At 64.7% G+C, this 110644-nt stretch carries 112 protein-coding genes (1 of these 112 running past the window's edge); 84 read left to right on the top strand and 28 right to left on the bottom strand.

The genetic code is table 11. From position 1 onward, the window contains the following. Positions 1-152: 152 nt before the first annotated feature. The 5 genes from iolG to iolD are packed head-to-tail and all read right to left on the bottom strand — an operon-like array spanning position 153 to position 5684. The gene (iolG, locus tag ACP153_RS13945; RefSeq protein ID WP_424971614.1) at positions 153-1139 is read right to left on the bottom strand and encodes an inositol 2-dehydrogenase; all 987 of its coding nucleotides are present in this window, start codon (positions 1137-1139) and stop codon (positions 153-155) included. Beyond that, entirely contained in the window at positions 1136-1978 is an 843-nt protein-coding gene (locus ACP153_RS13940) for a class II fructose-bisphosphate aldolase (protein ID WP_424971613.1), read from the bottom strand. The genes iolG and ACP153_RS13940 overlap by 4 nt, the downstream gene beginning before the upstream one ends. After that, positions 1975-2817 carry a 5-deoxy-glucuronate isomerase gene (locus tag ACP153_RS13935; RefSeq protein ID WP_424971612.1) on the bottom strand — a complete coding sequence of 281 codons (843 nt, stop codon included), beginning with the start codon at positions 2815-2817 and terminating at the stop codon, positions 1975-1977. Before ACP153_RS13935 ends, ACP153_RS13940 begins: the two co-directional genes overlap by 4 nt. A gap of 3 nt (positions 2818-2820) precedes the next feature. Next, on the bottom strand, positions 2821-3819 hold the full coding sequence (iolC, locus tag ACP153_RS13930; protein WP_424971611.1) for a 5-dehydro-2-deoxygluconokinase: 999 nt from the start codon (positions 3817-3819) through the stop codon (positions 2821-2823). After that, positions 3819-5684: a 3D-(3,5/4)-trihydroxycyclohexane-1,2-dione acylhydrolase (decyclizing) gene (iolD, locus tag ACP153_RS13925; protein WP_424971610.1), complete on the bottom strand. Its 1866-nt coding sequence runs from the start codon at positions 5682-5684 to the stop codon at positions 3819-3821. The genes iolC and iolD overlap by 1 nt, the downstream gene beginning before the upstream one ends. Before the next feature lie 125 nt (positions 5685-5809). Here iolD and ACP153_RS13920 point away from each other — a divergent pair, with 125 nt between their 5' ends. The 6 genes from ACP153_RS13920 (at position 5810) to ACP153_RS13895 (ending at position 14757) form a co-directional block, all read left to right on the top strand. Beyond that, positions 5810-6928, top strand: coding sequence for a Gfo/Idh/MocA family protein (locus ACP153_RS13920; protein ID WP_424971609.1), 1119 nt, complete (start codon positions 5810-5812; stop codon positions 6926-6928). After that, positions 6925-7821, top strand: coding sequence for a TIM barrel protein (locus ACP153_RS13915; protein WP_424971608.1), 897 nt, complete (start codon positions 6925-6927; stop codon positions 7819-7821). Before ACP153_RS13920 ends, ACP153_RS13915 begins: the two co-directional genes overlap by 4 nt. A 10-nt stretch (positions 7822-7831) precedes the next feature. Then, positions 7832-8968 carry a Gfo/Idh/MocA family protein gene (locus tag ACP153_RS13910; RefSeq protein WP_424971607.1) on the top strand — a complete coding sequence of 379 codons (1137 nt, stop codon included), beginning with the start codon at positions 7832-7834 and terminating at the stop codon, positions 8966-8968. Positions 8969-9251: 283 nt separating this feature from the next. Further along, positions 9252-10898 (top strand): hypothetical protein, encoded by a 1647-nt coding sequence (locus ACP153_RS13905; protein WP_424971606.1) that lies wholly within the window; start codon positions 9252-9254, stop codon positions 10896-10898. A gap of 262 nt (positions 10899-11160) precedes the next feature. Next, positions 11161-12810, top strand: coding sequence for a hypothetical protein (locus ACP153_RS13900; protein WP_424971605.1), 1650 nt, complete (start codon positions 11161-11163; stop codon positions 12808-12810). 279 nt (positions 12811-13089) lie between these two features. Beyond that, positions 13090-14757, top strand: coding sequence for a hypothetical protein (locus ACP153_RS13895; RefSeq protein ID WP_424971604.1), 1668 nt, complete (start codon positions 13090-13092; stop codon positions 14755-14757). Between the two features lie 12 nt (positions 14758-14769). Here the strand turns inward: ACP153_RS13895 and ACP153_RS13890 are convergent, their stop codons facing one another. After that, positions 14770-15771, bottom strand: a complete 1002-nt coding sequence (locus ACP153_RS13890) for a LacI family DNA-binding transcriptional regulator (protein WP_424971603.1) — start codon at positions 15769-15771, stop codon at positions 14770-14772. A 278-nt stretch (positions 15772-16049) separates the two neighbouring features. Between ACP153_RS13890 and ACP153_RS13885 the strand changes: the two genes are divergently transcribed. The 6 genes from ACP153_RS13885 (at position 16050) to iolB (ending at position 21235) form a co-directional block, all read left to right on the top strand. Continuing rightward, positions 16050-17000 carry a sugar ABC transporter substrate-binding protein gene (locus ACP153_RS13885; RefSeq protein ID WP_424971602.1) on the top strand — a complete coding sequence of 317 codons (951 nt, stop codon included), beginning with the start codon at positions 16050-16052 and terminating at the stop codon, positions 16998-17000. 69 nt (positions 17001-17069) lie between these two features. Then, positions 17070-18197 (top strand): ABC transporter permease, encoded by a 1128-nt coding sequence (locus ACP153_RS13880; RefSeq protein ID WP_424971601.1) that lies wholly within the window; start codon positions 17070-17072, stop codon positions 18195-18197. 1 nt (position 18198) lies between these two features. Then, complete coding sequence (locus ACP153_RS13875; protein WP_424971600.1) at positions 18199-18993, top strand: ATP-binding cassette domain-containing protein; 795 nt, start codon at positions 18199-18201, stop codon at positions 18991-18993. Then, positions 18980-19246 carry a hypothetical protein gene (locus tag ACP153_RS13870; protein WP_424971599.1) on the top strand — a complete coding sequence of 89 codons (267 nt, stop codon included), beginning with the start codon at positions 18980-18982 and terminating at the stop codon, positions 19244-19246. Before ACP153_RS13875 ends, ACP153_RS13870 begins: the two co-directional genes overlap by 14 nt. Further along, positions 19243-20412 (top strand): phytanoyl-CoA dioxygenase family protein, encoded by a 1170-nt coding sequence (locus ACP153_RS13865; protein ID WP_424971598.1) that lies wholly within the window; start codon positions 19243-19245, stop codon positions 20410-20412. The genes ACP153_RS13870 and ACP153_RS13865 overlap by 4 nt, the downstream gene beginning before the upstream one ends. A gap of 10 nt (positions 20413-20422) precedes the next feature. Further along, complete coding sequence (gene iolB / locus ACP153_RS13860; protein ID WP_424971597.1) at positions 20423-21235, top strand: 5-deoxy-glucuronate isomerase; 813 nt, start codon at positions 20423-20425, stop codon at positions 21233-21235. Positions 21236-21399: 164 nt separating this feature from the next. On the opposite strand, the gene ACP153_RS13855 is transcribed toward iolB, so the two are convergent. Both ACP153_RS13855 and ACP153_RS13850 read right to left on the bottom strand, forming a co-directional pair. Next, positions 21400-22650, bottom strand: coding sequence for an aminotransferase class V-fold PLP-dependent enzyme (locus ACP153_RS13855; RefSeq protein ID WP_424971596.1), 1251 nt, complete (start codon positions 22648-22650; stop codon positions 21400-21402). Continuing rightward, positions 22650-23126, bottom strand: a complete 477-nt coding sequence (locus tag ACP153_RS13850) for a PaaI family thioesterase (RefSeq protein ID WP_424971595.1) — start codon at positions 23124-23126, stop codon at positions 22650-22652. The genes ACP153_RS13855 and ACP153_RS13850 overlap by 1 nt, the downstream gene beginning before the upstream one ends. 342 nt (positions 23127-23468) lie before the next feature. Here ACP153_RS13850 and ACP153_RS13845 point away from each other — a divergent pair, with 342 nt between their 5' ends. From ACP153_RS13845 to ACP153_RS13790, 12 genes are all read left to right on the top strand, one after another. Next, positions 23469-25166, top strand: a complete 1698-nt coding sequence (locus ACP153_RS13845; protein WP_424971594.1) for an NAD(P)H-dependent oxidoreductase subunit E — start codon at positions 23469-23471, stop codon at positions 25164-25166. Beyond that, positions 25163-25534, top strand: coding sequence for a VOC family protein (locus ACP153_RS13840; RefSeq protein ID WP_424971593.1), 372 nt, complete (start codon positions 25163-25165; stop codon positions 25532-25534). The genes ACP153_RS13845 and ACP153_RS13840 overlap by 4 nt, the downstream gene beginning before the upstream one ends. A gap of 44 nt (positions 25535-25578) precedes the next feature. Further along, positions 25579-28374 carry a formate dehydrogenase subunit alpha gene (gene fdhF, locus ACP153_RS13835; RefSeq protein ID WP_424971592.1) on the top strand — a complete coding sequence of 932 codons (2796 nt, stop codon included), beginning with the start codon at positions 25579-25581 and terminating at the stop codon, positions 28372-28374. 360 nt (positions 28375-28734) lie between these two features. Next, on the top strand, positions 28735-30402 hold the full coding sequence (locus ACP153_RS13830; protein ID WP_424971591.1) for a formate--tetrahydrofolate ligase: 1668 nt from the start codon (positions 28735-28737) through the stop codon (positions 30400-30402). A 61-nt stretch (positions 30403-30463) separates the two neighbouring features. Continuing rightward, positions 30464-30781: a chorismate mutase gene (locus tag ACP153_RS13825; protein ID WP_424971590.1), complete on the top strand. Its 318-nt coding sequence runs from the start codon at positions 30464-30466 to the stop codon at positions 30779-30781. Beyond that, a complete protein-coding gene (locus ACP153_RS13820; protein WP_424971589.1) occupies positions 30781-31344 on the top strand; it encodes a hypothetical protein in 564 nt (187 codons plus the stop codon). Before ACP153_RS13825 ends, ACP153_RS13820 begins: the two co-directional genes overlap by 1 nt. Next, the gene (gene folD / locus ACP153_RS13815; RefSeq protein WP_424971588.1) at positions 31341-32234 is read left to right on the top strand and encodes a bifunctional methylenetetrahydrofolate dehydrogenase/methenyltetrahydrofolate cyclohydrolase FolD; all 894 of its coding nucleotides are present in this window, start codon (positions 31341-31343) and stop codon (positions 32232-32234) included. Before ACP153_RS13820 ends, folD begins: the two co-directional genes overlap by 4 nt. A gap of 87 nt (positions 32235-32321) precedes the next feature. After that, a complete protein-coding gene (locus tag ACP153_RS13810) occupies positions 32322-32639 on the top strand; it encodes a hypothetical protein (protein ID WP_424971587.1) in 318 nt (105 codons plus the stop codon). A 3-nt stretch (positions 32640-32642) separates the two neighbouring features. Then, positions 32643-33314 carry a helix-turn-helix transcriptional regulator gene (locus tag ACP153_RS13805; RefSeq protein WP_424971586.1) on the top strand — a complete coding sequence of 224 codons (672 nt, stop codon included), beginning with the start codon at positions 32643-32645 and terminating at the stop codon, positions 33312-33314. A gap of 221 nt (positions 33315-33535) precedes the next feature. Beyond that, positions 33536-34219 (top strand): GntR family transcriptional regulator, encoded by a 684-nt coding sequence (locus ACP153_RS13800; protein WP_424971585.1) that lies wholly within the window; start codon positions 33536-33538, stop codon positions 34217-34219. Next, complete coding sequence (locus ACP153_RS13795) at positions 34212-35057, top strand: HpcH/HpaI aldolase/citrate lyase family protein (protein WP_424971584.1); 846 nt, start codon at positions 34212-34214, stop codon at positions 35055-35057. Before ACP153_RS13800 ends, ACP153_RS13795 begins: the two co-directional genes overlap by 8 nt. Further along, the gene (locus ACP153_RS13790; protein ID WP_424971583.1) at positions 35054-36244 is read left to right on the top strand and encodes an amidase family protein; all 1191 of its coding nucleotides are present in this window, start codon (positions 35054-35056) and stop codon (positions 36242-36244) included. Before ACP153_RS13795 ends, ACP153_RS13790 begins: the two co-directional genes overlap by 4 nt. Here ACP153_RS13790 and ACP153_RS13785 read toward each other — a convergent pair. The 5 genes from ACP153_RS13785 to ACP153_RS13765 are packed head-to-tail and all read right to left on the bottom strand — an operon-like array spanning position 36241 to position 40403. Beyond that, entirely contained in the window at positions 36241-37083 is an 843-nt protein-coding gene (locus tag ACP153_RS13785) for an FAS1-like dehydratase domain-containing protein (RefSeq protein WP_424971582.1), read from the bottom strand. The two genes, ACP153_RS13790 and ACP153_RS13785, sit on opposite strands and share 4 nt — an antisense overlap. Continuing rightward, positions 37080-37874 (bottom strand): enoyl-CoA hydratase, encoded by a 795-nt coding sequence (locus ACP153_RS13780; protein ID WP_424971581.1) that lies wholly within the window; start codon positions 37872-37874, stop codon positions 37080-37082. Before ACP153_RS13780 ends, ACP153_RS13785 begins: the two co-directional genes overlap by 4 nt. Then, the gene (locus ACP153_RS13775) at positions 37871-38656 is read right to left on the bottom strand and encodes an SDR family oxidoreductase (protein ID WP_424971580.1); all 786 of its coding nucleotides are present in this window, start codon (positions 38654-38656) and stop codon (positions 37871-37873) included. The genes ACP153_RS13780 and ACP153_RS13775 overlap by 4 nt, the downstream gene beginning before the upstream one ends. Positions 38657-38668: 12 nt before the next feature. Further along, positions 38669-39064 carry a cupin gene (locus ACP153_RS13770; protein WP_424971579.1) on the bottom strand — a complete coding sequence of 132 codons (396 nt, stop codon included), beginning with the start codon at positions 39062-39064 and terminating at the stop codon, positions 38669-38671. Continuing rightward, entirely contained in the window at positions 39048-40403 is a 1356-nt protein-coding gene (locus ACP153_RS13765) for an MmgE/PrpD family protein (protein WP_424971578.1), read from the bottom strand. Before ACP153_RS13765 ends, ACP153_RS13770 begins: the two co-directional genes overlap by 17 nt. Positions 40404-40770: 367 nt before the next feature. Here ACP153_RS13765 and ACP153_RS13760 point away from each other — a divergent pair, with 367 nt between their 5' ends. From ACP153_RS13760 to ACP153_RS13725, 8 genes are all read left to right on the top strand, one after another. Beyond that, positions 40771-41934: an ABC transporter substrate-binding protein gene (locus ACP153_RS13760; RefSeq protein ID WP_424971577.1), complete on the top strand. Its 1164-nt coding sequence runs from the start codon at positions 40771-40773 to the stop codon at positions 41932-41934. A 7-nt stretch (positions 41935-41941) separates the two neighbouring features. After that, complete coding sequence (locus ACP153_RS13755; protein WP_424971576.1) at positions 41942-42856, top strand: ABC transporter permease; 915 nt, start codon at positions 41942-41944, stop codon at positions 42854-42856. 9 nt (positions 42857-42865) lie between these two features. Then, positions 42866-43756, top strand: coding sequence for an ABC transporter permease (locus ACP153_RS13750; RefSeq protein ID WP_424971575.1), 891 nt, complete (start codon positions 42866-42868; stop codon positions 43754-43756). An 18-nt stretch (positions 43757-43774) separates the two neighbouring features. Further along, positions 43775-44878 carry an ABC transporter ATP-binding protein gene (locus tag ACP153_RS13745; RefSeq protein WP_424971574.1) on the top strand — a complete coding sequence of 368 codons (1104 nt, stop codon included), beginning with the start codon at positions 43775-43777 and terminating at the stop codon, positions 44876-44878. Positions 44879-44882: 4 nt separating this feature from the next. Next, positions 44883-45815 (top strand): polysaccharide deacetylase family protein, encoded by a 933-nt coding sequence (locus ACP153_RS13740; protein WP_424971573.1) that lies wholly within the window; start codon positions 44883-44885, stop codon positions 45813-45815. Then, positions 45812-46987 (top strand): CaiB/BaiF CoA transferase family protein, encoded by a 1176-nt coding sequence (locus tag ACP153_RS13735; RefSeq protein ID WP_424971572.1) that lies wholly within the window; start codon positions 45812-45814, stop codon positions 46985-46987. Before ACP153_RS13740 ends, ACP153_RS13735 begins: the two co-directional genes overlap by 4 nt. Before the next feature lie 9 nt (positions 46988-46996). Next, the gene (locus ACP153_RS13730; RefSeq protein ID WP_424971571.1) at positions 46997-48187 is read left to right on the top strand and encodes an acyl-CoA dehydrogenase family protein; all 1191 of its coding nucleotides are present in this window, start codon (positions 46997-46999) and stop codon (positions 48185-48187) included. Positions 48188-48319: 132 nt separating this feature from the next. Further along, positions 48320-49603, top strand: a complete 1284-nt coding sequence (locus tag ACP153_RS13725) for a DUF3422 family protein (RefSeq protein WP_424971570.1) — start codon at positions 48320-48322, stop codon at positions 49601-49603. On the opposite strand, the gene ACP153_RS13720 is transcribed toward ACP153_RS13725, so the two are convergent. Beyond that, a complete protein-coding gene (locus tag ACP153_RS13720; RefSeq protein WP_424971569.1) occupies positions 49536-50630 on the bottom strand; it encodes a YeeE/YedE family protein in 1095 nt (364 codons plus the stop codon). The two genes, ACP153_RS13725 and ACP153_RS13720, sit on opposite strands and share 68 nt — an antisense overlap. Before the next feature lie 343 nt (positions 50631-50973). On the opposite strand from ACP153_RS13720, the gene ACP153_RS13715 reads away from it, so the two are divergent. Together ACP153_RS13715 and ACP153_RS13710 are read left to right on the top strand one after the other, a co-directional pair. Then, positions 50974-52140: a M20 aminoacylase family protein gene (locus tag ACP153_RS13715; protein WP_424971568.1), complete on the top strand. Its 1167-nt coding sequence runs from the start codon at positions 50974-50976 to the stop codon at positions 52138-52140. A 49-nt stretch (positions 52141-52189) separates the two neighbouring features. Continuing rightward, a complete protein-coding gene (locus ACP153_RS13710) occupies positions 52190-52930 on the top strand; it encodes a glutamine amidotransferase (RefSeq protein ID WP_424971567.1) in 741 nt (246 codons plus the stop codon). Between the two features lie 72 nt (positions 52931-53002). Here the strand turns inward: ACP153_RS13710 and moaA are convergent, their stop codons facing one another. The 5 genes from moaA to glmU all read right to left on the bottom strand — a co-directional run bounded on the left by moaA (position 53003) and on the right by glmU (position 58661). Then, a complete protein-coding gene (gene moaA / locus ACP153_RS13705; RefSeq protein WP_424971566.1) occupies positions 53003-54013 on the bottom strand; it encodes a GTP 3',8-cyclase MoaA in 1011 nt (336 codons plus the stop codon). A gap of 154 nt (positions 54014-54167) precedes the next feature. Next, complete coding sequence (locus ACP153_RS13700; protein WP_424971801.1) at positions 54168-54863, bottom strand: DNA alkylation repair protein; 696 nt, start codon at positions 54861-54863, stop codon at positions 54168-54170. A 54-nt stretch (positions 54864-54917) separates the two neighbouring features. Beyond that, positions 54918-55466, bottom strand: coding sequence for a pyridoxamine 5'-phosphate oxidase family protein (locus ACP153_RS13695; RefSeq protein ID WP_424971565.1), 549 nt, complete (start codon positions 55464-55466; stop codon positions 54918-54920). 3 nt (positions 55467-55469) lie between these two features. Continuing rightward, positions 55470-57290, bottom strand: coding sequence for a glutamine--fructose-6-phosphate transaminase (isomerizing) (gene glmS, locus ACP153_RS13690; protein WP_424971564.1), 1821 nt, complete (start codon positions 57288-57290; stop codon positions 55470-55472). Next, positions 57291-58661 carry a bifunctional UDP-N-acetylglucosamine diphosphorylase/glucosamine-1-phosphate N-acetyltransferase GlmU gene (glmU, locus tag ACP153_RS13685; protein ID WP_424971563.1) on the bottom strand — a complete coding sequence of 457 codons (1371 nt, stop codon included), beginning with the start codon at positions 58659-58661 and terminating at the stop codon, positions 57291-57293. A gap of 126 nt (positions 58662-58787) precedes the next feature. On the opposite strand from glmU, the gene ACP153_RS13680 reads away from it, so the two are divergent. The 4 genes from ACP153_RS13680 to ACP153_RS13665 all read left to right on the top strand — a co-directional run bounded on the left by ACP153_RS13680 (position 58788) and on the right by ACP153_RS13665 (position 62410). Continuing rightward, positions 58788-59462: an HAD-IA family hydrolase gene (locus ACP153_RS13680; protein WP_424971562.1), complete on the top strand. Its 675-nt coding sequence runs from the start codon at positions 58788-58790 to the stop codon at positions 59460-59462. Positions 59463-59504: 42 nt separating this feature from the next. Beyond that, positions 59505-60716 carry a DegT/DnrJ/EryC1/StrS family aminotransferase gene (locus tag ACP153_RS13675; RefSeq protein WP_424971561.1) on the top strand — a complete coding sequence of 404 codons (1212 nt, stop codon included), beginning with the start codon at positions 59505-59507 and terminating at the stop codon, positions 60714-60716. Between the two features lie 152 nt (positions 60717-60868). Next, the gene (locus tag ACP153_RS13670) at positions 60869-62032 is read left to right on the top strand and encodes an acyl-CoA dehydrogenase family protein (protein WP_424971560.1); all 1164 of its coding nucleotides are present in this window, start codon (positions 60869-60871) and stop codon (positions 62030-62032) included. Positions 62033-62071: 39 nt separating this feature from the next. Next, positions 62072-62410: a hypothetical protein gene (locus ACP153_RS13665; protein WP_424971559.1), complete on the top strand. Its 339-nt coding sequence runs from the start codon at positions 62072-62074 to the stop codon at positions 62408-62410. 68 nt (positions 62411-62478) lie between these two features. Here the strand turns inward: ACP153_RS13665 and ACP153_RS13660 are convergent, their stop codons facing one another. After that, positions 62479-63081, bottom strand: a complete 603-nt coding sequence (locus ACP153_RS13660) for an OmpW/AlkL family protein (RefSeq protein ID WP_424971558.1) — start codon at positions 63079-63081, stop codon at positions 62479-62481. A 149-nt stretch (positions 63082-63230) separates the two neighbouring features. On the opposite strand from ACP153_RS13660, the gene ACP153_RS13655 reads away from it, so the two are divergent. The 36 genes from ACP153_RS13655 to ACP153_RS13480 all read left to right on the top strand — a co-directional run bounded on the left by ACP153_RS13655 (position 63231) and on the right by ACP153_RS13480 (position 95157). After that, positions 63231-64835 carry a carboxyl transferase domain-containing protein gene (locus ACP153_RS13655; protein ID WP_424971557.1) on the top strand — a complete coding sequence of 535 codons (1605 nt, stop codon included), beginning with the start codon at positions 63231-63233 and terminating at the stop codon, positions 64833-64835. Next, a complete protein-coding gene (locus tag ACP153_RS13650; RefSeq protein ID WP_424971556.1) occupies positions 64835-65266 on the top strand; it encodes an ASCH domain-containing protein in 432 nt (143 codons plus the stop codon). The genes ACP153_RS13655 and ACP153_RS13650 overlap by 1 nt, the downstream gene beginning before the upstream one ends. A 55-nt stretch (positions 65267-65321) precedes the next feature. After that, a complete protein-coding gene (locus tag ACP153_RS13645) occupies positions 65322-67280 on the top strand; it encodes a biotin carboxylase N-terminal domain-containing protein (protein ID WP_424971555.1) in 1959 nt (652 codons plus the stop codon). Then, positions 67277-67954: a glutathione S-transferase family protein gene (locus ACP153_RS13640; protein WP_424971554.1), complete on the top strand. Its 678-nt coding sequence runs from the start codon at positions 67277-67279 to the stop codon at positions 67952-67954. The genes ACP153_RS13645 and ACP153_RS13640 overlap by 4 nt, the downstream gene beginning before the upstream one ends. Beyond that, the gene (locus tag ACP153_RS13635) at positions 67951-68799 is read left to right on the top strand and encodes a hydroxymethylglutaryl-CoA lyase (RefSeq protein ID WP_424971553.1); all 849 of its coding nucleotides are present in this window, start codon (positions 67951-67953) and stop codon (positions 68797-68799) included. Before ACP153_RS13640 ends, ACP153_RS13635 begins: the two co-directional genes overlap by 4 nt. 4 nt (positions 68800-68803) lie before the next feature. After that, positions 68804-69322 (top strand): AAA family ATPase, encoded by a 519-nt coding sequence (locus ACP153_RS13630; RefSeq protein WP_424971552.1) that lies wholly within the window; start codon positions 68804-68806, stop codon positions 69320-69322. Further along, positions 69315-69845, top strand: a complete 531-nt coding sequence (locus tag ACP153_RS13625; RefSeq protein WP_424971551.1) for a DUF6653 family protein — start codon at positions 69315-69317, stop codon at positions 69843-69845. Before ACP153_RS13630 ends, ACP153_RS13625 begins: the two co-directional genes overlap by 8 nt. Then, a complete protein-coding gene (locus ACP153_RS13620) occupies positions 69832-70626 on the top strand; it encodes a crotonase/enoyl-CoA hydratase family protein (protein WP_424971550.1) in 795 nt (264 codons plus the stop codon). The genes ACP153_RS13625 and ACP153_RS13620 overlap by 14 nt, the downstream gene beginning before the upstream one ends. Positions 70627-71182: 556 nt before the next feature. Next, the gene (locus tag ACP153_RS13615; RefSeq protein ID WP_424971549.1) at positions 71183-71548 is read left to right on the top strand and encodes an NADH-quinone oxidoreductase subunit A; all 366 of its coding nucleotides are present in this window, start codon (positions 71183-71185) and stop codon (positions 71546-71548) included. Further along, positions 71539-72072: a NuoB/complex I 20 kDa subunit family protein gene (locus ACP153_RS13610; protein ID WP_424971548.1), complete on the top strand. Its 534-nt coding sequence runs from the start codon at positions 71539-71541 to the stop codon at positions 72070-72072. Before ACP153_RS13615 ends, ACP153_RS13610 begins: the two co-directional genes overlap by 10 nt. A gap of 18 nt (positions 72073-72090) precedes the next feature. Beyond that, the gene (locus ACP153_RS13605) at positions 72091-72699 is read left to right on the top strand and encodes an NADH-quinone oxidoreductase subunit C (RefSeq protein ID WP_424971547.1); all 609 of its coding nucleotides are present in this window, start codon (positions 72091-72093) and stop codon (positions 72697-72699) included. A gap of 3 nt (positions 72700-72702) precedes the next feature. Next, positions 72703-73581: a sulfotransferase family protein gene (locus ACP153_RS13600; protein ID WP_424971546.1), complete on the top strand. Its 879-nt coding sequence runs from the start codon at positions 72703-72705 to the stop codon at positions 73579-73581. 7 nt (positions 73582-73588) lie between these two features. Continuing rightward, positions 73589-74800, top strand: a complete 1212-nt coding sequence (locus tag ACP153_RS13595; RefSeq protein ID WP_424971800.1) for an NADH-quinone oxidoreductase subunit D — start codon at positions 73589-73591, stop codon at positions 74798-74800. Next, positions 74800-75066, top strand: a complete 267-nt coding sequence (locus tag ACP153_RS13590) for a hypothetical protein (RefSeq protein WP_424971545.1) — start codon at positions 74800-74802, stop codon at positions 75064-75066. Before ACP153_RS13595 ends, ACP153_RS13590 begins: the two co-directional genes overlap by 1 nt. Beyond that, the gene (locus tag ACP153_RS13585) at positions 75066-76262 is read left to right on the top strand and encodes an NADH-quinone oxidoreductase subunit E (protein ID WP_424971544.1); all 1197 of its coding nucleotides are present in this window, start codon (positions 75066-75068) and stop codon (positions 76260-76262) included. Before ACP153_RS13590 ends, ACP153_RS13585 begins: the two co-directional genes overlap by 1 nt. Positions 76263-76293: 31 nt before the next feature. Next, complete coding sequence (locus ACP153_RS13580) at positions 76294-77001, top strand: endonuclease (protein ID WP_424971543.1); 708 nt, start codon at positions 76294-76296, stop codon at positions 76999-77001. After that, positions 76998-77228 carry a DUF5337 family protein gene (locus ACP153_RS13575; RefSeq protein WP_424966668.1) on the top strand — a complete coding sequence of 77 codons (231 nt, stop codon included), beginning with the start codon at positions 76998-77000 and terminating at the stop codon, positions 77226-77228. Before ACP153_RS13580 ends, ACP153_RS13575 begins: the two co-directional genes overlap by 4 nt. Positions 77229-77231: 3 nt before the next feature. After that, positions 77232-78533: an NADH-quinone oxidoreductase subunit NuoF gene (gene nuoF, locus ACP153_RS13570; protein WP_424971542.1), complete on the top strand. Its 1302-nt coding sequence runs from the start codon at positions 77232-77234 to the stop codon at positions 78531-78533. A 4-nt stretch (positions 78534-78537) separates the two neighbouring features. Beyond that, positions 78538-78933 carry a hypothetical protein gene (locus tag ACP153_RS13565; protein ID WP_424971541.1) on the top strand — a complete coding sequence of 132 codons (396 nt, stop codon included), beginning with the start codon at positions 78538-78540 and terminating at the stop codon, positions 78931-78933. 2 nt (positions 78934-78935) lie between these two features. Beyond that, positions 78936-79334 carry a DUF5333 family protein gene (locus tag ACP153_RS13560; protein WP_424971540.1) on the top strand — a complete coding sequence of 133 codons (399 nt, stop codon included), beginning with the start codon at positions 78936-78938 and terminating at the stop codon, positions 79332-79334. Beyond that, the gene (locus ACP153_RS13555) at positions 79331-79792 is read left to right on the top strand and encodes a DUF5333 family protein (RefSeq protein WP_424971539.1); all 462 of its coding nucleotides are present in this window, start codon (positions 79331-79333) and stop codon (positions 79790-79792) included. The genes ACP153_RS13560 and ACP153_RS13555 overlap by 4 nt, the downstream gene beginning before the upstream one ends. After that, complete coding sequence (locus tag ACP153_RS13550; RefSeq protein WP_424971538.1) at positions 79789-80292, top strand: DUF3291 domain-containing protein; 504 nt, start codon at positions 79789-79791, stop codon at positions 80290-80292. Before ACP153_RS13555 ends, ACP153_RS13550 begins: the two co-directional genes overlap by 4 nt. 3 nt (positions 80293-80295) lie before the next feature. After that, positions 80296-82314, top strand: a complete 2019-nt coding sequence (gene nuoG, locus ACP153_RS13545) for an NADH-quinone oxidoreductase subunit NuoG (protein WP_424971537.1) — start codon at positions 80296-80298, stop codon at positions 82312-82314. 274 nt (positions 82315-82588) lie between these two features. Next, positions 82589-83626, top strand: a complete 1038-nt coding sequence (gene nuoH, locus ACP153_RS13540; protein ID WP_424971536.1) for an NADH-quinone oxidoreductase subunit NuoH — start codon at positions 82589-82591, stop codon at positions 83624-83626. Between the two features lie 2 nt (positions 83627-83628). Then, positions 83629-84123: an NADH-quinone oxidoreductase subunit NuoI gene (gene nuoI / locus ACP153_RS13535; protein WP_424971535.1), complete on the top strand. Its 495-nt coding sequence runs from the start codon at positions 83629-83631 to the stop codon at positions 84121-84123. Then, positions 84120-84530 carry a carboxymuconolactone decarboxylase family protein gene (locus tag ACP153_RS13530; RefSeq protein ID WP_424971534.1) on the top strand — a complete coding sequence of 137 codons (411 nt, stop codon included), beginning with the start codon at positions 84120-84122 and terminating at the stop codon, positions 84528-84530. The genes nuoI and ACP153_RS13530 overlap by 4 nt, the downstream gene beginning before the upstream one ends. Beyond that, positions 84527-85141: an NADH-quinone oxidoreductase subunit J gene (locus tag ACP153_RS13525; protein WP_424971533.1), complete on the top strand. Its 615-nt coding sequence runs from the start codon at positions 84527-84529 to the stop codon at positions 85139-85141. The genes ACP153_RS13530 and ACP153_RS13525 overlap by 4 nt, the downstream gene beginning before the upstream one ends. A gap of 96 nt (positions 85142-85237) precedes the next feature. Then, on the top strand, positions 85238-85732 hold the full coding sequence (locus ACP153_RS13520; RefSeq protein WP_424971532.1) for a hypothetical protein: 495 nt from the start codon (positions 85238-85240) through the stop codon (positions 85730-85732). An 82-nt stretch (positions 85733-85814) separates the two neighbouring features. Then, a complete protein-coding gene (gene nuoK, locus ACP153_RS13515; protein WP_012177998.1) occupies positions 85815-86120 on the top strand; it encodes an NADH-quinone oxidoreductase subunit NuoK in 306 nt (101 codons plus the stop codon). A 4-nt stretch (positions 86121-86124) separates the two neighbouring features. Continuing rightward, positions 86125-88218, top strand: coding sequence for an NADH-quinone oxidoreductase subunit L (gene nuoL / locus ACP153_RS13510; protein ID WP_424971531.1), 2094 nt, complete (start codon positions 86125-86127; stop codon positions 88216-88218). After that, positions 88218-89765, top strand: a complete 1548-nt coding sequence (locus ACP153_RS13505; RefSeq protein ID WP_424971530.1) for an NADH-quinone oxidoreductase subunit M — start codon at positions 88218-88220, stop codon at positions 89763-89765. The genes nuoL and ACP153_RS13505 overlap by 1 nt, the downstream gene beginning before the upstream one ends. An 11-nt stretch (positions 89766-89776) precedes the next feature. Then, a complete protein-coding gene (nuoN, locus tag ACP153_RS13500) occupies positions 89777-91216 on the top strand; it encodes an NADH-quinone oxidoreductase subunit NuoN (RefSeq protein ID WP_424971529.1) in 1440 nt (479 codons plus the stop codon). Continuing rightward, complete coding sequence (locus ACP153_RS13495) at positions 91206-91961, top strand: biotin--[acetyl-CoA-carboxylase] ligase (RefSeq protein WP_424971528.1); 756 nt, start codon at positions 91206-91208, stop codon at positions 91959-91961. Before nuoN ends, ACP153_RS13495 begins: the two co-directional genes overlap by 11 nt. Before the next feature lie 17 nt (positions 91962-91978). Further along, positions 91979-92749: a type III pantothenate kinase gene (locus ACP153_RS13490; RefSeq protein ID WP_424971527.1), complete on the top strand. Its 771-nt coding sequence runs from the start codon at positions 91979-91981 to the stop codon at positions 92747-92749. Then, a complete protein-coding gene (locus tag ACP153_RS13485) occupies positions 92749-94419 on the top strand; it encodes a ribonuclease J (protein WP_424971526.1) in 1671 nt (556 codons plus the stop codon). Before ACP153_RS13490 ends, ACP153_RS13485 begins: the two co-directional genes overlap by 1 nt. Positions 94420-94527: 108 nt before the next feature. Then, positions 94528-95157 (top strand): DVUA0089 family protein, encoded by a 630-nt coding sequence (locus ACP153_RS13480; protein WP_424971525.1) that lies wholly within the window; start codon positions 94528-94530, stop codon positions 95155-95157. 39 nt (positions 95158-95196) lie between these two features. Here the strand turns inward: ACP153_RS13480 and ACP153_RS13475 are convergent, their stop codons facing one another. Continuing rightward, on the bottom strand, positions 95197-96657 hold the full coding sequence (locus ACP153_RS13475; RefSeq protein ID WP_424971524.1) for a DEAD/DEAH box helicase: 1461 nt from the start codon (positions 96655-96657) through the stop codon (positions 95197-95199). Between the two features lie 221 nt (positions 96658-96878). Between ACP153_RS13475 and ACP153_RS13470 the strand changes: the two genes are divergently transcribed. Then, positions 96879-98204: an esterase-like activity of phytase family protein gene (locus tag ACP153_RS13470; protein ID WP_424971523.1), complete on the top strand. Its 1326-nt coding sequence runs from the start codon at positions 96879-96881 to the stop codon at positions 98202-98204. Positions 98205-98206: 2 nt separating this feature from the next. Here ACP153_RS13470 and ACP153_RS13465 read toward each other — a convergent pair whose 3' ends face one another. The 3 genes from ACP153_RS13465 to ACP153_RS13455 are packed head-to-tail and all read right to left on the bottom strand — an operon-like array spanning position 98207 to position 100655. Further along, entirely contained in the window at positions 98207-98791 is a 585-nt protein-coding gene (locus tag ACP153_RS13465; protein WP_424971522.1) for an exopolysaccharide biosynthesis protein, read from the bottom strand. A 22-nt stretch (positions 98792-98813) separates the two neighbouring features. Then, complete coding sequence (locus tag ACP153_RS13460) at positions 98814-100421, bottom strand: peptide chain release factor 3 (protein WP_424971521.1); 1608 nt, start codon at positions 100419-100421, stop codon at positions 98814-98816. Between the two features lie 42 nt (positions 100422-100463). Beyond that, positions 100464-100655, bottom strand: coding sequence for a hypothetical protein (locus ACP153_RS13455; protein WP_424971520.1), 192 nt, complete (start codon positions 100653-100655; stop codon positions 100464-100466). A 150-nt stretch (positions 100656-100805) separates the two neighbouring features. Between ACP153_RS13455 and ACP153_RS13450 the strand changes: the two genes are divergently transcribed. Next, positions 100806-101156, top strand: a complete 351-nt coding sequence (locus ACP153_RS13450) for a SnoaL-like domain-containing protein (RefSeq protein ID WP_424971519.1) — start codon at positions 100806-100808, stop codon at positions 101154-101156. 8 nt (positions 101157-101164) lie between these two features. Then, positions 101165-101911, top strand: a complete 747-nt coding sequence (locus ACP153_RS13445; RefSeq protein ID WP_424971518.1) for a lipase family protein — start codon at positions 101165-101167, stop codon at positions 101909-101911. On the opposite strand, the gene ACP153_RS13440 is transcribed toward ACP153_RS13445, so the two are convergent. Continuing rightward, entirely contained in the window at positions 101908-102759 is an 852-nt protein-coding gene (locus ACP153_RS13440; RefSeq protein ID WP_424971517.1) for a universal stress protein, read from the bottom strand. The genes ACP153_RS13445 and ACP153_RS13440 overlap by 4 nt on opposite strands. 140 nt (positions 102760-102899) lie before the next feature. On the opposite strand from ACP153_RS13440, the gene ACP153_RS13435 reads away from it, so the two are divergent. From ACP153_RS13435 to ACP153_RS13425, 3 genes are all read left to right on the top strand, one after another. After that, positions 102900-103679, top strand: coding sequence for an SDR family oxidoreductase (locus tag ACP153_RS13435; protein WP_424971516.1), 780 nt, complete (start codon positions 102900-102902; stop codon positions 103677-103679). Positions 103680-103796: 117 nt separating this feature from the next. Beyond that, the gene (locus ACP153_RS13430) at positions 103797-105179 is read left to right on the top strand and encodes a sodium:proline symporter (RefSeq protein ID WP_424971515.1); all 1383 of its coding nucleotides are present in this window, start codon (positions 103797-103799) and stop codon (positions 105177-105179) included. 51 nt (positions 105180-105230) lie between these two features. Continuing rightward, complete coding sequence (locus ACP153_RS13425) at positions 105231-106313, top strand: ABC transporter ATP-binding protein (protein WP_424971514.1); 1083 nt, start codon at positions 105231-105233, stop codon at positions 106311-106313. On the opposite strand, the gene ACP153_RS13420 is transcribed toward ACP153_RS13425, so the two are convergent. Then, entirely contained in the window at positions 106310-106990 is a 681-nt protein-coding gene (locus tag ACP153_RS13420) for a helix-turn-helix transcriptional regulator (protein WP_424971513.1), read from the bottom strand. The two genes, ACP153_RS13425 and ACP153_RS13420, sit on opposite strands and share 4 nt — an antisense overlap. Positions 106991-107172: 182 nt before the next feature. On the opposite strand from ACP153_RS13420, the gene ACP153_RS13415 reads away from it, so the two are divergent. From ACP153_RS13415 to ACP153_RS13400, 4 genes are read left to right on the top strand one after another with little or no spacing between them, the layout of a single operon-like run. Next, positions 107173-107391, top strand: a complete 219-nt coding sequence (locus ACP153_RS13415; RefSeq protein WP_424971512.1) for a twin-arginine translocase TatA/TatE family subunit — start codon at positions 107173-107175, stop codon at positions 107389-107391. Positions 107392-107409: 18 nt separating this feature from the next. Further along, positions 107410-107874 carry a Sec-independent protein translocase protein TatB gene (gene tatB / locus ACP153_RS13410; protein ID WP_424971511.1) on the top strand — a complete coding sequence of 155 codons (465 nt, stop codon included), beginning with the start codon at positions 107410-107412 and terminating at the stop codon, positions 107872-107874. A gap of 8 nt (positions 107875-107882) precedes the next feature. After that, positions 107883-108860, top strand: coding sequence for a twin-arginine translocase subunit TatC (gene tatC, locus ACP153_RS13405; protein WP_424971510.1), 978 nt, complete (start codon positions 107883-107885; stop codon positions 108858-108860). Next, positions 108857-109708 carry an ATP-binding protein gene (locus tag ACP153_RS13400; protein WP_424971509.1) on the top strand — a complete coding sequence of 284 codons (852 nt, stop codon included), beginning with the start codon at positions 108857-108859 and terminating at the stop codon, positions 109706-109708. The genes tatC and ACP153_RS13400 overlap by 4 nt, the downstream gene beginning before the upstream one ends. A gap of 117 nt (positions 109709-109825) precedes the next feature. Here the strand turns inward: ACP153_RS13400 and ACP153_RS13395 are convergent, their stop codons facing one another. Next, the gene (locus ACP153_RS13395) at positions 109826-110413 is read right to left on the bottom strand and encodes a retropepsin-like aspartic protease family protein (protein WP_424971508.1); all 588 of its coding nucleotides are present in this window, start codon (positions 110411-110413) and stop codon (positions 109826-109828) included. A gap of 42 nt (positions 110414-110455) precedes the next feature. After that, positions 110456-110644: the end of a MarC family protein gene (locus ACP153_RS13390; RefSeq protein WP_424971799.1), read on the bottom strand. 438 nt of this gene lie beyond the right edge of the window; the window shows 189 of its 627 coding nt (coding positions 439-627); its start codon lies off the right edge, out of view — the gene reads right to left on this strand; it ends in the stop codon at positions 110456-110458.

The raw sequence follows: 110644 nt of genomic DNA, 5'->3' as shown, positions 1-110644 counted from the left end.
AGCATGCCCCAAGGGAAACCGCCCGTCGGGACCGGGCATCGCGAGGATGCCGGTCCGTCCGATGTATTTTTGCCGATATAGGCGTCCAGATCAACAAAAAGTCGATAAAATGACCGTGTGTGCCGGACGCAAGGTCTCGCCCGGACCCGGAGTTAGGTCAAGCGCACAGGCGCGCCGGAGGCCAGGGACTGCGCCGCGCTGTCAGCCAGCCGCTGGGCCGCCACCCCGTCCTCGATCGTGGCGCTGAGCGGGGTGCCCCCGCTGACGGCCTCGACGAAATGGGTCATCTCGGCGAGATAGGCGGCCTCGTAGCGCTCCAGGAAGAAATCCATGGTCCGCGCGCCGTTGAACCCGTCTGCTCCGGCGCGGGTCACGAGGTTGCTTGGCTGGTTCGCCGCTTGCAGCATGCCTTCCGCGCCATGGACCTCGATCCGCTGGTCATAGCCATAGGTGGCCCGGCGCGAATTGGTGATCTGACAGATCTTGCCGCTGGCCGTGGTCATGGTGACCGCCGCCGTGTCCACATCGCCTGCCGCCCCAATCGCCGGATCCACAAGACACGAACCCACGGCAAAGAGCTCCACCGGCTCCTCGCCCAGAAGGAAGCGCGCCATGTCCAGATCATGGACCATCATGTCCCGAAAGAGCCCGCCCGAGCTTTCGATATAGGCGATCGGGGGCGGGGCTGGATCGCGGGAGGTGATGACGACTTGCTCGACCGCGCCGATGGCACCCGCGCGGACCTGTGCCTGCAGATGGGCAAAGCTCGGATCGAAGCGCCGGTTGAACGCGGTCAGAAACGGCACGCCCGCAGCGGCCACAGCCTCGCGGCATTCGGCGGCCCGCTCCGCGCTCAGATCGATGGGTTTCTCGCAAAAGATCGCCTTGCCCGCGGCGGCGCAGGCATGGATCTGATCGTAATGCAGGGTGGTGGGTGTGGCGATGATCACCGCATCGATATCCGCGCCCGCGATGATCGCATCGGGCTCGCGCACCTCTGCACCGGAGGTGGCCGCGAGCGCTTCGGCGGCGGCGGGCATGGCATCGGCCACGGCCACGAGATCTGCCCCGGCCATGCGCGACAGGCTGCGGGCATGGACCTGTCCGATCCGGCCACATCCCAAAAGTCCTAGTTTCATGCGATTTCCTTTTCTGGCGCCAGGGCGCGAAGGGCGCTGCGCGCGGCAGCCTCGAGCGGGGCTTCGACCTCGCGCAGGATCTGCACCCGGTCGAACCGGTCCGGATCAGCGGCCACGGCGCTGCGCAGGGCGGTGCCGAAGGCCATCCGCAGCTCGGTCCCGATATTGAACTTGCAGATCGAGGTGCCCCGGGCCAGCCGCGCGCGCTGCTCCAGCGGCACGCCGGAGCCGCCATGGATCACCAGCGGCACCTCGGTCCGGGCATCGATCTCGGCAATGCGCGCCTCGTCCAGCCCGCCCTCGCGGTTCTGCTGCAGATGGACATTGCCCACGGAGATCGCCATGGCATCGACGCCGGTCTCAAAGGCGAAACGCTCGGCCTCAGCCGGGTTCGTGCCCTGGCTCGCCGCCCCGTCGGAATAGCCGACAAAGCCGATCTCCCCCTCGCAGGAGATCCCGGCCCGATGCGCCATCTCGGCGATCAGCGCGGTCTGGGCGATATTCTCGCTGAGCGGCAGTTTCGAGCCGTCAAACATCAAGGAGGTAAAGCCACTGTCCAGCGCCTCGCGGCATTCGTCAAAGCTGTAGCCGTGGTCGAGATGGGCGACCACAGGGACCGAGACGCTCTCGGCCAAGTGGCGGAACATCCGGCCCAGAACGGGCAGGGGCGTATGGGCCCGGCAGGAGGGTCCGGCCTGCAGGATCACAGGCAGGCGCTCGGCCTCGGCGGCGGCCACATAGGCGCGCATATCCTCCCAGCCGAGACAGACGAGCCCGCCCACCGCATAGCCGCCCTTGAGCGCGGGCTGCAGGACTTCGGAAAGCGTCGCGAGGGTCATTTGAACTTCGCCACCATATCCATGATGCCCGGGATCGTGTGGAGCTGTTCCTCATGTGTGGGTTGGAAATACTGCTTCAGGCTGCGTTGGCTCAGCCCGCCAAGGATGGTGAAGTAGTACATCTCATAGCCCGGCAGCACCGCGCAGGGATGGTAGCCCTTGTCGATGCAGATCGTGGAGCCATCCATGATGTGATAGGCGTCGCCGGGCTTGTTGTCCTCGCGCTGGAGCATCTGCAACCCCGAGCCGTAGTTCGGCTTGAAACGGAAGTTGTAGGTCTCGTCATGGCGCGTCTCGTCCGGCAGGCGGTCCGTGTCGTGCTTGTGGCTCGGAAAGCCCGACCAGCCGCCCGCGCCAACGGTAAAGAGTTCCGAGACCAGAAGACGCCCCACGCGCTCATGCTGGTTTGCGCCGAGGATGTGCTTGATCTTGCGGTGGGTCTTGGTGTCGTCCGAGCCGTATTGCACGAGGTCGAGCTCATCGGCGCGCACGGCAAAGGGCTCAAGCACCTTGTCGAACTTGGCCCCTGCGATGAAGACCTCGGCGTCACCGGAGAGGCAGGTAAAGCGCGCCTCCATCCCGGTAGGCACATAGACCCCCTCGGGCTCCCCATCCCAGACATCGACGCCGCGTCCGCCGAGCTTGGCGGCGGTGAACCCGCCCGCGCTCACATCGATTAGACCGGTGGCGGGGACGATGCAAGTCTCGTAGCCCGGGACTGCATAGCCAAAGCTTTCGCCCTTTTTGAGCTTGACGATATTGAAGTAGTTCAGCGGAACCAATGCGTCATCTACGTCGACGATCGGTTTGTTTTCATTGTCAAATGGCGCGATATGCATGTCTCATGCTCCGGTATCTGGCTGGGGCGCGCTGGGGCCGGGATGGCGCGCGAGAAAGGCGTCGAGTTCGGGGCCGTTCGGCATGGCCGGGGCGCAGCCGGGCTTGGCCACCACGATGGCCGCGCAGGCCGAGCCGCGCAGGACGGCCTCATCCATGGGGCGGCCCTCGGCGAGGCTGGCGAGGAACCCCGCCATGAAGCTGTCGCCGGCACCCGTGGGTTTCAGGGCCTCGACTTGGTAAATGCCCGTGCGGGTCTCGGTGCCTTCCGCGAAGGTGATCGCGCCGAGATGGCCCATCTTGTAAACGACGATGCTGGCGCTGGTCTCGGCGAGGGACCGGGCCTTGGCCAGTCCCTTGTCGATACCACCCGCCATGAAGCCGAACTCCTCGTCATTGGCGACGATCACATCCGAGAGGGCGCCCGCGCGGGAAAGGACCTCCTCGGCGACAGCGGGGCTGGGCCAGCTATAGGGGCGGTAATCCACGTCGAAGATCACCGGCAGCCCGGCAGCGCGGGCAAGCTCGAACGCGCGGAACGCCGCGCTGCGCGAGGGGTCGGCGGCGAACACGGTTCCTGCGGTGATCAGCGCGCCATATTGGCTGTAATCCACGGCCTCCACATCGGCGATGGACATCTGAAAATCCGCAGCCCCGTTACGGTAGATCACCGAGTTGTGGTCCTCGACCCGCGTCTCATAGAGCGCGAGCGAATTGCGGAACTCCCCCGCGATTGGCTTTACATGGCTGGCATCCACACCATAGGCGCCGAGCTGTGCCACGCAGTAGCGCCCCACCGCATCATCCGAGACCCGGGTGACCAGCGCCGCCTCGGCCCCGAACTTCACCAGCCCCGCCGCGATATTGGCCGAAGAGCCACCCATGGCGACCATCATGCTTGTCGAGTGCTCGATCCCGGTTCCGGGTGGTTCGGGCGACAGGTCCATGCCCACGCGCCCGATCACCAGGAACCGCTTCTTTGCGATGCCGCTGAGAACGTCCATCAGACGCCCTTTCGCTGGCGGGCGCGGGCGGATTCGATCTCTTCATGGGCCGCGCGCACCTTGGGATTGTCGGTGATATGGGGCGTGCCCACCTCCCACCATGTGTGACCCTCGGTGGTCCAGCCTTCATAGGCGTCCACATTCATCACGATCACGCTGGTCTTGTCCGAGGCCTTGGCGGCCTTGAACGCCTCGGCCAAAGCATCGGCATTCTCCGCATAGACCGCATCGGCCCCCATGGAGGCGGCATGGGCCACGAAATCGACGCCAAAGGCCTCCGGCACCGTGGGGGTGTCGGCGATGAGGTTGTTGAAGCTCTCATTCCCGGTGTTGTTCTGCAGCTTGTTGATCACCGCAAAACCGCCATTGTCGAGCACCAGCACGATCATCTTCTTGCGGGTCAGGACCGAGGAATAGATGTCGGAATTCATCAGCAGATAGCTGCCATCCCCGGCAAAGACGATGGTGTCGGCCTCGGGCTCGACCTCGGCTTGCGCGATGCGCGCGCCCCAGCCGCCCGCGATCTCGTAGCCCATGCAGGAGAAGCCGAACTCCACATCCACGGTCCCGACATCGAGGGTGCGCCAGTTCGCCGTCACCTCCGCCGGAAGGCCCCCGGCAGCGGCCACAACGCGGTCGCGCGGATCGCAGAGCGCGTTCACCACGCCGATCGCTTGCGCATAGGAGTTCGGGCGGTTCCCCGGGCGCACATTCTCGGCCACATAGGCCATCCAGTTGCGCCGCTCCTCCTGCGCATAGGCGGTCCATTGGGCCGGGCAGCGATAGTGCGTCATCTCGGCGGCCAGCGCCTCAAGCCCCAGTTTCGCATCGCCGACAATCGGCAGGGCGCGGTGCTTGCCCGCATCATGCCGCGCGGCGTTGAGCGAGATGAACTGTGCTTCCTTTGCGAAGGCCGTCCAGGAGCCGGTGGTGAAATCCTGCAAGCGGCAGCCCACGGAGAGGATCACATCCGCCTGTTCGGCCACCGCATTGGCGCTGTCCGAGCCGGTCACGCCCACGGGGCCGATATTCAGCGCGTGGTCGTTGAGAAGGTTCGCGCGCCCGGCAATGGTCTCGATCACCGGGATGTTGTGGTCCTCGGCAAAGGCCGTCAGCTCGGCAACAGCGTCGGAATACTGCACACCGCCGCCCGCGATAATCACGGGCCTCTCGGCGTCGCGCAGCAAGGCGGCGGCATCGGCCACCTCGCGCGCGTCGGGGGTGATGCGACGGATGCGGTGGGTCTTTTCCTCAAAGAACTCAACCGGGTAGTCGAAGGTCCAGCCCTGCACATCCTGCGGCAAGCCAAGGAAAGCCGGGCCGCAATCCGCCGGGTCGAGCATGGTGGCCAGCGCCGCTGGAAGCGACTGGATGATCTGGGCCGGATGGGTGATCCGGTCCCAATAGCGCGTGACCGCCTGGAAGGCGTCGTTCACCCCGAGCGCCGGATTGCCGTAATGCTCCAGCTGCTGGAGCACCGGGTCGGGCAGGCGGGTCAGGAACGCATCCCCGCACAGCATCAGCATCGGCAGCCGGTTCGCATGGGCCAGTGCCGAGGCCGTCAGCAGGTTCGCCGTGCCGGGCCCGGCGCTTGCCGTGCAGAACATGAACCGACGCCGCAAATGGTACTTGGCATAGGCCGCCGCGGCGAATCCCATGCTCTGCTCATTCTGCCCACGATAGAGCGGCAGCGTCTCGCGATGATCGTAAAGCGCTTCGCCCAGACAGGTCACATTGCCATGCCCGAAGATGCCGAAACCGCCGCCACAGACCCGCTGTCGCGTGCCGTCAATCTCGATAAACTGTGCGTTCAGATAGCGAATAATCGCCTGAGCCGTCGTCAGACGGACCGTGTCCCCAGCCATCTTTTGTGTCTCCTCCCAGAGTGCGCGTCTGCCGCGCAGATCTGCGATCAGGTTCGGACTTGACCGCGTTCTGACTTAGACGATACTCACGTTGCAACCGGTTGCAAGAGTTTTTGGGAGGGCTCATGTCCGAGATCGGAATCGGCATCATCGGCGGGGGCTATATGGGCAAGGCCCATGCGGTCGCCTATGCCTGCGTGGGGGCCTTGTTTGACACCCGCCTGAAACCGCGACTCGAAATGGTGGCCGCCTCGTCGCCCGCTTCGGCAGAGCGCTATCGCAAAGCCTTTGGCTTTGCGCGGGCGGCTGCGGATTGGTCTGACCTTGTGGCGGATCCAAAGGTCGAGGCGGTGGTCATTGCCTCGCCGCAGGAGACCCATCGCGCCATCGTCGAGGCGGCGACATCGCTCGGCAAGCCCGTGTTTTGCGAAAAGCCCCTGGGCGCGTCCCTGGCGGAGGCGGAGGCCATCACAGCGGCTGCCGAATCGGCAGGCGTCGTTAACATGATCGGCTTCAACTACATCCGCACGCCCGCCTCGCAATACGCGCGGCGGCTGGTGGCGGAGGGTGAGATCGGCGATGTCACCTGGTTCCGCGGCGAGCATACGGAAGATTTCTATGCGGATCCCGAGATGCCTGCGAGCTGGCGGACCGAGGGCGAGGCCAATGGCACCATGGGCGATCTTGCGCCCCATATGATCAACGCAGCGCTCGCGCTGATCGGGCCGATCACCGGGCTCATGGCCGAGATCGAGACCGTGCACCATGATCGGGGCGGGGTCGCCGTGACCAATGACGACCACGCCCAGATGATGTGCCGCTTTGCGGGCGGGGCCATGGGGCATCTCTATTTCAGCCGCATCGCGACCGGTCGCAAGATGGGCTATATCTATGAAATCACAGGGACAAAGGGCGCGATCCGCTTCAATCAGGAAGATCAGAACAGCCTCTGGCTCTACCGGGCCGAAGGGCCCGAGGCCGAGCGCGGGTTCCGCCAGATCCTGACAGGGCCGGCCCATCCCGATTACCTGCCCTTTTGCCAGGGACCGGGCCACGGCACCGGCTACCAGGATCAGATCGCGATCGAGGCGCGCGATTTCCTCGAGGCCATCGCCGATGGCACGCCGCGTTGGCCGACCTTCCGCGACGGGCTCGCCGTCAGTCAGGTCGTGGCCGCCGCGCAAAAATCTCAGGCCACGCGACAGTGGCAGGATGTGGTTCAAGTGAAGGACATGCCCCAATGACCATCCGTATCGGCAATGCCCCCTGTTCCTGGGGGGTGGAATTCGCAGGTGATCCCCGCAACCCGGGCTGGCGCGACGTGCTGCGCGAGAATGCAGAGGCGGGGTACAAGGGGATCGAGCTCGGTCCCGTGGGCTTCATGCCCGAGGACCCGCCCCAAGTGGCCGAGGCGCTGGACGAGCATGGGCTCGAGCTGATCGGCGGCGTGGTGTTCCGGCCGTTCCATGATCCGGAGGCGTGGGACGAGGTGCTCGACGCCTCGGTCCGGACCTGTCAGGCGCTGACCGCCCATGGAGCGCAGCATCTGGTTCTGATCGACTCGATCTCGCCGCGCCGCGCGCCCACCGCCGGGCGTGCCGATGCCGCCGAGCAGATGGACAGTGCCGAATGGACTGCCTATCGCGACCGCATCGCCCATGTGGCCAAAATGGGCGCCGAGGAATACGGGCTGACCGTAGGGATCCATGCCCATGCGGCAGGCTTCATGGATTTCGAGCCGGAGCTCGAGCGCCTGTTGAGCGAGGTGGATGAGAGCTTCCTCAAGATCTGCTTCGACACGGGCCACCATTCCTATGCCGGGTTCGACCCGGTGGCTTTCATGGAACGACACATGTCCCGCATCAGCTACATGCATTTCAAGGATATCGACCCCGTGGTGAAGGCCGATGTGATCGCCAAGCGTACTGGGTTCTACGACGCCTGCGGGCAGGGGATCTTCTGCAATCTTGGCGACGGCGACGTGGATTTCCCCCGCGTTCGGCAATTGCTGGAGGAGGCGGGCTTCACCGGCTGGTGCACGGTGGAGCAAGACTGCGATCCGACCCTCCCGGATACGGACTCGCTGGGCGATGCCAAACTGAACCGCGCCTATCTGCGCTCCATCGGATTTGAGTGAGGATCCCGCGATGAACAGACTGACCTGGGGGATGATCGGCGGCGGTGAAGGCAGCCAGATCGGACCGGCCCACCGTCTCGGCGCCATGGCGGATGGGAATTTCGCCCTGACTGCGGGCGCGCTCGACGTGGATGCGGCCAAGGGCAAGGCCTATGCGGAGCGGCTGGGCGTCGCCTCGGACCGCGCCTATGGCAACTGGCAGGAGATGCTGGAAGGCGAGAAGGGCCGCACAGACAAGCTCGATCTCGTGACCGTGGCCACGCCGAACAACACCCATTTCGAGATCACCAAGGCGTTTCTCGAGGCCGGGTTCCATGTGCTTTGCGAAAAGCCGATGACCATGACCGTGGAGGAGGGCGAAGAGATCGTCCGCATCGCCGCGGAGACCGGCAAGATCTGCGCGGTGAACTACTGCTACTCGGCCTATCCCATGGTCCGCGAGATGCGCGAGATGGTGCGGCGCGGCGATCTGGGCAAGATCCGGACGGTGGTCACCAATTTCTCTCACGGGCACCACGCCACGGGGGATGATGCCGAGAACCCGCGCGTGCGCTGGCGCTATGATCCGGCCATGGCCGGGGTCTCGGGCCAGATGGCCGATTGCGGGATCCACGCGCTGCATCTGGCCTCCTTCATCACGGGCGACGAGGTGCGGACGCTCTCTGCGGATTTCGCCTCGACCGTTTCGGCGCGGGTGCTGGAGGATGACGCGATGGTCAACTTCCGGATGGAAGGCGGCACGGTCGGTCGGCTCTGGTCCTCCACCATTGCCATCGGGCGGATGCACGGGCTGGATATTCAGGTTTTTGGTGAGTTGGGGGGCATGCGTTGGGCCTCCGAACAGCCGAACCAGATCCACTACACGCGGCTGAACGGTCGAACCGAGATCATCGAGAAGGGCGAGGCGGGCCTGTCGGACGAGGCCGGGCGGCTCAGCCGCGTGGCGATCGCCCATCCCGAAGGATTTCCGCTGGCCGTGGCCAATATCTATGTGGATCTGGCGGCACGGATCCGGGGGCAGGCGGCAGGCGATCTGCCGCTGGCGGTGGACGGGTTGCGTTCCATGGCTGCAGTCTACGCAGCCGTGGACAGCGCCGAACAAAACGGCGCCTGGGTCGACGCGCGCCCGCCCTCCATGCGCGACTGACCGGTCAGCGGTTTTAGAGATCGAAGGTTTCAGCGGGCTGCCCCTACGGGGCGGCCCGTTTCGCGTTCGGCCTGGCGTGTTTTGCAGGCCTGTCGCCCGCGCGTTTCGCAGTCCCCTGGAGACCGCCTCGAGCCCGCGCCGAGGTAAAAAAGTTGACGTAGCGATAACGGGCGGGGAATAAAAGTTGCACAGCAAGCCCCGGTTTTCGCGAGGCCATGCCCCAAACGCGGTTGCCTGTCAGCATCATCACACCGCGACGCCCTTTGATTAAAGGATTAAAAACATGAGAGATTCTTCCTATCTTCCCTTGCTTGGCGGTGGCCGCGCCCCGGATATCGAGATCGAGGCGGCTGGAAAGCCGGGGGATTTCGGAACGGTCAAGATCATCGGTGATCTCGTGAAGTTCGAGGCGGGTGTCGGTTTAACGAGCAAACCATTTGGCGCAGCGACCGAGTTTCTCATTCCCATTCGCGCGGTGGTGGATGGCGAAAAGACCGTCGCGTTCCGCGTGCCGATCACCGCGGTCAACACCCCGGATGGGGTCGAGCTCACCTTGCCCGGCGGGCGGACGGTCACGGATACGGCGTATGTCTCGCCGATTTCCGTGGCAGATCAACTCAACGATCCGCTCAGCTTTGCCACGCCAAGCTTTGCGCCGATCACCGTGGATGACACGATCATTGTCGACATCTTCAACGCTCAGAACCCGCAATTCCTCGCCGCCATCAGCCGGGCGCAGGCTGGGGTGAACGCCGCCCAATCCGATGTCGAAGACGCCCAGGACCGGCTCTTTGAGCTGGAAGATGCGGCCTTTGTGCTGGGTGAGGCGTTCCTCGCACGCGAAGGGGCCACTGCCCTCCGCCAACTGGCCAATATCGCCGAAGATGCTGTCATCGGCGCGGCCTCGGCCATCAACTCGGCGACCCTTGCCTTCAACGCAGCGCTGTTCGATCTCAACGTCGCGCAATCGGCTGTGGCTGCGGCACAGGCTGCCGCCAACACGGCGTCGTCCTTGGTCAACAGCCTCAACTCCGCGCTGTCGAGCGCGACAAACTCCCTGAACGGGTTTCTCAACGATGCTTTCGGGTTCCTCACGGATTTCGGGTTCGCAGCAACCCGTGCCGTGCTCGAAACCGTGTTGAACGTGCCGATCCTGGGCGGGTTGGTGCGTCCGCTTTACGATGAAATCGTGGAGCTGGAAGATCAGGTGGATGACCTAAGGATTGATCTGTCCGCAGCGGACGCTGCGCTGACCAATGCCCTGAACACTCTCAGCAGTGAATTGAGCCAGCTCGGCCAAGCGCAGGTGGATTTCGCGGCGGCGGAGCAGGCGCTGAACGATGCGCTCTCCATCGATATCGACGCTTTGGAAGATGCGTTCGACGATGCCGACCTTCTGGCGCGACAGGCAGAGGCCAATGCCGTGCAGCTCGAGAAAGAGGTCGAAGACCTGGGCTACCCCACGCCCGTGAAGCTGGGCGACCTCGACGATATCGCCTTTGACGTTGCCGATGCTCTGGCGGATCTGGGCTTTGCCGAGGCGGCGCTTCTCTTCGCGCAAGGAGAGCTTCTGGCGGCGAACCTGGCTTATGACGCGCAGATCGCGCTTCTGCCCAAAGCGGATTTCGAGGTCACCTTGTCCGATCTGGGACTCGATTTCGAGATCCAGGCTGGGCTCGAGTTCAACTGGAACCGCGCGACCGATGACGCGCCGCGCGACAGTCTCTTGTCCCTGGTCTACGAGGTGGAGGTGGCGCTGGCCATCGAGGCCACAAGCGAGGTCGATGGCGAGGTCACCAATATCGACGTGGATCGCACCTTCGAGGCCTCGGGCCGGGTGCCATTTGACGGCAGCGGGAGAGACCGGGCCGAACGCGTCGAGCCCGGAGACCGCTGGGCCGCACTCACGGACAGTTTCGACTTCGTCTGACCTGTTGCCCATGGCCTCCATCGGGGCACCCAGCATGCAAGCTGCAACGCCGCCCTTCCTCGGGGCGGCGTTTCTCGTTTGAAAACAGATTGTTGAACCGCCTTGGGATTCTCAGAAATCCGCTGAAAAGTTGACCTAGGGTCACTCATCGTCTTAGGCTTTCCCGGTGCGCGAATGCCGGTTGGAACGAGGGGTTGGGAACACCCTTTCGAAGGGGCATGGCGTTATTGGTCGCGAATGATTTTTTCCCGGAGGATCCCCCATGCGCAACTCTCTCTTCCTGTCGCTTCTTGGTGGCGACAAGATCCCTGATATCGAGATTGAGGCCGCTGGACGTCCGGGGGATTTCGGCACGGTCAAGGTGATCGGTGACCTTGTGAAGTTCGAAGTGGGGGAGGGTCTCACCAGCAAGCCCTTCGGCGAGGTGACCGAGTTTCTGATCCCGGTGCGCGCGATAATCGACGGCGGCAACCCCGTCGCCTTCCGGATCCCGATCAGCGCTGTGAATACCGAAGATGGGGTCGAACTGACCCTGCCGGGCGGGCGGGTCGTGACCGACACGGCCTATCTCTCGCCGATTGCGGTGGCTGATCAGCTCAACGATCCGGTGAGTTTTTCGAGCCCGGACATCACGCCGGTTTCGGTGGACGAGTCGATCCTTGTGGACCGGTTCAATGAAGAGAACCCGGAGTTTCTGGCAGCGGTCAATGCGGCTCAGTCGGATGTGGACGCCGCACAGCAGGCCCTCACAGAGGCAGAAGAGAATCTGGAAAGAGCCGAGGCTTTGGTTGCCCTGGTTTTCGAGACCTCTGCCGCCCGCGCCGCCGCCGATGCAGCCAACAATGGGGCGGGTGTCTTCGAAAATGCGGCGCGTGCAGCCCAGAGCGCCGTAAATGCTGCATCTGCACTTGTTCAGCAGACAGCCTCCGCCCTTACGACCGCACAAGACCTGGTGGATGATGCCCAGGACGCGGCTGCGTCTGCGTCCACCGCGGTTGACACCGCCTCCGCCGCGGTTGACGACGCCATAGATGAGGTGGAGGACTTTCTCAACGACGCCTTCGGAATCCTACGGGATTTCGGGCTTAGCGCCACGCGGGCGGTTTTGGAAGCTTCGCTGGACATCCCCGTCGTTGGAGCTCTGTTACGACCGGTTTATGACGACCTTGTGGACGCCGAGGATGATCTCGCCGCTGCGAGGGTTGATCTGAGCGGGGCGAGAACGGCGTTGACCACGGCCCTCAACGCTGTTTCGTCCGCATTGAACGATCTTAGCCAGGCCGAGATCGACTTTTCTGACGCGCAAGAGGCGCTCAGTGAGGCACAATTGGAGCTGCCCTTCGCCCAGGAGGCTGCGGCCGAGGCGCGGCAGGCGGCAAACGCGGCCGAAGCAGCAGCGCGCGCTCTGGAGGCAGAGGTGTCGCAAAACGGGTTGACGGTGCCGGTGGACCTGCTGAGTTTTGAGGTTTTAGCGCTTGAAATCGGCGTCGCTGCGGCAGCGGGCACAGTGGCTTTTGCAGCGACGGAGTTGGGCGCGGCAGAGGCGGTGCTTCTGGCCGCAACCGCAGCTTATGAGGCGCAGCTTGAATTTTTGCCGGATGTGGAGTTCGAGTTCGCCCTGTCCGATATCAGCCTCGATCTGGATGTGCAGGCCGGGTTGGAGTTCAACTGGAACCCTCCCTCTGGCGATGCCCCGCGCGAGAGCCTCTTGTCGCTGGTCTATGAGGTCGAGCTCGCATTGGCGGTGGATGCTACCAGCGAAGTCAATGGCGAGGCCAACGTCATCGACATCGACCAAAGCGTGGAGCTCTCTGGCCGGGTGCCTTTCGAAGGGGGCGGTCGCGACCGCGCCGAGCGGTTTGAGCCGGGCGAGCGATGGGCGGAGTTTGCCGACGGTTTCGACTTCCTCTGACCGGTTGCGGCGCTGGGGCGGTGCTCGCCCTGCGCTTGTGCATCCCGAACATCGTTCCCCAAACGCGGCCGCGGAGCCGCGTTTTTCTCGGTTATACAATCGCTTGCTAAGGCCGAAATCCTTAACGCGCAGCCGATCAATTGGTTGACCAAAGGTAAAGACCCTCCCTAGAGTGGCACCGTTGTGCATAAACAATTTTCGAACCGAAGGGACGGGAACACTCCTCCGGTGCCGCACATCAATAAAGCATAAGACTCGGCATTTCTTTGGAGGATCCCCATGCGCAACTCTCTGTATCTCCCTCTCTTGGGAGGCCCCCGTCGCGAAGACATTGAGATCATCGATGTTTCGGCCCCCGGTGGGCAGGCGAGCGTTGAGGTCATCGGCGATGTCTTCCGCATCACAGCCGGGCCCGACCTGAAGCAGCTGCCGATCGGGGTCCCGTTCCCCGTGATCGTCAATGCGCGCTACCTGGATGGCGATGGCAAGGATGTCATGACGGCCATTCCGGTCATTGCCACCAACACCCCGGCTGGCGTGGCCCTGCAACTGCCCGGTGGTCAACAGGTGTTCGACTCAGGGCTGATGTCGCCCATCGCACCGAGCCAGATGTTCACCGCGCCCTTCACCACGGGCACCCCGGTGATCAGCACCTCCCTGGACGAGTCGATCTTTGTCGACATCTTCAATGCGGCCAATCCCCAGTTTCTCGAGGCCTTTCTCGCGGCACAGCAGGCACTGATCGCCACAACGAACGCAGCCGCGCAAGCCGCCGCCGCGCTCGAGGATGCCGAGAACGCGATGGAGCTGGTGCAAGGCGCGCGGGAAACACGCATCAACGCGGATGCGTTGCAGCTTCAGGCCGAAACGTTTGCGCAAATCCTTCAGGAGGCCCTGGACGAGTTCGTGGCGGCACAGCTCGCTTTCGCTGATGCAAATATTGCTGTGGCGCAGGCCGAAGCCAATGTTCAATCGCTTGCAGATCAGATCGCTGCGCTGAGCGCGCAGGTCGATGTTTTTTCTATTCAGTTCGCGACGTTCAACACAAACTTCGTGCAAGCAACGGCCGATATTGCGCTGGTCCTCGCTCAACTGGGACTGCCCGCCCCGGTGGAACAGCATCTGGGTAACCCCGGGTTTGCGATTGTCTTGCAGCCGCTGGTCGATAAGCGCGATGCGTTCAAGGAACTGGCCGACACGGCGCTCGCCTCTCTCGAACAGGCAGAGCAGGAGCTTGAGCAGGTCACCACGGCGTTTGCCGAAGCGCAAAGCGACCTCATCGAAACAGCGCTCGAGCGGGCCGAGGCGCAGCAACGTCTGGAGGATGCCAGCGGTGTTGATTTTCAGGCGCTGGAGGCCACCGTTGCCCAGTTCGAAGCGCAGGCAGCGGCCAATGACACGGTTGCCACGCAGCTCGAAACCGTTGTGAAAAACGAGTTTGGGGTCGAGATCCCGGTCAGTCAGGAAACCGTCGAGGCGTTCGAGGCTGCGTTCCTAGACGCCGCGAATACCAAGGCCCTCGCGGATGTCGACCTTGTTCAGGCCCAGTCCGCGCTGCAGATTGCGGCTGCAAATTACGAGGCGCAGCTGGATGAGTTGCCGGATGTGGAATTCACTTGGGATATCTTCTCGGCCAAGCTGTCGCTCGCGGCCAATCTGGGCTTCGAGTTCAGCTTCAACAGTCGCACAGAGGATGATCCCTTCGAGGCTGCGCTCGCGCTGGTCTATGATATCGAGATCGGGCTGGCGCTCGACAGTCGGCTCAAGATCAAGGACGTGTTCCTCGGGATCGATGAGGACGTGGATGTCGACGTCAATGACAGCATCACCATCGCTGGACGCTATGAGTTCGACGGTTCCAACCGGCCCTCGGGTGAGCGGCTCGCGGATCTGGGGGCGCGGGGCGAGCGGCTCGGCGACTGGGCCGACAGTTTCGACTTCATCTGATGCGCAGCGCGGTCAGGGCAGGGGGCGCAGGGTGCCCCTTTCCACGATCTCGCAGGAAAAGAGGCGCGCCTCGGGGGCGCGGCTCGGATCTTCGAGCATGGCGACCACCAGCTCGATGGAGCTGCGGATGATGTCGTCGATCGGCTGACGGATCGTGGTCAGGTCGATCGTGTCCCAGCCCGCCATCTGCATGTCGTTGAGCCCGATCAGCCCCACATCGCCGGGCACGGTCCGTCCAGCCCGGTGCAGGGCGGCCAGCGCCCCGATCGACAGCACGTCATCGCCGCAGAAATACGCCTCGGCCATGGGGCCTTCGTCCAGCAGTCGGGCCATCTCGGCCTTGCCTGCGGCAAAGGAATAGGCTTCCGCAAAGCTCTCGGTCAGGGTGATGCCGTTTCGCCGGGCCATGACCTGCAGGAACCCCGCGCGCCGGTCGATGGTCGATGTGGCCTCGCGTGGACCGCCGAGAAAACCGATTTTCTTGTAGCCCCGGGCGAGAAGGGTGCGCGCCGCCATGCGCCCGCATTCGATATTGTCGATCCCCACCACATCCACATCCGGCGCGCTGGCGAAACGCCCAAAGGAATGGACCACCGGGATATGGGCCTGCCGAAACGCTTTGGAAAACTCAGGCGGCAGGGTCGAAGAGGCAACGATCACACCGTCCACGGAATACTGCCGCAGCATCTGCAGCGAGCTGTCCGGATCGTCATCATCGCTGAGATTGACCAGCAGCGGACGCAGGCCGATATCTTGCAGGGAGCGGGTAAAAAGGTCAAAGACCTCCAGGAAGAGCGGGTTGTGAAAGTTGTTCGAAATCAGCCCGATAAGCTTCGTTCTTCCCGTAGTGAGTGAAGAGGCGAGCGCGTTCGGCCGATAGCCCAGCTCACTCGCTGCGGCCTCGACCTTCTGGCGGGTTTTCGGCGAGACCGACGCGCCTTCGGTGAAGGTGCGCGAGACCGCCGACCGGGACACCCCGGCGCGCTCAGCAACTTCTCGTAGCGTTATCGGCATACTCTCTCCTGACGGGCAGACATCTAGGACATGACGCCCAAAAAGTGAACAAGGCAACCGGAAATCGCGCCAGCCCGCCTGGGACAGCTTGCCGCCGCGCTGCGTGGCTGACCCAAGGGCAGGCCGGGTCGGGGGGCGGGGCTGCAAAATCTGCGTCCCGGTTTTGCAACCGGTTGCATTGTGGGTTGGCATATGCTTCTCTGAGTCGCGAGACGGGTAAACCGTCTGACATGAACTGCGCGCTCGAGACGCGCTGTGACATAGTCTGGGAGGACGACATGAAAACCATCCTACAGTCGGTGGCGCTCGGTGCGGCACTGGTAACTTCCCCGTTCGCGGCCCAAGCAGACGGCCACGGTCAGGCGCTGAACTATGTGCTGGTCAGCCACGCACCCGACAGCGACACATGGTGGAACACGATCAAGAACGGTATCGCGCTCGCGGGCGAGCAGATGGGCGTCAACGTCGAGTATCGCAACCCGCCCACCGGTGATATCGCCGACATGGCGCGCATCATCGAGCAGGCTGCAGCCTCCAGCCCCGATGGCATCATCACCACGCTGGCGGATTTCGACGTGCTCAAGGGCCCGATCTCCAACGCGGTGGATCAGGGCATCGACGTCATCATCATGAACACCGGCACCCCGGATCAGGCTCGCGAGATCGGCGCGCTGATGTATGTGGGCCAGCCCGAGTATGACGCAGGCTTTGCGGCCGGTGTCCGCGCCAAGGGCGAGGGGGTCACGAACTTCCTCTGCGTGAACCACGCGATCCAGCAGCCCACCGTGGGCGAGCGCTGCCGCGGTTACGCGGACGGCCTGGGCATCGAGCTCGGCGACGCGATGATGGACAGCGGCACCGACCCGGCGGAAGTCAAGAACAAGGTCATGGCTTTCCTGTCCGCCAATGAGGACGTGGACGGCATCCTGACCCTCGGCCCGGTCTCCGCCGATCCGACCATCGCGGCGCTGAACGAGATGGGTCTGGCCGGTGAGCTGCATTTCGGCACCTTCGATCTCGGCGAAGAGATCGTGAAGGGCATCAAGGACGGCACCATCAACTGGGGGATCGATCAGCAGCCCTTCCTGCAGGCCTATATGCCGGTCGTCATCCTGACCAACTGGGACCGCTACGGCGTGCTCCCGGGCAACAACATCAACTCCGGCCCCGGCTTTGTGACCGCCGCCGGACTTGAGAAGGTCGAGGCCTTCGCGGGCGAGTTCCGCTAATCCACATCAAGGGCGGTAAGGAAACTTGCCGCCCTTTTTGTCTCTAGAGCAGACCATGGGGGGGAAATCATGTCTGAGGCAACGTCACCACCGCCACCCGCAGCGGACGAGCGGATCAAGGAAACCTCGCGGCTAAGACAGGCCCTGATCCGGCCCGAGCTGGGCGGGATCTGCGGCACTATCATCGTCTTTATCTTCTTTTTACTTTTTGCCTTTGACAGCGGCATGTTCGCCCCGCAGGGGATCATGAACTGGACCGTGGTGTCGGCGCAATTCATGATCATCGCCGTGGGCGCCTGCCTTCTGATGATCGCCGGGGAGTTCGACCTGAGCGTCGGCTCGATGATCGGCTTCGCGGGCATGATGATCGCCGTGTTCGGCGTCGTGCTGGGCTGGCCCATGTGGATCGCCATCATCGTGACCTTTGCCATCTGCATCGCGATCGGCGCCCTGAACGGGATCATCGTGATCCGCACGGGCCTGCCGAGCTTCATCGTGACGCTCGCCTTCCTCTTCATCCTGCGCGGTTTCACGATCTTCATTCCGCAAACGCTGGAGAGCAAAACCATCATCGGCGGGATCCGCGACGCGGCCGAAGGCGATTGGCTAGCGCCGATATTCGGCAGCAAGATCGGGGCTCCGGTCTTTCAGATGCTCGCGGATATCGGCCTGATCGAGACCTTCTCGCGCGGCAACCGTGCCGGTCAGCCGGTGGTTGACGGTCTGCCCATGCTGGTGGTCTGGGCCATCGTGATCATCATCTTCGGCCATGTCCTGCTGACGCGGACGCGGTTCGGCAACTGGATCTTCGCCTCGGGTGGCGACGCGGAGGCGGCGCGCAACTCTGGTGTGCCCGTGAACAAGGTCAAGATCCTGATGTTCATGTTCACCGCCTTCTGCGCGACGGTCTTTGCCCTCTGCCAGGTGATGGAGTTCGGCTCGGCTGGCGCGGATCGCGGCCTGCTGAAAGAGTTCGAGGCTATCATCGCCGTGGTGATCGGGGGCGCGCTTCTGACAGGTGGCTATGGCTCGGTGATCGGGGCGGCGCTTGGCGCGCTGATCTTCGGGGTGGTCCAGCAGGGCCTCTTCTTTGCCGGGGTGGAAAGCTCGCTCTTCCGGGTCTTCCTCGGTCTGATCCTGCTCGGGGCTGTGATCCTGAACACCTATATTCGCCGCATGATCACGGGGGAACGTTGAGATGAACAGCACAGCCAACAAGGCCCCGATCATCCAAATGAAGAATATCGAGAAGCATTTCGGCGCGGTCATCGCGCTGGCCGGGGTGTCCATCGATGTCTTCCCGGGGGAATGCCACTGCCTGCTGGGCGACAATGGCGCGGGCAAGTCGACTTTCATCAAGACCATGTCCGGGGTGCATAAACCCACCAAGGGCGAGATCGTCTTCGAAAATCAGCCGATGAATTTCGAGGATCCGCGCGACGCGATGGAGGCAGGGATCGCCACGGTGCACCAGCATCTGGCCATGATCCCGATGATGTCCGTGAGCCGCAATTTCTTCATGGGCAATGAACCGGTGAAGAAGGTCGCGGGCATCAGTTTCATGGATCGCGGTCTCGCCGACCGGGTGACCATGGAAGAGATGCGCAAGATGGGCATCAACCTGCGCGGTCCGGATCAGGCCGTGGGCACCCTCTCGGGCGGGGAGCGTCAGACGGTTGCGATCTCCCGCGCGGTCTATTTCGGGGCGAAGGTCCTGATCCTCGACGAGCCGACCTCGGCGCTCGGCGTGCGCCAGACTTCCAACGTGCTCGCGACCATCGACAAGGTGCGCAAGCAGGGGGTCGCGGTGGTCTTCATCACCCATAATGTGCGCCATGCGCTCGCAGTGGGGGATCGGTTCACGGTGCTGAACCGGGGCCGGACGCTGGGCACGGCGGTGCGCGGCGAGATCACCCCCGAAGAGCTGCAGGACATGATGGCCGGCGGGCAGGAGCTTGCCACTCTGGACGGGGCCCTTGGTGGCACCGTCTGATCCCAAACCTGCTCGGGGACGGCGCAAATCCGTCCTCGAGCTGCGCGTGCCGTTCTTCCGCCCCATGTGGCGGCGGGTGGCCACGGTGATCGTGATCGCGCTCTGGACCTGGCTCGAGATCGCCATGGGCAACCCTTACTGGGCGCTGCTCGCGGGCGGGATCGGGGCCTATTGCGCCTTTGTCTTCTTCTTCGCCTTTGATCTGCCGGATGAGGCGGGCGAGACCCCAGCTTCGGAGAAGGACGGATCATGAGCCGCCCACAGGTCTATTTCGATCGCACCGACTGCGATCTCGACGCGTTCAAGGCGTTGATCGCCCAGCCGCTGCCCAAGGACGCGGTGCCCCGCGCTGCCGAGGTGGTGGCCAGGGTGCCCGTCTATGACATGGATGTCTGTGGCGCCGATCTGGAAGATCCGGAGGCGCGCCGCGGGCTGCTGGCCGAATGGGCCTGGGTTCTGGGCGAGGGGCCGGGCGTATTCGTGCAGCGCAATGCGGTTCCCGAGCCCGAGGTGATCGATGGCGTGACGGCGCTTTATACACGCGTGATCGCCGATGAGCGTGCGGCAGGCGCCGGTGGTGCGGACCATTTCGCGGCCTCCGGAGCCAATGACCGGATCTGGAATTCCCTGCAAAAGCTCTGCCTTGCCGAGCCCGCGCTCTTCGTGCGCTATTTCGGGGCACCGGCCATTGCCGCCGCCGCCGAGGCCTGGCTTGGTCCAGGCTTTCAGATGACCGCGCAGGTCAATCTTGTACGCCCGGGCGGCGCCGCGCAGGAGGCCCATCGCGACTACCATCTGGGCTTTCAGACCGAAGAGACCGCGCTGAGTTATCCGGCCCATGTCCACCGGCTCTCGCCCTATCTGACCCTTCAGGGGGGCATCGCCCATGGACCGACCCCGGTGGAGAGCGGACCGACCCAGCTCCTGCCCTGGTCGCAGCAATTCGGGCCCGGCTATCTCGCCTATCGCGACCCAGCCTTCCGGGCAGTGTTTGACGAGGCGGCGGTTCAGATCCCGCTGGAGAAGGGCGATGCGCTCTTCTTCAACCCGGCGCTGTTTCACGCCGCCGGGGCCAATCGCAGCGCGGATATCCAGCGGCTCGTGAACCTGATGCAGGTCTCCTCGCCCTTTGGTCGCGCGATGGAGGCGCTGGACCGTGCCGCCATGGCGCGCGCGATCTATCCCCATCTGCAACGCATGGTGGCCGATGGCAGTCTGCGCCCGGCGCAGGTTGCAGCGGCGATTGCCTGCACGGCAGAGGGCTATCCTTTCCCGAGCAATCTCGACACCGATCCACCCATCGGCGGGCTCGCGCCGGAAAGCCAGGCGGCGCTGATGACCCGGGCACTGTCCGAGGGGCAGACGCCTGAGGATTTCTCAGTCGCGCTCGCCGCCCATGGCGCCCGCCGTGCCCCCTAGAGGAGACTTGATGTCTGATCTTCTACTCCGTCCGACCGCTCAGAGCGGCAAGGTCCATGCGATCACACCGGAGAGTGCGGGCTGGTCCTATGTGGGGTTCGACCTCTATCACTTGGCGCCGGGCGAGGCCGCGACCGAGACCACCGGCGATCGCGAGGCGATCCTCGTGCTGGTTGAGGGCAGGGCTGAGATCACTGCTGGCGGGCAGGGCTTCGGCGAGATGGGCGACCGGACATGCGTGTTCGAAAAACGCCCGCCCCATTGCCTCTATGTGCCGGGAGGCGCGGATTGGGCCGCGGTGGCGACGACCGACTGCGTGTTGGCGGTCTGTACCGCGCCCGCCATGGGAGACTTCCCTGTGCGTCGGCTCGGGCCCGAGGGGATCGAGATGGTGCCGCGCGGGCAGGGCAGCAACCTGCGCCACATCCACAACATCGCCATGGAGGAGCGGGAGGTGGCGGGCTCTCTGCTGGTGACTGAGGTCTATACGCCTGCGGGCAACTGGTCCTCCTATCCGAGCCACCGCCATGACGAGGATGATTTCCCGCGCATCACCTATCTGGAAGAGACCTATTATCACCGGTTGAACCCGGCCAATGGGTTCGGGATGCAGCGGGTCTATACGGATGACCTGTCGCTCGATGCGGCCATGGCCGTGCAGGATGGCGATGTGGTGCTGGTGCCGCGGGGCCATCACCCTTGTGCCGCGCCGTACGGGGTAGAGATGTATTACCTCAACGTCATGGCCGGGCCGCGCCGGAACTGGCGGTTCGAGATGGATCCGAACCTTGCCTGGATTGCGGAGCGCGACGCCAAATCCTAGCAGGTCGGGGGCGCTGAGGACATGTCCTCAGCGCGTGACGCGCCCGATTGCGCGCTTGGGGCACTGCCGAAACGTGTTGAGTAGCGCGCGTCCGCGCGGTGCACATGTGCACCGCGCCGGGTGCTCTGCCGCAGGCAGGGCATGTGCCACCGAGCGATGCGCCGTCAGTTGAGGCAGTCCTCAAGCGCTTCCAGAAACGTCCTGACCTCCGTCATGGTGTTGTAGTGGCAGAGCGACACCCGCACGCTGGTCTCGATACCAAGCGGCGTCAGCACCGCACCGGAATAGTGATCGGCCTTGCGCAAATGGGTCCGGATCCCGCGGGCGTTCAGCGCCGCCACGATCTCCGCATTGTCGTGTCCGGTCTGGGCGAAGGTCACCAGTCCCTCGCGATGGGCATTCGCCCCACCGCCGACGACTGTGATCCCCGGTCTCCCGGCCAGGCCGCGCAGCCCATCCGCCCCCTCCAGCATGACCTTACAGAGCGCGGCTTCATGGGCGCGGATCGCGATTGCAGCCGCCTCCAGCCTCCGACGCGGATCACTGCCGCCGCCCAGCTCGCCACCCAACCAGTCGAGATATCCCACCACATCCGAGAAGGTCGCATAGGCCGCCGTGTCGCGCGTGCCCATCTCCCAGGGCGCGCCCGGGGCGCCGACCAGATGCTCATGGGGCAGGGCGGCCAGCCTGTCCGACAACCACGCCACCCCGTAGCCATGGCGCGCGAACATCTTGTACGCCGAGACCACATAGCCATCGACCTGTGCGCCGGTCACATCCACGCCCCCATGGGCGGCATGTTGGATCCCGTCGACGATGATCAGGCAGTCTGGCGCCGCCGCGCGGATCGCCGCGGCAATCGCGGGCAGGTCCATGCCGATCCCGCTCACCGGCGAAGTATGCACGATGGTCGCCACCCGCGTGTCTCGCGTGACCGCGGTACCGTAAGCCTCGGCCTCCACCCGCCCCGACGTCGCATCATGGGGGATGAGCACGTGATTCATCCCGGCGACCTTGGCCCAATGGGCGGCGGCACTGCGGCTCGCGGGATGCTCCAGCGTGCTGCCCAGAACCACCCCATCGCCCGCGCTGAGACAGGCGGCGCGGATCAGACGATAGAGCAGCTCCGTCCCGCTCTCGCCGACAATCACCTCACCCTCCGGCGCATTGAAAAAGAGCCGCATATCCGCGCGGCCCTTGGCGATCATCGCCATCAGCGCCTCCGAGGCGCCATTGGCGCGCCCCTGATTGTCCGGGATCGCCGCCAGCCGGGCGGAGGTTTCCACCACCGAATTCAGGGTCAGCGCGCCGCCCGCATTCTCGAAAAACACCCGTGGGCCAGTGAACGGGCAGCTCTCCACATGGGCAAAACGCGCGCGGATCTGCGCCATCAGGTCTGGGATCTCCTCCAGCATCACAGGTCTCCCGCAGGCATTTTCCAGGTGGCACTGGCCTGGGCCACAAGCCGCTCCTGCGCGTCAAACACCCGGCTCTCCATGAAAGACAGCGACCGTCCGCGCTTGGTAAAACTTCCGATACAGCGCGCCGGACCTTCGGTCAGGGGGCGCATATATTGCACCTTCATTTCGATGGTCGCCCCGGGCCCCGCGACCTTGGCCACCAGATGCCCCATGGAGATGTCCATGACCGTCGCGATCATGCCCCCATGGACCACACCCTGGGGGTTCATGATCCGGTCCGTGACCGGGAAGCGGATCTCGCAACTTGTCTTCTCCGGGCCTGCTGCTGCCTCGGGCAGATAGGTGAAATCGAGATCGAGAAACCGGGCGAGAAAGAACCTCTCAAAGGCCTGCTCGTGGTCATCGAAGACCTGCTCCAGATGCGCGCGCGCCTGCGTGATATCGATCTTGGAGCCACTGGGATCTGTCATCGCGTTTGAGCCTGTGCGGAGAAGCTGTCGTGCGATTAGACGGGGCTTTGGGGCCGAAGACAAGCCGTCCGAATCTGCCTGTCGCCACCCCGCGCCGGTGTCGCTGAGTCGCCGCCAAGCGGGTGCGAAACCGGCCCGCGATCCCGCGTGAACCCATGTTTTGCGGCGTAACCGATACCTAAGTATCGGGACGGGTTTCCTTTCGGCAACCTGCGCTCATCTTTGGCGTGCTGCGGAACCCACGAAGTTTGCGCGGAGTCCGGAATACGACGTAGAGTGACGATTCTGGCGTTGCAATCGGTTTCAAAAACCGGACCCTGCGCCGCAAGGAGGCACATGCACATGGCGCTTGATGACAAAACCGATCCCGACAAAGGCGTATGGAAGTCCGCCAAGGGCAAGGGGCGCAAGACGCCCAAGGGCCGTCAGGTTGAGGATCAGCCTTGGGACGAGGTCCGCGCGCTTTTAGGCGATCGCCCGCGCCAGCGCGATCTGCTGATCGAATTCCTGCATCTGATCCAGGACGCCTATGGCTGCCTGTCGGCGGCCCATTTGCGCGCCCTCGCCGAGGAGATGCGCCTGTCGCAGGCCGAGGTGTTCGAGGTCGCGAGCTTCTACGCCCATTTCGACATCGTGAAAGAGGGGGAGACCCCGCCGCCCGCCCTCACCATCCGGGTTTGTGACAGCCTGTCTTGCGAGATGGCCGGAGCGCAGGCTCTGAAATCCGCACTGGAGGACGGTCTCGACCCGTCCGATGTCCGCGTGCTGCGCGCGCCCTGCATGGGCCGCTGTGCCACGGCCCCGGTTCTGGAGCTCGGTCACAACCATATCGATCACGCCACGCCCGAGAAGGTCCATGCGGCCATCGCGGCGGGCCACACCCATCCCACCATTCCCGACTATGAGGATCTGGCCGCCTACCAGGCCGAGGGAGGCTATGCCGCCCTGTCCGATCTGCGTGCTACGGGCGATTGGCAGGAGGTGCAGGGCAAAATTAAGGAGAGTGGTCTGCGCGGCCTCGGTGGCGCGGGCTTCCCCTCGGGTACCAAATGGGGCTTCGTGCGGGGCAATCCCGGTCCGCGCTATCTCGCCGTGAACGGCGATGAGGGCGAGCCCGGAACCTTCAAGGACCGTTACTATCTGGAGCGTACGCCGCATCTCTTCCTCGAGGGGATGCTGATCGCCGCCTGGGCGGTCGAGGCGGATCGCTGCTACATCTATATGCGCGACGAATACCCCGCCGTGCTCGAGATCCTGCGCAGTGAGATTGCAGCCCTTGAGCAGGCCAAGCTGGTCGCGCCGGGCTATATCGACCTGCGCCGCGGTGCAGGTGCCTATATCTGCGGCGAAGAAAGCGCGATGATCGAGAGCATCGAGGGCAAGCGCGGCATGCCCCGGCACCGGCCACCTTACGTGGCGCAGGTCGGGATCTTTGGTCAGCCGACCCTCGTCCACAATGTCGAGACCCTGCATTGGATCGCCAAGATCTGTCGCGAGGGACCCGAGGTGCTGAACACGACGACCCATAACGGGCGGACGGGTCTGCGCAGCTATTCGGTCTCGGGCCGAGTGGCGGAACCGGGTGTCTACCTGCTCCCTGCAGGCTCGACCATTCTCGATATCATCGAGGCGGCAGGCGGCATGGCCGAGGGCCATGTGTTCAAAGCCTATCAGCCCGGGGGGCCATCCTCGGGGCTCTTGCCGGCCTCCACGGCGGATGTGCCGCTCGATTTCGACACGCTCCAACCACTCGGGACCTTCATCGGCTCGGCCGCGGTGGTGATCTTGTCCGATCAGGACCGGGCGCGGGACGCGGCGCTCAACATGCTCCGCTTCTTCGAGGATGAGAGCTGCGGGCAATGCACGCCCTGCCGGGTCGGCTGCGAAAAGGCGGTCAAGCTGATGCAGGACGACAGCTGGGATGCCGGCCTTCTGACCGAGCTTTGCACCGCCATGGCCGATGCTTCGATCTGCGGTCTGGGGCAGGCGGCTCCGAACCCGATCCTGTCCACGCTCAAGCATTTCCCGGAGGAGATATGAGCAGCGACCTTGGCGCTTTCTCCATCAGTCTGGCGGTCAAGGATCTCGACGCCTCGATCGCCTTCTACGAGAAACTCGGCTTCGCGGCCCTGGGTGGCGGCGAAGGCTGGAGGATGATGAAGATGGGCGACAAGGTGATTGGCCTCTTCCAGGGCATGTTCGACAAGAACATGCTGACCTTCAATCCGAGCTGGGACCAAGACGCCGAGGCCCTGGAGAGTTTCACCGATATCCGCGCGCTGCAAACCGAGCTGAAGGCGCGCGGCCTGACCCTCAAGAGTGAGGTCGATCCGGAGAGCACCGGCCCGGCCTCGATCATGCTGGAGGATCCGGATGGCAATCCCATCCTGATCGACCAACACCGATGACGACCCTTTCCGTAACGCCCCCCGCATCTGCAAGGATCTGACCCATGGCTGACGGCACCCAACTTCAAACCGTGACCTTCACGCTTGATGGCGAGACTGTGACGGCCGAGGCAGGCACCACCATCTGGGAGGTCGCCAATGGCCGCGGCCTCAAGATCCCGCATCTCTGCCACAAGCCTGCGCCGGGGTACCGCCCCGATGGCAATTGCCGCGCCTGTATGGTCGAGATCGAGGGGGAGCGCACGCTGGCGGCCTCCTGCATCCGCGAACCCTCGGATGGCATGGTGGTGACCACCAATTCCGCCCGCGCCGAGAATGCGCGCAAGATGGTGGTCGAGATGCTGGTCACGGATCAGCCCGCCCGGGATGCGGCCCATGACAAATCCTCCCATCTGTGGGACATGGCCGATGCGACCGGCGTCGCGGACAGCCGCTTTCCCAAGCTGGAAACCCCGCGCATCCCACTGCTCGATGACAGCCATGTGGCGATGTCGGTCAATCTCGACGCGTGTATCCAATGCGGGCTCTGCGTGCGGGCGTGCCGCGAGGTGCAGGTCAATGACGTGATCGGCATGGCCGGGCGCGGGCATGACGCCTATCCGGTCTTCGATCTGAATGACCCCATGGGGGCGAGCTCCTGCGTGGCCTGTGGCGAATGCGTGCAGGCCTGCCCGACGGGCGCGCTGATGGAGTCGAAACTCCTCGACGATGCGCAGGTCGGCGACAGCCAAGCCCATGACGAGGAGGTCACCTCGGTCTGCCCGTTCTGCGGCGTCGGCTGTCAGGTCTCTCTCAAGGTCAAGGATGGCAAGATCATCAAGGCCGACGGGATCAACGGCCCGGCCAATGAGGGGCGGCTCTGCGTCAAGGGGCGCTTCGGCTTTGACTATATCCACCACCCGCACCGGCTGACCAAGCCGCTGATCCGTCGCGATGATGCGCCGGAAAAGGGGCTGAACGTCGATCCGTCCAATCCCTGGACCCATTTCCGCGAAGCCACCTGGGAGGAGGCGCTGGACAAGGCCGCCCATGGCCTCGTGGATCTGCGCAGCTTCTATGGCGGCAAGTCGATTGCCGGGTTCGGCTCGGCGAAATGCACCAATGAAGAGGCCTATCTCTTCCAGAAGCTGATCCGCCAGGGTTTTGGCCATAACAACGTGGATCACTGCACGCGGCTTTGCCATGCCTCCTCCGTGGCGGCTCTGATGGAAAACGTGGGCTCCGGGGCCGTGACCGCGACTTTCAACGAGATCGAGAACGCGGATCTGGCGATCGTGATCGGGTCGAACCCGACCGAGAACCACCCGGTCGCCGCGACCTTCTTCAAGCAGTTTGCCAAGCGCGGTGGCGAGCTGATCGTGATGGACCCGCGCGGTCAGGCGCTCAAGCGGCACGCGGCGCATATGCTGCAATTCCGCCCGGGCACGGATGTGGCGCTGCTCAACGGGATCATGAATGTGATCGTCGAAGAGAAGCTCTATGACCGTCAGTATATCGAGGGGTTCACCGAAGGGTTCTTTGAGTTCCGCGACCATATCCGGGCCTTCACGCCGGAGCGGATGTCCGAGCTCTGCGGGATCGAGGCCGAGACGATCCGCACCGTCGCGCGCAGCTTCGCCGATGCCAAGGCGGCGATGATCTTCTGGGGGATGGGCGTCAGCCAGCACATCCACGGCACCGACAATGCCCGCTGCCTGATCTCGCTGGCACTGCTCTGCGGTCAGGTGGGGCGTCCGGGCTCGGGCCTCCACCCGCTGCGCGGTCAGAACAACGTGCAAGGTGCCTCCGATGCGGGGCTGATCCCGCAGGTTCTGCCGGATTATCAGAGCGTTACGGATCCCGAAGTGCGCGAGCTCTTCCGGCATATCTGGAAAGGCACCCAGATCGAGGAGGCGCCCGGCCTCACGGTGGTCGAGATCATGGACCGCGTTTATCGCGGCGAGATCCGGGGGATGTATATCCTCGGCGAGAACCCGGCCATGTCCGACCCGGATGTGGAGCACGCGCGCAAGGCGCTGGCCCATCTCGACCATCTCGTGGTGCAGGATATCTTCCTGACCGAGACCGCGAATTATGCGGATGTGATCCTGCCCGCCAGCGCCTTCCCCGAGAAAAACGGCACCGTGACCAACACCAATCGCCAGGTGCAGATGGGCCGCAAGGCCGTGGACGCGCCGGGCGAGGCGCGCGAGGACTGGCAGGTGATCGTCGATCTTGCGAACCGGATCGGGCTCGATTGGGACTACGACACGCCGCGCATGGTCTTCAACGAGATGAAGATGTCCATGCGCTCGCTCCACCACATCACCTGGTCGCGACTGGAGGATGAGGGGGCGGTGACCTATCCGTCGCTCTCGAACACGGATCCGGGGCAGTCCATCGTCTTTGGCGACGGCTTCCCGCGCCGGGCCGGGCGCGCCATGTTCACGCCCGCGCGCGTCACGCCGCCCGCCGAGGTGCCGGATGAGCGCTATCCGATGATCCTGACCACGGGACGGCAGCTCGAACACTGGCATACGGGCTCCATGACCCGGCGCGCCACCGTGCTCGACGCGGTGGAGCCGGAGGCGAATTGCTCGCTCCATCCCAAGACCCTGCGCAAGCTCGGGGTCGAGCCGGGCGGGACCGTGCGGCTCACCACGCGCCGGGGTTCGGTCGATGTGATGGCCCGGGCCGACCGCGCCGTGGCCGAAGATATGGTCTTTCTGCCCTTCGCCTATGTGGAGGCCGCGGCCAACATCCTGACCAATGCCGCGCTCGATCCTTACGGCAAGATTCCGGAGTTCAAATACTCCGCCGTGCGGGTCGAGAAGCCCATGCCGAGCGTCGCCGCCGAGTAGCGTTTGGCGGCGCTTGCGCGCCGCTTCGCAGCAGGACGATCGTCAAAACCGCCTCGGGTTACGGACCGGGGCGGTTTTGCTTTTTCGACCCTTGCGCCGATTATTGAGACTCGCAGTCTCACTTATTGCACGGAAATGCTGCAATGCCGCATTTTGCGACTCACCGGGCGCACGCGCGTCGCCTTGCCAGAGGCGCAAGCCCGCGCAGCAGGTCGCTCTGACGCCCATCGGAAACGCGAGCGCAATTGCGGTCTGTTTGCGCCGCAGAAGAGGCCGAAAATGTCGGCCAGAGAACATTGCGAGATGCGCATCCAAGGTGCATTCAGGACAGAGACCTTTTGTTGAGAAAGACCGCCGACCATGTCCGACATCGAGATCGCCCGCGCCGCCACCAAGAAGCCGATCCAGGAGATCGGTGCCACGCTTGGCATCAGCAGCGATGACCTGCTGCCCTATGGCCACGACAAGGCCAAGGTCAGCCAGAGCTTCATCAACTCGGTGCAGGACCGCCCCGATGGCAAGCTCGTCCTCGTGACCGCGATCAACCCGACCCCGGCGGGCGAGGGCAAGACCACCACCACCGTGGGCCTTGGCGACGGTCTGAACCGGATCGGCAAGAAGGCCTGTGTGTGTATCCGCGAAGCCTCCCTCGGGCCGAACTTCGGCATGAAGGGCGGGGCCGCTGGCGGCGGTTATGCCCAGGTCGTGCCCATGGAGGATATGAACCTCCATTTCACCGGCGACTTCCACGCGATCACCTCGGCGCATTCGCTGCTCTCGGCGATGATCGACAACCATATCTACTGGGGCAACTCACTGGAGATCGACATCCGCCGCGTCACCTGGCGCCGCGTCGTCGACATGAATGACCGCGCCCTGCGTCAGATCACGGCGAGCCTCGGTGGCGTCGCCAATGGCTTCCCACGTGAGGCGGGCTTCGACATCACCGTGGCCTCCGAGGTCATGGCGATCCTGTGCCTTGCCAAGGATCTGCAGGACCTCGAGAAGCGTCTGGGCGATATGATCGTCGCCTATCGTCGGGATCGTTCGCCGGTCTTCTGCCGGGACATCAAGGCCGAGGGCGCGATGACCGTCCTCTTGAAGGACGCGATGCAGCCGAACCTCGTGCAGACGCTGGAGAACAACCCGGCCTTCGTCCATGGCGGGCCGTTTGCGAATATCGCCCATGGCTGTAACTCCGTGATCGCGACCACGACCGCGCTCAAGGTTGCCGATTACGTGGTGACCGAGGCGGGCTTCGGCGCGGATCTGGGCGCTGAGAAGTTCATGAACATCAAGTGCCGCAAGGCCGGGCTCGCGCCCGATTGCGTGGTGCTGGTCGCCACCGTGCGCGCCATGAAGATGAATGGCGGCGTGGCCAAGGCCGATCTCGGGGCCGAGAATGTGGCGGCGGTCGAGGCGGGCTGCGCAAACCTCGGACGCCATATCGGCAACCTCAAGAGCTTTGGTGTACCGGTGGTCGTGGCGATCAACCACTTCGTCACCGACACCGAGGCCGAGATCCAGGCGGTCAAGGACTACGTGGCGGGCCAGGGCTCCGAGGCGATCCTGTCGCGCCACTGGGAGCTCGGCTCCGAAGGCTCCGCCGAACTCGCGACCCGCGTGGCCGAGATCGCCGAGAGCGGCACCTCGCAATTCTCGCCGATCTACCGGGATGAGATGCCGCTTCTGGAGAAGATCGAGACCATCTCCAAGCGGATTTACCGGGCCGACAAGGTCATCGCGGACAAGAAGATCGTCGATCAGCTCAAGCTCTGGGAAGAGCAGGGCTATGGCAATCTGCCGGTCTGCATGGCCAAGACCCAGTACTCTTTCTCGACCGATCCGAATGAGCGCGGCGCGCCCACCGGTCACTCGATCCCGGTGCGCGAAGTGCGGCTTTCGGCGGGGGCAGGCTTCATCGTCGTGGTCTGCGGCGAGATCATGACCATGCCCGGTCTGCCGCGCGTGCCCTCGGCCGAGCATATCCGCCTCAATGACGCAGGGGAGGTCGAAGGCCTCTTCTAGGATAGGCCGCTGCCCCGTCGCCATGGTAGGAGACGGGGCAACAGCCCCAGGAAAGGACAAGATGATGCGCGCCCCCCACGAGTGTCAGAGCATGCAGGAACTCCGCGTCGAGATCGACGCGCTGGATACGGAACTGGTCACCCTTCTGGCCCGGCGCGCGGGCTATATCGACCGGGCGATCACCCTCAAGCAGCAGGAGAACCTGCCGGCCCGCACCGTGGATCGGGTGGCCGAGGTCCTCGCCAATGTGCGGTCGCTCGCCGCGTCTCGGGATCTCGACCCGGATCTCGCCGCCGCCCTCTGGCATGAGCTCATCGAGTGGTCCATCGCCCGCGAGGAAGTGGTGCTCGGCGCCGAGGCTGCCGAGGGGCAGGCCTGATGTCCCGGTGCGCGCGCTCTCTGGTTCTGGCCCTGGCGGGCCTGTTGGCAGCGGGTCCGGCTCTGGCGGATCTTGACTGGTTCCAGCATCCGTTCGGAGAGCGTCGCGCCTATGTCCAGGACTGGCTCGCGGTCTGCGAGGATGCGGGCGAGGGGCCGTGCCGGCTCGTGCGCGCCCTGCAGGATGCGCGCGGTCCGGCCTTTGACAGCCGGGTCTCGCTCCATCTCGGGCCCGACGGCTGGCAGATGGAGGTGATGGATCGCGGCATGCCCTCGGACAGCCTGAGCGAGCTGCGCTTTCTCTTTGACGAGACGCTCCTGATCATCGCGACCCGCCGGGATTTCGTGCCCGGCGAACGCCTCCTGCCCAATGTGCTGGAGACTGTCACGCTCACCAATCCCGACCTGACCGCAACGCTCCTGCGAGCGATGCGCGAGGGCGGCGAGATGGTGATCACCTATCGCCCCACCGGGACCGGCGATGCCACCGCGATCTTCCCCCTGCGCGGGGTGACCGCGGGCGTCGACGCCCTGACCCAGATCGAAACGGAAAGACAACCATGACCGCCACTCGTATCGACGGCAAAGCCTTTGCCGCCACCGTTCGTGCCAAAGTCGCCACCCATGTCTCGGCCCTGAAAGAGACCCATGACCTGACCCCGGGTCTGGCCGTGGTGCTCGTGGGCGAGGATCCGGCGAGCCAGGTCTATGTCCGCTCCAAGGGCAAGCAGACCGTGGAGGTCGGCATGAAAAGCGTCGAGCACAAGCTCGATGCGGATACCTCCGAGGCCGACCTGCTCGCGCTGGTCGAGCAGTTGAACCAGGATCCGTCGATCCACGGGATCCTCGTGCAGCTGCCCCTGCCGGACCATATGAACGCGGATAAGGTGATCAACACGATCGATCCCGCCAAGGATGTGGACGGGTTCCATATCTCCAATGTGGGGCTGTTGGGGACCGGGCAGAAGTCCATGGTGCCCTGCACGCCGCTCGGCTGTCTGATGATGCTGCGCGACCACCATGGCAGCCTTTCGGGACTTAACGCCGTGGTGCTCGGGCGCTCGAACATCGTGGGCAAGCCCATGGCGCAGCTGCTGCTGGGGGATAGCTGCACTGTCACCATCGCCCATTCCCGGACCAAGGACCTGCCGGAGGTCGTGCGCGGCGCGGATATCGTCGTGGCCGCCGTTGGGCGCCCGCAGATGGTGCCCGGCGACTGGATCAAGCCCGGCGCCACGGTGATCGATGTGGGCATCAACCGCATCGAAAAGCCCGAGGGCGGCACGCGGCTCGTGGGCGATTGCGATTTTGACAGCTGCGCCGAGGTGGCCGGGGCCATCACGCCAGTGCCGGGCGGGGTGGGGCCGATGACCATCGCCTGTCTGCTGGCCAACACGCTGACCGCCTGCTGCCGGGCCCATGGCCTGCCGGAGCCGGAGGGGCTGACCGCCTGATCGCCCCGAGGGGTCTCTCCTGACAGTCCTTGTCAGGAGGGCTTTGTTACGACCAAGCTCCATGTCGTAACAGGAAAGGACGACCCCATGACGACCCTGCAGCCCGCCCGGACGGTTGAAACCGTGCTCTTCAAACTTGTCCCGGATGCGGATCCGGAGGCGTTTCGCAGCGCCTCCGCGCTTGTGACCCGCTTCGTCGAGCAGCGCCCGGGTTTCATCGCCCGGCGCCTCTCCCATACGGAGGATGGCATCTGGATCGAACACATCGAATGGGCCAGCCTCGCGGAGGCCCAGGCCGCCGCCGCCGCAATCGGTACGGAGGAAAGCCTCGCCGAGTTCATGACTGCGATTGACGGGCCCAGTGTACAGCTCTTTCACAGCACGCTCGATATCTCGGTGAACTAGGCCATGCGGCGCAGCGAACGTCTGGCTGAAATCGTCGAGATCCTGCGCGATGGTCGCTTGCACCGGGCGCAGGACATCGCCGAGACGCTGGAGGTGTCGCTGCGCACCATCTACCGCGATCTCGACACGCTGATCGCCACGGGGATCCCGGTCGAGGGGGCGCGCGGGCTTGGCTACATGCTGCGCGAACCGGTGCTGTTTTCCTCCCTGAACCTGTCCCTTGCGGAGCTGGAGGCGCTCCATCTCGGAATGGCGATCGTGGCCGAAGCCGCTGATCCCGAGCTGCAGGACGCCGCCCAGAGCCTCGCGCGCAAGGTCTCGCAGGCTGCACCTATGGCGCGGGAGGCGCCGCCGCGCTGGGGGCACGGGGTCTATCCCTTCCACCGCGCGCAAGCCGGGTTCCCGCATATGCCGCTCCTGCGGCGGGCGATCCGGGGACGCGAAGTGCTCAGGATCACCTATCGCGCCCTGGATGGGACCGTCTCCACCCGCGAGATCCATCCGCTGCAGATGGAATACTGGGGCCCGGTCTGGACACTGAGCGCGTGGTGTACCTTGCGCGGGGCGTTCCGCGTGTTCCGAACCGATCGACTGGAGGCATGCCGCGGCACGGGTGCGACCTTCGCCGTGACACCGGGGCAGGAGCTTGCCGATTACCTGGCCAGCATCGGGTAACTCGCCGCCATGGCGTCGTTTCTGTTAGGGCTCTTGTGCGGGAGTGGGCTTGGGCCATGCGGGCCTTGGCACCGGCATTGGGCCCTTAACGCACAGGATTTTCGCCTGTCAAAGCCAGATCAGACACAGCGCTCCGGCAAGAAAACCATCGCCGCATGGCTGGATTTGGTATACAAAAATCATAGGTACTAGGCCAACTCGCGACCATTCAGGACACCGCCATGAACGACGCCTCCCCGAGGATCAACGCCGCTGAACATGCCTATCGCACGATCCGCGCGAATATTGTCTCGGGCCTGTTGCAGGAGGGCGAGCGCCTGACGGAGAAGCGCCTGAGTGATGATCTCGGCCTCAGCCGCACGCCCGTGCGCGAGGCCATCGGGCGGCTGATCCTTGAGGGGTTTGTTGAGCGGCAATCGGGATACACCACCCGGGTTGCGAAGTTCCCCGAAGACGAGATCGAGCAGATCTTTCAGATCCGCAAGCTGCTGGAGACCTATTCCGCCCAACGGGCCGCGCGCCATGCCACGGAGGAGGATATCGCCGCGCTCAAGGAGATCCTCGTCGATATGCGCGCCCATACGCCGCCTCGGTCGGACGAGGATTATCACATCCTGACCGAGGCGAATGAGCGGTTTCACCGGCGCATCGTCATGGCGGCGCGCTCGCCCCGGCTGACGGCGCTGATGACCATGGCCTTTGATGTGGGGATGGTGACGCGGACCTACCGGATCTATTCGGATGCAGACCTGATCCGCAGCCTGCATCACCATGCGGAGCTGATTGACGCCATCGAAGCGCGCGCTCCGGAATGGGCCGAGAGCCTGATGGCGACCCATCTCTTGGCAGGGGCGTCCAAGGTCTTTGAGATGACCAAGGCGCTGGGGCGCAAACCCGATGCCTGAGACCGCGCGCCCGGTGCGACGCGCGCTCCTTTTCACCCCGGCCACGCGGCTCGCTGCCGTCCCCAAGGGGTTGGAGAGTGGCGTGGACTGCCTCTGCCTCGACCTCGAAGACGCCGTGCCGCCGGACCAGAAGGTCGCCGCGCGGCCCGGGGCGATTGCCTTTCTCGATGGCGATCCGCGCAAGGCGCTGCGGATCAACGGGCTGCGGACACGGGCCGGGCTGGCGGATCTTGCGGCGGTGGCTAACGCAGCCCCCCAGGGCGGCTTGCTCCTACTGCCCAAGGTTGAGGCATCGGCGGAGCTCGCGCTCGCCGACGCCATCCTGACCGAAGCCGGGTCGGACATGCGCCTTGGCGCGCTGATCGAGAGTGCCGCCGGGCTTGAGGAGGTCGCCGCCATTGCCCGCGCCACCCCAAGGCTGGAGATGCTCCTCTTCGGTGCGGTGGATCTTGCTGCGGATCTTGGGCTCGGTGCGGGGGATGCGCCGCTCGCCTATGCCCGGTCCCGTGTGATCCATGCGGGCAAGGGGGCAGGGCTGCAGGTGCTCGACGTGCCGGAGTTGGCCTTTCGCGATCTGGATCAGGTGGCGGCCCGGGCGCAGGCCGCGCGTGAGTTTGGCTTTACGGGCAAGGCGGCGATCCATCCCTCCAATGTGGTGCCGATCCAGGCGGCCTTCACCCCCAGCGCGGCAGAAATTGCCGAGGCGCGCCGGGTCATGGCGGCCCATGCGGCGGCGCCCTCCGGGCTGGTGGAGCTGGACGGGCGGCTCATCGAAGCCCCCGTCATCCGGGCGATGCAGGCCCGGCTCGAGATCGCGGCAGCCGCAGGGGCCGCGTGAGCGCCCCAGCCGCCTCCGACCCTTGGGACAGGATTGCGCGGGCCGATGCCGCCTTCGGGTTTCTTGAGGATCGCGCCGGGGCCCTGCCACGCGATCGCGCGCGCGCAGGCGGATCCGGCAGCCTCGCCGGGCAGATAATCGGCGTGAAATCGAACATCGCCGTGGCGGATCAGATCTGGAGCGCCGGGATTGCCGAGGGTCGACCGATTGCCGACGCGGACGCACCGGTCGTGGCCCGCTTGCGCGCAGAGGGGGCGCAGACCCTGTCCCGTCTGGTCATGGATGAGGCCGCACTGGGGGCGGCCAGTGACAACCCCCATTTCGGGCGGGTCGAGAACCCGGCCCAGCCCGGCTTCAGTGCCGGGGGCAGCTCGGGGGGATCGGCGGCGGCGGTGGCGAGCGGCGCGCTCCGGCTGGCATTGGGCAGCGATACGCTGGGTTCTGTGCGGATCCCGGCGGCCTATTGCGGCGTGGTCGGGCTCAAGCCTGCGCCGGGGGCCATGCCGCTTGATGATGTGATGCCGCTGGCCCCGGGCTTTGACGCGGTCGGGATCCTTGGGGCGTCCTTGCAGGAGGTCGCGGGGCTCTATGGCCTTTTTGATCCGACACCGGCGGAGACGGGCCTGACCCTGCTGGTGCCCGAGCAAATTGCCGAGATCCCCTGTGCGCCCGAGACAAGCGCGGCCCTCGAGCGGGCGCGCCGCGCGGCGGAGGCGCTTGGCCTGTTGGCCGCGCCCCGACTGGTACAAGAGTGGCAGCCGGAGCTGACGCGCAAGGCCGCGTTTGCAGAGCTCTGCGCCCGGGCGGCTGAGAGCCTTTCGGATGTGGAGGGGCTGAGCCAAACTGTTCAGCGCAGCCTGAGCTACGGTGCCGCGCTGCCGCCAGAACAGCGCGCCGAAGGGGGTGCCCATCTGGCCGCGCTCAGCGCGGGTTTAAACACTCTCTTCGGACAGGGGCATGTTCTGCTCACCCCGACGACCCCGTCCGGCAGCTTTCCCCATGGCAGCCGCCCGCCAAAGGACCAGGCGCGCTTCACGGCGTTGGCAAATGTCGCCGGGGGCGCAGCGCTGTCACTGCCGCTTCCGGGGGATCCCCTGCGCTCGGTCATGCTCACGGGCGCGGCGGGGCAGGAGGCGGGGCTCCTCGCGCTCGCGCGGGATCTGAGCGAAGCGATGGCGCGCGCTTAGTCTGCGAAATGCAGGGTCACTTTCATCGCGCAGCCCCCGGCTTCGGTCCGGGCCCAGAGCGACAACGAGCCCCCGTCGGCGACCCCTTCGAGCCAGAAGGGCGCGGGCGCAAAAAGCGGGCTCATGGCGCGGATCTCGATCTGTCGCAACTGACGCCCCTCGGCCTGCTCCATCCCGAAAGCGATGAGCAAGGTGGCGGTGAGCGGACCGTGGACGATCAGGCCGGGATAGCCTTCCACCTCGCGGGTGTAGTCGGCGTCATAGTGGATCCGGTGGCCGTAGAAGATCAGCGCTGAGTAGCGGAAGAGCAGCACGGGATCCGGTTGGATCCGGCGCGAGAATTGCGCCCCGTCCGGCGCAGGCGGAGCTTGCGGTGGCGGGCTTCCCGGGGCCGGTGGTGCGCGATAGACGATGTTCTGCACCTCCGTCAGGCAGAGCGCGCCCGCGTGGGAGAAGTCATGCGCCACCGTGACAAATCCCAGCTCCCCGGACCGCCCGCTCTTGCGGGTCACATCGCGGATGGTTGTCGTCTTGGTCACCTCCGCACCGAGGGGGAGCGGCGCGTGCAGATCGATGCGTCCCCCGGCCCACATGCGGCGCGGCAGGCCCAGATCCGGCAGGAAACGGCCCAACCGCTCATGCCCGTCCTCGGCGAGGTCCGAGGCTTTGATCTTGGGGTTGAAATAGAGGTAGTGCCAGAAGGGCGGCAGGGGGTCTCCGGGCGCGAGCGTCGCGTCCTGATCGAGGGTCAGCTGCATATGCAGGGCCTGACGCAGATCGAGTGTGTCGATCAGGGTCTCGGTGCGGCCGATGGCCGGATGCGGGGCAGTCATGGTCATTTTCCCTGAAAGATCGGACGCCGCTTTTCGGCAAAAGCGGCCTGGCCCTCGGCATAGTCCGCGCTCGCGAAACACGCGGCGACTTGCGCCTCCACGGCGGCGCGGCTGGCGGCATCCGGGTTCGGCCCGGCGCGCAGGGCGGCCTTCACTGCGCGCAAGGTGAGCGGGGCATTGGCAGCGATCTGTTGCGCGACCTCCGCGACGGTCTCCGCGAGCGCTGCGGCGGGGACACGCCGGTCGATCAGCCCCCAGCGCAGGGCGTCCTCGGCGGGCACCTGCCGCGCGGTAAAGAGCAGATCAGAGGTCGCCGCAGGCCCGATCAGGCGCGCGAGGGCTGCGACCTCATCCGCGGCCACCGCAAGCCCCAGCTTGGCGGGGGTGAAGGCAAAACGCGCTGTCTCGGACGCGAGGCGCATGTCGCAGCGCGTGGCGATCTCGAGCCCGCCGCCGATGCAATAGCCTTGGATCTGGGCGATCACGGGCATGGGCAAAGCGGCGACAGCGCTCAGCGCCCGGTGCACCTGCGCGTTGTAGCGTGCAACCTGCTCCGGCGTGCTGCGCAACGTGGCGAATTCCGAGATATCGGCGCCGGAGACGAAGGCTTTGTCCCCGGTCCCGGTGAGGATCACCACCCGGGTCGTCTCGGGCAGGGCCAGGGCCACATCCCCCAAGGCTTGCCACATGGCAAATGTCATCGCGTTGCGGCGGTCCGGAGCGTTGAACCGGATGGTGGCGATGCCGTCGGCCTCACTCAGCAGAAGCTTGCCGTCCGCATGGGAGGTCTCGCTCATGACGTGCCGCTCCACTGTCCGCCGCCATCCATATCGACCACGGTGCCGTTGAGATACTCAACCCGGGGCGAGGCCATCATGACCGCCAGATCCGCGACCTCCCGCGGGGAGTTCGGGCGACCGAAGGGGAAGGCACCGGGGGCGATCAGCTCCTCCCAGCGGCTCTCATCCCCGAACTCCGCCTTGGCCTTGCCCTTGAAGAACTGCGTCATGCGGTCGGTCAGGGTGGGCGAGGGGTTGATCCCGAGCACCCGGACGCCGGTGCGCTGCGCTTCGGCGCCCAAGGCCTGGGTGAACCCGATCAGGGCGGCATTCCCCGCCGCCCCGCAGATATAGGCGGGCCGGACCGCGCGCCCGCCCATGCCAATGATGTTGAGGATCACGCCGCTGCCGCGCGCTGCCATGGGCGGGTACAGGAGCTGGCAGAGATGGATATAGCCAAAGACCTTGAGTTCCCAGCCCGTGCGCCAATCCTCCATGCTCAGGTCGCGCAGCCCGCCCGCCTTGATCGCGCCCGCGTTGTTCACGAGGATATCGGGCGTGTCGATCTGCGCGTGCAACGCGGCGCGCCCGGCATCGGAGCCGAGATCCGCGCTGAGGATTTTCGGGCGCGATCCGGTCGCTTCGGCAATGGTGTTCTGGGCTTGCACAAGGGCGGTCTTGTCGCGCGCCACAAGGGTGACCGCCGCGCCTTCGGCGGCGAGCGCCGTGCCGATGGCCAGACCGATCCCTTTGGAGCCACCTGTCACAAGCGCTGTTTTTCCGTTCAGTTTCATATCCATCTGCGATGATCCTCACGCCTCGGGCGAGACATAGTACTGGATTTCAAAAAACACACAGCCCTCCGGGGCCGCAAAGGGGCCATGGACCGTTCCCGGCGGGCGGCAGGCATAGGCGGGCGCGGATTGGGCGCTGCCACCACCCCCCTGAGCATCGCAGCCGGAGATCAGGGTGCCTGAGAGCAGATAGACCTCCTCCCAATAGTCATGGACGAATTCCATGGGCGCGATCGTGCCCGGGTCAAAGCGGATCAGGCGCGTGCGCACACCGATCTTGGCCTCCTCGTCCAGCGCGCCGGAGAGGCGCTTTTCCATCACGCCGGGCGCGCCACCGGGCACGGGGGTCCAGCCGGTCTGGAGATCGACGCCGGCGAAGGGGATGGCGGGTTTCAGGTCAGAGAAGGGCGGCATCACGGGCTCCAATCGGGGCAGTTTGGGGCGACAGGGCACGGCGCAAAGCCGCGCGCAAATCGGTCAGGTCGCGCGCCTCGGGCAGGGCAGTGCAGGCGGCGATCAGCGCATGGGCCGCCTCCTCGGAGGCACCGCCATGGGTCAGGTTGCGCAGGACCTTCTCCCGCAGCGTGGTCGGGGAGAGAGGATCCTCCGGATCGCCGGGCGCGGTGCCGCGGTGGAGGACATGGGCCTGGCCGTCCCGGTCCCAGAGCGTCACGCGCGCGCCCATGCGCCGAGGAAAGGCGGCGGTCATCTGCGGATCCTCCCGCAGGGAGATGCGATCGCGCAGGGCCGAGAGCACTGGATCCTGCCGCGCCTCGGTATCGAAATCGGCGAGCTTGGGCGCGCCCCGGGCGAGCGCCACCGCCACGCAATGCTGCAGGCTGAACCGCGCGCCATGGGCGGTGTCCGGGGCGGGCGCGTCGCAAAAGGCCAGCGCGGCGCCATAGGTCATGACCTCGACGCGTTGCGGATCCGGGCCGGGCAATTCCAGCGCGGCGGCGATGGCCGCATGGGTGTGACGACAGGCCGGATAGGGTTTGAAACTCACCTCATGGAGGGCAAAGGGCGCGTCCGGCCGCGCAGAGACCTCTGCCAGCGCGGCCTCCGGATAATAGGTCGCAAAGAAACCCAGATCCCCCTCCAGGATGTGGCGCGGCCCGGTGAACCCGGCGCGGACGAGATCAGCCGCGGCGACACCGTTGCGGGCGGCCAGCGCCGTGGCCAGCTGCTTGCCCGTGCCGGGATCCAGACGGCATTGCCAGATCCCGCTCGCGCCCATCCCCGCTTGCGCGAGGGCCTCGGCGGGTTGGGCGAGCCCGGCGATCTCGGCGGCGGCCATGGCCGCTCCGAATACCCCGCAGGTGGCAGAGTTGTACCAAGGCGCATAACCCTGCGCCGCGGCAGCGCGGCCGATCCGGATCGCCACCTCGTAGCCGGAAACCAGTGCCGCGAGCAGGGCCGGGCCCGACGCGCTCTGCGCGAGTGCTGCGGCGAGGGCTGCCGGGCACACCACATCCCCCACATGGAGGAGCGACGCGCGATGCAGATCATCCATCTCCAGCACATTGCCCAGGGCGCCGGTAACAAAGGCCAGATCGTCGGCCCGCTGGGCTTGGGCGAACCCAACGCCAAGATCCGCCCAGCCGCCATAGCGCAGCGCCGCCTGCCCGGCGGGGCTCGCCTGAGCGGCGGCGATGCAGCCGAGCCAATCCATCAGGTGAAGCGCGGCCCGCGAGAGGTCCGCATCTCCCTTGGGGCGCTGCGCGATCTCCACCAGTTGTTCTGCGAGCGTCAAACTCCGGCCTCCTCTCGCCGTTTCGTATACATTTATATTGGCTGGAGGGCGAAAATGGCGACCTGAAACGGTCGAAATCCCACAGTTTTTCGCAAGACCTGATCAGCTCGTGTATTAGAAAATCCAAGAAAATAAAAGCAAAACAGGAGGTTGGGGCGCTGCGTGTCTCGGTGTGCGCGGAACCCACAGCGATTTTGAATTTTGTCGACAGAATTCGCCTTTTCTTTTTGGAATGCAAATCTACCTCTTTCTGGGTGGGAATGGGATGTGAGGAGGCGTGCGTACGCGCAGGCCGGGGGTCACGCAGAATTTCCGCTCATAAAAACGACGCCACCGCGATGTGGCTTCAACAGGAGAGTGTTCTGCAATGCGACAGACGGAATTCAATCGCCGCCAGATGATGGCACTGATGGGGGCGGGGGCTGCCGCCTCGGCCATGGGGACACGCGCCACCGCGATGGAAGCGCTTAAGCTCTGGGCGCCGGGCATCGCCAAGGTGGGCGGCAGCGACTGGACCGCGATGGAGACGCAGTCGGGCGTCTCCATCGCCAACATCGCCAAGAGTGCGCGCGCCGATGAAGCCATCCAGAAGATGGTCGTGGGCGATGGCAACGCGCTCTATGACGCGATGACCGACAATGGTGGCGGCATGGAAGACGCGCTGGCCTCTCAGGGCGCGATTGTCGAGCTAGACCCGAGCCGGATCCCGAACTGGTCCAACATGCTGGCCACCTATCAGGAGGGCGGCGACAATGCCGACACGATCCGCCATGACGGCAAGGTCGTGGCCGTGCCGTATATCTCGAACGCTGACAGTCTCGCCTTCAATCACGGTGTGATTGGTGAGGAACTGACCTCCTGGGAGGCTCTGTTCGACAGCCAGTTCCGCGGTCGCGCGGCCATGCAGAACGATTATGGTCCGACCCTGACCAACACGGCGATCTATCTCAAGCAGTCCGGCAAAGGCAGCATCGACAACCCGTCGGACATGTCAGAGGACGAGGTGCGTCAGGTCGCCGAATTCCTGATCGACCTGAAAAAGAAGGGTCATTTCCGCACCTTCTGGGACGGGGTTCAGAACGGCTCCGACCTGCTGAGCTCTGAAGAGGTGCTGGTCTCCTCCTGCTGGGAGGTCATCCAGATCTTCGCCGCACGCAAGAATGGCGACGACATCCGCTATGGCTCCATGAAGGAAGGGCACCAGTCCTGGAACAACGTGGTCATGCTCACCAAAGGCGGGCAGGAGCGCGGCATGGAGGATGCGTTCTACAAGCTCGCGAACCTCTATCTCGACCCGTGGTTCGGCTCGCGCACCCTGGCCGGGCTCGGCTTCACGCCGCAGATGAACGGCGTCGGCGAGTATATCGAGGCCAATCCGGGCGATTTCGACGATGACACCAAATCGGTTCTGGCGGAGCGCCTGATGCGCAAGGAAGAGCGTCTCGCGAACCCGGGTAATGCCTGGCAGAACGTCTTCCCGACCAATATTCGCGCCTACCAGGACTGGTGGGCCCGGGTTCAGGCCGCGTAAGCGCGCCATGAGCGTGATGTCCCCGAACGGCTTTGACGGGCTCGCCCCCGTCAAGGCCACGGCCCCCCCGTTGCGCGAGCGTTTCGCGCGCGGGGTCTTTTATCTGCCCATTGTTTTCATGGTGCTGTTCTTTGCCTTGCCCATGGCCCTGACGGTCGTGTTCTCGGTGTTCGAGCGAACCATGTTCTGGATGGAGCCGGGCTTCACGCTCTTTTCCTATGAGAACTTCTTCTTCTCCGCACGGCTGACCAACTTCCTCGACTCGATGAAGTACTCGGCCATCGCGGTGGCCATCTGTTTCGTGCTGGGCTTCCCGATCGCGGTCTTCATCCGAAAATCCCTGCCGCAGGTTGCTCAGCATCGGGTGATCCTGCTGTTTATCCTGCCCTTCATGGTCTCCGAGATCATCCGGGTGTTCGCCCTGCGCCCGGTGCTGCAGCGCAATGGCTTGGTCAACACGACCCTGCAGGATTGGGGCATCATCAACGAGCCCATCACGGCGCTTTTGTATACACATACGGGCGTGGTGATTGGTGAGGTGCTCAGTTTCCTGCCTTTCATTGTCTTCTCGGGCTTTCTCGCCATGGAGGCTGTGCCCAAGCACATCTTCGAGATCTGCGATGATCTGGGCGTCGGAACCTGGCGCAAGTTCCGCGATGTGATCCTGCCCCTGGCCGCGCCCGGGATCTTTGCGGGCAGCGTCTTCATTTTCGTAAACGGGTTGGGCGTGGCGCTCTTGCCGAACATCCTTGGCGGGGCAGGGGCGGTAAATGCGGGCCTGATCGCGACCCAGGCGATCACGGCGCTCGACTTCCCGCTCGCCATGGCGGTGAGCGCGATCATGATGGCGACGCTCATGGGGCTGCTCTATCTCGGGCACCGGCTCTTTGACCTCACCAAGATCCTGACACCGTTGAATTGAGGGCGCGCCATGACCGATGATTTCGCCAATCCGTGGCTCTATCGCCTGAAATGGGCCTATATGCTTTTGATCGTCACGACGCTGATGGCGCCGGTGATGTATGTGATGTATATTTCGTTTAACGCCAATGGCTTCGGCGCGAATGAATATGTCTTTACATGGGAATGGTATGGCCTGATTTTTCAGGATCAGCTGCTGCTGGGCGCCCTGCGCTGGACCTTGTCGCTGGCGGTCGTCGTGACGCTGATCGCGGTGCCCATGGCCCTGATCTCGGCCAAGCTTTACAAGCAGAGCACGAACAAACTGCCGATTGTGTTCCTGATGCTGGCGCCGCTCTTCGTGCCGCCGGATATCCTTGGCTCAGCGCTCTTGGTGTTTTTCAAGAACCTCAACCTGACCTTTGCATGGTTCGGCGACCTGCTCGGCGTCAACTTCATGGATGGCTGGTTTCAGCTCGGCTTTTCCACCGCCGTGATCGGGCTGATCATCTACACGATCCCCTATTCCTTCATCGTGATCCTGATCACCATGGGGCGCTATCGGTCGGAACAGACCGAGGCCGCGCGGGCCTGCGGCGCCGATGGCTGGCGCGCATTCTGGGATATCGAATTTCCGCAGATCCGTGCGGGGGTGTTCAGCGCGTGTTCCTTCACGGTGATCCTGTGTTTCAACGAATACACGCGCACGAGCCTGCTCAAAGGCGGGTTCGACACCTTCACCACCGTGCTGATCAGCCAGATGCTCAACACCGGCATGTCCCCGCAGAGCTATGCCATGTCGAGCCTTGTGAGTTTCATCGCCATTGCCGTCATCGGCTCCATCATCGTCTTTACCATGATCCGCTCCGACAGCCTGTCGCGCACCGCGCGCGCCAAGGCCGCGCCGGTCATGTCCACCTAGAGCCACGGGAGCTTGACCATGTCGTCTCAGCCCAAACCGCCCGCCGTCGAAGTCCGGAACCTGTGCAAGAATTACGGTTCTGTGCAGGCGTTGAAGAATGTGGATCTGACCATCGAGGCGGGGGAGTATTTCGTGCTGCTCGGGCCCTCGGGCGGGGGCAAGACCACGCTTCTGCGGACCATTGGCGGGTTTCACAAGGCCACCTCGGGTGAGGTCCTGCTCAATGGGCGCGATGTGGGGCATCTGCCGCCGGATCAACGCTCCACCACCATGGTGTTTCAGGCCTATGCGCTGTTCCCGCATATGACAGTGCTGGCCAATGTGGGCTACGGGCTCACGGTGGCGGGGCTGCCCAAGGCGCAGGTGGCCGAGAAATCCGCGGCCATGCTCGATATGGTCGGGCTGACCGGGTTCGCCGATCGGAAACCCCATGAGCTGAGCGGGGGGCAGCAGCAGCGGGTGCAGCTGGCGCGGGCCATGGTGCTCGACCGGGATGTCCTGCTACTGGATGAGCCGCTCGCAGCACTCGATGCGCAGTTGCGCAAGGACATGTGCCTCGAACTCAAGCACCTGCAGGAGAAGGTCGGCATCACCTTCATCCATGTGACCCACAACCAGGAGGAGGCGATGACCGTCGCCGACCGCATCGCGCTAGTGGCCGATGGGGAGCTGGTGGAGCATGGCCGTGCCCGCGACATCTACCGCGCGCCAGAGCGGCGCTTCACCGCCAGCTTTGTGGGGGAAAACAACCTGCTGACCGGCCATGTATCCGATGTGAACGGGGTGAGCTGCACTGTCGATGTGGCAGGCGCACAGCTCAAGGTGCAAAAGCGCGGCAAGGAGGTCACGGGCGGCCAAAGCGTGGATCTCTCGATCCGCTCCGAGCTTGTGGGGCTGAGCCGCGCCAGCGACGCCAATGCGGGCGCGGATGGGCATTCGATCCTCGGCAGCTATGATGAGAGCGTCTATCTCGGCCTGACCACCTCCCATCTGGTGCGCCTGCCCAACGGGGTCGAGATGATCTCGCGTTCGATCTCGGATTCCCTCGACGACATGCCCGAGCCCGGCGAGCCCGTGCGCCTGCACTGGCAGCCCGAGGCGATCCGCCTGCATGTGAACTGAGCCCATGCTGCCCAACTGGTCCAACCCCCGGATCCCCTACCAGATGGCCACGGCGCGCAAGCCGCTGAGCCCCCTGCGGGGAAAGCCGTTGATCGTGCATGTGGTCATGAATATCGAATACTGGCCCTTCGACCGGCCCATGCCGCGTGGGATCATCCCGGCGCCCCACGGGGCCACGCCCGCACCGCCGGATGTGCCGAACTACGCTTGGGTCGAATACGGGATGCGCTGCGGCATGCCCCGGATCATGGAGATGCTGGCTCAGCGGAACCTGCCGGCCTCGGCCTTTCTCAACGCGCAGGTGGGCGAGATCTATCCGGACCTGACCGAGGCGGTGATCGCCGCAGGATGGGAGTTGGTGGGCCATGGCTGGTTCCAGCAGAGCCTCAAGGCCGTCGAGGATGAGCGCGCCGTGATCCGCCAGAGCCTCGCCAAGCTCGAAGAGCTCGGTGGGCGGCGCGCCCGGGCCTGGCTCGGTTGCGGGTTGGGGGAGACTTACCAAACGCCGGATATCCTCGCCGAGGAGGGGGTCGAGTTCCTCCATGACTGGACGCTGGATGACCTGCCATGCTGGATGCGCACGGCCCATGGGCCCATGGTCGCGCTGCCCTATACGTTCGAGCTCAACGATGTGCCGGTCTACGCGATCCAATCCGGCAGCTCGGACGAATACCTCAATCGGGTTGAGGCGACGCTGGCGGTCTATGAGCGCGAGATGGCGCGCACGGGTCAGCCGCGCATTATCACACTGGCCCTGCACCCCCATATCATTGGGGTGCCGCATATCGCCTATCACTTTGAAAAGGCGCTCGATCTGCTTGCCTCGCGCGATGACACCGTCTTCGTCACCTCAAGCGAGATGGGCGATTGGTTCGTCGCCGCCGATGGCACGGGGGGGCGCGATCTGGAACCTTTCATCGGAGGAGGCCCGCGATGACGGCCCTGTCTCATCTCAAGGTGCTGGACCTGACCCGGGTGCGGGCGGGGCCGACTTGCTGCCGGGTGCTGGCGGATTTCGGGGCGGATGTGATCAAGATCGAAGCGCCCCAGGGCGTGGACCCGAATGCGGGGATCAGCGGTGCGCGGCATGGCTATGACATGCTCAACCTGCATCGCAACAAACGCTCCCTGACCCTGAATCTCAAGAAACCCGAGGGGCTCGCGGTGTTCCGCAAGATGGTCGAGACGGCGGATGTGGTGGTCGAGAATTTCCGCCCGGATGTGAAGGACCGGCTCGGCATCGGCTATGAGGCCCTGGCCGAGATCAATCCGCGGATCATTCTCGCCTCGATCTCGGGCTTTGGGCAGGATGGCCCCTATGCCAGGCGCGCCGGTTTTGATCAGATCGCCCAGGGGATGGGCGGCATGATGGGGGTCACGGGCATGCCGGGCGAGGGCCCCATGCGCGCGGGCGCCGCCGTGGCCGACAGCACCTCTGGCATCTACGCGGCCACGGGGATCCTCGTGGCGCTGGCCGAGCGCGAACGTTCCGGGCATGGGCAATGGGTGGCGACCTCTCTGCTGGAGGCGCAGATCGCGCTGATGGATTTTCAGGCCGCGCGCTATCTGGTCGAGGGGGAGGTGCCGCCGCAATCGGGCAATGACCACCCTTACGTGACGCCCATGGGGGTGATCGCAACCGCCGATGGCTATCTCAATCTTGGGGTCGGCGGGGACAGCCAATGGCGCGCGTTCTGCGCGGCGATCGGGGTGCCGGAGTGGGCGGATCAGCCGGACTATGCGACGGCGGAGGCCCGCTTTGCCCACCGCCCGCAGCTTTGGGAAGCGCTCCAGCCGATCTTTGCCGAAAAGACGACCACAGACTGGGTCGAGCTCCTGGAGGCCGCAGGCGTGCCCGCGGGCCCGATCTACACCATGGATGAGGTCTTTGCCGATCCGCAGGTGCAGCATCTGGGCATGGCCGCGCCGGTGGAGCACCCGGTGCGCGGCGAGACCAAACTGGTGGCGCAGCCCGTGACCCTGTCGCGGACCCCGGCGGCCGTCACCACCAGTGCCCCGGATGCGGGCGCCCATACGGATGAGATACTCGGCGAATACGGGCTGAGCGCGGCGGAGATCGCCGATCTGCGCGCCTGCAACGCCGTCTAGGAGGATGAGATGAACCAGATCGACACCGACGCCATCGCCATGCCCGTGGGCCCGCAATGGGGCGATATCCGCGAGGCGGTCGCGCGGCTCTGCGAGGATTTCCCGGACGCCTATTGGAATGATCTCGATGCGCGGGATGCCTACCCGAAGGACTTCGTACGCACCCTGACCGAGAGCGGCTTTCTCGGCGCGCTGATCCCCGAGGCCTATGGCGGCTCGGGCCTGCCGCTCGCGGCGGCGGGCGCGGTGCTGGAGACGATCCATGAGCGGGGCGCCAATGCAGCGGCCTGCCATGCGCAGATGTACACGATGGGCACGGTGCTCAAGCATGGCTCGGACGCGCAGAAGGCGCGCTACCTGCCGGGGATCGCCAGTGGCGAGCTGCGCCTACAGGCCTTTGGTGTCACCGAGCCGACAACGGGCTCGGACACCACGCAGCTCAAGACGCGGGCCGAGAAGACCGACCGGGGCACATACGTGATCAACGGGCAGAAGGTCTGGACCTCCCGCGCGATGGAGAGCGACCTGATGCTCTTGCTGGCGCGGACCACACCCGCCGATCAATGCGCCAAGCGCAGCGATGGAATGTCGGTGTTCCTCGTGGATATGCGCGCGGCCCTGGGCAACGGGCTGAGCCTGTCCAAGATCGACGCGATGATCAATCACAACACCTGCGAGGTGTTCTTCGACAATCTCGAGATCCCCGCCGACACCCTGATCGGGGAGGAGGGCAAGGGCTTCCGCTACATCGTCGACAGCATGAATGCCGAGCGGATCCTCATCGCCTATGAATGCATTGGGGATGCGAAATTCTTCCTCCGCCGGGCCACGGAATATGCCAATGACCGGGTGGTGTTCGGCAAGCCCATCGGGGCCAATCAGGGGATTCAGTTCCCCATCGCGCAGGCCTATGCTCAGGCACAGGCGGCGGAGCTGATGGTGAACAAGGCCGCGACCCTCTTTGACAATGGCGCCAAGGCGGCGGAGGAGGCGAATATGGCCAAGCTTTTGGCGGCGGATGCAAGCTGGGCGGCGGCTGAAACTTGCATGCAGGTTTTTGGCGGCTTCGCCTTCGCGCGGGAATACGGGATCGAGCGGAAATGGCGTGAGGCGCGGCTTTATCAGACCGCGCCGATCTCCAAGAACATGATTTTTGCCTATTTGGGTCAACACGTTCTGGGACTTCCGCGCAGCTACTGAGCCCTGCCGCCCGGGTTTCCGATGGGCGGCATCGCATACAGAGGTGTACCGCTAAACCGTTCAAGTCAGGGGTTTTTCCCTTTTCTCTGCGCTGCGGCGGCCTTATCTTGCGGGCAAAGAAGGAACGCCCGCATGACTGCCATCCAAGACCACCCGCTGCGCTATGCGCTGGCCAACGAGCTTCATGCGCGTCCGTTTCCCGAGCTTTCGGCGCCGTGCCACGCGGTGTTTCTGGCCATCAAGCAGCCCGTGGAGGCCGCCGCCCGGGACCGGGAGCTGGACCGCGCCCACCTGCTGGAGCTGCTGGATCGGTATGGCGCGCCGCACCCGTCGCCCGGGGCCACCCATTTCTTTGGCAAGATCGGCAAGCACACTCTGAAATGGGAAAGCCATACGGAGTTCGTGACCTTCACGATCTTTGCCGAGGGGGTGGCCGAGAAACCCTTTGATCCCGACACGTTCGATGTCTTCCCGGAGGAATGGCTCAAGCGCGCGCCGGGGGTGCGGCTGGTCTCCTCCCTGATCCGGGTGGAGGCGCGCCCCAGCCAGGAGAAGATCAAGGCCAAGCTGGAGGACTGGTTCGTCCCCGAAAGCCTCGCCGTGAGTTCGGTGCTGGACGATTCCGCAGTGATCGCCGGGGATTTCCGGATCGATGCGGCGGGGCACACACGCTTTGCGCTGTTCATCTCCGACGGCATCGGCGAGCGCCGCGTGGGCCGGGTCCTGCAGCGTGTGACCGAGATCGAGACCTACAAGACCGCCTCCATGCTGGGGCTTGCCCGGGTGCGCAAACTCAGCAAGGAGATGGGCGATATCGACACCAAACTCTCGAGCATGGTGGGCGATATGGGCGGGGACAGCACCGAGGCGGAGCAAACCCTGAAGTCGCTGCTCGAAGTGTCGGGCGATCTGGAAAACCTGATGGCCCAGAGTTCCTTCCGCTTTGGCGCGACCGGGGCCTATGAGGCGCTGGTGAACCAGCGGATCGAGGTCCTGCGCGAAGAGCGGTTCGACGGGCGCCAGACCTTTGCCGAGTTCATGATGCGCCGGTTTGATCCGGCCATGCGGACCGTGAAGGCCACCGAGGGGCGGCTGCAAAAGATGGCCGATCGCGCAACGCGGGCCGCGGAATTGCTCCGGACCCGCGTGGATGTGGAACGTCAGACCCAGAACCAGGCCCTCTTGGAAAGCATGGATCGGCGCGCGGATCTGCAACTGCGTCTGCAGAAAACGGTGGAGGGGCTCTCCGTTGTCGCGATCAGCTATTACGCCGTAAACCTCGCGATCTATCTGATCGGTCCCTTGGCCTATACCTCGGGGGTCTCCAAGACCGTACTGACGGCGGTGACTACTCCGCTGGTAGTGCTTGGGGTTTGGATGCTGGTGCACCGGATCCGGCAAGGGATGGAGAAGTAGCGCCCTCGGGCAGGAGCCGCCCGGTCAGCGCGCCCCCCACCGCGATGGATGCCAGCGCCAGCGTCGCGGCGAAGCTCAAGGTCGGGATGCCTGCGAGGCCTGCGCCCACGGTGCAACCTCCGGCGAGCACGCCGCCGACACCCATCATCGCAGCACCCGCCATGTAACGGCCGGTTTGGGTCGGGCTCTCAAAGCTCGCCCATGTGAACTCCCGCGAGATCAGCGATGCGATCAGCGCACCCAGCAAAGTGCCACCTACGAGCCCTGTGCCGAAGCCCGCCGGGATGGCCGACGAGGCGATGACGAAGAACAGGCTTTCGGACGCGGGCGAGGTGAAGGACAGGCTCTCCAGCGCGATCGGGTCGAAATCGTCATAAAGGACATAGCCCGTGCCCGCCCAGCCTAGCGGGACCAGCGCGCCCAGCAGGGCGGCCAGCACAAGCGTCCCGGGGCGGTTGCCTGACCGAACCACCACGGCGGCGGCCACGATCAGCAGGACAGCCGTCCAGCCCCATGCGCCGCCGGGCAGGGCGGAAAAGCCTGTCATCTCGCCCAGATCGACGGTGACACTGCCCAGGCTCGTGCGCAGGGGCGCCAGCACGCCTTTGAGCGTTGCATGGGCGACCACAGCGAATACCAGGAGGACCGTCAGCGCGCGCAGGTTGCCCGAAGCCCCCAGCACCGTCAGCCGCGAGACACAGCCCCGTGTCAGCACCATGCCCGCACCGAAGAGCAAGCCGCCCGCGACAATCGCCAGCACCGGCAGCTCAGAGGCAAAGAAGCGATGCTCCGAGAAATCCACGTAGCCAAGCGCGATCACCGCCTGCGTGCCCAGAACGGCAACGGCCAGCGCGGTCAGCCAGACGCCCGCAGCACCGCGCCGCTCCTCGGGCGCACCGGCGACCGAGCGCCGCAGACAGAAGCGCGTCCGCTGTGCGAGCACACCAAAAAGGACGCCCAACCCAAGGCCAAACAAGGCCGAGGCCAGTCGCACATCCAGAAAGTCCAGTCCAAGGTCAGCGTACATGTCGCCCTCCAGGCTCGCGGTTAACCCGTCGCAGATAGGGGAGGGCGCAGGGCGAAATCAAGGGAATGTGATGAGGGCGCAGGGACTCCTTGAGAAACGGAAATCTCGCATCCCGAGCCAGATTGGTCCAGAAGGGCGAAATCAGGGTCTGAGAGGGCCTTTGTTCTCTTGAAGCCGTTCAGGTAGTATGATCTTCCCTTTCTGCGCATATCGGGCGTTTTCACCGAAACGTTTGTCCTTTGCGCTCCTGTCACGCTTTGGCCAGATCAAACCCGCGCCCTTGACCCCTTGCCCCATTCGGCGCACCTAACAGGGGACAGCCTGACCCCTCCAGGAGAGACCCATGCCGATCAAGAACCGTTTCGCCGAAATGCTCCCCGAGATTTCCGCCTGGCGCCGGGATTTCCACGAGAACCCGGAGCTTTTGTTTGACACCCATCGCACTGCGGGCGTGGTGGCCGAAAAGCTGCGCGCCTTCGGGTGTGACGAGGTGGTCGAGGGGCTCGGGCGCACGGGCGTGGTCGGGGTGATCAAGGGGCGCGGCACGGGATCGGGCCGGGTGATCGGACTGCGGGCGGATATGGATGCGCTGCCGATCGCCGAGGCGACCGGGCTGCCCTATGCCTCCAAAACCCCGGGCAAGATGCATGCCTGCGGCCATGACGGGCACACGGCCATGCTGCTCGGGGCAGCGCGCTACCTGACCGAGACCCGCAACTTCGACGGCACCTGTGTGGTGATTTTCCAACCCGCCGAAGAGGGCGGCGGCGGCGGGCGCGAGATGGTCGAGGACGGGTTGATGGAGCGGTTCGGGATCGAGGAAGTCTATGGCATGCACAATTGGCCGGGCGTCCCCACGGGCACCTTTGCCATCCGCCCTGGCGCGTTCTTTGCCGCCACGGACCAGTTCGAGATTACGATCACCGGGCGCGGCGGCCACGCGGCCAAGCCCCATGAGACGATCGACCCGACGGTCACCGCGAGCCAGATCGTGCTTGCCCTGCAGACCATCGCCAGCCGCAATGCAAATCCGGTGGAGCAGATCGTGGTCTCCGTCACCTCCTTCCAGACCGCGAGCACAGCCTTCAACGTGATCCCGCAGGATGTGACGCTCAAAGGGACGATCCGCACCCTCGACGAAGGCATCCGGGCCCTGGCCGAAACCCGCCTGACCGAGATCGCCACGGGCGTCGTCACGGCCATGGGGGCCAAGGCGCAGGTCAACTACTACAAAGGCTACCCGGTCATGGTGAACTCAGAGGCCGAGACCGCCTTTGCCGCCGATGTGGCCCGTTCGGTCGCTGGGGATTGCGCCGATGCGCCGCTCGTGATGGGGGGCGAAGACTTCGCCTATCTGCTCAACGCCCGGCCCGGGGCCTATATCCTCGTCGGGAATGGCGACAGCGCCGATGTCCACCACCCGGAATATGATTTCAACGATGAGACGATCCCCGCAGGCTGCTCCTGGTGGGCCGAGATCGTGGAACAGCGGCTGCCGCTGGCCTCTTGAAACCGCGCACTGCCTTGCGTGACGGCGCGCGCTTCGCTAACCCGCCCCCATGAAACCGTTCCTGATCCTGCAGCTGCGTCCCGAGCGGGACGTCTCCGATGACGAGTACGCGGCGATCCTGTCGAAATCCGGGCTTGCCGAGGCGGATGCGATCCGGGTCTGCCTAGATCATCAGGACCTGCCCGAGGGGCTCGACCTGACCCAGATCTCCGGCGTGATCGTTGGCGGCGGACCGGGCTGTTTCAGCGACGCGCCCGAGACGAAATCCCCCATCGAGGCCCGGATCGAGACGGCGATCCTGTCGCTCATGCCCGAGATCACCGAACGCGATATTCCCTTCATGGGCTGCTGCTACGGCATGGGCGCCTTGGGACAGCATCTGGGCGCCGAGGTTTCAAAGCGCCGCTATGGCGAGAGCGTCGCCGCCGTTCCCTGCACCAAGACCGATGCCGGGCGCGCGGACCCGATCCTCGCAGACCTGCCGGAGCAGTTCGACGCTTTTGTCGGCCATAAGGAAGCGCTCCAGGCGCTCCCACAAGGCGCGGTGCATCTGATGTCCGGCGAGGCCTGTCCGTTCCAGATGATCCGCTATGGCGAAAACGTCTACGCCACCCAGTTCCACCCGGAGGCCGATGGCGCCGGTGTCGCAGTCCGCATCCGGGCCTATCGCGAAAAAGGCTACTTCCCGCCCGACGAGGCCGACAGCCTGATTGCCGAGGTCGCAAAGGCCGATGTGGACGACAGCGCCCGCATCCTCGCGAATTTCGTGCGCCATTACGCCCGGGATTGATCCCGCCTCATTGTTCCTGAAATACTCCGGGGGGCGGTCCCGCAGGGCCGCGGGGGCAGCGCCCCCTCCGACCTATCCGCCCGTGTGGCTCATATGCCGGGGCATCTGCCCGTCGAGCTTCTGGCGGGAATAGTCGAAATCATGGCCCTTGGGCTTCAGCGCGATCGCCGCCCGGATCGCATTCTCCAGCGCGCGGTCATCTTCGGGATACTCCCGCAGGGGCTTGCGCAGATCGGCCATATCCTCCTGCCCGAGGCACATGTAAAGCTCCCCGGTGCAGGTCAGTCGCACCCGATTGCAGCTTTCGCAGAAGTTATGCGTCAGGGGTGTGATGAAGCCGAGCTTCTGACCCGTCTCCTCCAGCCGCACATAGCGCGCCGGGCCCCCGGTCCGCTCCGCCAGGTCCGTCAGCGTGAACCGCTCGCGCAGGGTGTCGCGCAGATCCGAGAGCGCCCAGTACTGGCCCAAACGGTTCTCATTGCCGATATCGCCCATGGGCATGACCTCGATGAAGGTCAGGTCCATGTCACGCTCGGCGCACCAGTCGACCATGGTAAAGAGCTCGTCCTCGTTGAACCCCTTCAGGGCGACCGCGTTGATCTTGATCCGCAGCCCGGCCTTTTGCGCCGCATCGATCCCGCGCATCACCTGGGGCAGGCGGCCCCAGCGGGTGATGTCGGCGAATTTCTGGTCGTCCAACGTGTCCAGCGACACGTTGATCCGCCGCACGCCGGCCGCATAAAGGTCGTCGGCATATTTCTCGAGCTGCGAGCCATTGGTGGTCAAGGTCAACTCGCGCAGCGCGCCGCTGTCCAGATGGCGGGACATGCGCTGGAAAAACGTCATGATATCGCGCCGCACCAGAGGCTCGCCGCCCGTGATCCGCAGTTTTTTCACGCCCAGACCGATGAAGGTCGAGCACATGCGGTCCAGCTCTTCCAGCGTCAGCAACTCTTTCTTCGGCAGAAAGGTCATGTTCTCGGACATGCAATAGACGCAGCGGAAATCGCAGCGGTCGGTGACCGACACCCGCAGGTAGTCGATGGCGCGCTGAAACGGGTCGATGAGTGGCGTGGCTGTCATGGCTTCTCCCCCAATGGGAGGAGCGTATCGGTGGGACGGCAGAGGCGCAAGGGCAGGGCGCCGGGGCTAAGCGCATGATCTCGCGAGGGTTTCGCGCTCTGCTTCACTTTGCCGACAGGGTGGAGTGGGCTTAAAGGTGATTCTGAGCTTCGGATTATCCCGCGCCGGTCTCAGGCGGCAGCAGCCGCGCGGCCTCTTTCCGGGCGAAGGGTTTCATCTCTGCCCCATGCTCGGCGAGAAAGGCGCGCACCCGCTCCGGGTCGCGCCGGGACAGATCGCGCAGCCACCAGGCGATGGCCTTCTGGATGAACCAGGCCCGATCCGGCACATAGCCTGCAGCCCAGCCCAAAACCTGCTCGCGGATCGCGAGGTCTTCGGGCTTCGGGTCGCGTTGTTTGGTCCAGGGCAGGGTGATCACGAGGGCCGCGCGTCGGGTCCAGAGGTGCTCACTCCGGGTCCACTCCGCCACTGTCTCGATCCGTGACGGATCCGCGATCAGCCGTTTCTGCCCGGCAATGCAGGCGTGATCGGCCACGGCCCAGGCGTCGAATTCGGGCACCCAGCTCTGGATCCGTGCCCAGGTGGCGGCGTCATCCTTTTGGCGCGCTTGGGTCAACAGCTTGGCCGCCGCGATCCGCGCCTCATGGATGTTGCTGTCCCAGAGCGCTCCGGCCAGATCCGCACGGGCCTGCAGATCCAGGGCGCGCCGCCAGTCCCGCGCCAGCGCGTCCAGCACGCCATTTGCAACCCCGAGATAGGGGCGGTCCACTTTGTGATAGGCCGCCATTTGCGCGGCTTTCTCGGGATCGCCCAGGGCGCTGAGCGCGTCCAGCGCTGCCTCCGGCGTCAAGGTCTCAGTCATGCCAGACGCTCCGTTGGCCGGTCGAGAAGGGCGCGGGCCAGCTCACAGATTGTCTTCGATCCCCGTCGGCGCGCCGTCGATGGTCGTGCGGTTGCGGTCGGACCAATAGGCGCGGATCCCGTCCTCGCCCTTCTCGGCGGCCCAATCCTTGAGGACCGGACGCTCGGTCAGCCCCTCGGCGGTGGGGACCGCATAGCCGCAGGAGGTCTGCACCATCTCGACGCTCAAATCATAGACCTGTCGCTTCTCCGGCCCGCCGGGAAAGAGGCTCGACAGCTCCTCCCAATCTGCACTGTCGCGCTGCACTGTCCGGGCGGTGCCATAGGCGCGCAGGATCATGGGCGTCGCGTCAAAGCTGCACCACATGAGCGTCATGCGCGGCGATTGTTTTAGATGGCCTGCGGTTTCATTGCCCGAGCCCGTGACATTCAGCCAGGCGATGCGGTTGGGACCGAGCACGCGCAGGCTGTCCATCCCCTTGGGGCTGAGATTGACGCGCCCCTCCGGCGCGGCGGTGGCCACGAAGAAGATCTGTTGCGCTTCGATGAAATTCTGATGGCCGAGGCCGATCCGGGGAAATTGCTTGGCCATGTCTCACTCCACGGTGACGGATTTCGCGAGGTTGCGCGGCTGGTCCACATCCGTGCCCTTGGCCACTGCGGTATGGTACGCCAAAAGCTGCGCGGGCACAGCGTAAAGGATGGGCGCGAAAGCGGGCGCGATCTTGGGCATCGGGACCTGCGCCCAGGTGCCCTCTGCTGCCGAGGCGAGCCCCGCGCTGTCACTGACCAGAAGGACCTTGCCCTGCCGCGCCATGACCTCCTGCATGTTCGAGACGGTCTTGTCGAAAAGCCGGTCATTGGGGGCAAAGACGATCACAGGCACGGCCGGGTCCACCAGCGCGATGGGGCCGTGTTTCAGCTCACCCGATGCATAACCTTCGGCGTGGATGTAGCTGATCTCCTTGAGTTTCAGCGCGCCTTCCAGGGCGATGGGATACATCGGCCCGCGTCCGAGAAACAGGATGTCGCGCGCCTCGGCCAGCTCGCGCGAGACCGCTTCGATCTCGGGTTCCCGGCTCAGGGCGAGGTTCATCACACTGGGCAGGCTGCGCAGCTCATCGATCAGGGTCTGACGCTCTTCTGCGTCCTGCGCACCCCGCTGGTGCGCCGCGTGGAGGGCCAGCACCGCAAGCACCGCGAGCTGGCAGGTAAACGCCTTGGTGGAGGCCACGCCAATCTCGACCCCGGCCAGCGTTGGCAGCGCCACCGCACTTTCCCGCGCGATGGAGCTTTCGGGCACGTTGCAGATCGACAGGATATGTTCGGCCTTGCCCGCGCAATAGCGCAGCGCCGCCAGCGTATCGGCGGTTTCGCCCGACTGGCTGACAAAGAGCGCTGCCGTGCGCGGTCCGATGGGCGGTTCGCGATAGCGGAACTCCGAGGCGATATCGATCTCCACTGGCAGGCCCGCGATTTGCTCAAACCAGTATTTCGCTGTTTGGCAGGCATAGAATGCGGTGCCGCAGGCCACGAGGATCAGCCGGTCGATCTGTGCGAAGTCGGGCAGGGCGTCGGGCATTCGGATCTCGCCCGTGCTGCTCAGGTAATGGGCGAGGCAATCGGCGAGCACCGTGGGCTGCTCGGCAATCTCCTTGGCCATGAAATGGCGATGCCCGCCCTTGCCGACCTGCGCGCCATCGATCCGGGCGCGGGTTTCGGGGCGATGCACGACCGTGCCGTGTTGATCGGTGATCTCCAGCGAGGTCCTGGTGACCACCGCCATGTCGCCCTCTTCAAGATAGGTGATCCGGTCGGTCATGGGATGCAGGGCAATCGCGTCGGAACCCACGAACATCTCGCCATCTCCATGGCCGATGGCCAGGGGCGAGCCCTTGCGGGCGGCGACAATCAGATCGTTCTCGCCTTCAAAGAGAAAGCAGAGCGCAAAGGCCCCTTCGAGCCGGGCGATGGTCTGGCGCGCGGCTTCTGCCGGGCTGGCCCCTTTGGAGAGCGCATGGGCGCAAAGCTGGGCGACGGTCTCCGTGTCTGTCTCGGATTCGAAGGACGCGCCCTGCGCTTGCAGGCTCTCGCGCAGCTCGCGGAAGTTCTCGATGATCCCGTTATGGACCACGGCCACTGCGCCTGTGCGATGGGGGTGAGCATTGGCCACGGAGGGCGCGCCATGGGTGGCCCAGCGGGTATGGCCGATACCCGACTTGCCCGCGAGCGGGTGTTCAACCAGCAGATCGCTCAGGTTCACCAGCTTGCCAAGCGCGCGGCGGCGGTCGAGCGCGCCATCCTGCACCGTGGCAATACCCGCGCTGTCATAACCGCGATATTCCAGACGCTTCAGCGCCTCCACCATCAAGGGGGCGGCCTGATTGCGCCCCAGGACACCGACAATCCCGCACATCTATTCGGCCTCCGGTGTGGTCTCGCCCGCAAGCACCGCCTTGCGGGTTCGCAGCATATCCATGAAGCGACGCGCAAAGCCCGGCTTGTTGGTCTGGCGTGAACGCGCCACGGCCAGCGCCCCTTCGGGCACATCGCTGGTCACGATGGTGCCCGTTGCGGTCATCGCCTCGTCACCGACCTTGACCGGAGCCACGAGACAGGTGTTCGAGCCGATAAAGACCCGCGCGCCGATTTCCGTGTGGTGCTTGAAGACCCCGTCATAATTGCAGGTGATCGTGCCTGCGCCGATATTGCTGGCGGCACCGACGCTGGCATCGCCGATATAGCTCAGGTGGTTGACCTTCGCGCCTTCATCGAGCGTGGCATTCTTGATCTCGACGAAATTGCCCACATGGGTGTGCTCGGCGAGCTCTGCCCCCGGGCGCAGCCGGGCAAAGGGGCCGACCAGCGCGCCACGGCTCACATGGCAGCCCTCCAGATGGCAAAAGGCCCGGATCTCGGCACCGGATTCCACGGTCACGCCGGGACCAAAGACGACCTGTGGCCCGATCAGCGCGTCACGGCCAATCACCGTGTCGAGGGCGAAATAGGTGGTATCCGGGTCTGCGAGTGTCACGCCTTCGTCCATGGCCTCGGCCCGGGCGCGGGCCTGAAAGGCCTGCTCGGCAGCGGCCAGTTCGGCGCGGGTATTGATGCCCAGGGTCTCGGCCTCCGGGCAGGTCACGACCCGGGCCGACAACCCCTCAGCCGCCCCAAGTGCCACAACATCCGTCAGGTAATACTCGCCCGCCGCATTGTCATTGTTGAGCCCCGCGACCAACCGCATCAGCGTAGCCGCATCCCCCATCATCACCCCTGAATTGCAGAGCTTGACCGCCAGCTCATCGGTGCTCGCATCCTTGGCCTCGACGATCCGGGTCAGCCGGTCATCCGCCGTCAAAAGCCGCCCGTAGCGTCCGGGATCTTCCGCCTCAAAGCCGAGCACAACCAGATCCGCGCCCGCCGCGCGCTTGTCTTGCATCGCTTCGAGCGTGTCGGGCGAGATGAAGGGCGTGTCGCCATAGAGCACAACCGCATCGCCCTCAAACCCCCTCAGCGCCTCTCCGGCCTGGGCGACCGCATGGCCCGTGCCCAGCTGCTCGGTCTGGCGTGCACAGATCGCCTCGCCATCAAGGCCCGCAACCGCCGCCTCGACCGCCTCGGCCCCATGCCCGGTCACCACCACGGTCCGCTCCGGCGCGAGGCTCGCGCCCGCGCGTAGGGCATGGGCCAGAAGCGGCGCGCCCGCCAACCGGTGCAGCACCTTGGGCAGGTCCGAGTTCATCCGCGAGCCCTGGCCCGCCGCCAATACGATCAACGCAACCGCCATGCATCATCCCTTCACCTTGCGCCCTCGTTCTATTACGCATCGGCGCAGGCCCCGCAACCGGGCCCGCTGTCACTTGGTGTTTCGGCCCTTTTCACCCCTTCACGCCCATTGGCGGAAAGATGCGCAATGACGGTCACGGTCATCTTCGATCTCGACGGCACGCTTGCCGATACCAGTGCCGATCTGATCGAGGCGGCCAATGCCTGTTTCGAGGCGCGGGGGCAGGGGGCGCCACTGGATCCAGTTATCGACGCCGCTACGGCCTTTGCGGGCGGGCGCGCGATGCTGCGTCTGGGCCTGACCCGGCGCGGTGTGGAGTGGAGCGAGGCGGATGTGGACGCTGACTACCCGGTTCTGCTGGAGGCTTATGCCGAGAAGATCGATGTCCACACCCGGCTCTATCCCGGAGCGCTGGCGGCGGTCGAAAGGCTGCGCGCCCGTGGCTGCCCCGTGGGCATCTGCACCAACAAGCCCGAGGGGCTGGCCGAAACCCTGATGACCCGGCTGGGCGTCCGCGATCGCTTTGGCGCGCTGGTCGGGGCCGATACGCTGCCCGTGCGCAAACCTGACCCCGCGCCCCTTTTCGAGACGATCTCCCGTGTCGGTGGCGACCCGGCCCGCGCCGTGCTGATCGGTGATACGGTCACGGATCGCGAGACCGCGCGGGCGGCGGGGATCCCCTCCATGCTCGTCACCTTCGGGCCCGAAGGCGAGGGCGTCTCCCGTCTCGCCCCCGAAGCGCTGCTGCCCCATTACGACCAGTTCGACGCTGTTCTGCAGGGCCTCTTTCCCGACCATTGACCTGTGCGCGGCAAGGCGGCACATCTTACGCAGGAGGCGCCCATGACCGACGAGATCTTCACCGGCACATTCACTCAGCAGGAGCCGATCCCTGAGGCGGCCATTGCCGCCGCGGTTGAGGTCATGCGCTCGGGCCGTCTGCACCGGTATAATCTCGAGCCCGGAGAGCTGGGCGAGGTCGGCGCGTTGGAGCAGGAATTCGCAGCCCAGACCGGGGCGCGCTACTGCGTGGCCGTGGCCTCTGGCGGCTATGCCATGGGCACCGCCATGCGCGCGCTTGGCATCGGGCCCGGTGACAAGGTGCTCAGCAACGCGTTCACGCTCGCGCCGGTGCCCGGTTCGATCGCGGCGGTCGGCGCCGAACCCGTGCTCGTGGAAGTGACCGAGGACCTGACCCTCGATCTCGACGACCTGGCGGCCAAGGCGGAAACCAGCGGCGCGCGCGCGCTGCTCCTGAGCCATATGCGCGGACATATCTGCGATATGGAGGCGCTGACCAAGATCTGCGCGGCCCACAACCTGACCCTGATCGAGGATTGTGCCCACACGATGGGGGCGTCCTGGGGCGACACGCCCACGGGCCGCTTTGGCGCCTTCGGCTGCTTCTCGACCCAGACCTACAAGCATATCAATTCCGGCGAAGGCGGGCTGCTGATCTCTGACGATGCGGAGTTGATGGCCCGCGCGATCCTGCTCTCGGGCAGCTATATGCTCTATGCCCGCCATGGGGCTGCGCCCGAGGCTGAAGTGTTCGACCGGGTGAAATACGACACGCCGAATGTCTCGGGCCGGATGGACCATCTGCGCGCCGCGATTCTGCGTCCGCAACTGGCCGATCTGCCCCGTCAGGCAGAGCGCTGGAACGCGCTCTACCGGGTGCTCGAAGCGGGTCTCAGCGGTGCCCCCGGCATCGCCCTGACCCACCGCCCGGACAAAGAGCATTTCGTCGCCTCCTCTTTCCAGCTGCGCCTGCCCGAGGCCGATGCCGAGGCGGTCGCGTCCTATGTGGCGCGCTGTGCGGCCCGCGGGGTCGAGCTGAAATGGTTCGGCGCGCCGGAGCCCCATGGCTTCACCTCCCGCTATGACAGCTGGCGCTACGCCCCAACCCCGGTATTGCCCCGGACGGACCGAGTGCTCGCCACGCTGCTCGATCTGCGCCTGCCGCTCACCTTCTCCGAAGACGATTGCGCCCAGATCGCCCGCATCCTGCGTGCCGAAGCCGAGCATCTGCCACGCCCGCTGGCTGCGGAGTAACCCCTCACTTAAGTCCGGAAATATCCCGGGGGAGGGGGCCGCAAGGCCACCGGGTGCAGAGCCCCCATTCTCAAACGCGAAATCTCTGGACAGGACCTTCGCGCGCGCCTATAAATGAACAAGCGTTCAATTTTTGGGAGGAGGGAGCGCCCATGTTCACCGCATCCATGCGGTTCGATCTCGGTGAAGAGGTCGAAGCCCTGCGCGAGATGGTCCATCGCTGGGCGCAGGAACGGGTCAAGCCGCTGGCGGCGACCACGGATTCCGAAAACCTCTTCCCGGCCGATCTCTGGACCGAGATGGGCGAGCTGGGCCTTCTGGGCATCACTGTCGACGAGGAAGATGGCGGCGCCGGCATGGGCTATCTCGCCCACACGGTCGCGGTCGAGGAAATCTCCCGTGTTTCGGCCTCCATTGGCCTCAGCTACGGCGCCCATTCGAACCTCTGCGTCAACCAGATCAAGCTCAACGGCACGCCGGAGCAGAAGGCCCGCTACCTGCCGGGCCTGATCGACGGCACCCATGTGGGCGCACTGGCCATGTCCGAAGCCTCCGCCGGGTCGGACGTGGTGGGGATGAAGCTGCGCGCGGAAAAGCGCAACGATCATTACCGCCTGAACGGCACGAAATACTGGATTACCAACGGCCCGGATGCGGAAACCCTCGTGGTCTACGCCAAGACCGATCCGGAGGCGGGCTCCAAGGGCATCACGGCCTTCATCATCGAGAAATCCATGACCGGGTTCTCCACCTCGCCCCATTTCGACAAGCTCGGGATGCGCGGCTCGAACACCGCCGAGCTGATCTTCGAGGATGTGGAAGTGCCCTTCGAAAACGTCCTCGGCGAGGAGGGGCGCGGGGTCGCGGTCCTGATGAGCGGGCTCGATTTCGAGCGCGTGGTCCTTTCGGGCGTCAATATCGGGATCATGGCGGGCTGCCTCGACGAGATCATGCCGTATATGGTCGAGCGCAAGCAGTTCGGCCAAAGCATCGGGAACTTCCAACTCATGCAGGGCAAGATCGCCGATATGTATGCCAGCCTGAACACAGCGCGCGCCTATGCCTATGAGGTCGCCAAGGCCTGTGATCGCGGCGAAGTCACACGGCAGGATGCGGCGGCCTGTGTGCTCTATGCCTCCGAGGAGGGGATGAAGGTCGCCCACCAGGCGGTGCAGGCCATGGGCGGCGCGGGTTTTCTGAACGACGCGCCTGTGGCGCGCATGTTCCGCGATGCCAAGCTGATGGAGATTGGCGCGGGCACCTCCGAGATCCGGCGCATGCTCGTCGGACGCGAGCTGATGGCGGCCATGGCATGATGCGGTCCCCTTCCCGTTCAGGCACAGGAGCGTGAGGCCATGGCCTGGCCAAGCTGGCTCTGGTTTTTGCCGCTGGGGATCATCGTGCTGATCCTCGCGGCCAATGGCGTGCGGCTGGGCTCCCAGCGCGCAGCGCTTGATGAGAGCACAGTAATTGACCATTACGCGGCCCAATACCTCAAGGACCACGCAGCGCTAGAAGGCACAGGATCGGCGGCCCTGACCGATTGCGCGGCTGTGCCAGGATCGGATCCCGGCGTCTGGATCGTGGTGCGTTGCCGCCCGGAGGGGGCGACCCAAGGCTGGGACTACTATGTGCGCCGGGATGGCGGGCTCGCCTTCACCGGGCGCGAACGTGATGAGAGGCCCGAGACATGAGCGCCGCGCATCACATGCAAAAGGCGCGCCACGGGGGCGCGCCTCGGATCGCTGCGAGGGATCGCGGCTTAGAAAGTCATCACATAAGCAATGCCCAGAACCACCGGATCGATCTCGGCCGTGCCGACTTTGTTTCCGTTCAGCTTCACATCGGTGTCGATGTCGATATAGCGGGCGTTCAGTCGAATGGCCGCTGTCTCGGACACCGCGATATCCACTCCGACCTGGGCTGCGAGCCCGAAGCTGTCATCCAGCTCCAGCTTCCCCGCGCTGGAGGATTCCTCGAAGAAGGTTGTGTAGTTCAGACCCACACCGACAAAGGGCGTGAACCCCTCGAAATTCGTGAAGTGATAGTTCAGCGACACGGTGGGCGGCAGGTGCTTGGTTTCACCGGTCACAGCGCCATTGCCGACATCGATGTCATGGCTGAAGGGCGTCGCGGCGAGGATCTCGACGCCGATATTCGGCGTAAAGAAATACTCGGCGGTAAACGACAGCTGAGTGTCGTCATCGATCTCGGTGCGCATCCCGGCGAGATCGCCATTGTCGGATTTCGGGTTCACATTGGCGATCCCGATCCCGATTGTCCAGTCTCCGGCCTCTTGGGCGAAGGCGGGCGCGGCGGCTGTGGCCGCCAGAACAGCGAGTGCGGACAGGGTGATTTTTTTCATGGGTCGTTCCCTCGTTTGGTCTCCGACGCCGTGATCGCGCAAGGCGATTGTGTCAGCATTGATACAGGTCAACCGAAGGCTGTGCTGCCCTGCGGCATAACGGCCCGTCGCCCGCGATGCGCGCGCGACAAAATCTGGAGGCGCGCCGCATGAAGATCGTTTCTCAATGGGATAGCGGATCGGAAGAGGCCAAGGCCAATCGCGCCGCGCATCTGACCGCGCTGGATCTTGTCGCAGATGCAGCATCACAGGCGGCGGCGGGCGGTGGTGCTGCCGCGCGGGAGCGACATTTGAGTCGCGGCAAGATGCTGCCCCGGGACCGGGTGGCCAATCTGCTCGACCCCGGTAGCCCGTTTCTCGAGGTGGGCGCGACGGCGGGGCATGGCCTCTACGGTGGGGCGGCGCCCTGTGGTGGCGCGATTGCCGGGGTGGGCCAGATCCACGGGCAAGACGTTATGGTCATCTGCAACGATGCCACCGTGAAGGGCGGCACCTATTATCCGATCACCGTCAAGAAACACCTCCGCGCCCAGGAAATCGCCGCCGAATGCCATCTGCCCTGTCTCTATCTGGTCGATAGCGGCGGTGCGAACCTGCCCAATCAGGACGAAGTCTTTCCCGACCGGGACCATTTCGGGCGGATTTTCTACAATCAGGCGCAGATGTCCGCCGCAGGCATTCCGCAGATCGCGGTGGTCATGGGTTCCTGCACGGCAGGGGGCGCCTATGTACCCGCCATGTCCGATGTGACGATCATCGTGAAGGAACAGGGCACGATCTTTCTCGCCGGGCCGCCGCTGGTCAAGGCCGCCACGGGCGAGGTGGTCAGTGCCGAGGATCTGGGCGGCGGCGATGTGCATACGCGGCTTTCGGGCGTGGCGGATTATCTGGCCGAAGATGACGCCCATGCGCTGGCGCTAGCGCGGCAGGCGGTGGCGGGGCTGAACCGGCGCGTGCCGGTCTCGGTGGCCATGCAAGCGCCGGAGCCCCCGGCCTATGATCCTGAGGAATTGCTTGAGCTTGTGCCTGCAAGCCTCTCTGTCCCCTACGATATCACCGAAGTTATCGCCCGGATCGTCGATGGCTCGCGCTTCGATGCCTTCAAGCCCCGCTTTGGCGAGACGCTGGTCACGGGCTTCGCCCATATCGAGGGCTGCCCCGTGGGGATCATCGCCAATAATGGCGTGCTCTTCTCCGAGGCCGCCCAGAAGGGCGCGCATTTCGTCGAGCTCTGCAGCCAGCGCAAGATCCCGCTTGTCTTCCTGCAAAATATCACCGGTTTCATGGTCGGGCGGAAATACGAGAATGAGGGGATCGCGCGGCACGGGGCCAAGATGGTGACGGCGGTCGCAACGACCTCCGTGCCCAAGGTGACAATGGTGGTTGGCGGCTCCTTCGGAGCGGGAAATTATGGCATGGCCGGAAGGGCTTATCAGCCGCGCTTCATGTGGTCCTGGCCCAATTCCCGGATCTCGGTCATGGGCGGGGCCCAAGCTGCCGGGGTGCTCGCCACGGTCAAGCGCGACGCGATCGAGCGCAAGGGCGGCAGTTGGTCCGCCGAGGCGGAAGCCGCCTTCAAGCAGCCCACGATTGATATGTTCGAAGAACAGTCCCACCCGCTCTACGCCTCTGCACGGCTCTGGGATGACGGGATCATCGATCCACGCAAAAGCCGCGCGGTGCTCAGCCTGTCCCTGCGCGCCGCTCTGAACGCGCCCATCGAGGAGACACGCTTCGGCGTGTTCCGGATGTGATGACGGAGACGCTCGACAGCCTGAAGGCGCGCTATCCGGGGGCTGTGACCTACAAGTTCGGCAACACGCCCGAGCTCAGCGACATTCTCGTGGGGCTGGTGCGCGCAGGCAAGAAGCGCGCGACCTGTATCTCGCAGCATGCGGTGGACAAGGGTGAGGCCCTGCCCGTGGTCGGACGCTGTGATATCGTCGTGGATTTCGACGAGGTGCCGCAGCTCGTCACCCGGACGCTCGAACTGGTGCCCTTGCGGTTCTGCGACATGACCGAGGAGAAGGCGCTGATGGAGGGCGAAGATGAGAGCCTCGACGGATGGCGCCATCAGCACGAGACCTATTACCGCCGCATGGGGATCTTTGACCCGGAGATGCAGCTCTATTGGGAGCGGTTCGAGGTGGTCGAAGACCTGGTCCACGGGGCCGCGCATGACTAGCGGGATGCGGAGCGTGGCTCAGCCGCAGGGGGCAATCGCGCAGGGAGGCGTGTCCATGTTCAACAGGATCCTAATTGCCAACCGGGGTGAGATCGCGTGCCGGGTGATGGAGACGTGCCGCCGTTTGGGCGTGCAGACCGTCGCGGTCTATTCCGAGGCAGATGCGGGCGCGCGTCATGTGGCCATGGCCGATGCCGCATGCGCCATCGGCGGACCCGCGCCGCGGGACAGCTATCTGCGCGGCGACGCGATCATCGAAGCGGCGCTGGCCACCGGGGCGGAGGCGATCCATCCGGGCTATGGCTTTTTGTCGGAGAACCCGGATTTCGTGGAGGCGGTCGAGGCCGCGGGTCTTGTTTTCATCGGTCCTTCGGCGCAGGCGATCCGGGCCATGGGTCTCAAGGATGCGTCCAAGACGCTCATGGCGGAGGCGGGCGTGCCGGTGGTCCCGGGCTATCAGGGCGCCGATCAGGACCCGGCGCATCTGGCAGCCGAGGCTGAGGCGATCGGCTACCCGGTGCTGATCAAGGCCGTGGCCGGTGGGGGCGGCAAGGGCATGCGCCGGGTCGATGCGCCTGACGCGTTCGACGCCGCCCTGGCCTCGGCCAAGGCCGAAGCGCGCGGTGCCTTTGGCAATGATGCAGTGCTGATCGAGAAATACGTCGCCACTCCGCGCCATATCGAGGTTCAGGTCTTTGGCGATGGCACGCGCGCCGTGCATCTCTTTGAGCGGGACTGTTCCCTGCAGCGGCGCCACCAGAAGGTCATCGAGGAGGCGCCTGCGCCGGGCATGACGCCCGAGATGCGCGCTGCCATGGGGGCCGCCGCCGTGCGCGCGGCCGAAGCCATCGGCTATGCGGGCGCCGGAACCGTGGAGTTCATCGTCGATGCCAGTGACGGGCTGCGCCCGGACGGGTTCTGGTTCATGGAGATGAACACCCGCCTGCAAGTGGAACACCCGGTCACCGAGGCGGTCACGGGGATCGATCTGGTGGAATGGCAGCTCCGCGTGGCCGCGGGAGAGGATCTGCCCGCCGCGCAAGAGGATCTGACGCTGACCGGCCACGCGTTCGAGGCGCGGCTCTATGCCGAGGATGTGCCCAAGGGCTTTCTGCCAGCCACCGGGACCCTGACCCATCTGGCCTTCCCAGAGAGCGCCCGGATCGAGACCGGCGTGCGGGCGGGCGATACGATCAGCCCCTGGTATGACCCGATGATCGCCAAGCTGATCGTTGCCGGACCCACCCGGCAGGCGGCTCTGCGCAAGCTCGACCGGGGGCTGGCCACCACGCAAGTGGCGGGCAGTGTCACCAACCTCGCTTTCCTGCGTGCTTTGGCGCGTCATGGGGGCTTCTTTGACGGAGAGGTGGATACGGGCCTCATTGATCGGGAGGTTGCCACGCTCTCGCCCGCTCCTGTGCCCTGCACGCGGGCGCGCTCTCTCGCGGCGCTCGGGGCGGCAGGGCTTCATCAGGGCACCCCGGATCACGCGGGGCTCACCCTCTGGGCGCCCATGGGGCAGACCCAGATGCTGCTGCATGGCGATGAGGAGATCTCTGCCCGGATCGAGACCCTTGGGGCGACGCGGTTCCGGGTTGGCATAGATGCGGCCTCCCACCTGATCGAGACACGGGACGGGGTCTGGTGGGTGGATGGTGCGCCGACCCCTGCGGAGATCGTCCTTCACGCCGCCGGGGTGAGCGTCTTCTGGTCGAACAATTACCACTTCACCATTCCCGACCCGCTCCAGCGCGGGGAGGCGTCAGGACCCGGGGCAGGGCAGGTCGACGCGCCCATGCCGGGCCTTGTGAAGGCGGTCTTTGTGGAGCCGGGGGAGAGGGTGTCCCAAGGGGCGCGGCTCGCGATCCTCGAGGCGATGAAGATGGAACACACGCTGACCGCCGGGCTGACCGGCACGGTGGCCGAGATCCGGGTGCAGACCGGGGATCAGGTGACGGCGGGCGCCCCCATGATCCTGCTTGCCCCCGAAGAGGAAGAGGAGGGGGCCGCGTGACAGGACCGGCGATCCGCTTGCATCACTGCCCGCAGACCCGCTCCATGCGGACGCTCTGGCTGATCCATGAGCTTGGGCTGGAGGCGGAGGTGATCACCCATCCTTTCGACCGCTCCCTACGCGACCCGGAGTATCTGGCGCTCTCCCCGGCAGGTCGCGTGCCCGCGCTGGAGATCGGGGGGGAGACCCTGTTCGAGACCGGTGCCATTGCGGAACTGCTCTGCGAGCGGTTCTCGCCCGATGGGCTTGGGCGCGCGCCCGGACATCCGGAGCGCGGGGCGTTTCTCGTCTGGATCCATTTCGCCGAGACCCTGAGCCAGCATGTGGCGGCCCTGACCCAGCAGCATGTGATGCTCTACGAGGATACCATGCGCTCGCCCGTGGTCATGCGGCTCGAGGCCAAGCGGCTCGCGAAATGCTATGAGGCGCTGGAGGCGCGCCTGGCGGAGACGGGCACGAACAGCCTGCTGCCCGGCGGGTTTTCGGCTGCGGATATCAGCGTGGGGCAGGCCGTCTATATGGGCCGGTACTTTGTCGGGCTCGGGGACTACCCCCGCACCACGGCCTGGTATGCGGCGATCACCGCACGCCCGGGCTTTCAGGCGGCCTTGCCCGCTCCGGGCACCGGGATCTACGGGCAGGATTTCTATCCGCCCTGGGAGGTGGCGTCGTGAGCGAGACGGTTGAGATCGTCGAGGTTGGCCCCCGTGACGGGTTGCAGAATGAAAAGCGGCAGATCCCGACCGCCCAGAAAATCGCGCTGGTCTCGGCCTTGGCGGAGGTTGGGTTCACTCGGATCGAGGTGGCAAGCTTTGTCAGCCCGAAATGGGTGCCGCAGATGGCCGATGGCGCAAAGGTGTTGGCGGGCATCCCACGCCGGGACGGGCTGCGCTATGCCGCGCTGACCCCGAACATGCGCGGTTTTCAGGGGGCGCTTGCGGCCAAGGCCGATGAGATCGCGATTTTCGGGGCCGCGAGCGAGGGGTTCAGCAAGGCCAATCTGAATTGCACCATTGAGGAGAGCTTCGACCGCTTTGCCCCCATATGCGCGGCGGCGGCGGAGGCAGGGCTGCCCGTGCGGGGCTATGTCTCCTGCGTGACCGATTGCCCGTTCGATGGTGCCACCCCGCCGGAGGACGTCGCCCACGTCGCCTCGCGGATGCGGGATCTTGGCTGTTACGAGATTTCGCTGGGGGAAACCCTTGGCCGGGGGGAGCCGGTCCGCGTGGCCCGCATGCTCGAGGCAGTTCTGACCGAGCTGCCCGCGGCACAATTGGCGGGGCATTTCCACGACACGGGCGGACGGGCGCTCGACAATATCGATGTGGCGCTGGATCTGGGTCTGCGGGTCTTTGATGCCTCTGCCGGGGGGCTCGGCGGGTGCCCCTATGCCCCGGGGGCCGCCGGGAATGTGGCGACCGAGGCCGTGGCGGATCATCTTGCGGCTTTGGGCTATGCCACCGGGTTGGACCGGGCCGCGCTCGCTCTGGCCGCGGCCATGGCCCGGGGGCTGCGCTAGGCGCATGCCTTGGCGCGTGTGCCTGAGCGGTCTGCCCGGGGGCGGCAAGAGCATGATCGCCCGCGCCCTGGCGGCGGAGACCGGGGCACTCTGGCTCCGGGTCGACCGGGTGGAACAAGCCAAGCGCGAACCCCATATGAAGACCGAGGATCTGGCCGATGGCGGGTATGCGGCGCCCCGCGCCGTGCCGCCGGCTGTGCTGGAACAGGGGAGTGACGTGATTGCCGATCGTGTGAACCCGATCCCGCTCACCCAGGAAGCTTGGCGCGCGGCGATGCTGGAGGAGGGCGGCCGTCATCTGGATGTGGCGTTGACCTGTTCCAACACCAAAGAGCATCGTCGCCGGGTCGAGACATGCAAGGCGGAGGTGCCGAAACCGGGCCTGCCCGACTGGCAGGCGGTTTTGACCCGGACATACGAGCCGCTCACCGCAGCCGACCTGTCTCTCGATGCCGCAGCGCGCCCCGTGGAGGCGGGGAGCGTCGGGATCCGTACTGCGCTGCAGGAGTACGCCCATGGCTGATCTCTTTGCCGGGGCGGAACGGCTCATGGGAATGAGCGACAGGGTCTGGCGCCGCCATGCCAACCCGCTTTCGGTGGCGACCCGCTTCACCGTGTTGCCGCTTCTGGCGCTCGCGATCTGGAGCCGGGTCTGGCTCGGTTGGGCGGCGCTTGTCCCGGTGGCGCTGGTCCTGCTTTGGACCTGGTGGAACCCGCGCGCCTTTCGCGAGCCGCGCAGCTTTGCCTCCTGGGGCAGTCGCGCGGTGCTGGGGGAGCGGATTTTTCTCGCCCATCGTGCCGAGATCCCCGCCCATCACCTCCGCGTTGCCCGGATGCTCGGTTATGCGTCGGCGCCCGGGGCCTTGGTGATGGGGGCGGGGCTCTGGATGCTCTGGGCGGATTGGGTGGTCTTCGGGATTGTCCTGACGGCCCTGCCCAAGACGTGGTTTTGCGACCGGATGGTCTGGATACATGATGACTGGGTGCGCGCCGGCGGCGCGGTGCCCGGCCTGACAGCGGAGGAGGTCGCCCATGACCGCATATGACACGCTCGAACTGGAACGGGATGCGCGCGGGGTGGTGACCGTGGCCCTGAGCCGTCCGGAGAAGCACAACGCCATGGATGCCACGATGATCGGCGAGCTGCACCACTGCGCCGAAGCGCTGGGCGCGGATCCCGAGGTCCGGGTGGTCGTGTTGACCGGGCAGGGGCGGAGCTTCTGCGCAGGCGGGGATCTCGGTTGGATGCGGGCCCAGATGACCGCGGATGCCGCGACCCGCGCCCGGGAGGCGCGGGCCCTGGCCGAGATGCTCGGGGCCTGGAACCGGCTCCCCAAGCCGGTGATCGGACGCATTCAGGGGCAGGCCTTCGGCGGCGGTGTCGGTCTGATGTCCGTCTGCGACGTGGCCATCGGCAGCGCGTCCGCGCGGTTCGGCTTGACCGAAACGCGCCTCGGTCTGATCCCGGCCACGATTGGCCCCTACGTGGTCGCCCGCATGGGAGAAGCCTGCGCCCGGCGGGTCTTCATGTCCGCACGGCTCTTCGGGGCCGAGGAGGCGGTGGCGCTGGGCCTTTTGGCGCGCGCCGTCCCGCCCGAGGATCTGGACGCGGCCATCGAGGCGGAGGTGACCCCCTATCTCGCCACGGCGCCCGGAGCGGTCGCCGAAGCCAAGGCCCTGGCGCTGACCCTGGGCGGCGCGGTCAGCACGGCACAGATCGACGCAACCATCGATGCGCTGATTGCCCGCTGGGAGAGCGACGAGGCCCAAGAGGGGATCGATGCCTTCTTTGCCAAGCGCAAGCCGCGCTGGGCCGAAGGCAACTGAGCCCACGGGTCAGGAAGGGTTCCAGCTCCGCCTCGCAGCAGCGCGGAGGTATCCTCCCTCAATGCCTGGGCCGAACTCGCACCCCGCGTTGCCGCGATCAAAGCCGTGACCTTCGGTCCGAAAGGTCGATGCGCACTGAGGGAGGTTGCTGACAGCACCCCGCTCCGCCCCTTTTAGCCTCTGCCGCAGCTTCTGAGTGCCCAACAGCCGCCCCATGGTCGCCTTGGCAATGCCAGTCTCCATACGCTCCTCAGGCGCTCACCGGAGACCCAGAGGCCGGGGAGGGTGCTCCAGACCGGTTCTCACAAAAGTTGTATTCAAAATGCGGATAAATGCTATGCTCGCCATACGGGAAATCCGGTGAGAGCCGCGCCCTGCGTCACACCGCCTCTGGCAGCGGCTCGGGACACGCGTACACTGCGCGCGTTGGGGCGTGTTTGCCGCAGGCGGCTTGGTTGACCACCTTTGTATGCACCGGTAGACCCGCCACGACCGGACCGACACTATCGGGACCGCGCTGAGCTGGTCCCCGGTACCACGCAGGAAGGAGCCCCACGTGGAAGAATTGCTTCGAGAATACCTTCCGATCCTTGTATTTTTGGGCATTGCCATTGGCCTCGGCCTGGTGCTGATCCTCGCAGCGGTGATCCTCGCGGTGCGCAACCCGGATCCGGAAAAAGTCTCGGCCTATGAGTGCGGCTTCAACGCCTTCGATGACGCCCGGATGAAGTTCGATGTCCGCTTCTACCTGGTATCGATTCTCTTCATCATCTTCGACCTCGAGGTCGCGTTCCTCTTCCCCTGGGCGGTTGCCTTCAAGGATGTGGGGCTCGTGGGCTTCTGGAGCATGATGATCTTCCTCGCGATCCTGACCATCGGGTTCGCCTATGAGTGGAAAAAAGGAGCCCTCGAATGGGAGTGAGCACCGCCGCCTATGACGCGGGTCCGGACAAGGAACACGCGACACAGCTCATCAATGCCGAGTTGCAGGACAAGGGCTTTCTGCTGACCTCGACCGAGGACATCATCAACTGGGCCCGCACGGGCTCGCTGCACTGGATGACCTTTGGTCTGGCCTGCTGCGCGGTCGAGATGATGCACACCTCCATGCCGCGCTACGATGCGGAGCGGTTCGGGATCGCGCCTCGTGCCTCCCCACGCCAGTCCGATGTGATGATCGTGGCCGGCACGCTGACCAACAAGATGGCGCCCGCCCTGCGCAAGGTCTACGACCAGATGCCGGAGCCGCGTTACGTGATCTCCATGGGGTCCTGCGCCAATGGCGGTGGCTACTACCATTACAGCTATTCCGTGGTGCGCGGCTGTGACCGCGTGGTGCCCGTGGATATCTATGTTCCCGGCTGCCCACCCACGGCCGAGGCGCTGCTCTATGGCCTGTTGCAGCTGCAACGCAAGATCCGCCGGACGGGCACAATTGTGCGCTGAGGCGCAGGAGAGACACCAATGACCGCAGCCCTTCAGGAACTGGCCGCCCATATCGAGCTCAAGCGCCCGGATTGCGTGATCTCGACCGAGATCGCCCATGATGAGCTGACCGTTGTGGCCACGCCGCAATCCATCGTTGACCTTGTGGCGTTCCTCAAGACCGACGCAACCTGCAAGTTCTCTACCCTGATCGACATCACGGCGGTGGACTACCCGGAACGGGCGCAGCGCTTCGATGTGATCTATCATTTCCTCTCGATGTATCAGAACCACCGGATCCGCCTGCGGGTGCCGGTGCGGGATGACGACATCGTGCCCTCGATCATTTCCGAACATCCCTCGGCCAACTGGTTCGAGCGCGAGGTGTTTGACATGTTCGGGATCTTGTTCTCGGGCCATCCGGACCTGCGCCGGATCCTCACGGATTACGGCTTCCGCGGCTACCCGCTGCGCAAGGACTTCCCGACCACGGGCTATACCGAGGTCCGCTATGACGACGAGAAGAAGCGCGTCGTCTATGAGCCGGTGAAGCTCGTGCAGGAATACCGGCAGTTTGACTTCATGTCCCCCTGGGAGGGCGCGGAGTACATCCTGCCAGGAGACGAGAAAGAGGAGGCCAAGGGCTGAGCCATGGCCGACGTCACGCTCCTTTTCGGGATCGGTGCCACGAAGGCGGGCACGAGCTGGCTCCAGTACTACCTGGATCGCCACCCGGAGGTGCATCTCTGGACCCATAAGGAGCTGCATTACTTCGACGCGCTGGATCGCGGGCAGGTGATGGAGCAGATCGACGGGCTCTGTGAGAAGCGCACGTATCTGCGCGCCAAGATGCGCCAGACCGAGGGCGATGCCCGGGAGAAGCTGCGCTTCGAAGTGGCGGAGATCGACCGCTATCTGGGTCTCTTGGGGCAGGGGGTCGAACGGCCCGGGGCCTATGTCAGCTTCCTCAAAAAGGGCCGCAAGGGCGCCAAGGTGGTGGGCGATATCACCCCGGCCTATGCGCTGCTGAGCGAGGAGCGTCTGCGGAAGATGGCCGGGCTCGGCCCCGTAACCAAGTTCATCTATCTGCTGCGTGACCCGATTGATCGGCTCTGGTCCAATATCCGCATGATGGCGGGCTGGAAGGGTGGCTCCGAGACGGAGATCGCCGACCGCGCCAACTGGATCTTCGACCGCTGGACCCGCGGTGAGGAACGCGCGCTGGCCGAACGCTGCGACTACGAAGGCCCGCTGAGCCGGATCCGCGCCGCGATCCCCGAGGGCGACCGCTTCCTGGGCTTCTACGAAGAGCTTTTTCGGACCGAGACCGTGTCGCGCCTCTGCGCCTTTCTCGGCATCAAGGACCGCGCAGCGCCCTTGGACACCCGCGTCCACCAGAGCGCGCAGATCGCCATGGACCCGGGCCGCCGCGCTCAGGCCGCCAAGGCGCTGGCCCCGCAATATGACCATGTACACCGCCTGATGGGCCGCATTCCTGCGGGCTGGCACGCGGCAGAAGTTGGAGTTTGAGACCATGATGGACGGCACGAATTTCGACGACGCCCTCACCGGCGAGCAGAAGATCCGCAATTTCAACATCAATTTCGGGCCCCAGCACCCGGCCGCCCACGGCGTGCTGCGTCTGGTGCTGGAACTGGATGGCGAGATTGTTGAGCGCTGCGACCCCCATATCGGGTTGTTGCATCGCGGGACGGAAAAGCTCATGGAGAGCCGGACCTACCTGCAGAACCTGCCCTATTTCGACCGGCTCGACTATGTGGCCCCGATGAACCAGGAGCATGCCTGGTGCCTCGCGATCGAGAAGCTGACCGGCACGGAAGTGCCCCGGCGCGGCTCGCTGATCCGGGTGCTCTATTCCGAGATCGGGCGGATCCTGAACCATCTGCTGAACGTCACGACCCAGGCCATGGATGTGGGCGCGCTGACGCCGCCGCTCTGGGGTTTTGAGGAGCGTGAAAAGCTCATGGTCTTTTACGAGCGGGCCTGCGGCGCGCGTCTCCACGCGGCCTATTTCCGGCCCGGTGGCGTGCATCAGGACCTGCCGCCGGAACTGCTGGACGATATCGAGACCTGGAGCCATGAGTTCCCCGCCGTGCTCGACGATATTGACGGGCTGCTGACCGAGAACCGGATCTTCAAGCAGCGGAACTGCGATATCGGCGTGGTCACCGAGGAAGAGATCCTCGAATGGGGCTATTCCGGCGTGATGGTGCGCGGCTCGGGCCTCGCCTGGGATCTGCGCCGCGCGCAGCCCTACGAGTGCTATGACGAATTCGACTTCAAGATCCCCGTGGGCAAGAACGGCGATTGCTATGATCGCTATCTCTGCCGGATGCAGGAGATGCGCGAGAGCCTCTCGATCATCCAGCAGGCAATTGCCAAGCTGCGGGACTGCCCCGGCGATGTGCTCGCGCGCGGCAAGCTGACCCCGCCCAAGCGCGGCGACATGAAAACCTCGATGGAGAGCCTGATCCACCACTTCAAGCTCTATACCGAAGGCTTCCACGTGCCCGAGGGCGAGGTCTATGCCGCCGTCGAGGCGCCCAAGGGCGAGTTCGGCGTCTATCTGAAGTCCGACGGCACCAACAAACCCTACCGCGCCAAGATCCGCGCGCCGGGATATCTGCATCTGCAATCGATGGATCACGTGGCCAAGGGCCACCAGCTGGCGGATGTCGCCGCGATCATCGGCACCATGGATGTGGTGTTCGGGGAGATCGACCGCTGATGACGCTCATCGCGATCGGGTTCGGGGCAGTCTTCGTGCTGTCCTTCTGGCTGAGCGCCGGAACCGGGAAGGCCACGGGCTCTTCCCTGGCCGGGGTGCTGGCCGGACTGATCGCGTTTGGGCTGCTCATGGCGGCTTACCTGGCCGCTTTGGCCATCTGGCTGCGCGCCACCCTGCGCAGCTTTGTCGAGACGTATTTGCCGCAACTGCTGGAGCAGCTTCTGCTGATCCTCGAACAGGTTGCGCCACTGAGGGAAACGATCTGATGCTGCGTCGTCTTCACGCTGACCAACCCGCAAGCTTTGCCTTCACGCCCGAGAACGAGGCCTGGGCGCTGACGCAGATGACCAAGTATCCCGAGGGGCGTCAGGCCTCGGCGATCATTCCGATCCTGTGGCGCGCGCAGGAGCAGGAGGGGTGGCTGACCCGCCCGGCCATCGAATATGTGGCCGAGATGCTGGGCATGGCCTATATTCGGGCGCTCGAAGTGGCGACGTTCTACTTCATGTTTCAACTGCAACCGGTTGGATCTATTGCGCATATCCAGATTTGCGGAACGACCTCCTGCATGATCTGCGGGGCGGAGGATCTGGTCGCGGTCTGCAAGGACAAGATTGCGCCCAAGGCCCACCAGCTGAGCGCTGATGGCAAGTTCAGCTGGGAAGAGGTCGAGTGTCTCGGCTCCTGTGCGAACGCGCCCATGGCTCAGATCGGCAAGGATTACTACGAGGACCTCACGGTGGAGAGCTTTTCGGCGCTTCTGGACAAGATGGCCGCCGGTGAGGTGCCCGTGCCGGGTCCGCAGAACGGCCGCTATACGTCGGAGCCTGCGGGCGGGCTGACCAGCCTGACCGAATATGAAGCGGGCAAGGATGCCTATAACGCCTCCGCCCGTCTGGCGGTGGATCTGGGCGATACAATCAAGCGCATCGACGGGACCGAGGTGCCGCTGACCGCGCCCTGGCTCGGCAAGGACGCCGAACTGCCCAAGCCTGCGAATACGGGCGCAGCACCGGTCGAAGCGCCGGCACCTGAGGCGGCCCCTGCTGCGGCAGCCCCTGCGGCCGCCGCGCCGACGGAAGACGCCAAGGTCAAACCGAGCGCGGCCTTGCCCGGCACGGCGGAGCTTGCTACGCGCAAGGGCACCTGGACCTACACGGCGCCCGCGGCGGAACCTGCGAAGCCCGCGATGCTCGCAGCGGCCCGCGATAGCGGGGCCGATGATCTCAAGAAGATCAAGGGCGTCGGGCCCAAGCTCGAGACCATGCTGAACACCATGGGGATCTACCATTTCGACCAGATCGCAGCCTGGACGGCGGCGGAACTGGCCTGGGTGGATGACAACCTCGAAGGGTTCAAAGGACGCGCCTCCCGGGATGAGTGGGTGGCCCAGGCCAAAACGCTCGCATCAGGAGGCGAGACAGAATTTTCTTCCCGCGTTACAAAAGGGGACGTTTACTAACGAACGGCTCTGAAACAGGGGGAGAACTGGAATGACAACACAAAACAAAGACATGACCTGCACCATCATTTGCTGGATGATTGGCGTCCTTCTCGGGGCGCTGACGGCGGCTGGGCTGATGGTTGTGGGCTGGTCATTCCTGCAAGGCGCATTCATGGGCGTGGTTGCCTGGCTCATCGTGGGCGGCGCTCTCAGCATTATGGTCTGCGGTCAGGGCGGACGCCCGCAAGGCCGGGTGGAGGCGCTGCAGGCTGAGATGGCCGAAGCGCGCGCCCGGGTGCAAGGCGGTGCGCCGACGCCGAGCGCGGCTCCGGCACCGACCGTGCCTGCCATGGCGACCGGTGTTGTCAAACCGTCGACCCCGCTCGCGGGCGAGGCCGAGCTGGCCAGCCGCAAGGGAACCTGGACCTATTCCAACGGCGCGTCTGACGCGACCCCGGCAACTGCGGACAAGCCCGCGACCCTGAGTGCGGCGCGTGATGGCGGGGCGGATGATCTGAAAAAGATCAAGGGCGTGGGGCCCAAGCTCGAAGGCGTGCTGAATTCCATGGGGTTTTACCATTTCGACCAGGTTGCGGCCTGGACCGAGGCCGAGTTGGCCTGGGTGGATGAGAACCTCGAAGGCTTCAAGGGCCGCGCGTCCCGGGATGAGTGGGTGGCCCAGGCCAAACTGCTCGCCGGTGGCGGCGAGACCGAGTTTTCCAAACGGGTCGATGAGGGCGACGTGTACGACACATGACCCAACGCCCGGATCCCGAAGAGCAGGCCCGCGTCATGCAGGCCCGCACCGCCGCCATCGTGGTCGCCGCCACGATGGTGCTGTGGATCGGGGCGAACTTTGCGGGAAGGGAATTGGGCCTGCCGGTCCGGTTTGTCTTCCTATTCGATTTTGCCGCACTGGCAGCGTTCTTCTGGGCGCTGGTGGTGGGGTTCAGGCTCTGGCGGTCGCGCCAGGCGAAGGAGTGACAGATGCTGCAAGATCAGGACCGGATCTTTACCAATATCTACGGAATGCATGACCGCACTCTGGCCGGTGCCCGCAAGCGCGGGCATTGGGACGGGACGGACAAGCTGGTGCAGCTGGGTCGGGATGAGATCATCAAGATCATGAAGGATAGCGGGCTGCGCGGTCGCGGCGGCGCGGGCTTCCCGACCGGTCTGAAATGGTCCTTCATGCCCAAGGGCAATGACGGGCGTCCCCATTACCTGGTGGTGAATGCGGACGAGTCCGAGCCCGGCACCTGCAAGGACCGGGAGATCATGCGCCATGATCCCCATACCCTGATCGAAGGCTGCCTGATCGCGAGCTTCGCCATGGGGGCGCATGCCTCCTATATCTATATCCGAGGCGAGTATATCCGCGAGCGCGAGGCGCTGCAGGCTGCGATCGACGAGGCCTATGATGCAGGCCTGCTGGGCAAGAACGCTGCCGGTTCCGGCTGGGATTTCGACCTCTACCTCGCCCATGGGGCCGGGGCCTATATCTGCGGCGAGGAAACGGCCCTGATCGAGAGCCTCGAAGGCAAGAAGGGCATGCCCCGCATGAAACCGCCTTTCCCGGCGGGTGCGGGCCTCTATGGCTGCCCGACCACGGTGAACAACGTGGAATCCATCGCGGTGGTGCCGACCATTCTGCGCCGGGGCGCGGACTGGTTCGCGCAGTTCGGTCGTCCGAACAATGCGGGCACCAAGCTCTTCGCGATCTCGGGTCATGTGAACAACCCCTGCGTCGTCGAGGAGGCCATGAGCATCTCCTTCGAGGAGCTGATCGACAAGCATTGCGGCGGCATTCGCGGCGGTTGGGACAACCTCAAGGCGGTGATCCCGGGCGGGTCCTCGGTGCCCTGCGTACGCGGCGAGAACATGCGCGACGCGATCATGGATTTCGACTATCTGCGCGGCGAGCTCGGCTCCGGCCTCGGCACGGCGGCGGTGATCGTGATGGACAAGGACACGGATATCATCAAGGCGATCTGGCGTCTGTCCAAGTTCTACAAGCATGAAAGCTGCGGCCAGTGCACGCCCTGCCGCGAAGGCACGGGCTGGATGATGCGCGTCATGGACCGTCTGGTGCGCGGCGAGGCCGAGGTCGAGGAGATCGACATGCTCTTTGACGTCACCAAGCAGGTGGAAGGTCACACGATCTGTGCCCTGGGTGACGCGGCAGCCTGGCCGATCCAGGGCCTCATCCGCAATTTCCGCGACGAGATCGAGGATCGCATCAAGGCCCAGAAATCCGGGCGTGTCAGCGCAGCGATGGCGGCGGAGTGACGCCATGAAGCGTTGTCTTGCATTTCTCGGCGGATGCGTCTTGCTGGCTGGATGCGGTACTCCGTCTCTGTCGCTTGATAGTGCCTACGCACCATCCGTGGCGCGGATTGCCACGGCCGCGGAGATGATGAACACATGCCCCGGCGTTGGACCGGGCCTGGAGGTTGACGAGTCCTTCATCATCAGCGCAGCGGATTTCGAAGCCGCGCAGACAGGATTGAGCACCCAAAAGATCCGGTCGGTTGCTTTTTATGGCGATCGGACCTCGATCCACGCAGCGCGTGATGCGCTTTTGACAGAACGCGGTGTGACCGTTGGTGATAGCGCGGCTCTTTGCGCCTATGCCTCGAAAGTTGCCGGCACGAATGACCCGCTGGGTCAGTTGATTGCGGTGCAGTAGGGGTGATCCGCGGCGCCCTCATATCGCTCGTTCTGGCCGGGCCGGCCTTCGCGCAAGAGTTGCGCACCGCGCCCAGCTACTACACCAATACGATTTTCGCGGTGACCATGGCCGAGGCATTGGCGCAAGGGTGTCAGGCGCTGGGGCTGAATTTCTTTGCGGTACAAAGCCAGCTTGAAATGCTCGAGGCACGGCTGGGCGAAGACGGGTTCGACACGGATGAGCCGTTCGATCAGATGATCGACCCGACCCCGATCTTCGCCAGCATGCAGCAGGATTTCCTCGTCAAGCACCCGATCGAAGGGGCTCCGCAGGCAGAGGTTTGTGCCGCCGGACAGACGGAAATGGATGAAGAGACCCTGATCGGCAGATTGCTGATTTCTGAGGAGAGCGTGCAATGATCCGTGCTCCGCTCCTTGGGGTCTGCGCCGTGCTGGCGCTCGCCGCATGTGACAATTCCGAGCTCGGGCAGGCTTTGGGCGTGCCGCAGACGGTCCCGACCGAAGAGATCGCCCAAGCGCTTCCCGACTATGCCATCGATGCCTTTGCGGCCCGGAGCATGGCTCAGTTCATGGCAGAGCAGTGCAGCACCCTGTCCTTCAACGCCCCGGTCGATGTCTCAAAGTATTTCGAAACCTACGAGCAGCTGGAACAGGACGGGTTCCCCAGTGATGTGCTCGAGGATCTTCCGGAGGACGTGAACGAGGCAATTGATGCCCGGGTCGTCGAACGGGTCCAGCAAAAGTACCGGGGCATGGGCATGACCTCCCGGAACCAGTCCTGCAGCATGGGGCGCCGCCAGATCGCGCAAGGTACCGCACTTGGCGCGCTCCTCATCGATGACAGGGCCGCATCATGACCGGGCCTGCGGGATATCACCTGGCGCAGGTCAATGTTGGTCGGCTGAAGACCGACACGGATGATCCGCGCGTGGCCGAGTTCATGGCCAATCTCGACCGGGTCAATGGGCTGGGCAAACGGATGCCGGGCTTTGTGTGGATGATGGAGGGCTCGGGCGCGCCGGGCACGGGCAATACGGAAGCCAAGATCGGCGGCGACCCGCGCTTTGTCCCGAACCTGACCGTCTGGGAGGATGTGGAAAGCCTCGAACGCTTCGTTTGGGGCACGATCCACAAGCAGTTTTACGAAAAGCGCACCGAGTGGTTCGAAACCCTCGGCGAGATGCATTTCGCAATGTGGTGGGTGCCGGAAGGTCATCGCCCGAGCCTGGACGAGGCTCTGGAGCGGCTCGACCATCTCAAAACCCACGGAGACAGCGACCAGGCCTTTGGCTGGTCTTACCTCAAAGAGGCGCGCATGTGGCAGACCCACGCTTGCGCGCCCGTAGCGGCGGAGTAACCCATGTCTGACCTGCGCAAGATCGTGATCGACGGGATCGAAGTGGAAGTGGATGGGGCGATGACCCTGATCCAGGCCTGTGAAGAGGCGGGGATCGAGATCCCGCGCTTTTGCTATCACGAGCGGCTGACCATCGCAGGCAATTGCCGGATGTGTCTGGTCGAAGTTGTGGGCGGCCCGCCCAAGCCTGCGGCCTCCTGCGCGATGCAGGTCAAGGATCTGCGTCCAGGGCCCGAAGGCCAGCCGCCGGTGGTCAAGACGAACTCGCCCATGGTCAAGAAGGCGCGCGAAGGGGTGATGGAGTTCCTGCTCATCAACCACCCGCTCGATTGCCCGATTTGTGATCAGGGTGGCGAATGCGACCTGCAGGATCAAGCCATGGCCTATGGCGTGGATTTCAGCCGTTTCCGCGAGGCCAAGCGCGCGGTGGATGATCTGGATCTCGGCCCGCTCGTGGGCACGGCGATGACACGCTGCATCTCTTGCACGCGCTGTGTGCGTTTCACGACCGAAGTGGCCGGTATCACCCAGATGGGCCAGACCGGTCGCGGCGAGGATGCGGAGATCACGAGCTATCTCAACCAGACGCTCGACAGCAATTTGCAGGGCAATATCATCGACTTGTGCCCGGTGGGCGCGCTGACCTCGAAGCCCTATGCCTTCACGGCGCGCCCGTGGGAGCTGACCAAGACCGAGACCATCGACGTGATGGACGCGCTCGGCTCGAACATCCGCGTGGACACCAAGGGCCGCGAAGTGATGCGGATCATGCCGCGCAACCATGATGGCGTGAATGAAGAGTGGATCTCCGACAAGACGCGCTTCATCTGGGACGGGCTGCGCCGTCAGCGTCTCGACACGCCCTATATCCGTGAGAACGGCAAGCTGCGCCGGGCGAGCTGGCCCGAAGCTCTGTCCGCGGCGGCGGCGGCCATGAAGGGCAAGAAGCTTGCCGGGCTCGTGGGTGATCTGGCCTCGGTCGAGGCGGCTTACGCGCTCAAGCAACTTGTCGAGGGGCAGGGTGGCGTCATGGAATGCCGGACCGACGGGGCCAAGCTGCCCGCGGGCAACCGGTCGGGTTATGTCGGGACCGCGACGGTAGAAGCGATCGACACGGCGGACATGATCCTTCTCGTCGGCACCAACCCGCGGGTCGAAGCGCCGGTGCTGAACGCCCGAATCCGCAAGGCCTGGGCCGCAGGGGCCGATGTGGGTCTGATCGGTGAAGCCGTTGATCTGACATATGATTATGTCCACATGGGCACGGATCGCGGCGCGTTGGCCGAGGCCGTCAAAAAGGGCGCTTCCGGCGAGACCCGCGAGAAGAACACCATCGTCATCGTCGGGCAGGGCGCTCTGAACGAGGCCGATGGCGCGGCCGTACTCGGCCATGCCATGGCCTTTGCCGAAGCGTCGAACTCTAAGCTTCTCGTGCTGCACACAGCGGCGGGCCGGGTTGGCGCGCTGGATGCGGGCTGCACCAATGAGCGTGGCATGGAGGCCGTGTCCGAGGCCGAAGTGATCTACAATCTCGGCGCCGATGAGGTCGAGATCGCACCGGGGGCCTTCGTGATCTACCAAGGTAGCCATGGGGATCGCGGAGCGCATCGCGCGGATCTCATCCTGCCGGGCGCGGCCTATACCGAGGAGCAGGGGCTCTTCGTGAACACCGAAGGCCGCCCGCAGCTGGCCTTGCGTGCGAATTTCGCGCCGGGTGAGGCGAAGGAGAACTGGGCGATCCTGCGGGCTCTGTCGGCAGAGATGGGCGCGACCCTTCCCTTCGACAGTCTCGCGCAACTCCGCAAGGCGCTGGTGGCCGAGGTGCCGCATCTGGCGCAGATCGACGACGTGCCGGAGAACACCTGGGAGGCGCTGCCCACGGGCACGCTCGGCAAGGCCGATTTCCGCAACGCAATCCGCGACTTCTATCTGACGAACCCGATCGCGCGCGCCAGCGCTCTGATGGGCGAGTTGACGGCCATGGCCAAGGCCCGCGCCGAGGCCCCGATGGCCGCAGAATAAGGGCGTTGGCCGGGCCCGGGCCCGGCCACGCAAGCCCGCGGGATCCTTTGTGATCACAGGGCAAACCATCTCGACCGAAAAGTGCGCGACAAGTCCGCACAACCCGGGTCTGAGGGATGGTCAAGGCAGGCGGGATACGGTTTACACCCGTATATTGACGCTGCACCGCAACGAGGGATTTTGGCCGGCCTGACCGACGAGATCCGACGCAATAAAGGGGATCAGGCGGGGCCCCGAACCCTGTCCGACCCGAAAAGGGGCGATGTGAGGAAACATGGCTGATTTCTTTTCCACTGGACCGGGCATTGCCGTGCTCATCATTGCGCAATGCCTTGCGGTGCTGGGCTTCGTGATGGTCTCGCTGCTCTTTCTCGTCTATGGCGACCGCAAGATCTGGGCCGCGGTTCAGATGCGCCGGGGCCCGAACGTGGTCGGCGCCTTTGGCCTGCTGCAGACGGTGGCCGACGCGCTGAAATACGTGGTCAAGGAAGTGGTGGTGCCCGCGGGCGCCGACAAGCCGGTCTTCATGCTGGCGCCGATGACCTCCTTCGTGCTGGCGATGATCGCCTGGGCGGTGATCCCGTTCAACGACGGTTGGGTGCTGGCGGATATCAATGTGGCCATCCTCTATGTCTTCGCTGTCTCCTCGCTGGAGGTTTACGGCGTGATCATGGGCGGTTGGGCGTCGAACTCGAAATACCCGTTCCTCGGCTCCCTGCGCTCGGCGGCGCAGATGATCTCCTACGAGGTGTCGATCGGCCTGATCATCATCGGGGTGATCCTCTCCACGGGCTCGCTCAATTTTGGCGACATCGTCGCGGCGCAGGACGGGTCCTTCGGCTTCTTCAGCTGGTACTGGCTGCCGCATCTGCCCATGGTGTTCCTCTTCTTCATCTCGGCGCTGGCCGAGACGAACCGCCCGCCCTTCGACCTGCCAGAAGCGGAGTCCGAGCTCGTGGCGGGCTATCAGGTGGAATATTCCTCGACGCCGTTCCTGCTCTTCATGGCGGGCGAATACATCGCGATCTTCCTGATGTGCGCCCTGATGACCCTGCTGTTCTTCGGCGGCTGGCTTTCCCCGATCCCGTTCCTGCCGGACGGTCCGATCTGGATGGTGGGCAAGATGGCGATCTTCTTCTTCCTCTTCGCGATGGTGAAGGCCATCGTCCCGCGTTACCGCTACGACCAGCTCATGCGGCTGGGCTGGAAGGTGTTCCTGCCTTTCTCCCTCGCATGGGTCGTGTTCGTGGCCTTCGCGGCGCAGTTTGAACTCTTCGGCGGGGCCTATGCCCGCTGGGCAATCGGAGGCTGACCATGGCGCAGATGGACTACACCCGCGCGGCCAAGTACTTCCTGCTGATGGACATTTTCGCGGGCTTCAAGCTCGGGTTTAAGTACTTCTTCAAACCCAAGGCGACGATCGCCTACCCCCATGAGAAAGGCCCGCTCAGCCCGCGCTTCCGCGGCGAGCACGCGTTGCGCCGCTACCCGAACGGGGAAGAGCGCTGCATCGCCTGCAAGCTTTGCGAGGCGATCTGCCCGGCCCAGGCGATCACCATCGATGCCGAGCCGCGCGATGACGGTTCGCGCCGCACGACCCGCTACGACATCGACATGACGAAATGCATCTATTGCGGCTTCTGCCAGGAAGCCTGCCCGGTGGATGCCATTGTCGAAGGCCCGAATTTCGAGTTCGCGACCGAGACCCGCGAGGAGCTCTTCTACGACAAGGAGAAGCTTCTGGAGAACGGCGCGCGCTGGGAGGCCGAGATCGCCCGCAACCTCGAGATGGACGCGCCCTACCGATGACCGATACGCCGAACCCCTTCGCTGCCCTGATGGAGCAGTCCCAGGCCTGGGCCAAGGCGATGAACCCGGCTCTGGAGAGCTTTACGCCCCGCGGGTTCGAGAAGCTCTGGCCGACCGTGCCTGCCGAAGTCATGGAAGCCATGATGGGGCAGACCTTCAATCCCGGCGGGCTCGACAGCAAGACCCGGCTTCTGCTGACCCTGGGCGGGCTGACCGTCCATGGCGCCCAGGCCGAGGCACAGATCCGCATGACCGTGCGCCACGCGGTCGAGGCCGGCGCGACCAAGCAGGAGATCGCCGAAACCATTGGCCAGATGGCCATGTTCAGCGGCATCCCAGCCATGACCAAGGCGATGGAACTCGCCACCGAGGTGCTGGATGAGACCAGCGAGGAGGATCAGGAATGACCGTCGCGGATATCACCTTCTATCTCTTTGCGCTGACCGTGGTGACGGCGGGGCTCTTCGTGACGCTCGCGCGCAACCCGGTGCATTCGGTCCTCTGGCTGATCCTGGCCTTCCTGTCTTCGGCGGGCCTCTTCGTGCTGCTCGGGGCCGAGTTCGTCGCGATGCTCCTGATCATCGTCTATGTGGGCGCGGTCGCGGTGCTCTTCCTCTTTGTGGTGATGATGCTCGATGTGGATTTCGCCGAGCTGAAGGCCGAGATGGCTAATTACATCCCCATGGCGGCCCTGATCGGGATCATCCTGCTGATGCAGCTGGTGATGGTCTTCGGGAACTGGACCTTCTCGCCCGAGGCGCTGGCCCAGCGGGGCGCCGTGGCGCCGGACCTGAACGAGGTGCAGAACACCGCCGCGCTCGGGCAGCTGATCTATGACGATTATATCCTGCTCTTCCAGGCAGCGGGGCTGATCCTGCTGGTGGCCATGGTGGGGGCGATCGTGCTGACTCTGCGCCACCGCGTGGACGTGAAGCGCCAGAACGTGATCGCCCAGATGCATCGCGATCCGGCCACGGCCATGGAGCTCAAGGATGTGAAGCCGGGGCAGGGGCTCTAACCCGCCCGATGGACCTGCGCTGATCCCGGCCAACCGGGGCGGCGCGCGAGACGAACGGGGCCGAACCGGCCCAGAGAGCAACGACCGAGGGACAGAATGGTCGAAGGACACCAGATGCTGCGCCAGGCCGGGGCCGCCATGGCCCTGTTCGGAGCCAGCGTGCCCATGGCGAATGCCCTGGATCTGGCTGCGTGCACCCGGACGACGCATATCTCCCATGGGGGCGAGGATGGTCATCGCGACCTTGGCGATGGCCGTGTGCTCTACCGGGTCTGGTGGTCCCAGGAAGGGACCTTCTCGGATTACGTGGTGGCGGAGTGTGAGACCGGTCGGGCGCTGGTGACCCGCGCTGCCGAGGAACGCATCAGCGAACGAGCTCCCTTTGATCGGACCCCAGCGGTGACCCGCGTGCTCGACACCCATGCGGGCCGCGATCCGATCTTCTTTGATCTGGACCGGCTCGAAGGCGCGCTGCGCCATACCGGACGAGATACCCGGATCGAGATGCTGAGTGACGAGCCCTGCGCCTGCGCAGCGGCCTATCCGCAGGCCCGGTCCGGTTGGGCGCCGTTTTCGGAGGCTCTGCAATGAGTGAGAGATTTTGGATGCAATGGGCGCGCCGCGTGCCCCATCGGACCGGAGCACCGGATGCTCGCGGGACGGGAGAGACAGTATGATCGGACTTGAGCATTACCTGACGGTGGCCGCAGCGCTGTTCGTCATTGGCATTTTCGGGATTTTCCTGAACCGCAAGAACGTCATCGTCATCCTGATGTCGATCGAACTGATGCTGCTGGCGGTGAACATCAACCTCGTGGCCTTCTCGGCCTTTCTCGGGGATCTGGTCGGGCAGGTCTTTACGCTCTTCGTGCTGACCGTTGCGGCGGCGGAGGCGGCCATCGGCCTCGCCATTCTCGTCTGCTTCTTCCGCAACCGCGGAACGATCGCGGTCGAAGACGTCTCGAACATGAAGGGCTGAGCACATGGAAACGATTATCCTCTTTGCCCCTCTGATCGGCGCGCTGGTTTGTGGCTTCGGGTGGAAATTCGTGGGCGAGAAGCCCGCGATGATCGTCTCCACCGGCTTTGTCTTCCTCTCGGCCCTGCTGAGCTGGGTGGTGTTCTTCACCTTTGACGGCACGACCGAGCAGATCCAGGTTCTGCGCTGGATCGAAAGTGGGTCGCTCGCCGCCGATTGGGCCATCCGCCTCGACCGGCTGACGGCGATCATGCTGATCGTGGTGAACACGGTCTCGGCGCTCGTGCATCTCTATTCCTTCGGCTACATGGATCACGACCCGCAATGGCGCGAGGGAGAGACCTACAAGCCGCGATTCTTCGCGTATCTCAGCTTCTTCACCTTCGCGATGCTGATGCTCGTGACCTCCGACAATCTGGTGCAGATGTTCTTCGGCTGGGAAGGCGTGGGCGTCGCCTCTTACCTTCTGATCGGGTTCTACTGGCGCAAGCCCTCTGCCGGGGCAGCGGCCATGAAGGCCTTCATCGTCAACCGGGTGGGGGATTTCGGCTTTGCCCTGGGCATTTTCGGGCTGTTCTACCTGACCGACAGCGTTGCCTTCTCGGATATCTTCGCGGCGGCTCCGGAACTGGCGGAAACACAACTCCACTTCCTCTGGACCGAGTGGAACGCGGCGAACCTGCTGGCCTTCCTTCTCTTCGTCGGGGCGATGGGAAAATCGGCGCAGCTCTTCCTGCACACCTGGCTGCCGGACGCCATGGAAGGCCCGACGCCTGTTTCGGCCCTGATCCACGCGGCGACCATGGTGACCGCGGGCGTCTTCCTCGTCTGCCGCATGTCGCCGGTCATGGAATTCGCGCCGGACGCGATGACCTTTGTCACCTTTATCGGGGCCACCACCGCCTTCTTCGCGGCGACCGTGGGTCTGGTGCAGAACGACATCAAGCGTGTGATCGCCTATTCGACCTGCTCGCAGCTGGGCTACATGTTCGTCGCGGCCGGTGTGGGCGCTTATTCGGTGGCCATGTTCCACCTCTTCACCCACGCGTTCTTCAAGGCGATGCTCTTCCTCGGTGCAGGCTCGGTGATCCATGCCATGCACCATGAGCAGGACATGCGGAACTATGGCGGGCTGCGGAAGAAGATCCCCTATACCTTTGGCGCCATGATGATCGGTACGCTGGCCATCACCGGTGTCGGGATCCCGCTCACGGGCTGGATCGGTTTCGCGGGCTTTGCCTCCAAGGACGCGGTGATCGAGAGCGCCTTTGCCGGCACCAACCCGGCGCATATGTACGCCTTCTGGATGCTGGTGATCGCCGCCCTCATGACGAGCTTCTACAGCTGGCGCCTGATCTTCATGACCTTCTACGGCAAGCCGCGCGGGGACAAGCACACCCATGAGCACGCCCATGAGAGCCCCAAGGTCATGCTCATCCCGCTGGGTGTTCTGGCCCTTGGGTCGGTCTTTGCCGGGGCGATCTGGTACGGCAGCTTCTTTGGCCACACGGATCAGGTCGGCAAGTTCTATGGTGTGCCTTACGCCGAAGAGCAGAGCGAAGAGGGCCATGGGGACAGCCACGGCGACGATCATGCCGAGGATCACGGCCACGGCGAACATCACTATGTCTTTGCCGGGCAGCCGGGTGAGGGCGCGCTCTACATGGCGCCGGACAACACAGTCATGGCGGACGCCCATGAGGTTCCGAAATGGGTCAAGCTGAGCCCCTTCGTGGCCATGCTGATCGGTCTCGGGCTGAGCTTCCTCTTCTATATCCACAAGCCGAGCCTGCCCAAGACTTTCGCGGAGACGCTCTGGCCGGTCTACAACTTCATCTACAACAAGTGGTACTTCGACGAGATCTATGACGCGGTCTTCGTGAAACCCGCCAAGGCCATCGGTCGCTTCCTTTGGACCAAAGGGGACGGCGCGACCATCGATGGCGGGATCAACGGGCTGGCCATGGGGATCATTCCCTTCATCACGCGGCTCGCGGGCCGGGCGCAGTCGGGCTACCTCTTCCACTATGCCTTCGCCATGGTGCTGGGCATCACGATCCTGATCACCTGGATGATGATCGGGGGCGGAGCAGAGTAATGGACAACCTCCTTTCCATCATCACCTTCATTCCGGCGGTTGCGGCGCTGATCCTTGCGGTCTTCCTGCGCGGCAATGACGAGGCAGCACAGCGCAATGCCAAATGGCTGGCGCTGATCGCGACTTCGGCGACCTTCGTGCTGTCGCTCTTCCTGCTGGCCGGGTTCGATCCACAGAATACCGGGTTCCAGTTCGTCGAAGAGCGTCCCTGGGTGCTCGGCCTGACCTACAAGATGGGCGTGGACGGGATCTCGATCCTGTTTGTCATGCTTACGACCTTCCTGATGCCGATCACCATCGCCTCCTGCTGGACGGTGGAGACGCGGGTGAAGGAATACATGATCGCCTTCCTCGTGCTCGAGACGCTGATGATCGGCGTGTTCTGCGCGCTGGACATGGTGCTCTTCTACCTCTTCTTCGAGGCGGGCCTGATCCCGATGTTCCTGATCATCGGCATCTGGGGCGGGGCGAACCGGATTTATGCCAGCTTCAAGTTCTTCCTCTACACGCTGCTCGGCTCGGTGCTGATGCTGGTCGCGATGATCGCGATGTATGTGGATGCGGGCACGACGGATATTCCGACCCTGCTGAACCACCAGTTCTCGACCGGCACGATCGACGTGTTGGGGATCCATATCATCGGCGGGATGCAGGTGCTGCTCTGGCTGGCCTTCTTCGCGAGCTTTGCGGTGAAGATGCCCATGTGGCCTGTCCATACCTGGCTGCCCGATGCCCACGTGCAGGCCCCGACCGCGGGTTCCGTGGTGCTGGCCGCGATCCTGCTGAAGATGGGAGGCTACGGCTTCCTGCGCTTCTCTCTGCCGATGTTCCCGGTGGGCTCCGAAATCATGGCACCGCTCGTGCTGTGGATGTCGGCCATCGCGATTGTCTACACTTCGCTCGTGGCGCTGGTGCAGTCGGACATGAAAAAGCTGATCGCCTATTCTTCGGTCGCCCATATGGGCTTCGTGACCATGGGGATTTTCGCGGCGAACCAGCAGGGCGTGGATGGTGCGATCTTCCAGATGCTGAGCCACGGCTTCATCTCCGGCGCGCTCTTCCTCTGCGTGGGCGTGATCTATGACCGGATGCACACCCGCGAGATTGACGCCTATGGCGGCCTCGTGAACCGGATGCCCGCCTATGCGCTGGTCTTCATGCTCTTCACCATGGCCAATGTGGGCCTGCCGGGCACCTCGGGCTTCGTGGGCGAGTTTCTGACCCTGGTCGGCGTCTTCCAGGTCAACACCTGGGTGGCCTTCGTGGCAACCTCGGGCGTGATCCTGTCGGCGGGCTATGCGCTCTGGCTCTATCGCCGGGTCGTCTTTGGCGATCTGATCAAGGAGAGCCTCAAGACCATCTCCGACATGACCCTGCGGGAGCGGGCGATCTTTGCTCCGCTGATCGTGATGACGATCCTGCTGGGGGTCTATCCGAGCCTGGTCACCGACATCATCGGCCCCTCCGTCGAGGGGATGCTGACCCAATACACCGCGCAGGTGGAGGCGTTCGAGCCTGCCACCATGGTCGCTGGCGCTGCACATTGAGGATCTGAGCCATGATTTCCCAAAATATCTCGGTCGTCATGCCGGAAATTGCCCTGGCGATCTTCGCCATGGGGGCGCTGATGTTCGGCGTCTATACGGGCAAGGACCGCACGGCGCCGTTCCTGACCTGGCTCACTGCGGCGGTCTTCGTGGTGCTCGGCTTCTGGATCGCGCTTTCGGGCGCGGGGGACCGGACGGCGTTCGGCGGCATGTTCGTCGATGACGGCTTTGCGCGCTTTGCCAAGGTGACGATCCTGCTCTCGGCGGCGGCCATCCTGATCATGAGCCAGGACCACATGGCCAAGCTCGGGATCCTCAAGTTCGAATATCCGATCCTGATCGCCCTTTCGGTGATCGGGATGATGATGATGGTCTCCGCGGGCGATCTGATGGCGCTCTATATGGGGCTCGAGCTGCAATCGCTCTCGCTCTATGTGGTGGCCTCGCTGCATCGCGATGACACACGCTCCACCGAGGCGGGCCTGAAATACTTCGTCCTCGGCGCGCTGAGCTCGGGCATGCTGCTCTATGGGGCCAGCCTGACCTATGGCTATGCGGGCACGACGCTCTTCTCGGGCATCATCGCCACGGCGGGCGAGGAGGGGATCTCCCTCGGATTGCTCTTTGGCCTCGTCTTCCTGACAGCGGGCCTGGCCTTCAAGGTCTCCGCCGCGCCGTTCCACATGTGGACGCCGGATGTCTATGAGGGCTCGCCCACGCCGATCACTGCGCTCTTTGCCACCGCGCCCAAGGTTGCGGCCATGGCTCTCTTCGCGCGGGTCGTCCATGACGCTTTCGGCAGCTATGTGGGCGACTGGCAGCAGATCGTCGCCTTCCTCGCCGTGATCTCCATGTTCCTCGGGGCGATCGCCGCGATCGGGCAGACGGATATCAAGCGCCTGATGGCCTATTCCTCGATCGCGCATATGGGCTTTGCCCTGATGGGGCTCGCGGCGGGCACGGTCGAGGGCGTGCAGGCGATGCTGATCTACATGGCGATCTACGTGACGATGAATATCGGCACCTTCGCCTTCATCCTGTCCATGGAGAAAGACGGCGTCGCCGTCACCTCGATCTCGTCCCTGAACCAGTTCGCCAGCAAGGAGCCGACCAAGGCGATGGCGCTGCTGCTGTTGATGTTCAGTCTCGCGGGCATTCCGCCGCTGCTGGGCTTTTTTGGCAAATATACCGTGCTGCTCGCAGCCGTGGATGGGGGCCTGACATGGCTGGCCATTGCCGGTGTGATCGCCTCGGTAATCGGCGCGTTCTACTACCTGCGGATCGTCTACTTCATGTATTTCGGCAAGGAGACCGACGCGCTCGAGGGCGGGATGCCCATGGTGCAATACGGCTTTCTGATGGTCTCGGCGATCATCATGCTGGCAGGGATCGTGAACTTCTTCGGGGTCGAGGGCATGGCGCTGGCGGCAGCGGAATCGCTTGTCCGCTGACCTGAGCTGGCCCGCCGGGGTCGCCAAGCGGATCCTGGACGAGGTCGACAGTACCAATGCCGAGGCGATGCGGATCGCCTCGGAGATCTCCGGTCCGACCTGGATCCTGGCGAAACGTCAGACAGCGGCCCGCGGGCGGCGCGGACGGGCCTGGGCGAACCCGGAGGGGAACTTCGCCGGCACGCTCGTGATGCGTCCCATCGAGACGCCGGATCTCGTGGCCCTACGCTCCTTCGTGACGGCACTTGCCCTGCGGGATGCGCTGGTGCTCGCCACCGGACGGCCCGAGGCCTTCGCGCTGAAATGGCCCAATGACGTGCTGCTCAATGGCGGCAAGCTCGCGGGGATCCTGCTTGAGACAACGGGGCAGGTGGGCGCGCTCACCCTCGCCATCGGCATTGGCGTGAACCTCGCCGAAGCTCCACCGCCCGGAGATGTCGAGCCGGGCGCGCTCGCGCCGGTCTCGGTCGCCGGAGAGACCGGCATCCGTATCAGCCCCGAAGAATTCCTCGACCTGCTTGCAGCCTGCTATGCCAAGCGCGAGGCGAGCTTCGCGACCCACGGGTTTGAGCCGATCCGCACCGCATGGCTCGCCTCCGCCGCCCATCTCGGTGCGCCGATCCGCGCGCGCACATTGACGGATGAGTTCCACGGCACCTTCGAAGGGATCGGCCCGGACGGCGCCTTGATCCTGACCACAGGCTCCGGACCGCTGCACCTGCCAGCGGCGGATGTCTATTTCTGACACGAAAGGAGCAGCCCATGCTTCTGGCAATCGATTGCGGCAATACCAACACGGTCTTTGCCATCCATAACGGCACCGAGTTCATCGCAGTCTGGCGCACCGCAACGGAGCATCAAAGGACCGCCGATCAGTATTACGTCTGGCTCTCGAGCCTGATGCAGATGCAGAAGCTCGAGGTCGAGATTACCGAGGTGATCATCTCCTCGACCGTGCCGCGCGTGGTGTTCAACCTGCGTGTCCTGTGTGATCGCTACTTCAATTGCCGCCCGCTGGTTGTCGGCAAGGCGGGCTGTGATCTGCCTGTGGATGTGCGCGTGGATGAGGGCACGCAGGTGGGCCCGGACCGTCTGGTCAACACCGTGGCGGGGTATACGCAGTTTGGCGGCGACCTGATCGTGGTGGATTTCGGCACCGCCACGACCTTTGACGTGGTGGCCAAGGATGGTGCCTATATCGGCGGAGTGATTGCGCCCGGGGTCAATCTGAGCCTCGAAGCGCTGCATAATGCGGCGGCGGCGCTGCCCCATGTGGATGTCTCCAAGCCCGAGACCGTGATTGGCACGAATACGGTTGCATGTATGCAATCGGGTGTGTTCTGGGGCTATGTGGGGTTGGTCCGGGAGATCTGTGCGCAGATCCGGACCGAGCGGGATCGACCGATGAAGGTGATCTCGACGGGCGGGCTCGCCCCCCTCTTTGCGCAAGGCGCAGATTTGTTTGACGCGTGGGTGGATGATCTGACGATGCAAGGGCTCGTCACGATCAATGCCCATAATAGAGAGGCGTAATGGCTGAGCGATTGATCTATCTCCCCCTCGGTGGCGCGGGTGAGATCGGGATGAATGCCTATGTGTATGGGTATGGAGAGGCCGGGCGCGAGCGGCTGATCCTTGTGGATATTGGTGTCGCGTTCCCGGATATGGACAGCACGCCCGGCGTCGATCTGATCACGGCGGATGTCTCCTGGTTGGCCGAGCGGGCCGATCAGCTCGAAGCGATCTTCATCACCCATGCCCATGAGGATCATGTGGGCGGGCTTGGTCTTTTGCACCCGCGGCTCAAGGCACCGGTCTATGCGCGCCCCTTCACCGGCGCGATTGCGCAGCGCAAGATGGACGAAAAGGGGCTCGATCCCGAGGAGGTCCGCATCGTCGGCGCCTATCCCGAGGTGATCGAGGCCGGGCCCTTCAAGGTCTCCTACCTGCCCGTGTCGCACTCGATCCCCGAGGCGGCGGGGCTTGTGATCGACAGCCCGGCAGGCCGCGTGATCCATACGGGCGATTTCAAGCTCGACCCGACGCCGATCGTTGGCGAGGCCTTTGACCCCGGGCTCTGGGGCGACATCTCCAAGGATGGGGTGCTGGCGCTCGTCTGCGACAGCACGAATGTCTTCTCCCCCAAGCCGGGCCGGTCCGAGGCCGATGTGGCCCCTGAGCTGAAGCCGCTCGTGGCCGAGGCGGGGGGCATGGTCGTGGCCACGACCTTCGCGTCGAACATCGCCCGCCTCCAGTCTCTGGCAGAGGCCGGTCGCGAAGCGGGCCGGTCCGTCGTCCTGCTGGGCCGGGCCATGAAACGCATGGTGACCGCCGGGGTCGAGAGCGGCGTGCTCACGGATTTCCCGCCCACGGTCGCGCCCGAAGCGGCGTCGGAAATCCCGCGCGAGAACCTGATGCTGATCGTCACCGGCAGTCAGGGGGAGCGGCGCGCCGCCTCCGCCCAACTGGCGCGAGGCAAGTATCTCGGGTTCGAGCTGGCGGAAGGGGATCTTTTTGTCTTCTCCTCCAAGACCATCCCCGGCAATGAAAAGGGCGTGGCGCGGATCATGAACGCGCTCAGCGAGAAGGGGGTCGATCTCGTCGATGACGAGGGGGGGCGCTATCACGTCTCGGGCCATGCGAACCGGCCTGACCTGCTGGAGCTGCACCGCATCGTGAACCCGAAACTGGTTGTGCCCATGCATGGCGAGCATCGCCATCTGCGCGCCCATGCGCGGCTGGCCGAGGGCAATGGCCGCACGGGGATCCTTGCGCCGAACGGCTCCATGGTCGTGCTCAGCGGCAACAAGCCCGGCGTGGCCGAATATGTCGAAACAGGGCGAACCTATCTCGATGGCTCCGTGCTGGTGGGCGCGTTTGATGGGGTGGTCCGCGACCGGATCAAACTGGCGCTGAACGGCCATGTGGTCGTGGCGATCATCATCGATGAAGGGGATGACCCGATCGAGGATGCCTGGGCCGAGCTGCGCGGTTTGCCCGAGATCGGTGCGAGCAAGGCGGATATGCAGGAGCTCGTGGAATACGAGGTCGGTCAGACCCTGATCCGCGCCAATCGCAAGACCCTCGATGATGACGCCAAGCTCGACGAGGCGGTGACCCGGGCCGTGCGCCATATCTGCCAGACCGAGCTGGGCCGTCGCCCCGAGGTTACCGTGCTGATCTCGCGCCTGATGGCGGAGTAGCGTCGAGACTGTTTCCCGGATTCGCAATTTGCGATACTCTTGATCCAAGCGGGCGCGCGTGTTGCGCCTGCCGGGTTGGAGGGTATGCGCAAGATGAGACGGTTATGGATGACGAGCCTGGCCGCGTTGGGCCTGAGCCTGGGCGCCGCGCAGGCGGCAAGCATTGGGTTTTCCGGGCAACTGGCCGATGACAGCAGCGTCGCGATCATCGAATTCACGATCACCGCGAACAGCAACACGGTGCTGCGAACCGTGTCCTATGGGGGCGGCATGCTGCCCGATGGGACCGTGATCGATCCGGGCGGGTTCGATCCGGTTCTGACCGTGTTTCAAAAGAGCAGCGGAGCCTATTTTGGCGATCGCGATGATGATGCCTCCGGGACGGTCATACCCGACCCGATCACGGGCCAGTCCTATGATGCGATTTTCGAACTCGACGCTCTCACACCGGCCGGGAGCTACTACCTGGTCATCAGCCAGTATCCGAACCGGTCCCTCGGCGACTCTTTTCTCGGGGAGTTCTCTGTGACGGATCCCTTTGGTACAGGCGCGGCCTATGGCTGCTCCAACGGGCAGTTCTGTGACACGACCGGGGCCAATCGGACGTCCGACTGGGCTGTGATCCTCGAGAATGTGGAGAGGGCCGTGCCTTTCGCGCCGATCCCGGCGCCACCCGCATTGCCCCTACTGGCAAGCGGGATGCTTGGGATCTGGATGCTGGGACGCAAGCGCGTCTGACCGGAACGGCTGCGCCCCGGTTCGGGGCGCGCGCCGGGATTAGCCGCTGTTGCGCTCGGCGAAGCTGCGGAGCAGGAAGTCCGGCACGTGATCGCCCATGCCCACCTGGGCCGGACCAGTGTCGCGGCCACGGCCCTTGCGACCGCGACGCGGCGCATCGGCCGGTTTCGCACTGGGCAGCACGGCGTCCGGGATAGGCGGCTCGATCACGTCGACCTCTTCCACAGAGGTTTCCGCCAGCTCCGGCGCAGGCTTCGCGCGGCTGCGCGAGCGGCGTGTCCGCTTCGGCGCCTCATCGGTATTCGCGCTCTCGCTCGAACGTCTACGGGACGGCTCGCGGCGGGCAACTTCAGGCGCTTCCACGCGCGGGATCTCCAGTTTCACGAGATCCTCGATCGCGGCCAGCAGTTTGTCATCCGCCGGAACCGCCAGCATCAGCGCGGTGCCCTTGCGGCCAGCGCGGCCTGTGCGCCCAATCCGGTGGACGTAATCCTCGGAATGGCTCGGCACGTCGAAATTGAACACATGGCTCACATTCGGAATGTCGAGGCCACGGGCGGCCACATCGGAGGCCACAAGGAAGCGCAGCGTGCCATCGCGGAACCCGTCGAGGGTCTTCATCCGCTGGCTCTGCTCCAGATCGCCATGGATCGGCGCGGCGTTGTAGCCGTGCTTGATCAGCGATTTCGCGACCACATCCACATCCATCTTCCGGTTGCAGAAGATGATCGCGTTCCGGCACTCCTCGCCCTCGCGCTCGATCAGGGCGCGCAGCATGTCACGCTTTTCCTTGAAGGCCGTGGCCCGGTCGCGGCGCGACGGTTTGAACTGCACAAGGCCCTGGGTGATCGTGTCCGAGGTGGTGGACTGGCGCGCGACCTCAACCCGCGCGGGGTTGCTGAGGAAGGTGTTGGTGATCCGCTCGATCTCCGGTGCCATGGTGGCCGAGAAGAAGAGGGTCTGCCGGGTGAACGGGGTGAGCTGAAAGATTTTCTCGATATCGGGGATGAAGCCCATATCGAGCATCCGGTCCGCCTCATCGACAACCATGACCTTTACATCCGTGAGGATCAGCTTGCCGCGCTCGAAATGGTCGAGCAGACGCCCGGGCGTCGCAATCAGAACATCGACACCCTTGTCGATCAGCAGGTCCTGTTCCTTGAACGAGACCCCACCGATCAGCAGCGCCTTGGTCAGCTTTGTATGCTTGGCATAGATGTCGAAGTTTTCCGCGACCTGCGCGGCCAGCTCCCGTGTCGGGGCCAGCACAAGGCTGCGCGGCATGCGGGCGCGGGCCCGGCCTTTGCGCAGCATGGTGATCATCGGAAGGGTGAAACTGGCGGTCTTGCCGGTGCCGGTCTGGGCAATCCCCAGAACATCGCGCCCTTCAAGGGCGGGCGGGATCGCCTCGGCCTGAATGGGGGTCGGGGTGTCGTACCCGGCTTCAGAGATGGCTTTGAGAACCTTTGGATCGAGGTCCAGGTCAGAAAATTTCGTCATATGCGTCCATGATTTACGGCATCGGACCGTAGGGGGTGAGGACGCGATCTCTGAGCGTCCGCGGGCGGTTATCCACAAGGATGACGGGGACATAGCTCAAATCCATCTGGGGGTCAAATGCTGCGCTGCCGCAGGGTGTCGTGCAAGTGTTACCGGATCGACAACTCCGTGTCGCAGAGCCGGGGCAGGGTGCCGGCATCTCGCCACAGGGAGACACGAGAATGACACGTTTTGCGACTTCTGCCGCTATGGCCGCCTTGCTTGCGGTCACCCCCGCCCTTGCCCAGGATCAGGTGGGCGCCACGCTTGCAGGCCATGCGGTTCTGCCGGCCTTCACCTTTTCCGCGCCGCCCGCGGATGCGCCTGCCGAGACATGGATCTCGGGCCGCTTCACAGCCGGGGCCACGCCCGTCCGGGAGCCGCAGAGCCTGGCACCGCGCAACGGGCTTGCGCGCCCGTTTTTTGGCCAGCCGGTTCAGGGGTTTTCGGGCTATGCCCAGACCCGCGCCGAGGATGGCAGCCTCTATGCGCTGATCGACAATGGCTATGGTTCCAAGGCGAACAGTTCGGACATCCTCTTGTCCTTCACGCGGATCGCGCCGGATTTCGACAGGGGTGAGATTGACGTGCTGGAGCGGGTCTGGCTGCGCGATCCCGAGGGTCTCGTGCCGTTCCGGATCGTCCATGAGGCCACCGAGGAGCGTTATCTGACCGGCGCGGATTTCGACCTCGAAGGGATGCAGGTGGTCGGCGACCGCGTTTATATCGGCGAGGAGTTTGGGCCCTATCTGATCGAGCTGACCCTCGATGGGGTGGTCACGGGCGTCTTCCCGACCATGCTGGAGGGGCAGGAGGTTCGCTCCCCGGATCATCCCGCGCTGCGCATCCCGGCGGAGGCGGGTGTGGATTGGACCCTGCCGCGTTCGGGGGGCTACGAGGGGCTGGCGCTCGCACCCGATGGCACGCTCTGGGGGATGCTTGAGAAGCCGCTCCTGGCCGCGACCGGCGAGAGCGAGGGCGACTTCCTCCGCGTGCTGGCCTTTGATCCCGAGGCGCGCGACTGGACCGGGCAGAGCTTCAAGTTTGCGCTCACCGATGGGGCCGTGGCCATCGGGGATTTCAACTTCATCGACGAGACCCGTGCCCTGGTCATCGAGCGTGATGGCGGGCAGGGACATCCGAGCCTCGCCTGTGCCGAGGGTCAGACCGAGAGCTGCTTTGCCCGTCCGGCAGGGGTGAAGAAGATCACCCTGATCGATACGTCCGAGATTGGCGATGACGGGTTCGTCGCGCGGATCGCGCAGATCGACCTGATGGATATCGCAGATCCGGATGGGCTGGCGCGGCTCGAGACCGATGGCAATGTGCCCGAGGGCCGATTTGCCTTCCCCTTCGTGACCATCGAGAGCGTCATCCGCGACGGCGACGAACACATCCTCGTCTCCAACGACAACAACCTGCCCTTTTCGGCGGGGCGCAAGCTCGGCGTCGCCGACAGCAACGAGATCATCCGGCTCCACGTGCCGGAACTGCTTTCGGCGCGCTGACGCTACCAGATCACGCTGGCCGCGGTCCCCAGGATCGCGGCCACGGCCAGGGCCGTTACCCAGCCATCCCCGGCGGTCATCCCGAGCCCCAGTAGCAGCACCGGCAGGCAGAGCAAAAAGGGCAGGCCCGGGATGGCGCCAAAGACGATGATCACCCCGCCCACCAGCGCCAGACAGAGCGCGATGGCAAACTCCACAAGCCAGATCTCGAGGATCCAGAGCCCCCGGGGCCGGATCACGCGCGACAGCCGATCCGCCGCGCGGCGCAGGGTCGGCAAAGCCTTCAGCAGCGGGGCTGGCGGTAGTTTTACCCTGCGCAACCAGCCCGGCAGAGAGACACGCTCATCCCCGATGGCCAGCGCAAAGCCCGACAGGGCCAGCGCGATCCCGGCAATGGCGGGCATGAAGGGGATCATCCCAAGCGGCAGGATCATCAAGGTGGCGAGCAGCGCGATGATCGGTCCGTGACCGCGCACACCCAGCACATCCACGATGGCCCCGACGGAGGGCGCCTCTTGCCCGAGCGCATGTTCCAGCGCGTCGAGCAGGCTCAGAAACGGCGTATCTTGCGCCGGGCGGTCGCTCATCCCGGCGGCCCGCCCGCGCGGCTCACACCATCATTTCCTTGGTCGCGGTCAGGGTCAGGTCCGGGTAATCCCGCTCGATCCGGTCGATATCCCATTGCAACCGCGTCAGAAACACCGGGTCGCCATCATGGTCGAAGGCGATGTGCTGGGTGTTGGCGGCCTGCACCTTGTCCACGGCCTCCTTCGCGCCACTGATCCAGCGGGCAGAGGTGAATTGCGAGGGTTCGAACCGCACGGGCAGCCCGTATTCCAGCTCGATCCGGCTGGCGAGCACTTCGAACTGCAACTGCCCGACCACGCCCACGATGAAGCCCGAGCCGATGGCAGGTTTGAACACCTTGGCAGCACCTTCCTCGGCAAACTGCATCAGGGCCTTTTCCAGATGCTTGGCCTTGAGCGGATCGCCCGCCCGCGCGGTCTGCAACAGCTCCGGCGCGAAGGAGGGGATGCCGGTGATCCGGATCGCCTCGCCCTCGGTCAGAGCATCGCCGATCCGCAACTGGCCATGGTTCGGAATGCCGATGATATCGCCCGCCCAGGCCTCTTCGGCGAGCTCCCGGTCCGAGGCGAGAAACAGCACCGGGTTCGAGATCGCCATGGGCTTTTTCGAGCGCACATGGGTCAGCTTCATCCCCCGCTTGAAATGGCCTGAGACCATGCGGACAAAGGCCACGCGGTCCCGGTGCTTGGGGTCCATGTTCGCCTGCACCTTGAAAACAAAGCCCGTGACCTTCTTCTCATCCGGGCTGACCTGGCGGGGCTCGGCGGGCTGGATCTGCGGCTCGGGCCCGTATTGGCCGATCCCGTCCATCAGTTCCTTGACGCCGAAAGAGTTAATCGCCGAGCCGAACCAGATCGGGGTCAGCGTCCCGTCGCGCAGGGCCTGTGGGTCCAATGGCGGCAGCAGCTCGCGCGCCATCTCGACCTCTTCCAGGAACTTCTCGAGCAGTTCAGGCGGCACGTTCTCGGCCAGTTTCGGATCGTCCAGCCCGTTGATCTCGATGCTTTCGGCGACCTTGTTGCGGTCGGCCCGGTCCATCAGCTCCAACCGGTCATGGATCAGGTCATAGCAGCCGAGAAAGTCGCGCCCCATCCCGATGGGCCAACTTGCCGGGGTGACGTCGATCGCAAGGTTCTCCTGGATCTCGTCGATGATGTCGAAGACGTCGCGGCTTTCCCGGTCCATCTTGTTACAGAAGGTCAGAATCGGCAGGTCGCGCAGGCGGCAGACCTCAAAGAGCTTCTGGGTCTGGCTTTCCACACCCTTGGCCCCGTCGATCACCATCACGGCCGCGTCCACCGCCGTCAGGGTGCGATAGGTGTCCTCGGAGAAATCCGAGTGGCCCGGCGTGTCCACCAGGTTGAACCGAAAATCCTTGTAATCAAAGGACATGGCCGAGGCCGAGACGGAGATGCCCCGGTCCTTTTCCATGGCCAGAAAGTCCGACCGCGTGCGCCGCGCCTCGCCCTTGGCGCGGACCTGTCCCGCCATCTGGATCGCGCCCCCATAGAGGAGGAACTTCTCGGTCAGCGTCGTCTTGCCCGCATCCGGGTGCGAGATGATCGCAAAGGTGCGGCGACGCCCGATTTCGGGCGGCAGGTCGGGGGCGTTATGGGTGCGGTCCAGCATGGCACGCATATAGCCGCGCCCCCGTCCGAAGGGAAGCCGCCCCTAGCAGGAGTTGCCGGTGTTCCGCCAGCGCCCGTCGAGGCATTGGTAGACCCGGCCATTGCGGCAAGTCTTGTACCATTCGGGATAGGTCTCGCCATTCCAGGTGCAGCTTGAGGTGACGACCTCTTCCACGATCGGGCTCGTGGTGGCGGGGTCGGGCGCATCGGCCTGCGGGATCGGGTCATCTGTCATGTCTGGTCCTCCTCTGCGCCTATCCTAGCCGAGCTTTGCTGATCTACGAAGAAGGTTAACGCTGGCCTTGACCGGATATGGCGACTCGGGTCATGCTGAGAACATTAATAGAACATGAGGGGGTTTCACATGGACCTGAAAGAGATTGCCATGGCTGTCAAAACGGCCAATGAAACGAATGAAACGGGCGCATTGCTGGACAATCACTATGCCGAAGACTGCGTCTCGGTGGAGGCGACCTGCATGCCCGGTTCGGACAGCCCCGAGACCGTGGGGCTCGACGGGATCCGCGCCAAGCATGCCTGGTGGGAATCGGAGATGGAGTTCATCTCCGGCACGATCGAGGGGCCGCATCTCCATGGCGATGACCGCTTCGCGCTGGTCTATAAGTCCCTGATCCGCGAGAAGGCGAGCGGCAACGAGTTCCCCATGGAAGAGGTGGCGATCTATACGGTCACCGATGGCAAGATCTCCCGCGAAGAGTTCTACTACACCATGTGAGCGTGCCCATGGCCGCATCAAGAACATCCCAGGCGCGCCCGGATCAGGCGGAGCTCCTCCGTCTGGCGCGCCTGTCGGAGCGGGTCTATCAACTCTCCGGTCCTGTGGCGGTGGGAGATCTCTTTCCCGATGCGCTGCAGGCCCACACGGTCGGGCAGGGCGCGCATTTCGTGCGCTACACCTGGATCGAGCGGCCCGACGAATTCATCGTGGCCTTTCGTGGCTCCCTCCGGCCCGGGAGCTCCGGGCCTTGGCTGCGCAGTTGGGCGCTGAACTTCAAGGCTGCGCTGCAGGACATTCCCGTGGCCACCAATGCGCGGGTCCATCGCGGGTTCTCTGATGAGGCTCGCGCGGCCATCGACAAACTGATCGGTCGGATTCAGGGCAAGCCCGTTCTCTTCTGCGGGCACAGTCAGGGCGGCGCGCTTGCCCTTTGCAGCGCAGTGGAGCTGCTGCGTCGCGCCCGTGCGCGACAGGCGACCGTCCTGAGTTTCGGGCAGCCACGGGTTGGCAATCGGGCGCTTTGCGCGCATCTCGACACCACGCGCAAGATCCCCGTCCATCGGATCGTCGGGATCGGGGACGGGGTCACACGCCTGCCCCAAGACCTCTTTGGCTATGATCATTGCGAGACGCCCAGCTACCTCGCCAAGGCAGGGGGCTGGACGTCCGAGGGGCGGTTTCCGCTGAACCTCTTTACCACGCCGCGCAACCACGCGATGACCGCCTATCTGGCCCGGCTCGCGGCGGTCTAGGCCGCCTCGGGCGCGGCGGGTGCGATCAGCAGGTCACAGGGCGGTTTGCGCACCATGTCCGCAGTAAAGCTGCCGAGCATGCGGTCGAGGATCCCGTGTTTGGTATGGCCCCCGAGACAGACCAGATCCGCGGGCTCCGTGGCCAGAGCGAGCTCCACAAGCCGCGGCAAGGCGACCGTATCCGGCTCCGGCGGGCTGAGGTCCGTCAGCCCGGGATGGGCTGCGAGCCAGCTGCGCGCCTGCTCGGCAGCGTCATCGACAAAGGGTTTGGGATCCACCATCTGGGTGATCTCCCCCACAGCGCCGGGGGCGGCGACCACGGTCTGATAGGGCACGCCCACTGCGTGCAGAAGCCGCACCTGCGCCCGGGGCACAAGCGCGCGCGCCGCAGCGACCGCGGCCGCACACGCCTCCGAGAAATCCACGGGCGCCAGGATGCTGGCATAGGGCGCCTCCACCGGCGATGTCACCAGAAGCACCGGCCTTGGCGCCGCGCGCACGAGCTTTTCGAGCGTGGTCAGGCGCATGCTGTCCAGAAGCCCGCCCTGATGGTGGGGGCCGAGCACGACGAGATCCGCACCGCACCGGGTGGCCGCGTGGTGCACCTCCGTGACGGGATCCCCCGTGGCCACCACGATCTCCACCGTCAGGTCCGGGTATTCCGGTCGCTGACCGATCATGGCCTTCAGCGTCGCCTCGCGGGCCGCAACCTCCGCATCCTGTGCCGCATCCGGCAGAACCGACACCACGCAAAGCCTCGCGCCATGGGCCTGCGCCAGCTGCGCTGCCCGTGCCAGAGCCCGGTCCGCATCCCCATGCAGGTCGGTCGCCACACAGATCGAGTCCATCGCATCCTCCGCTCTCTTCTGGATGGGATCAGTCTATCCGAGTCTCCGAGGCGTGAAGTTGACCCGGATCAAAACCGCGCTTGGCTTGCCCGCTTTTGGCCGCTAGGTCTGCGAGACAAGAGACCATGGGAGGGTGCGAGATGGATCTGGGACTTCACGGCAAACGGGCGCTGGTCTGCGCGGCGTCCAAGGGGCTTGGGCGCGGCTGTGCCGAAGCACTGGCCGAGGCCGGCGTCGCCCTGACGATCAATGCCCGCGGGACCGAGGCCTTAGAGGCAACGGCCCAGCATCTGCGCGACACTCACGGCGTTCCGGTGACAGCGGTGGCCGGGGACATCACCGATGAGGGCGCCCGGGCGGAGGTTCTGGCCGCGGCGGGGGATGTGGACATCCTTGTGACCAATGCGGGCGGGCCGCCGCCGGGCCTCTGGTCCGATTGGGACCGCGCGGATTTCATTCAGGCGCTCGATGCCAATATGCTGACGCCGATCGCGCTGATGAAGGCGCTCCTGCCGGGGATGATGGCGCGGAAATGGGGCCGGGTGGTCAATATCACGTCCTCCTCGATCAAGTCGCCGATCCCACAGCTTGGGCTGTCCAATGCGGCGCGGACGGGCCTGACGGGCTATGTGGCGGGCACCTCGCGGCAAGTGGCCGAGCACGGGGTGACGATCAACAATCTCTGCCCGGGGATCCATGATACGGATCGGGCGGTTTCGCTGGACACCGCCGTGACCAAGGCGACCGGCGTGACCATGGATGAGGCACGAAAGACGCGCGAGGCCTCGATCCCGGCCAAACGCTACGGTACGCCCGAGGAGTTCGGGGCAACCTGCGCCTTCCTTTGCTCTCAGCATGCGGGTTTTATCGTGGGGCAGAATATCCTGCTGGATGGCGGCGCCGTCGTCGCGACCGTCTAGGCGGCATCCCTGTCACGTTCGGCTCACATTCCCGTGGCCGCAAGCGCTTGACACTTTTGTCGAGACGCGCGCGCTGTTAGCCCTGAAACAAGGACTGACAGACAGGGAACATCGGGAATGATGACGATTTATGTGGCACTTGCCTTCGTATTGGTGGCCGCGGCCAGCGTGGCGGTCGCCCCGCGTCGCGCCAGTGTCGAAGGGTTCTTCGGCGGGGCCAGTGCCTCGGGCGCGGCACCGGGGCTCTGGACCCTCGTGCTCAGCCAGGTGACGACCTGGATCTTTGCGCGCTCGCTGATGAATGCTGCCATTCTGGGTTACTTTTACGGCATGCCGGGCACGCTTGCCTATGCGGCCTATTACGGATCCTTCCTGTCGGGCGGCTTCATCGTGGCGCGGATCCGTGCGCGCGGCGGACGATCGATCCAGGATTGGCTTGGCCAGCGTTTCGGGCGCACGGGGCAGGGCACCTATAACGTGGTGATTGCCCTGCGGCTCCTGTCCGAGGTTTTTGCCAACCTGCTGGTGGTCGGGCTGATCTTTGATGCACTTTTGCCTGAGGCAGGGGCCGGGACCGTGGCCGTGATCGCCGTGGCGGTGCTGGGGCTCGCCTATTCTGCCTGGGGCGGGCTGTCGGCGGCCCTGCGCACGGATGTGGTGCAGATGCTGCTCTTCCTTGTCGTCTTCGGCATCGCCTTTGTGGCTCTCGTCTTGAGCCCGGACTTCTCCTTCAGCGCTGTCATGACCGCAGAGGGCAGCTCCGGCGCGCGTCAGGGCTGGATCCTGCTCGCCGTGGCCGCGCTGCAGGTCTTTTCCTACCCCGCCCATGATCCGGTGATGATGGATCGCGGCTTTCTTGCGGATGAAAAGACCACCAAATGGTCCTTCCTCCATGCTTTCTGGATCTCGGTTCTCTGCATTGTCGGGTTCGGGATGTTCGGCATTCAGGCAAGTCTCGTGGGCGCCGAGTATGAGGGACAGCTGCTGGGCACCTGGGCGACCATGTTCCCGGGCTGGATCTGGGCGGCACTGATGCTGTCGTTGCTGATCTCGGCCCTGAGCACACTCGATTCCGCCCTGAGCTCTGCCGCCCGCGTCACCGTGGAAGAGCTCCGCATCCTGCCGCGCAGCCTTACGGGGGGGCGCATCGCCATGGTGGCCTTCATGGTGCTGGGCGCGGGGCTGACGCTCTGGGGCAACAGCTCGCTCTTTGATGCGGTGGCGGTCAGCGGCACGGCCTCGATGTTCCTTACGCCGGTGCTGGTGGTGGGGCTCGTGATGCAGCGGCAGATCCCGCTCTGGTCCTATCTCGTGGCCTTCGGCGCGGCGATCCTCGGCGCGGCGGCCTACTTCCTGCGCGGCTCGGAATTCTTTGCGGCGATCCTGCCCGATGCCCATAAATACGACCAGCTTCTGGTGATCTGCATCGCGGTGCTCGTGGTTGGCTTTGCCGCCGTGCTCTACGGTGCGCGCGTCCGTCCGCTTGCGGCGGCGGAGTAACGCTGTTACGCCTCAATCCCGATAAAAATCTTCGGGATTGAGGCGCCCCCTTTGCAAAACACGACTGTCCCCAGGCTCCAGGTCTCGAACCTCGTGCGGGAATTCCAAGGCCGCCGGGTCGTCGATGATGTCTCGCTGAGCGTGATGCCGGGGCAGGTAACCTGCCTCTTGGGCCCGTCGGGCTGCGGGAAATCCACCACTTTGCGGATCATCGCCGGGGTCGATCGCCAGACCGAAGGCACCCTCGTGGTGGATGGCGAGACGGTCTCGTCGGACATGATCCACCTGCCACCGGAAGAGCGCTCTATCGGTCTGATGTTTCAGGATTTTGCCCTGTTTCCGCATCTAAGCGTCGCGGATAATGTGGGTTTCGGCTTGCAGGGCAGCCGCAAGGCCAAACGGAGCCGCGCGCTTGAACTGCTCGAACGGGTTGGGCTGGCGGCGGATGCGGAGAAATACCCGCATCAGCTATCGGGGGGTGAGCAGCAGCGCGTGGCACTGGCCCGCTCCCTCGCGCCGCGTCCGCGGGTGATGTTGATGGATGAGCCCTTCTCGGGCCTCGACAACCGCCTGCGCGACGGGATCCGCGACGACACGCTCGAAGTGCTCAAGGATGAGGGGACGGCCGTTCTGCTGGTGACCCACGAGCCCGAGGAGGCCATGCGGATGGCCGACAGTATCGCGCTCATGCGCGGGGGGCGGATCGTGCAGGAGGGCGCGCCCTATAACGTCTACAACGCGCCGGTGGACAAGGCGGCGGCGGCGTTTTTCAGCGATATCAATGTGATCTCCGGCGTGGTCGAGGGGGCTTTGACCGCGACGCCCTTTGGCCAGTTCCTCGCCCCCGGTGTGCCCAATGGCCAGCGGGTGGAGATCGCGATCCGGCCCCAGCATCTGCGCATCGATTTCGACCGCAGTGGCAAGGGCCCGCTGCCCACACCGCAGGATGGCACGCCCGCCCGAGGAACCGTGCAGCGTGCGCGCTTCATGGGGGCGGAAAGCCTCGTGGAGTTCCGCATGGATTTCGACGATGTGATGCTGAAGGCCAAGGTGCCGGGGGTCTTCATGCCGAAGCCCGGCACGGTGCTCTGGCTGTCCTTGCGGCGGGATCGCTGCTTCGTCTTCCCGGCCTAGCCGGTGCGCGCGGCGCGCAGAGCGGCCACGTCCTTGCCCGGCTCATCCACGAAGAGGGCGCGCAGAACCTCCACATCCGTGATCTCATCGAGGCGTAGCTCGTGGAACTGGTTGCAAGTCTCGCACCAGGCCCCGCACACCCAGATCCGCCCCCAGTAATCCAGCGCGAGGGGCCGGATCCGGTGAGGCATGCCAGCGCGCATGACCGAGAGCTTCTGCCGTCCGCGCAGTGCCGCGCGCAAGGTGGGTAGAAACCCCAGATGCCGCGCCTGCGTGCCCGTGGGGGTCGGAGTGAAGCCCCAGACCGCCCCCGCCGTTTGTCCATCCTCGGGCAGGACCGCGTCGAGCCGTTGTGACAGGCTTTCGGCGGCAGCGCGCAGATCGGCATCCCCGGCCTCGCCAATAATCGACAGGCCCAGATGCAATGCCTCAAGCTCGCTGCGCGACAGGGCCAGCGGGGGCAGGGTGATCTCCGCCGTCATCCGAAAACCCTGTCCCGGGCGCCCGGCAATGGGCACGCCTTCGGCCTGCAGCCGCTCCATATCCCGATAGATCGTGCGTTCGGTCACGCCGAACCGGGACGCGAGCTCGGACGCCACATGGGTGGCCCCGTCCTGAAGCGCGACGATCAGCGCCTGCAACCGCAGGGCGCGGGAAGAGGGGGGGGAAAGGGACATATCCTGACATTAAACTGTCAGGAGTGGTTCGGCAATTCCTCCATCCATGGGAGCAGCGCCGCAAATCTCAGGCCCCGGAGGCGGCAGAGGCATTTGCCGCTTTTCTTCCCCGATGCTCTTGCCTAGCTCTGGGTGCAACACGCGCGTCGCTGCGGGCGCGCCGATCTAACGGAGTCAAAGACATGCTGAACAATATCGGTCTCCCCGGCCTTCTCCTCATTGCCATCGTGGTCCTCGTGCTCTTCGGGCGCGGCAAGATCAGCTCGCTCATGGGCGAGGTCGGCAAGGGCATCACCTCCTTCAAGAAGGGCGTGGCCGAAGGCAAGGAAGAGCTCGAGGATACGGCCGAAGTGGCGCGCGATGTGACGCCCGAGACCGAGACCGAAAAAGACAAAGCCTGATCCGGATCGGATCGCAGGATGTTCGATCTCGGCTGGACCGAATTGATGGTGGTTGGCGTGGTTGCGCTGATCGTCGTGGGGCCCAAGGACTTGCCCAAACTGTTCCGCACGCTTGGGCGGTTCACGGGCAAGATGCGGGGCATGGCGCGCGAGTTCAGTCGCGCCATGGATGACGCGGCCAATGAGAGCGGCGTGAAGGACATGGCCAAGGATTTCAAGGATGCGGCGAACCCCAAGAAGATGGGGATCGACCGGCTTGAGGATGCGGCCTCGTCCTTTGAAAAGTGGCAGCCCGGCTCGAACACCTCGAAACTCTCCAAGGAGCGGGCGGAAGCGGCGCGCAAGATCCATGAGGTCAGCGCCAAGCACGCGCAGGAGCGGCTCGACAAGGAGGCCGCGGCCAAGGCGGCAGAGGCCGCTGCCCCGGCAGCCGAGAGCCCGACGCCTGCGCCCTCCGAGCCGCCCACCACCGACAAAGCCTGAGCGACGCCATGTCCAAACCCGACGACATCGAAGAGTCCAGCGCCCCGCTGATCGAGCATCTGGCCGAGCTGCGCACGCGGCTCATCCGCTCCGTGGCGGCCTTTATCGTGGGGATCGTGCTGGCCTTCACCGTGGCCGAGCCGATCCTGCAATTCCTGCTGGGGCCGATCGAGGCGACCTTGCGCGAGCTGGGCGATCCGTCGCCCACGCTGCAATATACCTCGCCGCAGGAATACCTGTTCACGCTCTTCCGGATCTCGATGGTGTTCGGCTTTGCCTTAGCCTTCCCCGTGATCGCGCATCAGCTGTGGCGCTTCGTGGCGCCGGGGCTCTATCGCACGGAAAAAGCGGCGTTTTTGCCCTTCATCATCGCCTCGCCCTTCATGTTCCTGGCGGGCGCGTCCTTTGCGCATTTCGTGGTGACACCGCTTGCGATGGCGTTTTTCCTCGGATTTGCCGATGTCAGCTCGATCTTCGCCAACCTGATGTCCCGCGCCGTGGGCGACGTTGCGATACCGGTCGACGCGCTGGCCGTGCCCGAGACTGACGAAGGCGTGCGGATCACCTTCTTTGGCAAGGTGAATGAAAGCCTCGACATCACCCTGAAATTCATCATGGCCTTTGGCCTCTGTTTCCAGCTGCCGGTCATGCTGACGCTCATGGGCAAGGCCGGGCTCGTCTCGGCACCCGGGCTCGCTTCGGTGCGGAAATACGCCATGGTCGGCATCCTGCTGCTGGCCGCTTTGGTGACGCCGCCGGATGTGGTGACGCAGCTGATCCTCTTTGTGGTGGTCTACGGGCTCTACGAGGTGTCGATCTTCCTCGTGCGCCGGGTGGAGAAGAAGCGCGAGAAGGAACTGCGCGCCCAAGGCCTGTGGGATGAGGATGATGCGGAGCCGGATCTGGAGAGCGATCCGCTCTATGACGAGTTCCGCGAAGAGGACGACCCGACCCCGGGCCCGACGACCGGAGGCGGCAAGGCGTGAGTGACGATGTGATGGTGCGGATCGCCGAGGCGCTGGAGCGTCTCGCGCCGCCGCCCTTGGCCGCGCCGGATTTCACCGCGGCCGAGGCGTTTCTCTGGCAGGAGCGGCCCGAGGCGGTCCTGCCGGTGACCAAGGTCAATCGCGTGGACATCGCGCTTCTGGTAGGGATCGCCCGGGCGCGCGATACGCTGCTGGAAAACACGCTGCAGTTTGCCCGGGGGATGCCCGCAAACAACGCGCTTCTCTGGGGCTCGCGCGGGATGGGGAAGTCGTCGCTTGTGAAGGCGGTCCATGCGGAGGTTCTGCGCCAGGGCCTGCCGCTCAAACTGGTGGAGGTCCCGCGTGAGGATCTGGCCAGTATCGGACGGTTGCTGGATCATCTGCGCGCCGCACCCGCGCATCGCTTTGTGCTCTATTGCGACGATCTGAGCTTCAGCCATGACGACCAGCATTACAAGTCGCTCAAGGCGGTGCTCGATGGTGGGATCGCAGGGCGACCGGAGAATGTGGTCTTCTACGCGACCTCCAACCGGCGCCACCTGATGCCGCGGGACATGATCGAGAATGAACGCTCCAGCGCGATCAACCCGTCCGAGGCGGTGGAAGAGAAAGTGTCTCTGTCGGATCGATTCGGGCTGTGGCTCGGCTTCCATGCCTGCGATCAGGATCAGTATCTGAGCATGATCGACGGCTATTGTGCGGCCTATGGGGTGGCGGTTGCGCCAGAGACCCTGCGCGCCGAAGCCATCGAATGGCAGGCCACGCGCGGTGGGCGGTCCGGGCGCGTCGCGTGGCAGTTCTTTACGGATCTGGCTGGTCGGCACGGCGTTTCGCTCAGCGACAGCTAAACCCAACTAAAACGCCATCCGCACGCGGATGGCGCGGACACGCGCCACTGAGACCCTTTGTTTGGCCGGATGTGATGGACTGTGCGACCGCGCTGTCCGCATGCGGACAGCGCCATGTCACGCGCCGCGTTCGAGGATCAGGCGGCCTTCGTTGATTTCGATCCGGTCAAAGCTGTTGAGATAGCTCATCCCGAGCAGCGATTTCCGCATCTCGCCGCCATTCACCACGGCGCGCACATTCTCATCTTCGATGCCGCCCAAACGGACTTCACGCAGGCGCACGGGCGCGGTTTCCACCCGTCCATTCGCCGTCTGGGCGAGGCCCGAGAACATCAGGTTCTCCGGATTGATCCCGGCCTTGAGCGCGTCTTCGCGGCTCAGCACCACTTCGCTCGCCCCCGTATCCACGATGAACTCGATCGGCGCGCCATTCACATCCAGCACCACGTGGTAATGCCCGTCGCGGCTCCGCGGGATCTCGACCCGACCGGTTTCGGCAAAGACTGCCTGGCGGGGCAGGCTCGTGCTCCGCTGGTCGTTGAACACGCCGTAGCCGATCACCACCAGCGCAAAGAGCAGCGCCCAGGTGCCCACCGTGCGCAGCAAGGCGCCGAGCTGCCCGCGAAACGCCGGCAGCGTGCCGCCGCCCACCAAGGCCAGCAGCAAAAGCATGTAGATCAGATTGCCGACTGAGTTTTCATCCATGCCCTATATATAGGACAGTCTGACGCAGCTGGGAGGGGGCGATCACAAAACTCCCAGATCGATCATCCCGTTAAGCACAAACTGCACAGAGAGCGCGGCCAAAAGCATGCCGAGTAGGCGCGTGATGACATTGATCCCGACCTGACCCAGTAGCCGCTCGATCACACCGGCCAGCAGGAACATCCCCAGCACGCAGATGATCACTGCGGCCATCACCCCATGGATCGCCGC

It is taken from the genome of Dinoroseobacter sp. S76, from assembly GCF_049801095.1.
GTDB lineage: Bacteria > Pseudomonadota > Alphaproteobacteria > Rhodobacterales > Rhodobacteraceae > Dinoroseobacter.
Note: the sequence above shows the minus strand (reverse complement) of the source record. Positions and strands in the feature narration are given on the sequence as shown.

What these genes read in the sequence shown, in the direction of transcription:
- nuoG (WP_424971537.1), top strand. Translation starts at nt 80,296, where the DNA reads ATGTCTGACCTGCGCAAGATCGTGATCGACGGGATCGAAGTGGAAGTG.
- ACP153_RS13505 (WP_424971530.1), top strand. Translation starts at nt 88,218, where the DNA reads ATGGACAACCTCCTTTCCATCATCACCTTCATTCCGGCGGTTGCGGCG.
- ACP153_RS13680 (WP_424971562.1), top strand. Translation starts at nt 58,788, where the DNA reads ATGACGGTCACGGTCATCTTCGATCTCGACGGCACGCTTGCCGATACC.
- iolD (WP_424971610.1), bottom strand. Translation starts at nt 5,684, where the DNA reads ATGGCTGGGGACACGGTCCGTCTGACGACGGCTCAGGCGATTATTCGC.
- ACP153_RS13910 (WP_424971607.1), top strand. Translation starts at nt 7,832, where the DNA reads ATGAACAGACTGACCTGGGGGATGATCGGCGGCGGTGAAGGCAGCCAG.
- ACP153_RS13890 (WP_424971603.1), bottom strand. Translation starts at nt 15,771, where the DNA reads ATGCCGATAACGCTACGAGAAGTTGCTGAGCGCGCCGGGGTGTCCCGG.
- ACP153_RS13795 (WP_424971584.1), top strand. Translation starts at nt 34,212, where the DNA reads ATGCCTGAGACCGCGCGCCCGGTGCGACGCGCGCTCCTTTTCACCCCG.
- ACP153_RS13655 (WP_424971557.1), top strand. Translation starts at nt 63,231, where the DNA reads ATGAAGATCGTTTCTCAATGGGATAGCGGATCGGAAGAGGCCAAGGCC.
- iolG (WP_424971614.1), bottom strand. Translation starts at nt 1,139, where the DNA reads ATGAAACTAGGACTTTTGGGATGTGGCCGGATCGGACAGGTCCATGCC.
- ACP153_RS13755 (WP_424971576.1), top strand. Translation starts at nt 41,942, where the DNA reads ATGAGCGTGATGTCCCCGAACGGCTTTGACGGGCTCGCCCCCGTCAAG.
- ACP153_RS13905 (WP_424971606.1), top strand. Translation starts at nt 9,252, where the DNA reads ATGAGAGATTCTTCCTATCTTCCCTTGCTTGGCGGTGGCCGCGCCCCG.
- glmS (WP_424971564.1), bottom strand. Translation starts at nt 57,290, where the DNA reads ATGTGCGGGATTGTCGGTGTCCTGGGGCGCAATCAGGCCGCCCCCTTG.
- ACP153_RS13630 (WP_424971552.1), top strand. Translation starts at nt 68,804, where the DNA reads ATGCCTTGGCGCGTGTGCCTGAGCGGTCTGCCCGGGGGCGGCAAGAGC.
- ACP153_RS13745 (WP_424971574.1), top strand. Translation starts at nt 43,775, where the DNA reads ATGTCGTCTCAGCCCAAACCGCCCGCCGTCGAAGTCCGGAACCTGTGC.
- ACP153_RS13750 (WP_424971575.1), top strand. Translation starts at nt 42,866, where the DNA reads ATGACCGATGATTTCGCCAATCCGTGGCTCTATCGCCTGAAATGGGCC.
- ACP153_RS13625 (WP_424971551.1), top strand. Translation starts at nt 69,315, where the DNA reads ATGGCTGATCTCTTTGCCGGGGCGGAACGGCTCATGGGAATGAGCGAC.
- ACP153_RS13695 (WP_424971565.1), bottom strand. Translation starts at nt 55,466, where the DNA reads ATGGCCAAGCAATTTCCCCGGATCGGCCTCGGCCATCAGAATTTCATC.
- ACP153_RS13525 (WP_424971533.1), top strand. Translation starts at nt 84,527, where the DNA reads ATGACCGTCGCGGATATCACCTTCTATCTCTTTGCGCTGACCGTGGTG.
- ACP153_RS13865 (WP_424971598.1), top strand. Translation starts at nt 19,243, where the DNA reads ATGAGCCGCCCACAGGTCTATTTCGATCGCACCGACTGCGATCTCGAC.
- ACP153_RS13840 (WP_424971593.1), top strand. Translation starts at nt 25,163, where the DNA reads ATGAGCAGCGACCTTGGCGCTTTCTCCATCAGTCTGGCGGTCAAGGAT.
- ACP153_RS13420 (WP_424971513.1), bottom strand. Translation starts at nt 106,990, where the DNA reads ATGTCCCTTTCCCCCCCCTCTTCCCGCGCCCTGCGGTTGCAGGCGCTG.
- ACP153_RS13440 (WP_424971517.1), bottom strand. Translation starts at nt 102,759, where the DNA reads ATGGACTCGATCTGTGTGGCGACCGACCTGCATGGGGATGCGGACCGG.
- ACP153_RS13465 (WP_424971522.1), bottom strand. Translation starts at nt 98,791, where the DNA reads ATGAGCGACCGCCCGGCGCAAGATACGCCGTTTCTGAGCCTGCTCGAC.
- ACP153_RS13435 (WP_424971516.1), top strand. Translation starts at nt 102,900, where the DNA reads ATGGATCTGGGACTTCACGGCAAACGGGCGCTGGTCTGCGCGGCGTCC.
- ACP153_RS13720 (WP_424971569.1), bottom strand. Translation starts at nt 50,630, where the DNA reads ATGTACGCTGACCTTGGACTGGACTTTCTGGATGTGCGACTGGCCTCG.
- ACP153_RS13810 (WP_424971587.1), top strand. Translation starts at nt 32,322, where the DNA reads ATGACGACCCTGCAGCCCGCCCGGACGGTTGAAACCGTGCTCTTCAAA.
- ACP153_RS13450 (WP_424971519.1), top strand. Translation starts at nt 100,806, where the DNA reads ATGGCTGTCAAAACGGCCAATGAAACGAATGAAACGGGCGCATTGCTG.
- ACP153_RS13825 (WP_424971590.1), top strand. Translation starts at nt 30,464, where the DNA reads ATGATGCGCGCCCCCCACGAGTGTCAGAGCATGCAGGAACTCCGCGTC.
- ACP153_RS13855 (WP_424971596.1), bottom strand. Translation starts at nt 22,650, where the DNA reads ATGCTGGAGGAGATCCCAGACCTGATGGCGCAGATCCGCGCGCGTTTT.
- ACP153_RS13660 (WP_424971558.1), bottom strand. Translation starts at nt 63,081, where the DNA reads ATGAAAAAAATCACCCTGTCCGCACTCGCTGTTCTGGCGGCCACAGCC.
- ACP153_RS13715 (WP_424971568.1), top strand. Translation starts at nt 50,974, where the DNA reads ATGCCGATCAAGAACCGTTTCGCCGAAATGCTCCCCGAGATTTCCGCC.
- ACP153_RS13530 (WP_424971534.1), top strand. Translation starts at nt 84,120, where the DNA reads ATGACCGATACGCCGAACCCCTTCGCTGCCCTGATGGAGCAGTCCCAG.
- ACP153_RS13480 (WP_424971525.1), top strand. Translation starts at nt 94,528, where the DNA reads ATGACGAGCCTGGCCGCGTTGGGCCTGAGCCTGGGCGCCGCGCAGGCG.
- ACP153_RS13610 (WP_424971548.1), top strand. Translation starts at nt 71,539, where the DNA reads ATGGGAGTGAGCACCGCCGCCTATGACGCGGGTCCGGACAAGGAACAC.
- ACP153_RS13555 (WP_424971539.1), top strand. Translation starts at nt 79,331, where the DNA reads ATGATCCGTGCTCCGCTCCTTGGGGTCTGCGCCGTGCTGGCGCTCGCC.
- iolC (WP_424971611.1), bottom strand. Translation starts at nt 3,819, where the DNA reads ATGGACGTTCTCAGCGGCATCGCAAAGAAGCGGTTCCTGGTGATCGGG.
- ACP153_RS13805 (WP_424971586.1), top strand. Translation starts at nt 32,643, where the DNA reads ATGCGGCGCAGCGAACGTCTGGCTGAAATCGTCGAGATCCTGCGCGAT.
- ACP153_RS13725 (WP_424971570.1), top strand. Translation starts at nt 48,320, where the DNA reads ATGACTGCCATCCAAGACCACCCGCTGCGCTATGCGCTGGCCAACGAG.
- nuoK (WP_012177998.1), top strand. Translation starts at nt 85,815, where the DNA reads ATGATCGGACTTGAGCATTACCTGACGGTGGCCGCAGCGCTGTTCGTC.
- ACP153_RS13935 (WP_424971612.1), bottom strand. Translation starts at nt 2,817, where the DNA reads ATGCATATCGCGCCATTTGACAATGAAAACAAACCGATCGTCGACGTA.
- ACP153_RS13605 (WP_424971547.1), top strand. Translation starts at nt 72,091, where the DNA reads ATGACCGCAGCCCTTCAGGAACTGGCCGCCCATATCGAGCTCAAGCGC.
- ACP153_RS13595 (WP_424971800.1), top strand. Translation starts at nt 73,589, where the DNA reads ATGGACGGCACGAATTTCGACGACGCCCTCACCGGCGAGCAGAAGATC.
- ACP153_RS13580 (WP_424971543.1), top strand. Translation starts at nt 76,294, where the DNA reads ATGACAACACAAAACAAAGACATGACCTGCACCATCATTTGCTGGATG.
- ACP153_RS13520 (WP_424971532.1), top strand. Translation starts at nt 85,238, where the DNA reads ATGGTCGAAGGACACCAGATGCTGCGCCAGGCCGGGGCCGCCATGGCC.
- ACP153_RS13455 (WP_424971520.1), bottom strand. Translation starts at nt 100,655, where the DNA reads ATGACAGATGACCCGATCCCGCAGGCCGATGCGCCCGACCCCGCCACC.
- ACP153_RS13920 (WP_424971609.1), top strand. Translation starts at nt 5,810, where the DNA reads ATGTCCGAGATCGGAATCGGCATCATCGGCGGGGGCTATATGGGCAAG.
- ACP153_RS13445 (WP_424971518.1), top strand. Translation starts at nt 101,165, where the DNA reads ATGGCCGCATCAAGAACATCCCAGGCGCGCCCGGATCAGGCGGAGCTC.
- ACP153_RS13780 (WP_424971581.1), bottom strand. Translation starts at nt 37,874, where the DNA reads ATGAGCGAGACCTCCCATGCGGACGGCAAGCTTCTGCTGAGTGAGGCC.
- ACP153_RS13600 (WP_424971546.1), top strand. Translation starts at nt 72,703, where the DNA reads ATGGCCGACGTCACGCTCCTTTTCGGGATCGGTGCCACGAAGGCGGGC.
- ACP153_RS13395 (WP_424971508.1), bottom strand. Translation starts at nt 110,413, where the DNA reads ATGGATGAAAACTCAGTCGGCAATCTGATCTACATGCTTTTGCTGCTG.
- ACP153_RS13880 (WP_424971601.1), top strand. Translation starts at nt 17,070, where the DNA reads ATGTCTGAGGCAACGTCACCACCGCCACCCGCAGCGGACGAGCGGATC.
- nuoL (WP_424971531.1), top strand. Translation starts at nt 86,125, where the DNA reads ATGGAAACGATTATCCTCTTTGCCCCTCTGATCGGCGCGCTGGTTTGT.
- ACP153_RS13915 (WP_424971608.1), top strand. Translation starts at nt 6,925, where the DNA reads ATGACCATCCGTATCGGCAATGCCCCCTGTTCCTGGGGGGTGGAATTC.
- ACP153_RS13670 (WP_424971560.1), top strand. Translation starts at nt 60,869, where the DNA reads ATGTTCACCGCATCCATGCGGTTCGATCTCGGTGAAGAGGTCGAAGCC.
- ACP153_RS13875 (WP_424971600.1), top strand. Translation starts at nt 18,199, where the DNA reads ATGAACAGCACAGCCAACAAGGCCCCGATCATCCAAATGAAGAATATC.
- ACP153_RS13590 (WP_424971545.1), top strand. Translation starts at nt 74,800, where the DNA reads ATGACGCTCATCGCGATCGGGTTCGGGGCAGTCTTCGTGCTGTCCTTC.
- ACP153_RS13775 (WP_424971580.1), bottom strand. Translation starts at nt 38,656, where the DNA reads ATGGATATGAAACTGAACGGAAAAACAGCGCTTGTGACAGGTGGCTCC.
- folD (WP_424971588.1), top strand. Translation starts at nt 31,341, where the DNA reads ATGACCGCCACTCGTATCGACGGCAAAGCCTTTGCCGCCACCGTTCGT.
- tatC (WP_424971510.1), top strand. Translation starts at nt 107,883, where the DNA reads ATGTCCAAACCCGACGACATCGAAGAGTCCAGCGCCCCGCTGATCGAG.
- ACP153_RS13430 (WP_424971515.1), top strand. Translation starts at nt 103,797, where the DNA reads ATGATGACGATTTATGTGGCACTTGCCTTCGTATTGGTGGCCGCGGCC.
- nuoN (WP_424971529.1), top strand. Translation starts at nt 89,777, where the DNA reads ATGATTTCCCAAAATATCTCGGTCGTCATGCCGGAAATTGCCCTGGCG.
- iolB (WP_424971597.1), top strand. Translation starts at nt 20,423, where the DNA reads ATGTCTGATCTTCTACTCCGTCCGACCGCTCAGAGCGGCAAGGTCCAT.
- tatB (WP_424971511.1), top strand. Translation starts at nt 107,410, where the DNA reads ATGTTCGATCTCGGCTGGACCGAATTGATGGTGGTTGGCGTGGTTGCG.
- ACP153_RS13850 (WP_424971595.1), bottom strand. Translation starts at nt 23,126, where the DNA reads ATGACAGATCCCAGTGGCTCCAAGATCGATATCACGCAGGCGCGCGCG.
- ACP153_RS13770 (WP_424971579.1), bottom strand. Translation starts at nt 39,064, where the DNA reads ATGCCGCCCTTCTCTGACCTGAAACCCGCCATCCCCTTCGCCGGCGTC.
- ACP153_RS13940 (WP_424971613.1), bottom strand. Translation starts at nt 1,978, where the DNA reads ATGACCCTCGCGACGCTTTCCGAAGTCCTGCAGCCCGCGCTCAAGGGC.
- ACP153_RS13710 (WP_424971567.1), top strand. Translation starts at nt 52,190, where the DNA reads ATGAAACCGTTCCTGATCCTGCAGCTGCGTCCCGAGCGGGACGTCTCC.
- ACP153_RS13415 (WP_424971512.1), top strand. Translation starts at nt 107,173, where the DNA reads ATGCTGAACAATATCGGTCTCCCCGGCCTTCTCCTCATTGCCATCGTG.
- ACP153_RS13800 (WP_424971585.1), top strand. Translation starts at nt 33,536, where the DNA reads ATGAACGACGCCTCCCCGAGGATCAACGCCGCTGAACATGCCTATCGC.
- ACP153_RS13585 (WP_424971544.1), top strand. Translation starts at nt 75,066, where the DNA reads ATGCTGCGTCGTCTTCACGCTGACCAACCCGCAAGCTTTGCCTTCACG.
- ACP153_RS13785 (WP_424971582.1), bottom strand. Translation starts at nt 37,083, where the DNA reads ATGACCATGACTGCCCCGCATCCGGCCATCGGCCGCACCGAGACCCTG.
- ACP153_RS13820 (WP_424971589.1), top strand. Translation starts at nt 30,781, where the DNA reads ATGTCCCGGTGCGCGCGCTCTCTGGTTCTGGCCCTGGCGGGCCTGTTG.
- nuoF (WP_424971542.1), top strand. Translation starts at nt 77,232, where the DNA reads ATGCTGCAAGATCAGGACCGGATCTTTACCAATATCTACGGAATGCAT.
- ACP153_RS13730 (WP_424971571.1), top strand. Translation starts at nt 46,997, where the DNA reads ATGAACCAGATCGACACCGACGCCATCGCCATGCCCGTGGGCCCGCAA.
- ACP153_RS13845 (WP_424971594.1), top strand. Translation starts at nt 23,469, where the DNA reads ATGGCGCTTGATGACAAAACCGATCCCGACAAAGGCGTATGGAAGTCC.
- ACP153_RS13675 (WP_424971561.1), top strand. Translation starts at nt 59,505, where the DNA reads ATGACCGACGAGATCTTCACCGGCACATTCACTCAGCAGGAGCCGATC.
- moaA (WP_424971566.1), bottom strand. Translation starts at nt 54,013, where the DNA reads ATGACAGCCACGCCACTCATCGACCCGTTTCAGCGCGCCATCGACTAC.
- ACP153_RS13830 (WP_424971591.1), top strand. Translation starts at nt 28,735, where the DNA reads ATGTCCGACATCGAGATCGCCCGCGCCGCCACCAAGAAGCCGATCCAG.
- ACP153_RS13665 (WP_424971559.1), top strand. Translation starts at nt 62,072, where the DNA reads ATGGCCTGGCCAAGCTGGCTCTGGTTTTTGCCGCTGGGGATCATCGTG.
- ACP153_RS13460 (WP_424971521.1), bottom strand. Translation starts at nt 100,421, where the DNA reads ATGCTGGACCGCACCCATAACGCCCCCGACCTGCCGCCCGAAATCGGG.
- ACP153_RS13470 (WP_424971523.1), top strand. Translation starts at nt 96,879, where the DNA reads ATGACACGTTTTGCGACTTCTGCCGCTATGGCCGCCTTGCTTGCGGTC.
- ACP153_RS13475 (WP_424971524.1), bottom strand. Translation starts at nt 96,657, where the DNA reads ATGACGAAATTTTCTGACCTGGACCTCGATCCAAAGGTTCTCAAAGCC.
- nuoH (WP_424971536.1), top strand. Translation starts at nt 82,589, where the DNA reads ATGGCTGATTTCTTTTCCACTGGACCGGGCATTGCCGTGCTCATCATT.
- fdhF (WP_424971592.1), top strand. Translation starts at nt 25,579, where the DNA reads ATGGCTGACGGCACCCAACTTCAAACCGTGACCTTCACGCTTGATGGC.
- ACP153_RS13575 (WP_424966668.1), top strand. Translation starts at nt 76,998, where the DNA reads ATGACCCAACGCCCGGATCCCGAAGAGCAGGCCCGCGTCATGCAGGCC.
- ACP153_RS13565 (WP_424971541.1), top strand. Translation starts at nt 78,538, where the DNA reads ATGAAGCGTTGTCTTGCATTTCTCGGCGGATGCGTCTTGCTGGCTGGA.
- ACP153_RS13740 (WP_424971573.1), top strand. Translation starts at nt 44,883, where the DNA reads ATGCTGCCCAACTGGTCCAACCCCCGGATCCCCTACCAGATGGCCACG.
- ACP153_RS13760 (WP_424971577.1), top strand. Translation starts at nt 40,771, where the DNA reads ATGCGACAGACGGAATTCAATCGCCGCCAGATGATGGCACTGATGGGG.
- ACP153_RS13735 (WP_424971572.1), top strand. Translation starts at nt 45,812, where the DNA reads ATGACGGCCCTGTCTCATCTCAAGGTGCTGGACCTGACCCGGGTGCGG.
- ACP153_RS13550 (WP_424971538.1), top strand. Translation starts at nt 79,789, where the DNA reads ATGACCGGGCCTGCGGGATATCACCTGGCGCAGGTCAATGTTGGTCGG.
- ACP153_RS13650 (WP_424971556.1), top strand. Translation starts at nt 64,835, where the DNA reads ATGACGGAGACGCTCGACAGCCTGAAGGCGCGCTATCCGGGGGCTGTG.
- ACP153_RS13620 (WP_424971550.1), top strand. Translation starts at nt 69,832, where the DNA reads ATGACCGCATATGACACGCTCGAACTGGAACGGGATGCGCGCGGGGTG.
- ACP153_RS13490 (WP_424971527.1), top strand. Translation starts at nt 91,979, where the DNA reads ATGCTTCTGGCAATCGATTGCGGCAATACCAACACGGTCTTTGCCATC.
- ACP153_RS13900 (WP_424971605.1), top strand. Translation starts at nt 11,161, where the DNA reads ATGCGCAACTCTCTCTTCCTGTCGCTTCTTGGTGGCGACAAGATCCCT.
- ACP153_RS13485 (WP_424971526.1), top strand. Translation starts at nt 92,749, where the DNA reads ATGGCTGAGCGATTGATCTATCTCCCCCTCGGTGGCGCGGGTGAGATC.
- nuoI (WP_424971535.1), top strand. Translation starts at nt 83,629, where the DNA reads ATGGCGCAGATGGACTACACCCGCGCGGCCAAGTACTTCCTGCTGATG.
- ACP153_RS13885 (WP_424971602.1), top strand. Translation starts at nt 16,050, where the DNA reads ATGAAAACCATCCTACAGTCGGTGGCGCTCGGTGCGGCACTGGTAACT.
- glmU (WP_424971563.1), bottom strand. Translation starts at nt 58,661, where the DNA reads ATGGCGGTTGCGTTGATCGTATTGGCGGCGGGCCAGGGCTCGCGGATG.
- ACP153_RS13895 (WP_424971604.1), top strand. Translation starts at nt 13,090, where the DNA reads ATGCGCAACTCTCTGTATCTCCCTCTCTTGGGAGGCCCCCGTCGCGAA.
- ACP153_RS13645 (WP_424971555.1), top strand. Translation starts at nt 65,322, where the DNA reads ATGTTCAACAGGATCCTAATTGCCAACCGGGGTGAGATCGCGTGCCGG.